This window comes from Microbacterium sp. MYb66, assembly GCF_002979435.1.
Taxonomy (GTDB): Bacteria; Actinomycetota; Actinomycetes; order Actinomycetales; family Microbacteriaceae; genus Microbacterium.
In genome coordinates, this window is record NZ_PCOV01000005.1 from 1 (window position 1) to 110,713 (window position 110,713).

Genomic DNA, 110,713 nt, shown 5'->3' on the forward strand with positions numbered 1-110,713 from the left:
CCTGATCCCACTGCCGACCCGGCCCCTTGTGTGCGAGCCACCCCCCTTGAGGACGTGCGCAACGGGGCGGCTCGCACAGAAGGGGGTGGCTCGGCGCCGAAGGGGGAGGGCGGGCGTGCGACGCAGAATGTATACGCGAGAGCGTTCAGCTTCGACAGCATGACCCGCAGTGGCGCTTTATGTATACACTGAGGGCATGACCCTTCCCGTCGAGCGCACTTCTGCGAGCGACCGCGCGTACGCGGCCCTGCTCGACGGCATCCAGTCCGGCGCCCTGCCCGCGGGCTTCGTGCTCGGCGAGGTCGAACAGGCCGAGCGCCTGGGCGTGAGTCGCACCCCTATGCGCGAGGCGCTGCGCCGGCTGGCCGCCGACGGGCTCGTGGTGCAGCAGTCGCCGCGAGTCACCGTGGTCGCCGACCTGGATGCCGACGACATCCGCTCCCTGTTCGAGATCCGCCGCGCGTTGGAGGAGAGCTCCGCCCGTCTCGCCGCAGCCCGCGGGGATGCGCGGCTCTTCGCCGCGCTCGCCGAGGAGTTCACACACGTCGACCTCGCCGCCGCGGAAGGCCGCGACGCCTACTACTCCCTGATCGCGCGCTTCGACGCGGCGCTCGATGCCGCCGTCGCGAACGACTACATCGCCGCGGCGCTGCGCACCGTGCGCACCCATCTCGTGCGTGTGCGGCGGATGGCGCGCGACAACCCCGCCCGGTTGGCCGCCTCCGCCGCCGAGCACCGCACGATCGCGCAGGCCCTCGCCGCGCGCGACGGCGACCTCGCCGCCCACGCCACCCACGTGCACCTGCACAACGCGCTCGCCGGCATCCTCGACTCCCTCCCCGAAGACGTTCCGTCTCACCTCACGACCGAAGGACACCCATGACCGTCACCCATCACGTCCGCGTGCACCGCAGCGACGAGAACCTCGCCCGTGAAGATCAGCTCGCCTGGAAGATCGCCGAGGTCGCCGCCGACCAGGTCGAGGTCGAGCAGGACGTCGTCGACATGATCATCAACCGCATCATCGACAACGCCTCCGTCGCCGCGGCGTCTCTCACCCGCGCGCCCATCAACGCCGCCCGTGCGCAGGCGTTCAGCCACCCGGTCTCGACCGGCGGCGTCGGCGCGAACCTGTTCGGCGCGGCCCTCGACCACCGCACCAGCCCCGAGTGGGCTGCCTGGGCGAACGGCGTGGCCGTGCGTGAGCTCGACTATCACGACACGTTCCTCGCGGCGGAGTACTCGCACCCGGGCGACAACATCCCGCCGATCCTCGCGGTCGCGCAGCACACCGGCAAGGACGGCCGGGCCCTCGTGCGCGGTATCGCGACGGGCTACGAGATCCAGATGGACCTGGTGCGCACGATCTGCCTGCACAAGCACAAGATCGACCACGTCGCCCACCTCGGCCCGTCGGCCGCCGCCGGCATCGGCACGCTCCTCGGCCTCGACGTCGAGACCATCTACCAGGCCGTCGGCCAGGGGCTGCACACCACGACCGCGACGCGACAGAGCCGCAAGGGCGAGATCTCGACCTGGAAGGCGCACGCCCCGGCCTTCGCCGGCAAGATGGCCGTCGAAGCGGTCGACCGGGCGATGCGCGGGCAGACCAGCCCCGCACCCATCTACGAAGGCGAAGACGGCGTGATCGCCTGGATGCTCGACGGCAAGGACGCAGCGTACGAGGTACCGCTTCCCGGCGCGGGCGAGCCCAAGCGCGCGATCCTCGACTCGTACACGAAGGAGCACTCGGCCGAGTACCAGGCCCAGGCGCTCATCGATCTCGCCCGCAAGCTCGGGATCGAGAACCCGGCGCTGCGCGACCCGGCCAACATCGACTCGATCGTCATCCACACCAGTCACCACACCCACAACGTGATCGGCTCGGGCGCGAACGACCCGCAGAAGTACGATCCGACCGCGTCGCGCGAGACGCTCGACCACTCCGTGCCGTACATCTTCGCGGTGGCCCTGCAGGACGGCGGATGGCACCACGTCGACTCCTACGCTCCCGAGCGCGCGGGCCGCGCGGACACCGTCGCCCTGTGGCACAAGATCACCACGGCCGAGGATGCCGAGTGGACGCGCCGCTACCACTCCGAAGACCCCGACGAGAAGGCCTTCGGCGGTCGCGTCGAGATCCGCCTCGCCGACGGCTCGACCGTGGTCGACGAGATCGCCGTGGCCGACGCGCATCCGCTGGGCGCCCGTCCGTTCGCGCGCGAGAACTACATCGCCAAGTTCCGTCTGCTCGCGGAGCCGGTGCTCGAGCCCGCCGAGATCGAGCGGTTCCTGGCGCTCGTGCAGCGTCTGCCCGAGCTCACGGCGGCCGAGGTCGGCGAGCTCTCGATCGTCGCGAAGCCCGGGCTGCTCGAGGCCGCGCCGGCCCCCGAGGGACTGTTCTGATGCTGTATTCCACCCTCACGCCCGCCGAGAAGCGGCGGCTGTTCCGCGAGCGGCTCCGCTCCGGGGAGCTGCTGCGCTTCCCCGGAGCGTTCAACCCGCTGAGCGCCCGCCTGATCGAGCAGAAGGGCTTCGACGGCGTCTACATCTCCGGCGCCGTGCTCTCCGCCGACCTGGGGCTGCCCGACATCGGCCTGACCACGCTCACCGAGGTCGCCGGCCGGGCGAAGCAGATCGCCCGCATGACCGATCTCCCCGCGATCGTCGACGCCGACACCGGATTCGGCGAGCCGATGAACGTCGCCCGGACGATCCAGGAGCTCGAGGATGCGGGCCTGGCCGGCACGCACATCGAGGACCAGGTCAACCCGAAGCGCTGCGGCCACCTCGACGGCAAGGCCGTGGTCGACGAGGACACCGCGATCAAGCGCATCCGGGCTGCCGCCGATGCCCGTCGGGACGAGAACTTCCTCATCATGGCGCGCACCGACATCCGCGCCGTCGAGGGGCTGGACGCCGCGATCGACCGCGCCAAGGCGCTGGTGGATGCCGGTGCCGACGCGGTGTTCCCCGAGGCCATGCGCACGCTCGCCGAGTTCGAGGCCATGGCCGAGGCGCTCGACGTGCCGATCCTGGCGAACATGACCGAGTTCGGCAAGAGCGAGCTGTTCTCCGTGGATCAGCTGCGGGACGCCGGAGTGAACCTGGTCATCTGGCCGGTGTCGCTGCTGCGCATCTCGATGGGGGCCGCGGGCCGTGCTCTCGATACGCTGAACGAAGAGGGGCACCTGACCTCGAAGCTCGGCGAGATGCAGCACCGCGCCGATCTCTACGATCTGATCGACTACGAGTCGTACAACCACTTCGACTCCGGCGTCTTCAACTTCACCATCACGAAGGAGTGACCATGACCGAGCCGGACATCAAGAAGGGCCTCGCGGGCGTCGTCGTCGACACGACCGCGGTCTCGAAGGTCAACCCCGAGACCAACAGCCTGCTGTACCGCGGCTACCCGGTGCAGGAGCTGGCGGACACCCAGCCGTTCGAGGCCGTCGCCTATCTGCTGTGGAACGGCGAGCTGCCCACGCCCGAAGAACTCGCGGCGTTCCGGCTGGAGGAGCGCAAGAACCGGGCCCTCGCCGACAACGTCAAGGCCGCGATCGACCTCGTGCCCCTCGACGCTCACCCGATGGACGAGGTCCGCACCGCGGTCAGCCTGATCGGCGCCTCCGACCCCGGTGCCGGCGGTTCGGTGCTCGATGCGGGCGGCAGCCCCGAGCAGAACCTCGAGCGCAGCATCCGCCTGTTCGCGGCGCTGCCGGCGATCGTCGCCTACGGTCAGCGTCGCCGTCGCGGGCAGGAGATCATCGCCCCGCGTGACGACCTCGACTACTCCGCGAACTTCCTCTGGATGACGTTCGGTGAGGAGGCGGACGATGTCGTGGTGGATGCGTTCAACCGCTCGATGATCCTGTACGCCGAGCACTCGTTCAACGCCTCCACGTTCACGGCACGCGTGATCACCTCGACCCTGAGCGACATCTACTCGGCGGTCGTGGGTGCGATCGGCGCCCTCAAGGGACCGCTGCACGGCGGGGCCAACGAGGCCGTGCTGCACATCTTCGACGACATCGGCACCGCCGACAACGTCGTGCCCTGGCTGGATAAGGCGCTCGCCGAGAAGCGCAAGATCATGGGCTTCGGTCACCGCGTCTACAAGAAGGGCGACTCCCGGGTGCCGACCATGAAGGCCGCGCTCGACACGCTCGTGGAGCACTACGACCGTCCCGATGTCGCTGCTCTCTACGACGCTCTCGAGTCGGAGTTCGTCGCGCGCAAGGGCATCTACCCGAACCTCGACTACCCGTCGGGCCCGGCGTACAACCTGATCGGTTTCGACACGCTCACCTTCACGCCGCTGTTCGTGGCGGCGCGGGTGACGGGGTGGACCGCGCACGTGATCGAGCAGGCGGGATCGAACGCGCTGATCCGGCCGCTGTCGTACTACGACGGTCCGGACGAGCGGCACGTCGAGAGCTGACCCGACGCACACTCCCCGAGAGGGCCCCGTCCACGACGGGGCCCTCTCGTCGTCCGGGCGGGAGTGGCCGCGCTCTAGCGCGCTCGAGGGGTCGTGGTCAAGCGGATGCGCGGAATCGCGGGGCGGAGTAGAACCGGATGCGGGAACGATCGCGTCCCTTCGAGAAGGAGGCTCCATGTCCGCATCCGACGCCACTGTGAAGGAGGTCCGGTCTCTTGTCCCTGCGCGGATGGACCGGCTGCCGTGGTCGCGATTCCACTGGATGATCGTCGTCGGGCTCGGGTTCTCCTGGATCCTCGACGGGCTCGAGGTGCAGATCGTCGCCGCGAACGGCTACGCCGCGACTCTGGGCATGGGCCCGGCCGAGGTCGGTCTCGCGGGCACGTGCTACCTGCTGGGTCAGGTGTTCGGCGCGCTCGTGTTCGGACGTCTCGCCGATCGCCTGGGCCGCAAGAACCTCTTCCTCGTGTCGCTCGCGGTGTATCTGGTCGGGTCAGCGGTCGCGGGTCTCTCCTTCGCCCCCTGGTTCTTCTACATCTGGCGATTCGTGGCCGGCGCGGGCATCGGCGGCGAGTACGCGGCGATCAACTCGGCCATCGACGAGATCATCCCGGCGAAGTACCGCGGTCGCGTCGACATCGCGATCAACGGCACCTACTGGGGCGGCGCGGCCCTCGGCGCCGTGGCGAACATGTTCTTCCTCAACACCGACATCCTCCCCGCCGACCTCGGCTGGCGTCTCAGCTTCTTCGTCGGCCCGGTGCTCGGCATCCTCATCATCTGGCTGCGCCGGCACATCCCGGAGAGCCCGCGCTGGCAGATGACACACGGGCGCGAGGAAGAGGCGGAACGCAACGTCGATGAGATCGAGGAGCGCATCCGCAAGGAGGGCAAGACGATCGACCCGGTCGACGAGAGCAAGGCGATCACGGTCAAGGAGTACGGCAGCGTCCCGTTCCTCGTGATCGTGAAGGTGCTGTTCAAGAAGTACCCGCGGCGCACGCTGGTCGGCATCACGATGATGGTGACCCAGTCGTTCCTCTACAACGCGATCTTCTTCACCTACGCCCTCGTGCTGGAGAACTTCTACGACACCCCGCCGGCCTCGGCATCGCAGTACTTCATCGTGTTCGCGGTCGGCAACCTGGCCGGCGCGCTCATCCTCGGACACTTCTTCGACACCTGGGGACGGCGGCGGATGCTGTTCTCGACGTACGTGCTCGCGGGCCTGATCCTGCTCGTCAGTGCGTTCCTTTTCAACGCGGGGGTGCTCAACGCCGCCACGCACACCGCGTTCTGGTGCGCGTCGTTCTTCTTCGCCTCTGCCGGTGCGTCGGCGGCGTACCTGACGGTCAGCGAGATCTTCCCGCTCGAACTGCGCAGCCAGGTGATCTCGTACGTCTTCTCGATCGGTCAGCTCGTCGGTGCCATCGCTCCGGTGCTCTACGGATCGCTGATCGGTGCGAGCGCCGAGTCGGGCGACCGCGGCCCGCTGTTCTGGGGGTACGTGCTCGGGGCGGCGATCATGATGTTCGGCGGCATCGTCTGCGGAATCTTCGGAGTCAGCGCGGCGGGCAAGTCACTGGAGGACATCGCCGATCCGCTCTCGCTCGTGGAGCCCGCCGACAAGGGGGTCTCCCCGGGAGGGGGAAGCTGAGCGAGATCATGCGCCCCGCCGGACTCATCATCGTGTCCTCGATATGACCCGGCAGCACGAGTTCTCGGGGACCGCCATCAGTGCTCCCCGCCGTCGCGCGCGAAGAGGGGGCGCGGCCAGGCGCCCAGTGCCAGCGCCGCCAGCACGGTCTGGATCAGACCGGTCGCGAAGAAGATGCCGTGCAGGGGAGACCAGACGAGCATCATGGCGATCTCCACGAAGATCCAGATCATCATCGTGAGTCCCGCCGCCGCGTGCATCCCCCACGCGACGGCGAAGCGTCCGAACTGCGCGCCGAGCGCCAGCGCCTGCACGCCTCCCACGACGATGCCGAGGATGATGCCCGGCCACACATAGGACTCGAAGACGGTGCCTTCGAGCCATTCGGCCGGCAGTCCCATCCCTCCGCCGACGGTCAACCCGACCATTCCGATCAGGGCGGACAGGAGGTTGATCGCTGCGACGGTGACGAGAGCGACACGGAGGGAGCGGGGGGTCGATCGCATGGGCTCACCGTACCGGCCGGTCCGACCGTGCGGCGGAGTGGCGGGCGTGGAAAACCGATCGAATCGGACGAGCCGTGGCCGGTGACCGCCTGATCACCGCCACTCTCGGCCGAGGTGATCAGCGCGTGAGCCAGCTCCGCAGCGAGCGGGTGACGAACGGGAGCACCCAGTACGCCATGATCGGCGTGAGCACGAGGGTCGTGACGAGCACGCGCAACCAGATGGGCAGCTCGTTCCACCCGGGCACGGGGCTCATCGCATACGTGAACGCGAGGTTGACCGGGAAGAACCCCAGCCAGATCGAAGTCGCCTGCTTCCAGCGCGGGGGAGCAGGGGCGACCGTGACCGTCTCGGTCGTGCCGTCGCTTGCCGGGAGCGTGATGGTCCCGGTCGTCGGCTCGTCGAACCAGCCTTCGATCCCGGTTCGCCGCTTGGAGCGCTCGCTGCGCACGAAGCCCTCGCCCATCGAGAGCCACCAGGCACGCTCGGCCGACTGCTCCCACGCCGTGAGCGAGTCTTCGCTCGCGAAGCGGTAGAGCATGTGCCAGACCTGCGAATCCTCGCCTGCGCGCACCCAGCCCGAGCCGAGGAAGCCCGGATACTTCGTCGCGAGGTTCACCCCCGTCTGCACCCAGGCGGTCGCCTCGACGATGCGCTCGGGGTCGACTTCGCGGCGGATGGACACGGTGAGGGGTTCGGACAAGGTGGAGTCCTCGTGACGGGCGTCCGGGGTGAGGACGCCGAAGCGGATGCGCCAGGGTGGCGGCGCACCGTCGATTCTAATTCGGATGCGGGGGTTCGCAGGCCGCTTCCCGCCCGGACGAAGAGGACCCCCGCCGACCCGATTCGGCGGGGGTCTCGCGGCGTGGGAGCCGCGACGGGAGCAAGAGTGCTCACCGTGCGCGCGGATGACGTGACACCCGATCCGGTCTGAGTCTCTGTCCGCGCACCTGCAGTTGTACCCGGGCGAGATGACGAGGCGGTGAACGGGGCGCGAACAAGTGCGATCCGGCGCGTCGAGCAGGCGGAGATCGGATACAAGGACGTCCTAGTAAATATCCGGGCCACAGAGTAAACTCCCCAATGTGCCAACGACGGCACGGAGGGATGTCACACAATGACTCGTACTATCCCGCACTTCGTGGGCGGATCGCTTCTCACTCCCGACTCCGGACGCTTCGCCGACGTGTTCGATCCGAGCACCGGCGCCGTGCAGGCCCGGGTTCCGCTCGCCTCGACCGATGAGGTGCGCCGCGTGATCGCGAACGCCGAGGAGGCGCAGGTCGCCTGGGCGGCGACCAATCCTCAGAAGCGCGCCCGCGTGCTGCTCCGCTTCCTCGACCTCGTGCAGCGCGAGATGACGTCGCTGGCCGAACTGCTGGCGCGCGAGCACGGCAAGACGGTGGACGATGCGAAGGGCGACATCCAGCGCGGCCTCGAGGTCATCGAGTTCGCAGCCGGCGCACCGCACCTCCTCAAGGGGGAGTACTCCACGGGCGCAGGCGCCGGTATCGACGTGTACTCGATGCGGCAGCCGCTCGGCGTCGTGGCGGCGATCACCCCGTTCAACTTCCCGGCGATGATCCCTCTGTGGAAGGCCGGCCCCGCGCTCGCCGCGGGCAACGCCGTCGTGCTCAAGCCCAGCGAGCGCGACCCCTCCGTGCCGGTCCGCATCGCCGAGCTGTTCCTCGAGGCGGGGCTGCCGGCCGGCGTGCTCAACGTCGTCCACGGCGACAAGGAGGCCGTCGACGCGCTGCTCACCGACGACCGCATCCGGGCTGTCGGCTTCGTCGGATCGACCCCGATCGCGGAGTACATCTACGCGACGGCCACGGCGCACGGCAAGCGGGCGCAGTGCTTCGGCGGAGCCAAGAACCACATGATCGTGATGCCGGACGCCGACCTCGACCAGGCCGTCGACGCGTTGATCGGCGCCGGCTACGGCTCGGCGGGTGAGCGCTGCATGGCGATCTCGGTGGCCGTTCCGGTCGGGCAGGAGACCGCCGACGCCCTTGCCGCGAAACTGCTCGAGCGCGTCGGGCACCTGCGCGTCGGCCCTTCGCTGGCGACGGATGTCGACTACGGACCGCTGGTCACGCGGGCCGCGGTCGAACGCGTCGAGGGCTACATCCAGCAGGGCATCGACGAGGGCGCGACGCTCCTCGCCGACGGGCGGGGCTTCACCGTGGAAGGGCACGAGGAGGGCTTCTACCTGGGCCCGACCCTGTTCGACCACGTCACGACCGACATGGCGATCTACCGTGAGGAGATCTTCGGTCCGGTGCTCGTGATCGCGCGTGCCGCCGACTACGAGGAGGCGCTGCGCATGGCCTCCGAGCACGAGTACGGCAACGGTGTGGCGATCTTCACGCGGGACGGCGACGCCGCGCGCGACTTCGCGGCGCGCGTCGAGGTGGGGATGGTCGGCGTGAACGTGCCGATCCCGGTACCCATCGCGTACTACACGTTCGGTGGATGGAAGCGCAGCGGCTTCGGCGACCTCAACCAGCACGGCACCGACGCCTTCCGCTTCTACACGAAGACCAAGACGGTGACGAGTCGCTGGCCCAGCGGCATCCGCGAGGGCACGTCGGCAGGCATCCGCGAGGGCGCCAGCTTCGTCATCCCGACCATGCACTGATCCCGGAACCTCCCACAAGGAATCACGATGACCATGACCACCGTCACCACCACCGCCGAAGAACGCGAGGCGATCCTCGGCGCCGTCCGTGAGTTCGCGGAGACCGAGCTCGCACCGTTCGCCGCCGAGCGCGATGAGAAGCACCTGTTCCCCCGGGAATCGCTGAACCGCGGCGGCGAGCTGGGTCTCGGGGGTATCTACGTCCGCGAGGACTTCGGCGGCACCGGCCTGAGCCGCCTCGACACCGTGGCGATCTTCGAGGAGCTCGCCAAGGGCGACCCGGCAGTCGCCGCATACATCTCGATCCACAACATGGTCGTGTGGATGATCGACACCTACGGCGATGACACGCAGCGCGGGGAATGGCTGCCGAAGCTGACGGCGATGCAGGAGTTCGGCGGCTACTGCCTCACCGAGCCGGGCGTCGGATCGGATGCCGCGAACGTCGCCACCAGCGCGGTCCGCGACGGAGACGACTACGTGCTCACGGGGATGAAGCAGTTCATCTCGGGTGCGGGCGAGGCCGCCGTGTACGTCGTGATGGCGCGCACGGGGGAACCGGGCGCACGCGGCATCAGCGCCTTCCTCGTCCCGGGCGACGCGGAGGCGCTGAGCTTCGGCGCGCCCGAGAAGAAGATGGGCTGGCACGCGCAGCCGACCCGGCAGGTGATCTTCGACGGCGTCCGCGTCCCGGCATCCGCCATGCTCGGCGAGGAAGGCCGCGGATTCGCGATCGCGATGTCGGCGCTCAACGGCGGCCGACTCAACATCGCCGCATGCTCGCTGGGCGGAGCGCAGTGGGCGCTCGACAAGGCGGTGCAGTACGTGCACGAGCGGATGGCGTTCGGGGAGCCCCTCGCCGAGAAGCAGTCGATCATGTTCGCGATCGCCGACATGCGCACCGACCTGCAGGCCGCTCGTCTGATGGTGCGCGACGGAGCACAGGCGGTCGACGACCATGCGCCGGACGCCACCATGCGCTGCGCGATGGCGAAACGCTTCGCGACCGACGCCGGTTTCGATGTCGCGAACCGAGCCCTGCAGCTGCACGGAGGCTACGGATATCTGCAGGACTACGGGATCGAGAGGGTGGTCCGCGACCTGCGGGTGCACCAGATCCTGGAAGGGACGAACGAGATCATGCGATTGATCGTCGGGCGAGAGATGCTGCGACCCGCAGGGTCCTCCTCCCTCCAGCGCAGCGGTGGAGACCAGATGCGGAGCGCATCATGACGTCGTCGTCGAAAGCAGTCGTCGCTTTCCTCGGCCTCGGGCACATGGGCCTGCCGATGGCGAAGAACCTCGTCGCCGCGGGTCACCAGGTGCACGGCTTCGACCTGGTTCCCGCGGCGATCGAGGCCGCACAGGCCGCAGGCATCCCGGTGGCGGCGAGTGGGGCGGAGGCCGTGGCCGGGGCCGACGTCGTCATCACGATGTTCCCCGCGGGGAAGCACGTGATCGAGGCGTATCGCACCGAGCTGCTCGCGGCGGCACGACCCGACACCCTCTTCATCGAGTCGTCCACCATCGCCGTCGACGAGGCCCGGGCAGCCCACGCGCTCGCGCTCGCCGCCGGGCACCGCAATGTCGACGCCCCGGTGTCGGGCGGAGTCGTCGGGGCCGAGAACGGCACGCTCGCGTTCATGGTCGGCGGGTCGGACGACGACTTCGCCGCGGCGCTCCCGCTGCTGGAGGTCATGGGCAAGCGCATCGTGCACTGCGGCGGTCCCGGGCTCGGCCAGGCGGCGAAGGTCTGCAACAACATGGTCCTCGCGGTCTCGCAGATCGCGGTGGCCGAGGCCTTCGTGCTGGGCGAGCGGTTGGGGCTCGAGCATCAGGCGCTGTTCGACGTGGTGTCGCAGGCGTCCGGTCAGTGCTGGTCGATCACGACGAACTGCCCGGTGCCCGGTCCGGTGCCGACCAGCCCTGCGAACCGCGACTATCAGCCGGGCTTCGCGGGAGCACTGATGGCCAAGGATCTCGGACTCGCGCTGCAGGCGATCGAGCAGACCTCGACCGACGCGAAGATGGGGCGGCTCGCTCAGGAGCTCTACGCGGCCTTCGCGGCGGGCGAGGGCGCGACGAGGGACTTCTCCGGCATCATCACCGACATCCGCGACGACCGCGTGTGATGATCGGTATTCGACGGAGAGGGTGACATGACCGAGTACGAGACGATCCTGGTCGAGCAGCGCGGACGGGTCGGGTGGATCACCCTGAACCGCCCGGAGGCGCTGAACGCGTTGAACAGCCGACTCGCGGAGGAGGTCACCGCCGCAGCGGTCGCCTTCGACGCGGACGACGGCATCGGCGCGATCGTCGTGACCGGCTCGGAGAAGGCCTTCGCCGCCGGCGCCGACATCAAGGAGATGGAGGGCATGTCCGCGGCGGACATGGTCGAGACCGATCACTTCGGGGTCTGGCACGAGTTCGCCGCCGTGCGCACGCCGGTCATCGCCGCGGTCTCCGGATTCGCGCTGGGCGGCGGATGCGAGCTGGCGATGATGTGCGACATCATCCTCGCCGGCGACACGGCGAAGTTCGGTCAGCCCGAGATCAACCTCGGGGTCATCCCCGGCATGGGCGGGACGCAGCGATTGATCCGCGCCGTGGGCTACTACAAGGCGGCCGAGTTGGTGCTCTCCGGACGCCTCATGGGCGCCGAGGAGGCCGAGCGCGCAGGCCTCGTATCGCGTGTCGTGCCGGCATCCGATCTCCTGGCCGAGGCGACGACGCTCGCCGAGGGGATCGCCTCGAAGTCGCTGCCGTCGGTGTACGCCGCGAAGGCGGCGCTGGACGCGGCGATGGAGACGACCCTGGCCGAAGGGCTCGCGCACGAGAAGCGGGCCTTCGCCACGCTGTTCGACACCGCGGATCAGAAGGAGGGCATGGCCGCCTTCCGGGAGAAGCGGTCGCCCGACTTCCGGAACCGCTGAGCAGCGGCACCGCGGAGTCGCTACGCGCGCAGACCTTCGACGATTTTGGCGATGCGACGCTCGCGCGTCGCGTCCTGCTTCGCCTCCGCGACCGCACGCGCGTGCTCTTTGCGGGCCGAGTACGACAGGGCGTCGAAGGCGGCGCGCACCGCGGGGTCGGAATCCAGGGCCGCAGCGAGCTCGTGCGGCACGTCGACCGTGCGCTCGGCGGCATCCACCCGGATGACGGCGTCGATCTCCTGGTCGATCTCGAGCCCGAGGTCGGCGCGCACGGCCTTGCTGAACCCGATCATGTTCTCGCTGCCCATGCGTGCCACGCGCAGTCGGGCCGTCCGCCCGCCGATGGTCACGGCCACCGGGAAGGCCTTGCCCGCGCCGAAGGATGCGACCTGCTCGTCACTGAGCAGGATCGCCGCGGCAGGACCGCGACCGGTGAGGATCGTGTGCAGGCGGAGTTCGCTCATGCGGAAAGAGTACGCCCGCGGTCGTGTCTCGAGGACGAATCGGGGCACGTCAGAGCGGTTCGGGGTGCGGGCGGGGGTCGGCGAAGTCGCCGGCATCCTTGCGGAGTCGCGCGACGATCGCCACGAGTTCGGCGGCGTCGTCTCCGCTCATGCCCGGGTCGGCGAAGACCTCGGCGTTGAGGGCCCGCGTGGCGCGTTCGACCAGGTCGCGACCGGCATCCGTGAGAGCCAGGAGTGCGGCACGCCCGTCGTGCGGGTGGGGTTCGCGGACGATCAGCCCGTCACGCACGAGACGCTCCGCTGTGCTCGTGACCGTGGTCGGATGCACCTGGAGGCGGGCGACGACGCTCGACAGCGGGAGCTTGCCCGCGCGGCTGAACGCCAGCAGACGCAGCACCTCGAACCGGGCGAAGCTGAGGGCGAACGGCTTCAGGGCCGCATCGACGCGAGCGAGCAGCAGCTGCTGGGCTCGCATGATCGAGGTGACGACCGCCATGCCGTCGGCGGCGTCCGTCCACCCGTGCGCGATCCACTGCCGCTTCGCCTCGGCGAGCGGGTCCACGGGGAGAGGGCGGGGTCTGGACACGTCTCTACGGTACCGGCGGGGGAGGGCGGTGCTCGGACGGAGAGCGGCCGAGCCTTCAGGCTGTGGATTATGTATACATTGGTGACCGATTTCACCGGTCGGAGCGACGAATACCTCCGCTTTTGGCTACATAGAGGCCGATACGGATAGACTCAGCGTGTCGTGAGGAGCAATCGATGAAGATCTTCGTCCTGGTCAAAGAGGTGCCGGACACCTATGGCGATCGCAAGCTGAATCTCGAGACCGGACTCGCCGATCGTGCGGCCGGCGATGTCGTCCTCGATGAGATCACGGAACGTGCTCTCGAGGTCGCCCTCAGCTACGCGGACAAGAACGACGGCACGGAAGTCGTGGCCGTCTCGATGGCCCCGGAAGGCTCGACCGCATCCGTGCGCCGGGCGCTCGCGATCGGCGCGGCCTCGGCCGTGCACATCGCCGACGAGCAGCTCGCCGGCGCCGACCTCGGACTCACCGCCGAGGTGCTCGCCGCCGCGATCCGTCGCGGCGCCCCCGACCTCGTGATCACCGGCAACCTGTCGACCGACGGCTCCGGCGGTGTGATCCCGGCGATGATCGCCGAGCACCTCGGGTTCGCTCAGGCGACCGCGCTCACGTCTGTCGAGATCACCGCCGACGCGGTCTCCGGCAATCGCGCCGCGGACGCCGGAGGGCAGCCGGTCTCGGCCCCGCTGCCCGCAGTGATCTCGATCACCGAGGCGCTCCCGGACGCGCGGTTCCCCAACTTCAAGGGCATCATGGCGGCGAAGAAGAAGCCCCTCGAAGTGCTCTCGCTCGCCGACCTCGACGTCTCGGCAGACCCGTCCGCCGCACCGCGGACCATCATGACGGCGGTGTCGGAGAAGCCCCCGCGCGCCGCCGGCGTGAAGATCACCGATGAGGGCGACGCGGCCGACAAGCTCGTCGAGTTCCTCGTGCAGAACAGGCTGGTGTGAGATGACCCCTCCCGAGAACCCGATCCTCGTCCTCGTCGACGTCGACCCGTCCGGCGGCGCCGCCAGCAGCACGGCCGCGCTGATCGGTGCGGCTTCGACCGTCGGCTCGCCCGTTGCGCTGATCGTCGGAGGCGGCCAGGCGGCCGTGGACCAGGCGGCAGCCGCCGGTGCTTCCGTCGTGCTCACCGCCGAGGGGGATGCCGCCGCGCTCACGGTCCCGATCGTCGACGCGCTGCAGGCTGCGGCCGCACAGGTGCATCCCGACGCCGTGCTGATCTCGAACTCGATCACCGGTCGCGACGTCGCTGGCCGCTTCGCGGTGCGCACCAAGAGCGCGCTCTCGGTGGATGCGGTCGGCGTCTCGCGCGATGACGAGGGCGTCGTCGCCCACCATTCCGTCTACGGCGGGGCCTATCTCGTCGACTCGGCTCCCACGTTCGGGACGCCCGTCATCACGGTGCGTCAGGGTGCCGTGGATGCGCGTGCCGAGGCCGTGGCCGCGCCGCAGGTCGAAGCGCTGACGGTCGCGGCATCCGGCGCCGTCGCGGCGACGGCGGGCCCGATCGAAGCGGTCGAGGTCGCCTCGTCCCGCCCGGAGCTCCGTGGGGCCACCCGGGTGGTCTCGGGTGGGCGCGGTCTCGCGTCGAAGGAGAAGTTCGTGCTCGTCGAGGAGCTGGCCGATGCGCTCGGCGCCGCGGTCGGAGCCTCGCGGGCCGCCGTCGACGCCGGGTACATCCCGCAGTCGCACCAGGTCGGACAGACCGGCGTCTCGGTGTCGCCGCAGCTGTATGTCGCGCTCGGCATCTCGGGCGCGATCCAGCACCGCGCGGGCATGCAGACCTCCAAGAACATCGTCGCGATCAACAAGGACCCCGAGGCGCCGATCTTCGAGGTCGCGGACTTCGGCATCGTCGGTGACGTGTTCGCCGTGGTCCCGCAGGTGATCGCGGCACTCGAGGCGCGGAAGAAGTAGTCATGGCGACGGGGATGCTGCGACGCGGTCTGCCGCGTGTGCCGGGCGGGGAGCCGTGGCCGCCGGCGGATGCGGTGGCGGCGGATGCCGGTGTCGCCGAGGCGCCCGTCGAGCCGACCCCGACGGCCGACGCCGGCGCGATCGTCGAGCCTGCCGTGCCGGCGGCCGCCTCCACGGCGGCCGAGCCGAGCGCTGCGGCCGCCTCCACCGCGCCTGTCGCCGCCGCTGCGCCTGCCGCCGCGGCCACGGTCGCTTCGGGGATGCCGCGTCTCCGCCGAGGCCTGCCTCGCGTGCCGGGCGGAGAGGCCTGGCCGCCCGCCGAGGCGGCGGTCGCCGCGTCGACGTCCGGAGGTGCGGCTGCTGCTGCCGCCTCTTCTTCCGCAGGAGCAACGCCACCGTCGGCTGCGCAGGAGGATGCCGTCGAGTCGGCCGTCACCTCCTCCGCTCCGACCGCCGTGGCCTCTGCGCCGGCGGTCGCCCCCGCAGCCTCGACGGTCGTCGCGGAGGGTGTCCGTCGAGGTCTGCCCCGCGTCGCCGGGGGCGATCCCTGGCCGCCCGCCGACACCGTCCCGGCCGCGCAGGCCGCCGCTGCGCCCGCACCGGTCGAATCGGCTCGGGTCGAGTCCGCCGCTGCCGAGAGCGCGCCGGCCGAGAGCGCCACTCCCGTGGCCGCACCGGTCGCCGCAGCCGCCGTCGCAGTTCCGGCGATCGCCGACGTCGACGCTCCGCTGCCCTGGACGCGCACGGTGTGGAACGGCCGCGCTCCACGGCACATCACCGCGGCCGCGGCGCCCGGGCGCCGTCGTCCGACCTGGCCCCAGGCCATCGCCGTCCTGTTCGGCGCCGCGGCACTCGGAGTCCTCGCGGGCGCGGCCATCGCCTTCGTCCGCGCACTCCTGAGCTTCCCGTTCATGCAGGACTTCCTCGCCGCATTCCCGGGCGAGTACGAGCCGGCGATCGCGGTCGCCGCCGGATTCTCGCCGTGGATCGGCTGGCAGCACTTCTTCAACGCGTTCCTGATGGTGCTGATCATCCGCTCCGGCCTGCAGGTGCGCACCGAGAAGCGGCCGACCGTCTTCTGGACGCCCCGGGGGGAGGCGAAGGGCAAGATCAGCCTGAACCTCTGGTTCCACCAATCGCTCGACATCCTGTGGCTCGTGAACGGCGTGATCTTCGTCGTGCTGCTGTTCGTCACCGGGCACTGGGTGCGGATCGTGCCCACCAGCTGGGAGGTGTTCCCGAACGCGCTCTCGGCGGCCTTGCAGTACGTCTCGTTCGACTGGCCGCACGAGAACGGCTGGAACAACTACAACAGCCTGCAGCAGCTCGCCTACTTCGCGACCGTGTTCATCGCCGCGCCCCTCGCCGCGATCACCGGCTTCCGGATGTCGGGGCTGTGGCCGAAGAAGGCCGAGAAGCTGTCGAAGGCGTACCCGGTCGAGTGGGCGCGGGCCCTGCACTTCCCGATCATGCTCTACTTCGTGGCGTTCATCATCGCGCACATCGCGCTCGTGATGCTGACCGGCTTCCTGCGGAACCTGAACCACATGTTCGCGTCGCAGGATGCGGTGACCTGGACCGGCTTCTGGGTGTTCATCGCCTCGCTCGTGGTGATCGCGATCGCCTGGGTGGCCGCCCGCCCGCTGGTGCTCGCGCCGATCGCCAAGGTGTTCGGGAAGGTCTCCGGACGCTGACGGGATTCCTCGCGATGAGGTGTTGACACGCCACCAAGCAAACGCTTGACTGGCATCGTGTTCGCACCTCTCGCCTTCTTCTCCTTCGTCCGCCTCGAGGACCGCTCCCTGCACGGCGACTACAACCGCTGGCACCAGCTCGACCACCGTCCGGAGAACCTCGCGCTGCCCGGAGTGGCGTGGGGCGACCGGTGGGATGTTCGTCCGGAGTATGCGGCCCTCGCCGACGGCACGCTCGCGGGTGCGGTCGACTTCGTCGCCATGTACTGGTTCCGTGCGCCGGTCGCGGAGTCCGTGGCCGCGTGGGATGCGCTCGGCGAAGCGTCGTTCCAGTGGGGGCGGGGTCCGCTGATCCCCGGCATCCATCGCCCGATGCTCGCCTTCTTCCGTCCGGTGAAGGGGTACGCGGCCCCTCGCGCGCTCGTCGATCCCGAGGTGCTGCCCTACCGTCCGCATCGGGGCATCCACCTCACCGCCACCCGGTTCGCCGAGCCGCACGGCGCCGAGACGCACGAGGCGCACCGGCGCGAGGATCGCGAGCTCATCCCGGAGCTGCTGGAGGTCGACGGGGTGGCCGGCGCCTGGACCTTCTCGTACAGCCACCCGCAGCGGCACTCCTCGCTGCCGTTCGACGAGACTCCGGCCGATCCGCCGGGGAGCATCCGCATCCGGCTGGTGTATCTGGAAGACGACCCGGCCGACGTGACCCCGCAGCTCCGTGCGGTCGAGGACGGCTTCCCCGAGGCGGGAGAGCGGATGCTGTCGACGCCCGTGAAGACGATCATCCCCTGGCAGGACTGGTGAGCGAGGCGCTGGAGCGGCGCCTGCAGACGCTGGAGGACCGCGCCGAGATCGCCGAACTCATCGCCCGATACGGCCCCGCCGCGGATGCCGGCGACGCCGACGCGGTCGCGGCGCTGTGGGCGCCCGAGGGGACGTACCAGTTCGACGACACGGTGCTGGATGCCGACGGCATCCGCGCGCTCGTGACCATCCCCACTCATGTGGAGTACATGCGCCGGGGGTGCGCGCACATCCTGTCGGCACCGCGCATCGAGATCGACGGGGACACGGCCGTCGCGGTCACCCACTCGATCGTGATGCTGCGCGAGGGGGAGCGCTGGGTCGGCGAACGCGTCAGCGCGAACCGGTGGGAGCTGCGCCGCACGGCTGTCGGCTGGCGGGTGCAGCGCCGCCGCAATCGCCTGCTCGACGGGGACGCCGCCGCCCGGGAGCTGCTCGCCCCCTGAGCGCCGTGTGCCGCTCGCTCAGCCCCCGAAGCGGCTGAGCGGGGTCTCACCGGAGGCGGCGAGGCGCGCGAGCGTCCGGGCACGAGGGCCGAGTGCGCTGCCGAAGCGCACGTCCCAGGAGTCGTGGCTGTCATCGCCGAGGACGATACGGGCGTGATGCGGCCAGTTCGGGTCATCGAGCGCTTCCCGGCCGAGGAGCACCAGGTCGGAGTCGCCGTGCCCGATGAGACGGTCGGCCTGCTCCGGGTCGACGACGAGACCGACCGTCGCCGTGCGCACCCCGACCTCGTCGCGGATGCGGCGGGAGAAGTCGGCGTGGAAGGCGAAACCCCGGCGGATGCGGGTGTCGACCGAACGGTCGGTGGTGATCCCGCCCGACGAGGTGTCGACCACGTCGACTCCCGCGGCGGCGAGCCGACGCGCCACCTCGACCGTCTCGTCGATGCCGAGGCCGCCCTCGGCCCCGTCGACCGCCGAGATCCGGAACGAGAGCGGGATGCCGTCGCCGATCGCGTCGCGCACGGCGGCCACCACCTCGAGCGGATAGCGCAGACGGTTCTCGACGCTGCCGCCGTAGCGATCGGTGCGCCGGTTCGACACGGGGGAGAGGAACGAGTGCAGCAGGTACCCGTGCGCCCCGTGGAGCTCGACGAAGCGGAATCCGGCGGTGACGGCGCGGGCGGCTGCGTCGTGCCAGTCCTGCACCGAGCGTGTGATCTCGGCGGGGGTGAGCGCCGCCGGCACCGCATGCCCGGGACCGGCGGCCACGGCGCTGGGGGCCACGAGGGGCCACGGGCCGAAGCCGGCGGCCGCGTCCTCATCGTCCAGCGGGGCCCCCGCCCGCCACGGCTCGCGCACGGCCGCCCGCCGCCCGGCATGGCCGAGCTGCACTCCCGGCACCGATCCGGATGCCGCCACGATCGCGGCGACCCGCCGCCAGCCGGGGATCTGCTCGTCGCACCAGAGCCCCGCGTCGAACGGGGAGATGCGGCCCTGCGGGTGCACGGCGGTCGCCTCGGCGATGACCAGTCCGGCGCCGCCCAGCGCGAAGCGTCCGAGATGCGCGACGTGGAAGTCGGTGACCAGACCGTCGCGCGAGGCGTACATGCACATCGGCGAGATCCCCACCCGGTTCGGCAGGGTCACGTCGCGCAGGGTCAGCGGTGAGAAGAGGGTCATGCGGGTTCCTTGGAGGGTGGCAGGCGGAGGAAGGCGGCGAGGATCGCGGTGATGACGCCGCAGGCGGCGGCGAAGCCGAGTGACAGCCGGAGGGCCTCTTCCGACAGGAAGGAGGGGTCAGGGAGAGAGGGGAGCGCCGCGATCACGAAGGCGAACAACGCGGCGGCGACCGCGCCGGACAGTGTGCGGATGACCGAGTTGACGCCGTTCGCGGTGGCCACCTGGTCGGCGGGCACGGAGACGGTGATCAGCGACGGCATCGCGGCGAAGGCGAACGCCACCCCGGCGCCGACCAGCGCGGAGCCGATCAGCACGGGCACGGCCCCGCCGTGGAAGAACAGGCGGAACAGGAAGGCGACGGCCATCACCGACGACCCGAGCAGCAGCGCGCGCTGTCCCCCGAAGCGGGTGATCACCCTCGCGGCGACGGGCGCCAGCAGGATCATGGTCAACGCGGAGGGCAGCAGGAAGAGGCCCGCCGCCGCGGTGGGAGTCGACAGTCCGTACCCGGTGGATGCCGGGGCGAGGGCCTCCTGCGTCGTGAGCAGATGGTTCGCGTACATGCCGAAGGTCGCGAAGAACGACGCGATGTTGATGGGCAGGATCGGTGCGCGCATCGCCGTGCGGACGTCGATCAGCGGTGCCGGATGCCGCCGCTCCCACAGCAGCCAGAGGGCGAGGGTCGCGACGGCGACGAGCGTGAGGGCCAGGGTGAGCGGGCTGGTCCAGCCCCAGTACTGTCCGCGCGAGATCGCCAGCAGCAGGGCGGTGAGTCCGAGGGCGAGCAGCGCGGCGCCGACGAGGTCGAAGGCGCGGGCCGGGCCGGTCGGGGCCTCCGGGATCCGCAGCCGGATCAGGACGCAGAACAGGGCGCCGACGACCGCGGAGCACCAGAAGACGGTCGGCAGGCCGCCCCATTCGAGCAGCGGTCCCGCGAGGACGAGCCCGAGAGCGGAACCCATGCCGAGAGTGCCGCTCATGAGGGCGATGCCGAGGACGGCGCGGCGACGCGAGACCAGCGCGCTCAGCAGGCCGATGCCGATCGGGACCACCGCGGTGCCGAAGCCCTGGAGAGCGCGTCCGATCAGCACGGCCGTGAAGCCCGGGATGACGGCGGCGATCACGGAGCCTGCGACGAGGAGCCCCATCGACACCAGCAGCAGGAGGCGGCGACCGTGCATGTCGGCCAGCCGCGTGACGACCGGGGTGCCGACAACTCCGGCGAGGAGGGTGACCGTGATCAGCCAGGAGGCGTCGGCCGCTGTCGTGTCGAGCAGCTCGGGGATCAGCGGCAGGATGGGGACGATGAGGGTGAACTGCAGCGATGTCAGCATCCCGCACGCGGCGAGCAGGGCCACCACCACGCGCTCGTGCCGTTCTCGTTCCGACTTCACCGTCACCGTTCCACTCGCAGGAGCGCCGTCCCTGTCGTCAGGCTATCCGGATCTCGTGAAATGAACAAGCGATTGCTAGGGTGACGTCATGAGCAACGGAGCCGAAGACGTCGTCCCCGTCGACGAGGACGAGCGTCGCGCCTGGGAAGCGGGCCTTCTGCGCGAGTCGGCCGCCCTCGGCGACGGCCTGTGGAGCATCCCCGTGGCGATCCCGGAAGGAACGCTCCCCGGCACGCTCGCCTACGCGATCATCGGCCAGGACGGGACGCATCTGATCGACCCGGGATGGGACACCCCGGAGAACCTGGAACGCATCGAGCGCACGCTCGCGTCGGCCGGGCGGGGGCTGCGCGACATCGCGACGGTCGTCGTCACCCACCACCATCCCGACCATCTCGGTCTCGCCGAACGGGTGCGGACGCTCGCCGGCGCGCGGATCGTGATGTCGGCCGCCGAGCGACGCGTGCTCGCCGCGGCCGTCGATCCTGCGGCGCGCGATCCCGAGTCGTATCGCGCCACCCTGGTGCGATGGGGCGTGCCGGAAGAGCGCCACGACGAACTCGTGGCCTCGTTCGCCCGGCCCTCGCTCACCGGCGATGTCGAGCCCGATCTGCTCGTGGGCGACGGCGACGTGCTCGAGCTCGGCGGACGGCGCCTGGAGGTCGTGGAGACGCCGGGGCACACGGGCGGGCACATCTGTCTCGCCGACCGTGACGCCCGCCTGCTCTTCACCGGCGATCACGTGCTGCCGCGCATCTACTCCGGGGTCGGCATCGGCGTGCTCGAGGGCGGCGAGCCGATGGGAGACCTGCTGGCGTCGCTGGACCGGCTCTCCGAGTTCGACGACTTCACCGTGCTGCCCGGACACGAGTTCCGCTTCACAGGTCTGGCAGCGCGCCGTGCGCGGATCGCCGCCCACCATCTGCGCCGTACCGGAGAAGTCGCGGCGCTCGCCGCGGAGCTCGGCGACCGGTCGGTGTGGACATACGCGAGCCGCCTGACCTGGACCTCGGGCTGGCGCCGACTCGACGGATTCTGGCTGCACTCGGCACTGCGTCAGACCGAGATGCACCTCGGCCTGGTCCGCAGCGGTCGGGCGGCGGCGTGGCTCAGCCGCGGCTGATCTCGCGACGGTGCAGCCGCCAGCCGGACTCGACCCGCACGAACACGTCGGCGTAGACGCCCATCGCCGCCAGCGTCGGGACGCCGTCGGTGCCCCGGTAGTAGCGGAAGTACGAACGCGCCGTCGCCCGATCGCCGTCGACCTCGACCGTGATGCTCGAGACGTCGTGCCGGGTGTGCGTGCCCGGTCCCTGGATGCCCGCGGCACGGCGTTCGTGCACGCCGGCGAGGAGGGCGGCCCGACCGGAGATGCTCTGCACGTCCATCGGGAGGTCCGTGGCGTCGGTGAGATCCCAGACGGCATCCGGGGTGAAGCAGTCGATGTACTGTTCGGGCTCGCCGGCATCCGCCAGCTGGGCGATGCGCGCGAGGAGCATCGCGATCTCCTGGCGATCGCCGATGGCCTGCAGATCGACGCTCACGGCACCTCCCCGGCCCAGCGCTGGAGGTGCGCGCGCAGGTCGGCGGGGATCGGCACCGGATCCTGTTCGGGCGAGACCGTGACGACGGTGTTCTCGGCGCGGGCCACGAGCACGTCGTCCTCGACCCGGATCATCTCGAAGGCGAACCGGAACGACGCGGTGCCGATCCGGCCCATCCGCAGGTCGATCCGGATCTCGTCGAACAGACGTGCGGCAGCCAGGTACTCGCACGTCGTGGCCCGTGACACCGTCCACCAGCCGAAGCGCTCGATGAGGGTGTCCTGGCGCAGCCCCTGCAGGAACAGGAACTCCGACTGCAGGCCCTCCATCTTCGGGAACCAGGCGGCGTAGTACAGGATTCCGGCCGGGTCGGTGTCGGCGTAGCTGAGGCGCACCGTGTGCGAGTGGATGATCGGCCGCGCATCGACCTCGATCACTGCGTCACCGTCCAGCCGCCGTCCACCGGGAGGAAGACGCCGTTGACGTAGCCGGCGAGCGGGGAGAGCAGGAACAGCGTCGCCCACGCGATGTCGTCGGGCGTGGCCATGCGCTTGAGGGGGATGCGGGTGAGCACGCGCTGCCCGGTCTCGCTTCCCGCGAACCCCGCCAGCCGCGGGGTGTCGGTCATGCCGGGCGCCACGCCGTTGGAGCGGAACTCCGCCGCGCGGTGCGCGGCGAGGTGGCGGACATAGCCCATGATCGCGGCCTTGGATGCCGAGTACCAGGCGTTGTCGGTGCCGACGAGGTTGCCGGCGACCGAAGTCGTCGCGACCATCGCCGCGCCCTCGCCCGGGCCGGCGGCGGACCAGGCCTGCGTCATCCGACGGACGCTGCCGACACAGATCTCCAGCGCCCGGTCGAACGGGATGTCGGAGCTGGAGGCGGGGCCGGCGTTGTTGTGCAGGTACCGGATGGTGCCGAGCGCGCGCTCGGCGTCGGCGAAGCCGGCATCCACGGCCGCGTCGTCCGACACGTCCGCCACCCAGGTGTGCACAGCGGGGGCTGTCGAGCGCACCTGCGCGGCCGTCTCCTCGAGCCCCGCCGGGTTCAGGTCCCAGAGGCTGACGGCGAGACCGAGCTCTGCCGCATGCACGGCGGTGGCCCGCCCGATCCCGCTCCCGGCACCGGTGATGAGCACCGCGTCTCCTGCTGTGAATCCGAGGTCGACTGCACCCATACCGCGCTCCTTTGCCCAAGCATTTGCTTGTTTGACTCTAGCGCTGCGGAACGTCGAAGGCCAGCCCCGCCCACCGCGGGCGCCGTCACCGGGAGGAGAGCACGAAACCTCGGTAGTCGGCCGCTGCGACCTCCTCGCACCGATCGATGTAGTTCTTGAAGCCGCCGATGTACGGGAGGAACCCCCGCGCCTTGCCGGCGATGTTCGAGCCGGTGTACCACGACGGTGCCGACCCGAAGAGGGTGCGGTCGGCGAGCTCGAGCGAATGCGCGGTCCACGCCGCCGCCGCATCCGACCGCGCTTCGATCGAGGTGTGGCCCGCCTCCCGGCAGTACGCGATGATCCGCAGCGCGTAGTCGCCCTGCTGCTCCGAGGTGAGCGCCATGTTCGACAGCACGCTGGGGCTGCCGGGGCCGTTCAGCACCAGCAGGTTCGGGAATCCGGGCAGGGCGATGCCGAGGTAGGTCGACGGGAAGCCGGTCCACTCCTCGCGCAGCGATCGGCCGTCGCGTCCGCGGATGTCGATCGCGGTGAGCGCGCCGGTCATGGCGTCGAAGCCCGTGGCGTACACGATCACGTCGTGTTCGCGGTGCCGCTCGGTCGTGCGGATGCCGGTGGCGGTGACCTCGGCGAGGGGCTCCCGTCGCAGGTCCACCAGTGCGACATGCGGCTCGTTGAACGTCTCGTAGTAGCCGGTGTCGGTGCAGATGCGCTTGGTTCCGACCGGGTGGTCGCGCGGTGTGAGGGTGTCGCGCGTCTGAGGATTCGGCACCCTCTCGGCGAGTTTCCGCTCGAAGAAGATCCGGGCGGCGTCGTTGATCACCGGGTCGACGGTGAGGCCCTGGAAGGCCTTGGCGAAGAGTACGCCGCCGCGTGTCCAGCTCTCCTCGAACACCTCGCTGCGCTCCTGCTCGTCGGCCTCCGCGAACGGCACGGGGTGGCTCGTCCAGGGAGACCCCGCGGCACCGTTCCAGGAGAGCTCGCGCCGACGCGCCAGGTCGTCCTGCTGACGTCGCCACTCCTCGTCGTCGAGCATCCGGTTGAACGCGGGCACGCTGTAGTTCGCGCTGCGCTGGTACACCGTGAGCTCGGCGGCATCCTGCGCGATCAGCGGGATCGCCTGCACTCCGGACGAGCCGGTGCCGATCACGGCGACCCTCTTGCCGCGAAGGTCCACCGGAGTCTCGGGCCAGGCCGAGGTCTGCAGGACCTCGCCCGTGAAGTCGTCCCGGCCGGGGAGGTCGGGCAGCTGCGGCTTCGAGAGCCCGCCCGTCGCCATCACCAGCCAGCGTGCCGAGGCCTCGAGTCCGGACTCGGTGCGCACGTTCCAGCGCTGCGCCGACTCGTCCCAGGATGCGGCGGCCAGGCGCTCGCCGAAGCGGTAGTGGCGGCGGACGTCGAACCGGTCGGCGACGTGGTTCAGGTAGCGCAGGATCTCGGGCTGCGTGGCATAGCGCTCACTCCACCGCCACTCGCGCTGCAGGGCGTCGTCGAACGAGAACGAGTAGTCGATGCTCTCGACGTCGCAGCGGGCACCCGGGTAGCGGTTCCAGTACCAGGTGCCGCCCACGTCCTCCCCCGCCTCGAGTCCGAGGATGTCGAGGCCCGCCCGCTCGGCGTGGATCGTGGAGTACAGGCCGGCGAAGCCGGCGCCGACGATGATGACGTCGTGTTCGGGGATCATCTGCGGTCCTTCGGGTCGGGGGCGGTCAGGGAGCGGAGGTCGCTCCAGAGGATGTCGGCGGCGCTGGTGCCGGGGCCGTAGCCGGGGATGGTCAGGAAGCCGTGGAACTGATCGGGGTGGTGGCGGAGCGTCACCGGGACACCGGCGGAACGGAGCCGTCCGGCGTAGTCGGCGCCTTCGTCGCACAGGGGATCGAGGCCGGCGGTGACGACGATCGCAGGCGGTAGTCCTGCGAGATCGTCGACCGCGAGCGGGGTGACGTCGGCGTCGAAGCGGTCCGGCCGCTCGCCGAGGAATGTGCGCCAGTAGTGCGCGAGCAGCTCGGACGTGACGAAGTAGCCGTCCGCTCTCGTGCGGTGGCTCTCGGACGACATCGTCGGATCGAGGAACGGGTACAGCAGCACCTGTGCCACGACCGGGCTCCTGCCGCGATCGCGGAGGCTGATCGCCGCGCCGGCCGCGACGTTGCCGCCCGAGCTGTCGCCCGCGAGGACGAGCCCGTGCGCCGCGAGCCCGGTGTCGACGGCCCAGACCGCCGCGGCGACCACATCGTCGCGCGCTGCGCCGGGGCCCGCTTCGGGGGCGAGACGGTAGTCGACCGAGACCACGACGGCGCCCGTGGCGCGGGCCCATCGACGGCAGAAGCCGTCGTGTCCGACGATCGAGCCGTGCAGGAAACCGCCGCCGTGCGCGTACACCGTGGTCGGCGCATCCGGCCGTCGCTCGTGCGGGTGGTAGGTCCGGATCGGGATGCCGTGGGTGCCGGCGTCCACCACCACGTCTTCCGTCGATGCGACGTCGTCGAGGTTCGTCGCCGGACGGATCCGGTCGTCGGCGGCAGCCCGTCCGTCGAACGGGTCCATCGTCGCCAGCGGCGGGAAGCTCGCGTTCAGCAGCTCCAGCATCCGTATCGTCTCGTCCACGTGATCTCCTTCGATCAGCAGCGGTATGACTGTTAGTCATAGTACGATCAGGAATATCTCACTCATCGACGAGGAGGTCAAGTGAGCGACCACGAAGACACCGACGAACGGCCCGATCTGCCGGCGACGAGCTGGGCCGTGCTCGGCATCCTTTCGTTCGGCACCGAGCTGTCGGGATACGACGTCAAGCAGTGGGCCGATCAGAGCCTCGCCTTCTTCTACTGGGCGCCCTCGCAGAGCCAGATCTACACCGAACTGCGGCGGCTGGAGCAGCTCGGCATGGCGGCATCGCGGGTGGAGCAGACGCACGCGGCGAAGAGTCGACGGCTGTACGGCATCACCGATCGGGGACGGCGGAGCATGCGCCGGTGGTCCGACGAGATCCCCCCGGAGCCGGTGGTGCTCAAGCATTCGCACATCCTGCGCTTGTGGGCGGCGCACAACGGCGACCTCGATCGCCTGCGCGAGAGCCTCGCCGCCTACCGCGACGAGGCGCTGCGCACGGCGGACGAGGCGGCCGCCCACGCGAGAGGGGCGCAGCGGGAGGATGCCTGGCGGTTCTCCGGTGTCGCGCTCGAGTGGTCCGAGCGGTTCTCCCGCGACGAGGCCGCCCGCATCGACTGGCTCATCGAGCGCCTGAGCGGGATGCGATGAGCGGCGCGGTGCGGACGTGAGCCCCGTCTGCGTCCGACCCTCAGAGGCCGTACCCGCCGTCGACGTCGAGCTTCTGTCCGGTGATGAAGCCCGCCGACGGGGAGGCGAGGAACGCCACGGCGGCGGCGATGTCGCCCGCGGTGCCGAATCGGCGGAGCGGGATGTTCTGGGTCGCCACCTCGAGCGCGCGCTCATCCAGGTCTCCGGACGCCATCAGTCGGGCGGACATCCCGTCCCAGAGCATGCCCGGTCCGACCGCGTTCACCCGTACGCCGAAGCGCCCCTCCTCCGCGGCGAGTCCGCGAGCCAGCGCCTCGACTCCGCCCTTCGGCGCGACCGACAGTCCGTCGCGCACGGGGTAGCGCCGCGTGCCCGCGCTGGTGACGACGGTGAGCGATCCGGATGCTTCGCGCAGGGCCGGGAGGAAGGCCTTCGCGACCACGAAGAAGCCCACCAGGTCGTCGTCGACCTGCCGGGCGAACTGCTCCACCGAGACCTTCGACAGGTGCAGCATCGGCACGTGCGGGCCGGCGGCATGCACGACCGTGTGCACGGCGCCGTGCCGCTCCACGAGGTCGGCGGCCAGCGTTGCGGCCCCGGTCTCGTCGCGCACGTCGAGTCGGTGGGCCTCGCCGTGATCGCCGAGGGCGTCGAGCAGCTCGGGCGACGGCTCGGAGCGGTGGGTGATCGCGACGCGGACGCCCGCGGCGGCGAGGTTCCTGGCGATGGCGGAGCCGATTCCGCCGGTCCCGCCGGTCACGACGGCGATGCCGGGAAGGTCGCGGAGACGGCGGTTCTCAGAAGTCTGTGCAGTGTCCATGAGCCGGAATCTAACAGGTGTCCGAATCGTAACCAAGCAATTGACCGGTTGGGCGTTGCTCGGGGTGTCCGAGTGTGATTTACTAAGCAAGCGTTTGGTCGCTCTAGCGCTCTAACTCAACGATGAGAGAGGTTCGGATATGCGGTTCAACAGACTCGCGGCGGTTGCCGCAGGGATCGTGGTCTCGACGATGGTCCTCGCCGGCTGTGCCGGGGATGACGCGGACGCAGGGAACGGTGGCGGCGAAGGCGGCGGCGACGACCCGATCAAGATCGTGGTGCTGGGCGGCATGGGCGCCGAGGGCATCCTCGCCGACAATGCGACGACCGCCGTGACGGCCGCCCTGGCCTCCGTCGATGCCGTGAACGACATGGGCGGGATCCTCGACCGCGAGGTCGAGATCACCCACCTCGAGGACAACGCCGACCCGACGGTGGCCGTGACGAAGCTGCGCGAGTACATCGCGACCGAGGGCAAGCCCGACCTGGTGATGAACTCCGGTCCCTCGACGATCACCGAGGCCATGCTGCCGATCCTCACGCAGAACAAGATCGTCTCGTTCAACATCGGACCGACCACCGGATCCGGTGATCCGTCGGTCAACCCCTACAGCTTCGACCTCAGCGCCTCCGTGCCCGACTACCTCGGCTCGTTCGTCGCCGAGATGGACGACCGCGGCTACGAGGACGTCGCGATCCTGCACGGCTCCAGCGCGTACGGCGAGCTCTTCGGCTCGCTCGGGGAGACCACCTTCGCCGATGCCGGATTCACCGTGACCGGCAACGAGGGCTTCGACAACGCCGCGCTCGACATGACCTCTCAGCTCTCGGCGCTCCAGCAGGGCGACCCCGACGTGCTGGTGCTCGACGCTTACGGCGCACCGCTCGGCTACGTGCTCCAGAGCCTGGAGAAGCTCGGCTGGGATGTGCCCGTGATGGGCAACTCGTCGGTCGCGGCGACCGGTCTCATCGCCACGCCGGCTCCGGACGGAGTGCTCGGCACCGACCAGGTCAAGAACCTCACCATGCAGGTGTACTCCAGCACGCAGTACGACCCGGACGACACGAAGGTGAACGAGGCCGTGGAGCGCATGCTCGCCGCCGGTGACATCAAGTCGTCGCTGATCCTGGCGTACAACTACGACTCGGCGCTGCTCTTCAAGGCCGCCGCGGAGAAGGCCGGCGGAGTCGACGACCCCGACGCCCTGGTCGCAGCACTCATCGACCCCGAGGTGCAGAAGGCGGCCGAGACCGCGATCCTGGGCCTCTACGCGTTCGAGAAGGATGCGCACAGCCCGCACGTGGGTCCGGAGCAGTTCGCCTTCATCCCGCCGGGCGAGCTCGTCAACGGCCAGTTCCAGCCCTGACGGCGGCCGGCGCCGTGAACACCGCCGACGGCTCGGATCTCGAATCGGATCCGAGCCGTCGGCACACCAAGCCAAAGAAGTGATGGAAGGAACCCGACCGCAATGACCATCATCTGGTCCGGCCTGGCTCTCGGTGCGATCTACGCACTGGTGGCGATCGGCTACAACATCGTCTTCCTCTCGCAGAAGACCTTCAACTTCGCCCAGGCGGCGCTCATGATGCTCGGCGCGTTCCTCGCGTACGTCGGCATCGTCGTCTGGGGCCTGCCCTGGTGGCTCGTCGCGATCGCCGCGGCCGTCATCGTCGGCGCGATCGCCGCTCTCGAGGAGCGCATCGCCATCCGTCCGGTCAAGGATCCGCACAACCTGCTGGTCACCACCCTCGGCGCCTCGATCATCATGGAGGGCGTCGCCCAGGTGATCTGGGGCGGCGAACCCAAGCGCGTGCCCTTCTTCATGGGCGACCAGGTGCTGGAGTTCCTCGGCGGCCGGGTCTACCCCGTCGAGCTCGCCCTGATCGTGCTCGTCATCGTCATCGTCATCGTGCTCACGCAGTACGCCAAGCGGAGCATGACGGGCATCGCCCTGCTCGGGATGAGCGAGAACCGCGAGGCCGCCCAGCTGCGCGGCGTCAACGTGCGCCGCTTCGCCCTGATGGCGTTCATCTTCACCGGCGTCCTCGCCGGGTTCCTGGGAGTGTTCGTCGGCCCCAAGACCTATGCGGTCGCGACGCTCGGCGCCTCGCTGGCGCTCAAGGGCTTCGTGGTCCTCGCGATCGGCGGATTCGGCTCCCTCGGCGGCGTGCTCGTCGGCGGACTGATCGTCGGACTCGCGGAGGCCCTCGCCACGCGCTACATCGGCGCCGACTACGCGGGCCTGACGGTCTTCTTCATCCTCATCGTGATTCTGATGGTCAAACCGACGGGACTCTTCACCCGTCGAGTGGAACGGACGGTGTGACCATGGCTGCTCTCTGGTTGAAACTGCGGGCGATCCCGGGGTGGATCTGGCCCCTCGCCGTCGGTGCCGTGCTGCTCGCGCTCCCGTTCCTCGGGCTCGGCTACGCCGCGACGCGGCAGATCGAGCTCACCCTCATCCTGGCGCTCATCGTGCTCGGCCTGAACCTGTCGCTCGGCTACGCCGGTGAGTTGGCGATGGGCCAGGTCGCGATGTACGCGGCAGGTGCTTACGCTGCGGGTCTGGCCAACAAAGCCGGCGTGACCGACATCTGGCTGCAGCTGCTGATCGGCGGCGGGGCGGCGCTGGTGATCGGGCTCATCTCCGGTATCCCCGGCCTGCGCCTGGGCAGCTGGTCGCTCGCGATGACCTCGTTCTTCCTGATCCTGATCGTCCCGGACGTGCTGTCGATCTTCAAGGAGCAGACCGGCGGACGCAACGGCCTGGCCGGCATCATGCCGGCCACCTCGTTCGGCCAGATGATCGACGGCCGCACGTACTACCTGATCATCGTCGGCGTCGCCATCGTCGCCTTCGCGCTGATCCGCAACCTCGTCGTCTCGGATCACGGGACCGCCCTGCGAGTGCTCAAGCAGAGTCCGGTGCTGGCCTCCTCCATGGGCATCTCGGTGTTCCGCGCCAAACTCACGGCCTACGCGATCGGTGCCGTCCCGGCCGGGATCGCCGGCGTGCTGTTCGCCAACCTCGACCTGTTCATCTCGCCCGAGGCTTTCGCGTTCTCGTTCGCCATGACGGTGCTCGCCGCTTCGATCTTCGGCGGGTCCGCCAGCATCTACGGCGCCCTGATCGGAGCGGCGGTCCTGCAGTTCGGCATGAACCAGTCGACGAACTTCAGCCAGTTCGGGCTGATCATCTCCGGTGCGTTCCTGCTCATCGGCGGTGTGGCCTTCACCGGGGGACTCGCGGGGCTTCTGCGCGGCCTCTTGCGGAAGGCCGACAATGCGGCGAAGGCCAAGACCGGAGTGCGTCGGGCGGAGGCCGCTCCGGCGGAGATCGAGAAGCTCGACGGTGCGCTGCTGCGCACCGAGGGGGTCTCCAAGGCGTTCGGCGGCAACCAGGCACTGTCGAAGGTGTCGATCGATGCGGCGCCGGGAGCGGTCACCGCGATCATCGGCCCCAACGGGTCCGGCAAGACGACCCTCCTCAACATGATCTCCGGCTTCTACAAGACGGATGCCGGCACGATCGAGCTCGACGGGGACTCCATCCAGGGGCTCTCCTCGTACCGGGTCGCCCGTGCCGGAGTCTCCCGCACCTTCCAGACCCCGAACATCCCGGAGAAGCTGACGGTGTTCGAGGCCGTGGAAGCGGGACGGTACGCCACCGAGCGACCGACCATCTTCGCTTCGGTGCTGCGCCTCCCGACGTTCTGGCGCACCCGCAGGGAGAACCGTGCGGCAGCGGAGCGGGCCCTCGCGCTCGTCGGGCTCAGCGCACAACGTGATGAGCCGGCAGACGCGCTCCCGCTCGGCAACCGGCGCCTGCTCGAGGTGGCCCGCAGCCTTGCGGCGTCCCCGAAGGTGCTGCTCCTCGACGAGGTGGCATCCGGTCTGGACGAGGACGAGCTCGAGGTTCTCGAGACCCTCGTGAAGAGGCTGCGCGACGCCGGGATGACGGTCATCCTGGTGGAGCACAACTTCCAGCTCGTGCTCCGGGTGGCCGATGACATCTACGTACTCGCCCAGGGCGCGGTCATGGCGCACGGCACACCCGAGCAGATCGAGAGCAACCCGCGGGTCATGGAGGAGTACCTCGGTGTCACGGCGGAGACCAATGCGGCAGGAGGAGGCGACCATGAGTGAAGTGCTGCTGGAGGTGTCGGGTCTGCAGACCGGCTACGGCGACCTGACCGTCGTTCGCGACGTCTCGCTCACCGTGCGGGCGGGTGAGATCACGGTGCTGCTCGGTCGCAACGGCGCAGGCAAGACGACGACGCTGCGAGCGATCACCGGGCTGAACAAGGTGTCGGGCGGCAGCGTCTCCTACCTCGGCGAGCCGCTGACGGATGCTCCGCACAAGCGGGTCGCGCGCGGGATCTCCTACGTGCAGGAGGGCAAGAAGGTCTTCCGCGAGCTCACGATCGAGCAGAACCTCATCCTCGGAGGATTCTCCCGGGGCATGCGGAAGCGGGCTCTCGTCTCCTCGGCGGAGGAGATCTACCAGCTGTTCCCGATCCTGGGCAGCAAGCGCGCCCTCCCCGCGGCGAGCATGTCGGGGGGACAGCAGCAGATGCTCGCGATCGGCCAGGCGCTGATGGCGAAGCCGAAGCTGCTCATCCTCGACGAGCCGAGTCAGGGGCTCGCACCCGTGATCGTCAAGGAGGTCATGGAGCGGGTCCACGAGCTCAAGGACACCGGCATCGGCATCCTCCTCGTCGAGCAGGCCGTGCAGGAGTCGGTCGCGATCGCCGACGAGGTGACGGTGATCGAGATGGGTCGCACGACCCTCGCCGGCGCCGCCGCCGACGTGTCGCTCGACGATCTGCAGAGGGCCTACTTCGGCGCGGTCGCGTGAGAGCGGGCTCCGCCGGACGACCGCGATCGCGATGGTGCCGTTCGACGAGGTCGACGCCGAGCACGCGTTCGCCGAGGGGGAGGGCGACCGCACCGGGCTGAACATCCGAAGCCCGGGAGAACGGGCGCGGGGGCCCCGCGTCGGCGGTCGGGCGTCAGGACGCCGGGAGCGCGGACGCGGTGGGGTAGCCGAGGACGGTGGTCTGTTCGCGGTCGAACGCGGTCGTGACCCGGTGGGCGATGAGCCAGCTGCCCTCGATCCGTCGGTAGGCCACGTCGTAGAAGCCGCGCATCGCGAGCCGCGGGGCACCGGCATCCTCGGCGTAGTCGCCGTGGAACTCCAGGTGGATGCGGGCCGTCGCACGGTCGCCGTCGAACGCGAGCTGCGGCAGATGCAGGAAGTGGATGCCGGCGAACGCGGCATCCGTGCAGAAGGCCTGCAGCGCGGATCGTCCCTGCACGAAGGTGAGCGGCGGCGCGTCGCCGACCGGACGCGACTGGTAGACGCCGTCCGCGGTGAACAGGCTGCTCCAGGTCTCGCCGTCGCGCTCGTCGAAGGAGCGCGCGTAGGTCGCCTCCAGCTCGATGATCTCCAGCCGGTCCTCCAGAGCCTGCAGGCGCTCTTCGATGCTTCGGGTCATGATCTCCCTTTCGTCCCGGGCTCGGCGGCCCGTCGTACGCGTTCCCGGCTGGTCGTCGCGGGGTCGTCGGGTCCGCGACGACCGCGTGGTCCGTCGCCCTCCGGCTCACGCAGCCTCCCGGCATCCGATCGGGTCCACTCGCGCACGGCCGTTCGTTCGACGATGCGCCAGCCGTCGGCGTCGCGACGCACATGGTCGAGGTAGCGGAAGCCGCTCGTGAAGTTGAGGGACTCGTCGTCGGACGGCGTGCCCCAGTGCACGGCCGTGCCGTACGTCTCGGCGAAGGCATGGTCGCCGTAGAGCTCGACCCGGTGGTTGCCGATGAGGTGCATGGTGCCGTCGAACACCGCGGTTCGCTCGCGCAGCCAGGCCGTGAAGCCGTCGGCCGTGCCGGAGAAGCCGGTGTGGTGGTCGACGCCGTCGTGCGCGTAGACGCCTCGGACGGCGAGGTAGTCGGCGCGGTCGACCGCCGAGCAGTAGCGCAGGATCAGATCGTGGATCTCCTGGCGGTCCGCGAGCTCGGCGAGGGTGTTCATGCCTGATCCGGCATGTTCGTCCAGCCGCGGCCCGACGCCTTGGCGTACCAGCCGGACGCGGCGAGTGTCCCGCCGTCCACCGGGATCGTGTGACCCGTGATGAACGCGGCATCACGAGAGGCGAGGAAGGCCACGACGCCTGCGAAGTCCTCGGGCTTCCCGAAGCGTCCGGCGGGAAGCCAGGAGCGCAGCAAGGCGGGATCGCGGCCGGCCAGCATCAGCTCGGCCGGGGTCTGCGGTGTGTCGGCGAGATCCGGCGCGATCGCATTGACCCGGATGCCGGACGGGCCGAGTTCGACGGCCAGGCTCTTCGTGAACGCCGAGACGCCGGCGTTGTATGCCGAGTAGACCGCGTTGCCGGGGATGCCGCGGAACGCCTCGACCGTGGAGACGTTGACGATGCTGCCGCCGCCCGCCGAGATCATCCCGGGCAGCAGCGCGTGCGTCACGGCGAAGACGTGCCACAGGTTGAGCTCGTGCAGACGCCGCCACTGCTCGGGTGGGCTCTTGGCGAAGAACGACTTCGCGGGGCGGAAGTCGCCGACGTTGTTGACGAGCACGTCGGCGTGACCGTGATCGCTCTCGACCAGGGCTGTGAGGCGGGCGACCGTGTCGTCGTCGGTGATGTCGCCGACGAGGACGGTGCAGCCTCCGCCGTCCGCCTCGATGTCGGCCGCCGTCCGCGCGGCGGCATCCGCATCGATGTCGACCAGCACGACGTGGTCGCCGTCGGCCGCGAACCGGCGGCTGATCCCGCCCCCGATGCCGAGGGCGCCGCCGGTGACCACCACGGTGCGCGGATGCTGCAGAGGAACGTCATCGTGACTCATGCAACAAACCTAGCATTTGGTTGGTAGCATGGACAGGTCGGCGCATCGGAGCGCCGCTCACGGAGGAGGCGGAGTGAGCCTGGTCATGGATTTCGCGGGGAAGGTCGTCGCGGTCACCGGGGGCGCTCGCGGGGTGGGCCGCGGCGTGGTCGAGGCGTTCCTCGATGCGGGCGCCGAGGTCGAGTTCTGCGGCCGCTCCGAGCCGGCGACCCTGCCGGAGCGCGCGGGGCGAGCGGCATCCTTCCGCCCGGTCGATGTTCGCGACGCCGCTCAGAACGAGGCGTGGATCGCGGGTATCGCGGCACGCCACGGCCGGCTCGACGTGCTCGTCAACAACGTCGGCGGCTCTCCGTTCGGCCGCTTCGAAGCAGGCTCGCCGCGGTACTTCCAGGCCATCACCGAGATCAACTTCCTCTCCGCCGCAGTCGCGACGAGGGCGGCGTTCGAGCCGCTGCGGGCGACGTCCGGCAGTGTGATCAACATCACCTCGATCAGCGCCCGTCGCCCGAGCCCCGGCACGGCCGTCTACGGAGCCGCGAAGGCGGCGCTGGAGAGCCTGACCCGCAGCCTCGCGGTCGAGTGGGCGCCGGAGATCCGCGTCAACGCGGTCAGCAGCGGGCTCGTGCACACCGAGAGCGCGGTCGACCACTACGGCACACCCGAGCAGTACGCCGAGATCGCGCGCACCATCCCGCGGGGGCGGCTCGCCTCGCCCGCGGAGCTCGGCAACGTCTGCGTCATGCTCGCCTCCCCGCTCTCGGCGCACGTCACCGGCGCCGTCATCCCCGTGGACGGCGGCGGTGAATGGCCCGCCTTCCTGACTCACACCCCGAACGCGGACATCGTGCAGCAGGCCGACCGTCTCGACATCACTGGAGGACCCTCATCATGACCGAAGCCGTCATCGTCTCCGCCGTGCGCTCACCCATCGGGCGTGCGTTCAAGGGCAGCCTGAAGGACATGCGCGGCGACGACCTCGCCGTGCAGATGGTGCGGGCGGCCGTCGACGCTGTGCCCGGACTGAACCCGGACGAGATCGTCGACCTGATGGTGGGCTGCGCGCAGCCGGCGGGACAGCAGGGTTACAACATCGGACGGATGCTGGCGCTCCAGCTCGGCTGGGACGCGGTTCCCGGCACCACGGTCAACCGCTATTGCGCGTCGTCGCTGCAGACCACCCGCATGGCCTTCCACGCGATCAAGGCCGGCGAGGGCGACGTGTTCGTCTCGGCCGGTGTGGAGGCGGTGTCGCAGTTCGGCTCCGGCAAGTCCGACGGCATGCCCGACACCAAGAACCCGCGATGGGCGGATGCCGCGGCCCGCACGGCGCGTGAGGCACAGGATCCGGACTTCGTGTGGTCGGACCCGCGTGAGCGCGGCGAGCTCGAGGACATCTACATCGCGATGGGGGAGACCGCCGAGAACGTCGCCTCCTTCCGCGGAGTGTCCCGCCGCGAGCAGGACGAGTGGGCGGTGCTCAGCCAGAACCGCGCCGAGGCCGCCGCCGCCCGCGGGTTCTGGGAGACCGACATCACCCCGGTCCGCCTCGCCGACGGCACGCTCGTGACGAAGGACGACGGTCCGCGCGCGGGCGTCACCCTCGAGGGCATCAGCGGTATGCAGCCGGTGTTCCGCGCGCACGGCACCGTGACGGCGGCGAACTGCTGCCCGCTCAACGACGGCGCGGCCGCACTCGTGATCATGAGCGACACCCGTGCCGCCGAGCTCGGCCTCACCCCGCTCGCCCGCGTCGTGTCGACCGGTGTCTCGGCACTCTCCGCCGAGATCATGGGCCTCGGGCCGGTGCAGGCCGTCGAGCGCGCGCTCGCCCACGCCCGCATGTCCATCGGCGACATCGACATCCTGGAGATCAACGAGGCCTTCGCCGCCCAGGTGATCCCCTCGATCGCCGACATCGGCATCGACCCCGAGCGGGTGAACGTGAACGGCGGTGCGATCGCCCTTGGCCACCCCTACGGCATGACCGGCGCCCGCATCACCACGACCGCGATCAACGCGCTCCGCGAGCGTGACGCGCAGTTCGCCGTGGAGACCATGTGCACCGCGGGTGGCCAGGGCATGGCGATGGTGCTCGAACGCCTGGGTTGAGCTGACCTGGACCGTGGCCGTGCGCTCGGCGTGCACGGCCACGGCCGCGCCTCACTCGGCGCGCGCCCCGGCTCATCCCTGGGCGCGCAGCTCCGACTTCAGGATCTTCCCGGTGGCGTTGCGGGGGAAGTCCTCGACGAAGACGAACTCGCGCGGCACCTTGAAGTTCGCCAGGTGAGTGCGGCAGAAGGCTTCGAGATCGGCGGCATCCGGGCGCGGTGAGGCGTTGTGCAGCAGCAGCACGTAGGCCCGTCCGACGGTGCCGAGACGGTGATCGTCCACCCCGATCACGGCGGACTCGTTGACGGCCGGATGCTTGCGCAGCGCGTTCTCGACCTCGGCGGGATACACGTTGAAGCCGCCGACGATGAACATGTCCTTCAGCCGGTCGGTGATCTTCAGGCATCCGTGCTCGTCGAGCCGTCCGACGTCGCCGGTGTGGAACCACCCGTCCGCGTCGAGCACCGCATCCGTCGCGGCCTGGTCCTCGAAGTAGCCGAGCATGACGTTCGGACCGCGGAGCAGGATCTCGCCATCGGTGTCGAGCCCGGCATCCTCGCCGTCCTCGTCCACGACGCGGATCTCGACGCCCTCGACGGCCGGACCGGTGGTCTGCGCCGTGTGCTCCAGCGACTCGCCGGGACGGGAGAGCGTGGCCACGACGCACTCGGTCAGGCCGTACGCCTGGGCGACGGTCTCGAAGCCGAGGACGTCGACCATGTCGTGGAAGAGCGTGGCCGGGGCGGCCGTTGCTCCGGCGATCGCGAACCGCAGCGACGACAGGTCGTACTCGCCGAGGCGCGGATGGTCGAGAAGCGAGGTGAAGATCGTCGGTACGCCGGGCAGCACGCTGATGCGGGCGGACTGCACGAGCTCCAGCAGCTGATCGGCGTCGAACATCGCGAGCGGGTAGATCGTGGTCCCCGCCATCAGAGAGGTGATCATGCCGGCCTTGTAGCCGAACCCGTGGAAGAACGGGTTGACCACGGCGTAGCGGTCGTCGGGACTGAGACGCGCGCCCAGTCCCCAGGCCCGTGCCACGGAGAGCGTCTGGCGGTGCGCGCTGAGCACGCCCTTCGGGATGCCGGTGGTGCCCGAGGTGAACAGCACGTCCATGATGTCGTCGGGGGTCACGGCTTCCGCCGCGGCCGTCACGCGGCCCTCGTCGACCCCGCCGCCGGCGGCGAGGAAGTCCGCCCACGAGAGGATGCCGTCGTCGCCCGCCCCGTCGATGGTCACGGCGGTGTGCAGATGCGGGAGACCGGGGAAGACCGGGCCGTCGCCGCCGCGCTCGGCCGCGGCGCCGCGGAGCATCGAGCTGTACGACTTCCCGAGGAAGCCGTCGGCGACCACGAGGCCGGTGGCGCGGGAGCGGGCGAGGATCTCGGCGGCCTCGTGACCGGTGAAGCGCGTGTTGAGGGGGACGACCGCGATGCCGACCAGCTGCGCGCCGAGCATCGCCAGGATGAACTCGTGGCGGTTCGGCGCCCACAGGCCGATGCGGTCGCCCGGCTCGACACCCTGGGCGAGGTAGGCGCGGGCGACGGAGCGCACCCGGTCCTGGAGCTCGGCGTAGCCGATGACCACGTCGCCGTCGACGATGGCCGGGTGGTCGCCGAGGGCTGCCATCTCCGTGAGGAGGGCGGGCACTGTCGTGGCTTCCGAGACTGTCATGGACGTCCTTTCCAATATCATGCGTACACTCCGAGTGGATGTTTCGGGAAAACGCTCACATGCGGCACACTTGAACAAGCGCTTGTGAGATTCTCTGTGAAGGAGCAGCAATGGCAACGACCAAAAGCGGGGGGCGGCAGGAGCAGAGCTCCGAACGCCGCGACCAGATCATCTCGATCGCCGCGCGCCTGATCGCCAAGCGCGGGTACTCCGCCACGACGGTCCGAGACATCGCCGACGAGGCGGGCATCCTGTCCGGCAGTCTGTACCACCACTTCTCCTCCAAGGAAGCGATCCTGCAGGAGATCCTGCGCAGCTTCATGGCCGGGCTCCTCGGGCGCTTCGAAGAGATCGTGGCCGAGGGCGGCAGCCCCCGCGACATCCTCGACAAGCTGATCGCGCACGCCTTCGCGACGATCGAGAGCCAGCCCGACGCGGTCGGCCTGTACCAGAACGAGCTGTCGTTCCTCGCCCGTCAGCCCGGCTTCGAGTTCCTCACCGAGAACAGCGAGCGCATCGAGGCGCTGTGGCTGTCGCAGATCACCGAGGGCCAGAAGGTCGGCGTCTTCCGCGATTCCATCGATGCGCCCATCGCGTACCGCTTCATCCGCGACGCGGTGTGGTCGACCGTCGCCTGGTACCGACCGGGCCGCGGGCACACCGCAGTGAGCCTGACCGACAACTTCCTGGATCTGCTCCACAAGGGCCTCCTCGCCGATTGAGCGGATGCCGCGTCAGTCTGCGACTTCGCGGGTGCGGGTGCTGCGCGGGTCGAGGACCTCGCGGATCAGCCGCAGCTCCTCGGCATCGGGCGTGCGCGTGAGCGGCGCATCCGTCGCATCGAGCGGGAATCCGGTGCTGTCGGCGACCGTCTGCGGATCGACCCCGGGGTGTACCGAGAGCACCGTGACGGCGCCCTCCTCGTCGTAGCCGAGCACAGCGAGGTTCGTCACGATCACGCCGAGGCGGTGATGCGCGAGGCCGGCCTCGCGTGCGCGGTCGTTGCCGACGCCCGAGACCATGTCGACGGCGGGAACGAACACGCGGGTGCTGTGCCGGGAGATCCAATAGTCGACGCGGTGGTTGGCGGTGTTCCCCGGCGCACCGCGCACCCCGATCAGCTGACGGGTGGGGCGGGCCCAGTCGCCGATGAGCGAGATGTTCTGGTTCCCGAACCGATCGATCTGGCTCGCGCCCATCATGCTCTGACGACGGCCCGTGGCGAGGATGTCGAAGATCCGGCGGAACGGCGCCCAGCCCTCGATCGTCGGCTGCGGGGCCCCCGGGTCGCCCGGCTGCGGCGGGCCGCTCAGGAAGAACGCCTCGCCGTCGCTCAGGACGAGATCGGGAGCGCTGGTGAGCTTCGCCAGGCGTGCGCCCAGCGCCGGGATGATGCCGACCGCGTGCGCGAGGATCTCGCCCGACTCCCGGTAGGTGTCCGCGCAGGCCGCGATGCAGATCTCGGCGGTCGTCGCTCCGGCCGTCGCGGAGGTCGTGCTCGCGGTGGTGGTGTCGGTGGTCATGACTCTCCTCGGTCGGCGTGGAAGCGGGCGACGGCGGCGTGGTAGCCGGCCTCGTCGGTGTGCAGGAAGGTCCGCTCGAACTCGGTCCAGGCATCGGGGTCCTTGGCGGAGGCGGCGTAGTGCTTCTGGAAGGCCTCGTCGCGGTCGTAGTCGGGTGCGCAGGTGGTGAAGTGCGCACCGCGCGGAGCCTCGACGACCGCCGAGGCGTAGATGCGGCTGAACAGCAGCGTGTGGAACGAGCCCTCGTCGAGCAGCGCCGAGGTGGGGACGACCTTCTCGGTCGAGACGATGGTGCGCTCGGCCGCCATCGCGAACAGGTCGTCGAAGTACGGGTCCGGTCCCAGATACTGCGCGTTCCCCTGCTCGTCGGCGCGGTTCACGTGCACGAGCGCGATGTCGAGGGGGAGGGCCGGCATCGCCACGTACTCGGCGTCGGAGTAGGGCGAGCGCACCGTCCGCACCCGCGGATTCGCCGGCAGCACGTCCGATCCGAGACCGGCCAGGATGGGCAGGAAGTCGAGGCGGGCGTTCGCCGCCCGGAGTCCCGCCACGAACATGCCCTCGTCGTACTCCTCGATCTCCAACTCGCCGCGTTCCCGCGCCTGCGTGAACAGCGGGTCCAGCGGGATGCTGTCCAGCGAGACGAAGCCGTACACGAGCTTGCGGATGCGACCGGCGGCGGCGAGCAGCCCGACATCGGGCCCGCCGAAGGCCACCACGGTGAGGTCGGTGATGTCGCGCCGCAGGATCTCGCGCACCAGGGCCATGGGCTTGCGCCGGGACCCCCAGCCGCCGATCCCGATCGTCATCCCGCTCTCGATGGTGGCGACCGCCTCCTCGATGCTGACCCGCTTGTCCGACATCCCCGCTCCTTCGCGCGACGGCGCTAAACCTAGCGCTTGTTTGGGAATCACAGTAGCATGCCCGGGAGGACGAACAGCGAGGGAGCTGCGCATGGCCGGACAGTCGATGGCAGAGCACGTGGTGGTGACCGGCGGCACCAGCGGGATCGGTGCGGCGGTGGTGGAACTGCTCCTCGACCGGGGATGCCGGGTCACCGTGTTCGACCTGGCGCCGAGTGCACGAGCGGACGTGGAGACGCGGATCGTGGACGTCCGCGACGAGGCCGCCGTCGAGACGGCGATGGAGGCGGCGTGGGCGCACGGTCCGGTCACGGGGCTCGTCGCCTGCCACGGCATCCGAGGCGCCTTCGTGCCCGCGCTGGACATCGATCTCGACCGGCTCCGCCTGCTGTACGACGTGCACGTCGTGGGGACGCTCGCGATCTCGCGCGCCCTGGTGCGGCGTCTCGACGGGGCCCCGGCCTCCATCGTCCTGGTGTCGTCGACGACCGCCTATCGCGGCTGGGCCAACCAGGCCGACTACGGGCCGGCGAAAGCGGCGGAGCGGCAGCTGATGGAGAATCTCGCCGTGGAGTGGGCGCCGCGAGGAGTGCGGGTCAATGCGATCGCGCCCGGCCACACGCTCACCCCGATGGTGCAGGACATGGTCGACGGCGGCTACGACCTCGCGGCCGTCGAGAAGCGCACGCCACGAGGACGGCTGGCGGACCCCGCCGAGGTCGCCGCCGCGATCGTGTGGATGCTGTGCGACGCCACGCATGTGATCGGCCAATGCCTGCCGGTCGACGGCGGGTGGACGGTCGTGGGGAGATGATGCCGACCCGCGCGATCGGCGACCTGCAGGTCTCGGCGATCGGGATGGGGGCCATGACCCTCACCCAGGTCCCGGACGCCGACATCGAGCGGGGCGTCCGAGCCGTGCACGCGGCGGTGGATGCCGGCATCACGCTGTTCGACACCGCCGACTCCTACGGGCCGACGGGCGAGATGGGCGTGAACGAGCAGGCGCTGATCGCGGCGCTGCGCCAGCATCCGGACGCCCTCGATCGCGTGATCGTCGCGACCAAAGGCGGGCATACGCGAGGGCCGGAGGCGACGTGGTGGGTCGACGGGTCTCCCGAGCATCTCGCGGCCGCCGCGCGCGCGTCGGCGCAGCGACTCGGTCTCGACGCCCTGCCGCTCTATCAGCACCACCGTCCCGACGTGAAGGTGCCTTTCGAGGAGTCGATGGGCGCGATGCGCCGGCTCGTCGACGACGGTGTGGTCGTGCGGGTCGGGGTCTCGAACGTCGACTCCGCGCAGCTCGACATCGCGATGCGCGTGGTCGGGGACGCGCTGGTCAGCGTGCAGAACGAGTACTCGGTGCTCGAGCGCTCGGGCGATGAGGTGCTGCGTCGGTGCGAGGAGCACGGGCTGGCGTTCCTCGCGTGGGGTCCACTGGGCGGCATGCGCGCGGCCAAGGGTCTCGGCGGTGCGGCGGCCTCAGCGGCCGTGGTCGCCGAGCGGCACGGGGTGAGCCCGCAGCGGGTGGTGCTGGCATGGCTGCTGATGCGGTCGCCGGTGCTGATCCCGATCCCCGGGGCGAGTCGACCGGAGAGCGCCCGCGACTCCGCGGCATCCGTCGACCTCCTCCTCGACGATGAGGATCTGCTCCTGCTCGACGGGCGACCCGGGGAGGGTCAGTGAGGCTCCTGCAGCAGTTCGACCCGCACGTCGTCCGGGCCCTGCACGTAGACGTACCGGTAGCCCTCGAGCGGTCCGGCCGTCGCGGTCATGGTCTGCGACAGGGGCCGGTGGCCGAGGTCGGCCAGACGAGCGAGACTCGCCTCGATGTCGGGCACCACGATCGCCGGGTGCGCCGCCCCGATGTGGCCGTTGTCCGGATCGATGCGCGGGGCGTCCGCGCCACGGTACTCGGCGAGTTCCAGGAACACGCCGTCCGCCAGGCGGATGAAGGTCAGCAGGATCTCGACGCCCGGGTACCCCGTCGCGGCTTCGACGGCGGGCCCGCTCTTGGCGAGCGGGCCGATGACCTCGCCCTCGGTCGCGGCTCGGTAGAACGCCGTCGCCGCGACGGTGTCGCCGACCGTGATGCCGATGTGATGCAGCCGGGGCATCCCGTCTCCTTCTTCTCAACCGGTCAAAAGACAACCAAATGCTTGTTCGATAACTATCGCGGAGGAAACCCATGAATGCAACGCCCGTCATCGACCTCGCCGAACGCGTCGCCGTGATCACCGGAGCCGCCGGCGGCCAGGGTCGCGCGCACGCCGCCCTGTTCCATGATCTCGGAGCCGACCTGGTGCTCACCGACCTCGACGGTGCGGCGGTCGCCGAGGTCGCCGCCGAGTTCGGCGACCGGGCCATCGGCGTCGCGCACGACGTCTCATCGGCGGATGCCTGGTCTCGCGTCGCCGCGACGGCGCAGGAGCAGTTCGGGCGGGTGGACGTGCTCGTCAACAACGCCGGCTTCTGCCCGGAGGGGCCGCTCGTCGAGACCTCGGAGCGTGTCATCCGCCTCACGCTCGACGTGAACCTCATCGGCCCGATGCTGGGAGTGCAGGCGCTGCTGCCGCTGATGGGCGAAGGTGCATCGATCGTGAACATCGCCTCCACCGCGGGTGTCGCCGGCTACGCGAACCGCGTCCCCTACTCGGCCTCGAAGTGGGGGCTGCGCGGAGTCTCGCGCGCGCTCGCGCGGGAACTCGCCGGCAGCGGCATCCGTGTGAACACCGTCTGCCCCGGCGCCGTCGACACCCCCATGATCACGGAGGACACCCGCGCCGGCGTCGGCTTCATCTCGCGCATCCCGATCCCGCGTGCCGGCCGGCCGGAGGAGATCTCGAACCTGGTCGCCTTCCTCGCCAGCTCGGCCAGCAGCTACTGCACGGGGCAGGACTTCATCATCGACGGCGGTCAGGTCGCCTGATGCCCGCCTACGCCTTCGACGCAGTGGTGCCCGTCGTCGATCCGACCGCGTTCGTGCACGAGACGGCCAGCCTGATCGGCGACGTCATCATCGGGCCCGGATGCTACATCGGACCGTTCGCGAGCCTGCGGGGCGACTTCGGGCGCATCGTCGTCGGCGAGGGGTCGAACGTGCAGGACTCGTGCGTGATCCACGCCTTCCCGGGCGCGGACGCGGTGCTCGAGCCGAACAGTCATGTCGGGCACGGCGCCGTCCTGCACGGCTGCCGCATCGGATCGTTCGCGCTCATCGGCATCGGTGCCACGGTGCTGGACGGCGCCGAGATCGGTGCGGACGCACTGCTCGGCGCGGGAGCGGTCGTGACCGCGGGCACCGTGATCCCGCCGGGGTCGAAAGCGCTCGGCGCTCCCGCCCGCGTCGTGGGTCCGCTCGACGAACAGGCCATGGCCTGGAAGCGCAACGGGGTGCGGATCTACCAGGAGCTCGCGCGACGCAGCCGTGAGACCCTGCATCCGGTCCTGGCGCTCACCGCGGTCGAACCGGATCGGCGCCGCACCTCCTGGTCGCCGGACGCCGCCACCCCGCTGCACCGGAAGCGCGCCGAGGGTGCGTCGTGACCGCGGAGTTCGACGACTGGCTCGCGATCACCCGCATGATCGTCCGCTACGGGCGGCTCGCCGATCAGCGACGCTCGGGGGACATGGCCGATCTGTTCACGGCCGACGGACGGATGCTGATGTTCCGCCCGCGTGCGGACGAGCCTGCGGAGGCGCCTGAGGGGCGCGGGCAACTGATCGCGGCCTTCGACGCCCTCGCCGCGTTCGTCGTGACCAGCCATGTGCTCTCGCCCAGTGACGTCGAGATCGAGGGGGATTCGGCCACGGCGCACACCTCCTGCATGTCGCACCACATCAGCGAGGCTCCGGAGGGACGGATCCGCTTCACGCTCGCCGACCGCTATGAGGACACGCTCGTGCGGATCGAGGGGCGCTGGCTGTTCCGGGAACGGCGCAAGTACACCGATTGGACCGAGTCCACTCCGCTCCGGCGCTGAGCCCTGTCGTCCGGTGTGCGCTTCATCGCGTCGAAGCCGTGATCGGGCTGCTCGCTGAGGATCCGCGGAGCGGACTGCGCCGGAGGTCTCAACCCGTCGCGAGCGCCCAGCTCTCCGCACGGTCGCGCTGCTCGCGGGCGGTGCCGAAGAGCTGGCCGAGGGAATGCGCGCGCTTGAAGATCAGATGCGCGTCGTGCTCCCAGGTGATCGCGATGCCGCCGTGCAGCTGGATCGTCTCGGCGGCGACGTGCTCCAGCGCCTCGGAGCAGGTCGCCTTCGCGATGGCGGCGAGCTCGAAGCGGTCGACCGCGCCGGTGGCGAAGGCGTCGGACGCGGCGCGCGACGCGGTGCGGGCGACCTCGACCCGCACGTGCATGTCGGCGAGGCGGTGCTTGATCGCCTGGAAGGAGCCGATCGCGCGGCCGAACTGCACGCGCTGCTTCGCGTAGGCCACGGTCTCGTCGAGCGCACGGGCCGCCGTCCCCGCCTGGACCGCGCTGATCGCCGTGAGGGCGAGAGCGCGCACGGTCTCCAGCGTGGTCGGGTCGGCGGCCCCGAGGGGTCGCGCCGCCACCCCCTCGAGGTGCAGCGTCACCAGGCGCAGCGTCTGATCCATCGTGGAGGTGTCCTCGCGGACGACGGCATCCGTGTCGATCACCTCGAACAGGCGCGCACCCTCGGGAGCCTGCGCGATCACGAGCAGCACGTCGGCGGTGGCGCCGTCGAGCACGAACCCGCTCGTTCCGCTGAGTCGCCATCCGTCGTGGTCCTCGGCGCGGACGCCGACCCGCTCCGGGGCGAAGCGTCCGTCGGGAGCGGCCCAGGCGAGAGCGGCCGATGACGACCCCTCGGCGATGCCGGGGAGCAGCCGGGCGGCGGCATCCGCGTCGCCGGTGGCCAGGATCGCCTGCGCGGCGATCGCGACCGAGCCGAGATACGGCGAAGGGGCGAGCGAGAAGCCGATCTCCTCCAGCACCAGCTGCGCCTCGCGGAGCGTGAACCCGGCTCCGCCGAACTCCTCGGGGATCGCCATCCCGGCGATGCCGATCTCCTCGCACAGCAGCCGCCACAGGTCGGCGTCGTAGCGCTCGGTGCTCTCGAGGGCGCGCCGGGTCGCGGCGCTGTCGGCGCGCTGGCTCAGGATGCCGCGCACCAGCGAGACGAGCTCCTGCTGATCCTCATCGGGTTCGAATGACATCACCGCTCCTTCGGGAGGATATCGCGGGCGATCCGCGCCCGGTGGAACGCGGGTGTGCCCCAGACCGCAGACAGCGCCGGGGCGAGGCCGAGCCAGATCCGGAGCGTGTGCTCGGCGGTGTAGCCGATCGCCCCGTGCACCTGCAGCGAGGTGCGGGCGGCGAGCAGCGCGGCATCGCCGGCCGCGATCTTCGCTGCTGAGATCGCCCGATCCTCGTCGGGTTCATCCGCACGCAAGGCGGCGTTCCACACGAGCGGTCGGGCGAAGCTCAGGGCGATGCGCACATCGGCGAGCTGGTGCTTGAGCGCCTGGAACTCGCCGATCGGACGTCCGAACTGCTCGCGCACCTTCGCGTAGGAGACCGCCTCGGCCAGCATCCGCTCTCCGGCGCCGACCAGGGTGGCCGCCGCGGCGAGGGCGGCCTCGTTGAGCGCCGCCTCCAGCTCTCCGGGGCCGAGTGGGGTCGCGTCGCCGCTCGGGGTGAGCCGGGCGAGGCGCCGGGTCGGGGCGGCCGAGGTCAGCTCCTCTCCGATCTCGCCGCGGTGCAGGGCGCCGTCGCGCACGAGGTACCGGTGCGACGCGAGGGCCGCGTCGAGGGCGGCCGGAGCGGTGCCGTCGACCGCGGCGGTCGCGAGGGCTCCGGCGGCGAGCTCGCCCCGCGTGTCGTCGTCGACCAGGGCCGGCAGCAGGGCGACCGTCTCCAGATACGGGCCGGGAACGCCGTGGTACCCGAGGCGCTCGAACACGACCACGAGGTCGCTCAGCGTGCCCCCGAAGCCGCCCGACTCCTCGCTCACCCGCAGACCGAGCAGGCCGAGTTCGGCGAACTGGTCCCACAGGGCGAGGCCCGGGGCGGTGTCGCCGTCGGCCCAGCTGCGGGCCACATCCGCGCCGCCGGCCCCGTCGACGATCTCGTCGATGGCCTCGGCGAACGCGACCTGTTCTTCCGTGGGCAGGAACCGCATCATGCGCGCCTTCCGTCTCCGCCGCGGGGGAGTCCGAGGATCCGCTCCGCGATGATGTTCCGCTGGACCTCGTTCGTTCCCGCGTAGATGGGGCCGGCGAGGGAGAACTGGTAGTCGTCGACCCAGCGGCCGCCGTCGATCGCGGATGCTCCTCGCAACTCGCCTTCGGGGCCGAGGATGCGCAGAGCGGTCTCGTGGATGTGCACGTCGAGCTCCGACCAGAACACCTTGTTCACGCTGCCCTCGGCGCCGACGTTCCCGCCCTCGAGCAGGGTGCTGACGGTCTGCCAGGTGAAGAGCCGATAGGCCTCCGCACCGATCCAGGCATCGACCACCGCGTCGTCCTCCGACACGGTCCCGTGCGCGGACTGCAGTGCGATCAGGCGATCGGTCGCGGCGAGGAAGCGGCCGGGCGCGCGCAGCGAGAGGCCGCGTTCGTTGCCCGCGGTGCTCATCGCCACGCGCCAGCCGTCGCCGGGAGCCCCCAGCACGTCGGCATCGGGCACGAACACGTCGTCGAAGAAGATCTCCGCGAAGCCGGTGGTCCCGTCGAGCTGGGCGATCGCCCGCACGGTGATGCCCTCGGCATCCATCGGGAACAGGAAGTAGGTGAGCCCGTGGTGCCGCAGCGCCTCGGGGTCGGAGCGGAAGAGCCCGAAGCCGCGATCGGCCCAGACCGCTCGCGAGCTCCAGATCTTCTGACCGTTGAGCACCCAGCCGCCGCGGGCTTCGTCGCGTCGGGCGGTGCTGCGGATCGCGGCCAGGTCGCTGCCGGCTCCCGGCTCCGACCAGGCCTGCGCCCAGATCAGCGAGCCGTCGGTCATCGGACCGAGGAACCGCTCGTGCTGCTCGGGCGTGCCGTGCTCGAAGAGGATCGGCGCGAGCAGGGAGATGCCGTTCTGCGCGACCCTCGTCGGGGCGCCGGCGCGGTAGTACTCCTCCTCGAAGAGCACCCACTCGGTGATGCCGACGTCGCGTCCGCCGTATTGCTCCGGCCAGGACACGACCGACCAGCGGCCGGCGGCGAGCGTCGCCTCCCACTCCCGGTGCGCGGCGAAGCCGGCCTTGGTGTCCATCGAGGGCAGCGGGGTCTGCGGGACGTTCTCCGCCAGCCAGGCGCGCGCCTCTGCCGCGAACGCCTCCTGTTCGGGGGTCAGATCGAGGTTCACTGCGCTGCGCCCTTCGTGTCGGCCTTGATGGAGCGCACATCGACCCCGCCGAGGGAGTCGCCGCCCACCTCGGCGTTGTGCGCGTGCGCGGCGTGGTGCAGGCCGAAGACCGAGTCCATTCCGGCCCGCATGCCCTGCAGGTCCTCGGCCTGGTTCACGGCCTTCTTGGTCAGGGCGAGTCCGAGGCGCGGCATCCGTCCGATGCGCTCCGCGAGCTCGAGGGTGCGCTCCTCCAGCTCGTCGAGCGGCACGACGTGGTTCACCATGCCGAGTTCGTGCGCGCGGGCGGCCGGCATCCGGTCTCCGGTGTAGAGCATCTCCTTCGCGGCGCGGGGGTTGGTCACCCACGGGTGGGCGAAGAACTCGACGCCGGGGATGCCCATCGACACCACCGGGTCCTGGAAGAAGGCGTCGTCGGCGGCGACGATGAAGTCGCACGACCAGGCGAGCATCAGACCGCCGGCGATGCAGGCGCCCTGCACCATCGCGATCACGGGCTTGGGGATCTCGCGCCAGCGCCGGCACATGCCGAGGTACACCTCGGACTCGCGCGCGAAGCGCGAGTCGACGCCCTGGGCTCCGACGTGATCCCACCAGATGACGGCCTTCCGCTCGAAGCTCTGGTCGATGTCGCGCTCGGGGGTGCCGATGTCGTGGCCGGCGCAGAAGTGCTTCCCGTTGCCGCCGAGCACGATGACCTTGACGGCGTCGTCGTCGACCGCGCGGGTGAAGGCGGCGTCGAGCGCATAGGTGACCCGGGAGTTCTGGGCGTTGCGATACTGAGGGCGGTTCAATCGGATGATCGCTGTCGACCCGCGCACCTCGTAGGTGACCACGGCGTCGGCGGATTCGACGGTCATGACGGGTTCCTCTCTGAACTCCAGCAGTCAACCAAACAATCGCTTGGTTTATTGATACTATACGTGAACGGCATGCCGAAGACCACGACTCGATGAGGAGCACAGATGGACGCGACGCAGCACGACGCGGATGAGCGTTTCCGCGCCGAGATCCGCGGATGGCTGGACGAGAACCTCACCGGCCGCTTCGCCGAGCTGCGCGGTCGCGGAGGGTCAGGGCGCGAGCACGAGGACTTCGAGGCGCGTCTCGAGTGGAACCGGCACATGGCCGCCGCCGGCTGGACGTGCGTCGCCTGGCCGGTCGAGCACGGCGGCCGCGGGCTCAGCATCGCGCAGCAGGTCATCTTCCATGAGGAGTACGCCAGGGCGGATGCTCCGGCCAGGGTCAACCACCTCGGCGAGGAGCTGCTCGGCCCGACCCTCATCGCTCACGGCACCCCCGAGCAGCAGGCCCGCTTCCTCCCCGGCATCGTCGCGGTCGAGGAGCTGTGGTGCCAGGGGTACTCCGAGCCGGGCGCCGGGTCCGACCTCGCCGCCGTCTCGACCAAGGCGCAGCGCGTGGGCGACGAGTGGTCGATCACCGGGCAGAAGGTGTGGACCTCGCTCGCTCAGCACGCGGACTGGTGCTTCGTGATCGCGCGCACCGAACCCGGCTCCACCCGCCATCAGGGGCTGTCGTACCTGCTCGTGCCGATGGCTCAGCCCGGCGTCGAGGTGCGGCCGATCCTGCAGCTGACCGCGACCAGCGAGTTCAACGAGGTGTTCTTCGACGACGCCCGCACCGCGGCCGATCTGATCGTCGGTGGCGAGGGCAACGGGTTCAAGGTCGCGATGGCGACGCTCGGCTTCGAGCGGGGTGTCTCGACGCTGGCCCAGCAGATCGCCTTCCGCCGCGAGCTGGATGCCGTGATCGACACCGCGACCCGTACCGGTGCCCTCGACGACGCCGTGCTCCGCGACCGGCTGGTGCGCGCCCGGATGGAACTCGAGGTGATCCGCCAGCACGCCCTGCGGACCCTGGGCGGCGAGCAGGGCGACAGCGCCTCGGTCACGAAGCTGCTGTGGTCGAACTGGCACCGCTCACTGGGTGAGCTCGCGATGGACGTCGCCGGCCCCGCATCGCTCCTCGTCGGGGCGGACTACGCGCTCGACGACCTGCAGACCCTCTTCCTGTTCAGCCGCTCCGACACGATCTACGGCGGCTCGGACGAGATCCAGCGCAACGTCATCGCCGAGCGCGTGCTCGGCCTGCCCCGAGAGGCCCGCCCATGAGCTCCACCGCCCCCGAGTACGTTCCCGGCCACGGCCTGCTGACCGGGAAGCGCGTCGTCATCACCGCCGCCGCGGGTGCCGGCATCGGCCAGGCCGCCGCGATCCGCTGCCTCGAGGAGGGCGCCGCACTCGTCGTGCTCGGCGACACCCACGCCGGCCGCCTCGCCGAGACGCAGCAGGAGCTCGGCGATCGCTTCGGCGCCGACCGCGTGCGCACGGCGGTGTGCGACGTGACCGTCGAGGAGCAGATCACCGCCTTCCTCGACCTGGCCGAAGACGGCGGGCCCATCGACGTCATGATCAACAACGCGGGCCTGGGCGGCTCGGTCTCGATCCTCGACATGACCGACGAGCAGTGGGACAAGGTCCTCGACGTGACGCTCACCGGCACCTTCCGCTGCATCCGCGCGGTCGGTCGGCGCATGGTGGCCGCGGGTACGGCGGGGGTCATCGTGAACAACGCGTCGGTCATCGGCTGGCGCGCCCAGGTCGAGCAAGCGCACTACGCCGCGGCCAAGGCGGGGGTGATGGCGCTCACCCGCAGTGCCGCGATGGACCTCGCCGCGCACGGCATCCGTGTCAACGCCGTCTCGCCGAGCCTGGCGATGCATCCGTTCCTGGAGAAGGTCACCTCTCCCGAGCTGCTCGAGCAGCTCAAGGGCCGCGAGGCCTTCGGTCGGGCGGCGGAACCCTGGGAGGTCGCCAACGTCATGGTGTTCCTCGCCAGCGCATACTCCTCTTATATGACCGGCGAGGTCGTCGCCGTCAGCAGTCAGCACGCGTGAGTTCAGAGAGAAGGAAGAACATGGCAGAGGCATACATCGTCGACGCGGTCCGCTCGCCGGTCGGCAAGCGCGGCGGCTCGCTCTCGGGCATCCATCCGGCCGACCTCGGTGCGCACAGCCTGAAGGCGCTGGTCGAGCGCACCGGCATCGACCCCGGTGCCCTCGACGACGTCATCATCGGCGCGACCGACACGATCGGCGGGCAGTCCGGCAACGTCGGGCGCTCGGCGGTGCTGGTGGCCGGCTTCCCCGAGCACGTGCCCGGGGTCACGATCGACCGGCAGTGCGGGTCGAGCCAGCAGGCCGTGCACTTCGCCGCGCAGGCCGTGATGAGCGGCGTGAACGATCTGGTGATCGCGGGCGGGCTGCAGAACATGTCGCAGCTGCCGATCTCGTCGGCCATGGTCGCCGGCGAGGCCTACGGGTTCACGACGCCGTTCGCCGAGTCGCCCGGCTGGCAGGCACGCTACCCCGATCAGGAGATCTCGCAGTTCGTCGGCGCCGAGATGATCGCCGAGAAGTGGGACATCTCCCGCGAGGAGATGGAGCAGTTCGCGCTGGAGAGCCACCAGCGCGCCGCGGTCGCGCAGGACGAGGGTCGCTTCGCCAACGAGATCGCCCCGCTGAACGGACTCGACCACGACGAGGGTGTGCGCCGTGACACCTCGCTCGAGCGCATGGCCGGGCTGCAGACGCTGACCCCGGGCGGGCGGCTGACCGCGGCCGTGGCCTCGCAGATCAGCGACGCCTCCAGCGCGGTGCTGATCGCGAGCGCGCAGGCCGTGAAGGACCACGGCCTCACCCCGCGGGCGCGCATCCACCACATGTCGGTGCGCGGCGACAGCCCCGTGTTCATGCTGACCGCGCCGATCCCCGCGACGGCGTACGCGATGGAGCGCTCGGGCATGAAGCTCGACGACATCGACCTGTTCGAGGTCAACGAGGCCTTCGCCTCGGTCGTGCTCGCCTGGCTGCAGGAGACCGGAGTGCCGCGCGAGAAGCTCAACGTCAACGGCGGCGGAATCGCGCTCGGGCATCCGATCGGAGCCACCGGCACCCGGCTCATGACCACGATGCTGAACGAGCTGGAGCGCACGGGCGGCCGCTACGGCATGCAGGTCATGTGCGAGGGCGGCGGTCTGGCGAACGCCACGATCATCGAGCGTCTCTGATCTGCGAAAACCGAGAACGGGCCGCCCCTGACACGAGGGGCGGCCCGTTCTCGTCGTGCTCAGTCGATCACGCAGGATGCCGCGGCACGCAGGTGGCTCACGGCGTCACGCACGACGCGGTCGACGAGCTCCTCGCAGCTGGGCAGATCGTCGATCATGCCGACCACCTGACCGGCCGCGAGCATCCCGGCGTGGGTGTCTCCGTCGACGAGGCCGGCCTTGAGCAGCATGGGCGTGTTCGCGGCGAGGGTCATCTGCGCCCACGAGCGTCCGGTGGCCTTCTTCATCGAGACGGCGTCCTTCACCATCTGCGGCCAGCTCAGGCCGGAGATCTTCTTGAACTGGAGTGAGCGTCGCAGCGTCGGCCCGAGCCGGGTGAGTCCGTTGCCGCCCTCGAGCCCCTCGACGAACTCGGTGCGCAGCAGCCGGTGCGGCATCCCGTCGGCCTTGGTGGTGACCACCGTGCCGTCCAGGCCGAAGCCGAGGTACCGCTGCTTGATCGCCTCGGGGACGGAGCTGTCGCTCGTGAGCAGGAACCGCGTGCCCATGCCCACCCCCGCGGCTCCGTAGGCGAGGGCGGCGGCGAGGCCGCGGCCGTCATGGAATCCGCCGGCCGCGATCACCGGGATGTCGACCGCCGCGACCACGGAGGGCAGCAGGATCGAGGTCGGCACGGCGCCGGTGTGACCGCCGCCCTCGCCGCCCTGCACCATCACGGCATCCGCGCCCCACGCCGCGACCTTCTCCGCGTGACGGACGGCGCCGATCGAGGGGATCACGACCACGCCGTTGTCCTTGAGCCGTTCGATGAGCTCGCGGCGGGGAGCGAGGGCGAAGCTCGCGACCTTGACCCCGTGCCGGATCAGCAGCTCGACGCGCTCGGCGGCGTCGCCGGCATCCGCCCGCAGGTTCACGCCGAACGGTCGGTCGGTGCGCTCAGCGACCTCGATGATCTGCCGCTCGAGCTCGTCGTGCGTCATGGTCGCCGACGCCAGGATGCCGAGGGCGCCGGCCTCGGCCGTGGCGGAGACCAGACGGGCCCCGGCGACCCACCCCATGCCGGTCTGCACGATCGGGTGGTCGACGCCGGTGAGCCGCGTCAGCGGTGTGGCGAGTTGCGGGGGAGTGGTCATGATGCGGTCACCTCTCGGTCGCGGAGTCCGCGGGGGTCCAGGCGCTCGCGCACGAGGCGGAGCTCTTCGTCGGTGGGCAGCCGGGTCTCGGAGACGTCGGCGGAGATGTGCAGGGGGAAGCCGGTGGCCTCGATCACGCGGGCCAGCGGGACGCCGGGATGGAGGCTCGCGAGCGCGACCGTGCCGTCCGGTCCGGTGAAGTCGAGCACGGCGAGGTCGGTCACGATTCGGCGCAGGTCCTGGAAGCGATCCGCGCCGGTCTCCCGCGCCCGCGCCGGTCCGAGCCCCGTCACGATGTCGACCTGCTTCACGAAGACGCGCGGGCTGTGCCGGGCGATCCAGTAACTGGTGGCGTGATTGACGGTGTTCGTCGCCGCCGCGCGGGCGCCGAGCAGCTGCCGGGTGGGGCGGTCGCGGTCGCCGATGGCCGAGAGGTTCTGGTTCCCGTGCCGGTCGATCTGGGCCGCGCCCATGACGACGTGCCGACGGCCGCGGGCGATCAGCTCGAACAGACGTGCATAGGGGAACGGCGCTTCGGGCTCGCGGAAGGGCTCGTCCACGGCCGGGGTGTCGGCGTACAGCGTCGCCTCGCCGTCGCTGAGCAGCAGCTCGGGTGCGTGCGTCAGTCGCGCGAGCCGAGCGCCGATGGTCGGCACGATTCCCACCGTGCTCGCGAGGATCGCGCCTGCCCCGCGGAACAGGTCGCTGCAGGCGACGGCGGCGATCTCGGCACGGGTGGCGGTCATCATGCCGCCTCCGCGTGGAAGGCGGCCACGGCCGCGCGGTAGGCGTCGTCGTCGACGTCGACGAACCGGGCGCGGAAGTCGGCCCAGGCCGCGGGCGTCGCGGCGGCCTCGACGTAGGCCCTCTGCAGCCGCTCGTCGCGGGAGGCCTGCGGAGGGTGCGCCGTGAACCCCGCTCCGCCCGGCGACGCCACGACGAGGTCGACGAGCGTGCGGTCGAGGACGGATGCCGTGGGCCCGGCATCCGCGAGCAGATCGGCGGTGTCCACCACGGCCTCCACGCTCACGACGGTACGGGCGGCCGCCCCCGCGAACAGGTCGTCGAAGAAGAGGTCGGGTCCGAGGCACACCGCTGTGCCGGCGGCGTCCGCACGGTCGAGGTGCAGCAGCGCGAGGTCGAGGGGCACCGCGGGCATCGCGACCAGCACTTCCGCATCGGCGTAGGGGGAGGTGATCGTGCGGATGTCGGGGTTGCGGGTCACGGCGTCGGAGCCTGCCCCCGAGCGGGTGACCTCGAACGGCAGACGGCGTGCGGCGGCGCGGAGACCCGCGACCAGCATCCCCTCGTCGTACTCGACGCTGCGCATCGTGCCGGACCGGCGGGCCGCGGCGAAGTGCGGGTCGATCGCGATGGTGTCGAGCGACACGAAGCCGTGCACGACCTCGGCCGCCTGCCCGGTGGCGCACAGGATGCCGACGTCGGGCCCGCCGAAGCTGACGATGCGCAGATCGCGGGCGCCGGACTGCACGACCTGGCGGACGAGGGCCATCGGCTTGCGACGAGAGCCCCACCCGCCGATCCCGATCGTCATGCCGTCGTGGATCAGCGGCGCGACCTCCGCGGCAGAGGCGGCCGCGACACTCATGTCGAGAGGTTCTCGCCGGTCGCGACGAAGGCGTCGCGGTGCTGGTCCGCCACTCCGGCGAGGTTGAGCTCGAACGTGAAGCCCTGCTCGAACCGATAGCTGCGGTTGACGTCGATCGGGTCGATGCCGTTCAGCGCCTCCTTGGCCGCACGGATGACGCGCGGGTCCTTCGCGGCGATCTCCTCGGCGATCGCGAGCGCGGCGTCGTCGAGCTCGGCGCGCGGCACGACGGCGGTCACCGAGCCGAACTCCTCCAGCCGCTGGGCGGTGACGGTGCGACTCGTGTAGTACATCGAGCGCAGCATGTGCTGCGGCACCAGGCGCGACAGGTGGGTGGCGGCGCCGAGGGCGCCGCGATCGACCTCGGGCACGCCGAAGGTCGCATCGTCGGAGGCGACGATCACATCGCTGTTGCCGACGAGGCCCACGCCGCCGCCGAGGCAGAATCCGTTCACGGCGGCGATCACGGGGACCGCGCACTCGTAGATGGCCTTGAACGCCTCGTAGCATCCGCGGTTCGCGCCGAGGATGCCGGAGAAGCCCTCGATCCGCTGCATCTCCTTGATGTCGACGCCCGCGTTGAAGCCCCGGCCCTCTGCCCGCAGGATCACGACGCGTGTCGCGGCATCGGCGGTGGCCTCGCGCATCGCGGCGGCGACGTCGAACCACCCGGCGACGGGCAGGGCGTTCACCGGCGGGTAGTCCATCGTGACGGTGCGGACACCGGAAGGATGCAGGGTGGAAGTGATCGTCATCGGACACCTAACCTAACGTTTGCTCAAGGCACCCTAGCACTTGCTTGGTTTGGGTCGTAACCCCTTTCGGGCATTTGCCCTAGCAATTGCTTGGTTGGTAGGATCGTGCGCATCCGTCATCGCGACCGCAGACCGTCGCGCCGCCGGTGCCGTCTCGACAGCCGGCCCAGTCTCAAAGGAGAGTCGACCCATGGCAGGAATCCTCGAAGGCCGCGTCGCGATCGTGACCGGGGCCGGTCGCGGTCTCGGACGCGAGCACGCGCTCGAACTCGCCCGGCAGGGAGCCGCGGTCGTCGTCAACGACCTCGGCACGACGCTCGACGGGGCGGGGGTGTCGGTCGGTCCCGCGCAGGAGGTCGTCGACATCATCCGTGCGGCAGGCGGTGAAGCCGTCGCCAACGGGGCGGACATCGCCGACTTCGGGCAGGCCGCCGAGCTCGTCGACCAGGCCGTCTCGACGTTCGGCCGCCTCGACATCCTCGTCAACAATGCGGGCTTCGTGCGCGACCGGATGCTCGTCAACGCCGGCGAGGACGAGTGGGATGCCGTCATCCGCGTGCACCTCAAAGGCCACTTCGCCCCGCTCCGCCACGCGAGCGCCCACTGGCGCGCCGAGGCGAAGGAGGGCAGGCAGCCCCTGGCCCGCGTGATCAACACCTCGTCGGGCGCAGGGCTCCAGGGCAGCATCGGGCAGGCGGCGTACTCGGCGGCGAAGGGCGGCATCGCCTCTCTGACACTGGTGGCCGCGGCCGAGCTCGGGCGCTACGGCGTCGCGGTCAACGCGATCGCCCCGTCCGCGCGCACCCGGATGACCGAGGGACCCTTCGCCGACGCGATGGCGGCCCCGGAGGACGGCTTCGACCGGATGGATCCCGCGAACGTGTCGCCGGTGGTGGCGTGGCTCGCGAGTGCGGATTGCAGCATCACCGGGCGCGTGATCGAGGTCGAGGGCGGGCGCATCTGCCTGGAGGAGGGCTGGCGGCACGGCGCGGTCCGCGAGCTCGATCGCCGGTGGTCGGCCGCGGAGGTCGGCGATGCCGTGCGCGCGCTGGTGACCGAGGGCGCCGCCCCCGAGCCGGTGTACGGCGCATGAGCGCGGCGGACTGGGCGGGCCGCGACCTCGGCGAGCGGACGGTCGGCTATGACGAGAAGGATGCGATCCTCTACGCGCTCGCGGTGGGAGCTGCGGCCACCGACCTCGACCTCGTCTTCGAGGACCGGCTGCGGGTGCTGCCGACGTTCGGTCTCACGCTCGCGCAGTGGGCGCCCGACGTACTCGCCGCCGCCGGGGCCTTCGACGACCGCGCCGTGCACGGCTCGCAGACCCTCGAGGTGCACCGGCCACTGCCGCGCGCCGGCGAACTGCACCTCTCGGCTCGGGTGGGGGACGTCTGGGACAAGGGCTCCGCGGCGATCTTCGACGTGATCGTCGAGTGCGCCGAGTTCACCGCGACCTGGTCGCTGTTCGCCCCGGGCGTCGGCGGCTTCGGCGGAGAGCGCGGGCCTGCACGCCCGGCATCCGAGGAGCGGCCGGAGGGCACGAGGTCCGTGGTGCGGACCTTCCCGACCCAGGCGGCGCTGTACCGGCTGACCGGCGACCGCCACCACATCCACATCGACCCCGCGGCATCCGCCCGGATCGGGCAGCCGATACCCATCCTGCAGGGGCTGTGCACGCTCGCTGCGACCACGCTCGTGCTCGCGGCGGAGGAGGGGGCGCATCCGGCCGACCTGACCGCGCTGCAGGGGCGCTTCAGCGGACCCGTGGTCCCGGGCGACGCGCTCGAGGTCGAGTCCTGGCCGGACGGCGCGTTCGAGCTACGCCGAGACGGGGCTTCCGTGATCTCCGACGGCCGGGCGGTGTTCGCATGAGCCGGGTGCTCGTGGTCGGCGCCACCGGCATGATCGGCAGCCATGTCGCGGTCGATCTCGCCGCGCGCGGGGACGAGGTCACCGTGATGGCTCGCCGTGATCCGTCCGACCGTGACCCGCGTGCGGTGACTGGGATGCCGCGGCTCCGGGGCGACTACACCGACGCCGGGGCCTCGCCGCAGGCGCTGGAGGGCTTCGACGCGATCGTGTTCGCGGCCGGCAACGACATCCGTCATGTGCCGGCCGATCAGGAGGATGACACGTTCTGGGAGCGCACGCAGAGCGCAGGCGTGCCGCGGTTCGCCGCCCTGGCCAAAGCCGCCGGGGTCGGTCGATTCGTGCAGATCGGCAGCTATTACCACCAGCTGCACCCGGAGTGGGCCGAGCGCATCCCGTACGTGGCCGCGCGGCGCGACGCCGACGATCGCACCCGCGCCCTGAGCGACGACGGGTTCGCGGCGATGACCCTGAACCCGCCGTCGATCGTCGGCGCCGACGAGCGCGGGGTGCGCCGCTTCGCCCGCATGATCGCGTGGACGCGCGGCGAGCTCGACGAACCCGAACTGTTCGCCCCTCCCGGCGGCACGAACTACATGTCGGTGCGCTCGCTCTCGCAGGCGGTGCAGGGAGCGCTCGATGCCGGACAGGGCGGTCGCGCCTATCTCGTCGGCGACCGCAACCTCACCTATCGCGACTACTTCCAGCTGCTGGCGGATGCCGCGGGGAGCGCGAACGTGATCGAGGAGCGTGACGAGGAGCATCCGTTCCAGCCCGATCGCTTCATCGTGCAGGGGCGCGGCGCGGTGATCGCCTACGAGCCCGACCCGGCGGAGACGGCGCTGCTCGGCTATGCGCGCGACGACGTGGAGCGCGCGCTCGCCGAGATCGTCATCGCGGCGGACGCTCTGCGCTGAGTCGCGCCCACAGGGCGGCGGTCTCCTGCAGGGTCTTGTCGAGGGTGCCGTCGGTGCGCAGCACGACATCCGCGATCGCGAGGCGGTCCGCCTCCTCGCCCTGTGCGCGGAGGCGGCGCTCCGCTTCGGAGGCATCGTGTCCCCGCTCGTCCTGCAGCCTCTGCATCCGCACCGGCTCCGCCGCCTCCACCGTCACGACGAGGTCGTAGACCCAGGGCAACGGCGCGGTGGTGCGGCTCAGCAACGGGATCTCGTGGACCACGACGCCCGGTGCGCGTCGCGCCTCCGCGATCCGTCGTGCGACCTCGTCGAGGATGGCGGGCCGCAGCAGGGCGTTGTACCGGCGCAGGAGCTCCGGGTCGCCGAAGATGCGGGCGGCCACCTCGGCGCGGTCGAGCGTGCCGTCGGGAGCGAGCACGTCCGCGCCCAGGAGTGCGGAGATGCGGGGGAGCAGAGCGGCTCCGCCCGGGGTCGCGGGGTCGACCACCTCGCGCGCGGCGGCATCCCCGTCGACGATGCGCGCGCCGTGGGAGGCGAGTGCGCGCGCCACCGTGCTCTTACCCGCGGCGATGCCGCCGGTGAGTCCGACCAGGAAGGAGGCGCTCATGCCCTGCTCCGGTCAGGTGCGCAGCGCCCGCGACCCGGTCAGGCGCGGACGAAGCGGACTTCGGTCAGCGTCTCGCCGAGGAACGGCTCGGTGTGCGTCGCGCCGTCGAGAGTGAAGCCGTTGCGCGTGTAGAAGCGGTGTGCGCGGGGGTTGTCCTCGGCGACCCACAGGTACAGCGGCTCGTCCTTCTCGACTGCCGCGTCGAACAGCTTCTGGCCGATGCCGGTGCCGTGGAGCGCGTCGAGGAGGTAGATGAAGTACAGCTCGCGGAACGCCGGGGCGTCCTTGTCGCGGGCGGGGCCGGAGCCGACGAATCCGACGATCTCGCCGTCGACGAGCGCGGCGTTCATCTTGAACTCAGGACCCTGAGCGGCCCAGTGCGTCCACAGCTCGGCCATGCGGCGGGGCGAGACCTTCTCCAGCGCCGCCTTGCTGATCAGGTGGTCGTAGGTCTCGTGCCAGCACTGGGCGTGCACGCGACCGAGGGCTTCCGCATCCACATCACGGACCGGACGGACGATGACTTCAGGCTGGGCTTCGGCGCTCATGATCGTGACTCTACGCGCGGCGTCCGCGAAGGGGAAATCGAGGGGATGTTCGATGACGCTCGCCCCACGGGCATGGAGGGTTCGCACAACGATGTTCGCGAATCGTGCACGCCTGGCTACGATCAATCCTCGTGAACGTGATCTGGCGGACCCTCCTGGTGATCCTCGGCGCTCGCCGCCGCGTGCGGCGGGGCAAGACCCTCGACCCGACGGCGGTGGGCAGCATCACCATCACGACGCTGCCGACCGACCTCGACATCCTGCGCCACATGAACAACGGCCGCTACCTGTCGCTGTTCGACCTCGGGCGCTGGGACCAGCTCATCCGCACCGGGCTGTTCGATGCGATGAAGGACCGCGGCTGGTACGCGGTCGTCTCCAGCGAGACGATCACGTTCCGCAAGTCGCTGCAGCTGTGGCAGCGGTTCGAGGTGCAGTCGCGCTTCATCGGCCATGACGAGAAGGCGCTGTTCCTCGAGCACCGTGCCGTGGTCGACGGGGAGGTCTACGCCCGGGCGATCGTGCGGGCGCGGATGCTGCGACGCACCGGCGGCACGGTCAGCAACGAAGAGCTGTTCGCCGCGGTGGGCAAGCCCGAGGGCGTGCCGGAGATCGACGCGTGGGTGCACGACTGGGCCGCGGCATCCGCCCTCCCGCCCGTGCGCGTGAAGGCGCCGAGCGTCTGGGGCTGACCTGCTCTCCTCCCGGTGCCGCCCGGCGCGGTAGCTTAGGCGTGTGCTGGCGATACTGACGACCACCGGGCGCGTGCTGTGGCGACACTGGCCCGCGATGATGGCGTGGTACCTGGCGGGCATCCTCGTCCACTACGTGGTGACCGAGGTCGCCGGCTTCATCGGCGCATACTCCGCCACCCTCGGGTTCCTGGTGCTTCCGATCGGGATCCTCGCGCGGCTGGTGAGTCTGGTCGCGATGTTCCTGGTCCTGCGCGACGGTCTGCGCAACCTGCAGGAGGTCGCACCTCTTCCGGAGGCGGCCGCGGATCGCCGTCGGACGTTCCTCTCGGCTCTGCTCGCGGGCATCCTGCCGTTCTTCGCCGTGTACTGGGCGCAGGGCCTGCTGGGTGAGGACGTGCGGGCGTACTCGCTGCGGGCGCTCGAGGTGCGCACCGGCATCATCTGGACGGCGAGCGCGAACGGCGAGCCGCCGGTCAGCTCGGTCGACACCGTCCTCAACCTGCCGCTCAACGTGTGGACGGTGTCGATCATCGTGCTCGCGTTCGCCGGCCGCTGGGCGTGGTCGAAGTGGTCGGCGAAGCTCGCGACCTGGCTGTCGCCGGTCGCGGTCTACTTCGAGGTCGTGTGGGTCTTCTTCTCGGTGATGGTGCTCGGAGACATCTTCGACACGATCAAGGCGTGGGTCGACAGCCGTGCGGCCATGGCCTTCCTCGAGACGGTCAGGGAACAGGTGCTGGATGCCGTCGCACCGCTGCGCTGGCTGTGGGAGGGGATCGGCTGGGTGCTGTCCGAGGCGGGACCCGTCCTCCTCGCTCCGCTCGCCTGGCTGACCATCGCCGGCGTCGTGTTCGGCCAGGCGATCGTCGCCGAGAAGCTGCGTGTGGAGAGCGAGCTGATCGCCCGCGTGCGCGAACACGCGGCCGTCATCCCCAATCCACTCGTGCGACGGCTCAAGGACCTCGGTGAAGAGCTCGGCGCACGCTTCCGCCCGATCGGACGGGCGCTGCTGCTGATGTGGCGCGCAGGTCCGCTGCTCGTCGGCTCCTACGCTCTGCTCTACCTTCTCGTGAAGGCGCTCGAGTCGTACGTCTCCTTCGGCATCACACGGCTCATCGGCCCTCAGGAGTACGTGTTCTGGGCGATCGCGACGCCGCTGGTTTCGCTGGTGCCGCTGCTGCTCATGGAGCCGCTGCGGATCGCGGTGATCAGCGGGGCGTACGACGCGACCCTCGGTCGGCTGCGTCGACGGCAGCAGGATCGCACGGACACGTCGGGTCTCTCGTCGCAGGAATCGGAGATGCGCGCCGTCGCCGATGCCGCGGGACTCCTGCCCTCCTCGGTGGATGCCGTCGCCGCCGCGATGGTCACCCCACCGGTCAGGGACGGCGTCGAGGGTCAGGGCTCGAACTCGAACCTCACGAACGACCCGCCGGCGTCGTAGGGCCGCACGTCGACCCAGAACGGGCCCTCGACATCGTCCGGCACCACGAACGGCACGATCAGCTCGTACGCGCCCGACTGCTCACTGAGGCAGGTCTCCGGTTCGTCCGCGCTCCAGTCCAGGCCGATCTCCGCACGCACGGGACTCCACTCGCGGCCCGTCGACTGCTCCACGAGGCTCGGCGTCTCGCAGCCGATCCCCTCGGTGCTGGGGTCCACCGGCAGCGCGACAGCGATCAGGCGCGTGTGCTCGGGCACGTCGAGACCCGAGACATCCTCGATCTCTCCTCCGCGCACCGGCCCCCAGGCCGCACCGGCGAGATCGGTCGTCCCGTCTTCGGGCACCACCACGGCCGTGACCGCTCGCGCACCGAACCCGAAGTACTGATACCACTCCTGCCAGCCGACCGCGACGGCGGTCGCGGGCAGGAGAGCGGCGAGTGCGACCAGAGCCAGAGTGTTGCTCCGCCACCAGGAGGGCCCCTTCGCCGGAGCATCCGCAGTCGCCGGTTCCTCCGGCGGCACCGGCGGCAGGGGCGGGGGCGGAATCGTCATCGGGCCCAGCCGTTCTCGTTCAGGAGCACCTCGGTCTCGACGGGCAGTGCATCGAGGTCGATCGGCAGGTCGATCACGGCGTCGCGCCGCACCTCGGAGAGCCCGGCCCCCGGCACGCCCAGACGGAGTGTCGCCCGGTCGCCGGTGACGTCGTCGGGGAGCTCGAACGCGAGGCTTCCTGCGCGGGGGACGCCGGTGACCAGGCGCTGAGCCGCGAATGTGGTGCCGCGATCCGTCGCACTGAAGGTGCGCTCGCCGATCGTGAGCTCCGCGAGGGACAGGGTGCTGAGATCCTGCGTCACCCCGCTCGCGGCCTCGAGATCGACGACGAGCCAGGTGCCGTCGGCGGACCAACCCTTCGCATCCGTGATCCGGTTCGCGAGGTGCACGTCGGTCACGGTCGCGATGAGATTGCGCGTGGCGGCTTCCTCGCCGATCTGCGCGACCGTGGAGAACGGGGCGTTCGGAGCCTCGTCGGGAAGCGTCGCCTTCGAGACGCCCCACGCGCACGCGAGCAGCGCGGCGGTGGCGAGCCAGACGAGGACGTGCTTCTTCACGGGAGCATCACCTCGTCGATCGTCGCCGTCAGGGTCGCTCCGACCCGGACGTTCTGCCAGTAGTCGCCGCGTATCAGACTCTGGCCGACGTAGTGATCGGAGTCGGGGAGGGTCAGGGCGATCTCCTCGCCGTCGCGGAAGTCGTCCTGCCCCACGACCCAGGCGAGCTGCAGGCGGGCGGGGACATCGGGCTGAAGGTCCGGATCGATGCTGCCGTCGTCGTCTCGCGAGACGCTGCCCTTCTCGTCGATCCCCTCGATGCGTATTCCGTCGACGACCGGCGACCGCGGATCGCTCGTGGCCGATCCTCGGGGCCTGTCGAACGTGTTGACGACGTCGACGGTGACGACCAGGACTCGCTCGCCCTTCTCCTCGTCGGGGTAGGCGGCGGCGTTGCCCCGCTCATCCCGCAGTTCGACGCCGACGACGGTCATCTCCAGGTCCGAGCCGGTGAAGGTCTCGCCGACGGCGACGACCGGGGTCGGATCGACGGCCGCGGCCTCGAGCCCGCCGAAGATCGCGGTGGTCGCCAGCAGCACGGCGCCGGCGCCCGTGATCAGCCATGAGGTCGGGATGAGGTCGATGCTGCGTCGCGCCCAGCCGAGGACCTTCGCGCGCGCCCCGGCGTTCGCGGCGACGACGGCCGGGTCGGGCACCTGGGTCGGAGTCTCCGGCGGCGTGGTGGTCACGGCAACAGCATAGATCGGGAGCGGGGGTCGGACGGCTCCTCCGCTTTCCGTAAGAACCTCGCTTCTTTCCCCGTCACAGAGCCGAAGGAGGGGCCCTTCCGGAACCCGCCTCAGTACTCTGAGCGAGAAGTCAGGGGCGCAGAAGCCCCGGTGATCCCGTCGACGCAGACGGGCGGAGGAGGATGCAGTGGCAGTCATCGGCATCGTGCGGGAGCCTGCGGGCGAAGCACGGGTCTCGGCCACCCCGGCGACGATCGCGTCGCTCGGGAAGCTGGGACACACGGTCAGAGTCGAACGGGGAGCGGGCGCGGCAGCGTCGTACCCCGACGCGGAGTACGAGGCGGCGGGAGCCGCACTCGTCGACCGCGCCGAAGCCTGGGGGAGCGAGGTCGTCCTCGCCATCACGGCTCCCGGTCCCGAGGAGATCGTGCTCCTCGCCGACGGTGCGACCCTCATCGCCCTCCTCTCGCCCGCTCTGCGTCCCGACCTCGTCGACTCCCTCGCACAGCGGGGGATCACGGCGCTCGCCCTCGACGCGGTGCCGCGCATCTCGCGCGCGCAGTCGATGGACGTGCTCAGCTCGATGGCGAACATCGCCGGCTACCGGGCCGTCGTCGAGGCCGCCCACGAGTTCGGGCGCTTCTTCACCGGTCAGGTGACGGCCGCGGGCAAGGTTCCTCCGGCGAAGGTGCTCGTCGCCGGGGCCGGAGTCGCCGGACTCGCGGCCATCGGCGCGGCGTCGAGCCTCGGTGCGATCGTGCGCGCCACCGACCCGCGCCCCGAGGTCGCCGACCAGGTCACCTCGATCGGAGGGACCTACCTGCCCGTCGACGTCGAGGTCGCCGCCTCGACCGACGGATACGCGAAGGCGACGAGCGCCGACTACGACCGCCGTGCCGCCGAGATCTACACCGAGCAGGCCGCCGACGTCGACATCGTCATCACCACGGCTCTGATCCCCGGGCGTGCGGCGCCGCGCCTCATCACGGCGTCCGATGTCGCGCAGATGAAGCCGGGCAGCGTGATCGTCGACATGGCGGCGGGTCAGGGCGGCAACGTCGAGGGCTCTGTCGCCGGCGAGCGCATCGTCACCGACAACGGCGTGATCATCCTCGGCTACACCGACCTCGCGTCGCGCCTGGCCGCACAGGCCTCGCAGCTCTACGGCACGAACCTCGCCAACCTCGTCGCCCTGCTGACCCCCGCCAAGGACGGGCGGCTGGTGATCGACTTCGACGACGTCGTGCAGCGCTCCGTCACGGTCGTGCGCGATGGGGAGGTCACCTGGCCGCCGCCCGCCGTGCAGGTCGCGGCCGCCCCCGCGGCGAAGGCGGCGTCGGCGCCTGTCGAGGTCGCGCCGCCGAAGAAGATGTCCACCGCCCGCCGGGTGGGACTGATCGTCGTCGGCGTCGCCGCCCTGTTCGCCGTGAACGCGTTCGCGCCGGCCCCGCTGCCGCAGCACTTCACCGTGCTCGTGCTGTCGGTCGTGATCGGCTTCTACGTGATCGGCAAGGTGCACCATGCGCTGCACACCCCGCTGATGTCGGTGACGAACGCCATCTCGGGAGTGATCGTGGTCGGCGCGATGCTCCAGATCACCTCACCCCTGCCGGTCGTGCAGGTGCTCGCCGCGATCGCGGTGCTGCTGGCGTCGATCAACATCTTCGGAGGGTTCGCGGTCACCCGTCGAATGCTCGCGATGTTCACACTCGGGACATCGGCGAAGGGCGGCCGGAAGTGACCGTCGACGCGCTCGCCGGGGCGGCCTACATCGTCGCCGCGCTGCTGTTCATCCTCAGCCTCGCCGGCCTCAGCCGTCACGAGTCCGCCCGCGCCGGCGTGGTCTACGGCATCTCCGGCATGGCGATCGCCCTGGTCGCGACCGTGGCCCTGACCGTGGCCGATGCCTGGAGCACCGGCGCCTTCCTCGGCCTGGGGCTGCTCGTCGCCGCAGTGGTGATCGGCGCGGCCATCGGCCTGTGGCGGGCACGGGTCGTGGAGATGACCGGGATGCCGGAGCTCATCGCGCTCCTGCACAGCTTCGTCGGCCTCGCCGCCGTGCTGGTGGGCTGGAACGGGTACCTCGCCCACCCGGAGATCGCCCCCGAACTGGTCGGCATCCACAACGCCGAGGTCTTCATCGGGATCTTCATCGGCGGGGTCACCTTCACCGGATCGATCGTGGCGTATCTGAAGCTGTCGGCGAAGATGTCGTCGAAGCCGCTCATGCTCCCGGGCAAGAACGGGCTGAACATCGGGGCGCTCGTCGCCTTCGTCGCCCTCACGGTGTGGTTCGTGAACGACCAGCAGCTGTGGCTCCTGATCGCCGTCACCGTTCTCGCGTTCGCGCTGGGCTGGCACCTGGTGGCCTCGATCGGCGGCGGCGACATGCCCGTCGTGGTCTCGATGCTCAACAGCTATTCCGGCTGGGCGGCGGCGGCAGCCGGCTTCCTGCTCAACAACGACCTGCTGATCGTCACGGGTGCGCTGGTCGGATCCTCGGGTGCGTACCTCTCGTACGTGATGTGCAAGGCCATGAACCGCTCGTTCCTCTCCGTCATCGCGGGCGGGTTCGGGATCGCCGCACCGACGGCTGACGACACCGAGTACGGCGAGCACCGCGAGATCACCGCCGAGGGGGCGGCCGAGCTGCTCGTCGCCGCCGGCAGCGTCGTGATCACCCCCGGATACGGCATGGCGGTCGCCCAGGCGCAGTACCCGGTCGCCGACCTCGTCCGCCGACTTCGCGAGCGGGGGGTGGACGTGCGCTTCGGCATCCATCCGGTCGCAGGTCGCCTGCCCGGTCATATGAACGTGCTGCTGGCCGAGGCCAAAGTGCCGTACGACATCGTCCTCAGCATGGACGAGATCAACGACGACCTCGCCGCCACCTCCGTCGTCCTGGTGATCGGAGCGAACGACACCGTGAACCCGGCGGCAGCCGAAGACCCCGGCAGCCCGATCGCCGGGATGCCGGTGCTCAAGGTGTGGGAGGCCGAGAACGTCATCGTGTTCAAGCGCTCGATGGCCGCGGGCTACGCGGGAGTCCAGAACCCGCTGTTCTTCCGCGACAACGCGTCGATGCTGTTCGGCGATGCGAAGCAGCGGGTGGAGGACATCATCGCCGCGCTGTGAGCGGGGCCGAGGGGTGCGGGCTCCCGCTTCGCGGGGGCATCCAGACCTAGGGTGGAGACCATGGCAGAGTCGTCGTCATCCCCCTCGGATGCCGTGGCATCCGCACCCCTCGCCGACCGTGCCGTCGAGCTCGCCCGACGGTGGGCGATCGAGGCCGCGGCGATCGAACCCGACCCCGCGGCCGCGCGGCTGGCCGGAGTCCTCCAGGACGAGAACGGGCTGCCGTTCACGCTGGGCTTCGTCGACGGCGTCATGCGCCCCGAGAGCCTGACCGCCGCCGCCTCGCAGCTGCACCGGATCGCCCCGATCGTGCCGGAGTTCCTGCCCTGGTACCTGCGCTCGGTCGTCCGGCTCGGCGGCGGAGTCGCGCAGATCCTGCCCGCGCCCGTGGTGCCGATCGCCCGCCGGGTGCTCCGCGACATGGTCGGCCACCTCGTCGTCGACGCGCGTCCCGCGAAGCTCGGGGCGGCGATCGAGCGGATCCGCGCCACCGGCTCCCGCCTCAACCTGAACCTCCTCGGCGAGGCCGTGCTCGGCGAGGCGGAGGCGCGACGTCGGCTCGACGGCATCCATCAGCTCATCCAGCGCCCGGACGTCGACTACGTCTCGGTGAAGGTCTCGGCGATCATCAGCCATCTGTCGATGTGGGCGTTCGACGAGATCGTCGACGAGGTGATCGCTCGGCTCCTGCCGCTGTACGTCACGGCCGCGGCCGACGGCACCTTCATCAACCTCGACATGGAGGAGTACCGCGACCTCGACCTCACGATCGCGGTCTTCACGCGCATCCTGGAAGACCCTCGGCTGGCCGGACTCGAGGCCGGCATCGTGCTGCAGGCGTACCTGCCCGATGCGCTGCCCGCTCTGCAGGAGCTCACCGCGTGGGCGGAGGACCGGGTCGCCCACGGCGGCGCCCGCATCAAGGTGCGCCTCGTCAAGGGCGCCAACCTCGCGATGGAGCACGTCGAGGCGCGGATGCACGGCTGGACGCCCGCGACCTACGACACCAAGCTCGACACCGACGCGAACTACCTGCGCTGCCTGGACTGGGCTCTGCGCCCCGAGCGCGCCGCCGCCGTGAAGCTCGGTGTCGCCGGACACAACCTGTTCGGGATCGCCTACGCCTGGCTGCTCGCGGGCGAGCGCGGAGTGCGCGAGGCCGTCGAGTTCGAGATGCTGCTCGGCATGGCCCAAGGGCAGGTGCAGGCCGTCTCGCGCGAGGTCGGACAGGTGCTGCTGTACGTGCCGGTCGTCGAGCCCGCCGAGTTCGATGTGGCGATCAGCTACCTCGTGCGGAGGCTGGAGGAGAACGCCTCTCCGGACAACTTCCTCTCCGCCGCGTTCCGACTCGGCGACGACGAGGCACTGTTCGTGCGGGAGCAGGACCGCTTCCTGGACGCGCTCGACCGCGCCGAGGACCCCACGCTCCGCACCGGACCCCGCCGCACGCAGGACAGGCTCGCACCGGTGCACGAGTCCGTGCGCCCGGCCCCCGTCGCCCCGGCGCCGGAGACCGACCTGACCAAGGCGGTGCTCGGCATCTCCCGCGGCTCCGACGACGGCGACGGCGGCCGCGAGGCGTTCCTGGAGACCGCCGTGTACTCCGCCCGCGAGCGGGAGCAGGACGCCGGCGGTGCCCCCGGTTTCGCGAACACGGCCGACAGCGACCCCGCGCTCCCCGCGAACCGCGACTGGGCGCGCGAGGTGCGCGAGCGCATCCCCGCGTCCGACCTCGGCGCGGCCACGATCGCCGTCGCGCAGGTCTCCGACGCGGAGTCGCTCGAGCGCATCGTGCAGGGGGTCCGCCGCGCGGCGCCGGCGTGGGGCGGACGACCTGCCGCCGAACGCGCCGAGGTGCTGCTGCGAGCGGCAGCCGCGCTCGAGTCGCGCCGGGCGGACCTGATCGAGGTCGCCGCCGCCGAGACCGGCAAGGTCTTCGCGGAAGCCGACGTCGAGGTGAGCGAGGCCGTCGACTTCGCCCGGTACTACGCGGCCAAGGCCCGAGAGCTCGATGCCATCGCCGGCGCGGTGTTCGTGCCCGCCTCCGTCACGGTCGTCACGCCGCCCTGGAACTTCCCCCTCGCCATCCCCGCCGGCGGAGTGCTCGCCGCGCTGGCCGCCGGCTCCGGTGTCGTGTTCAAGCCCGCCCCGCAGGCGCGTCGCTGCGCCGCCGTCATCGCCGAGACGCTGTGGCAGGCGGGCATCCCTCGCGACCTGCTCGCGCTCGTCGACATCGAGGAGGGCGACCTGGGCCGCGCGCTCATCACGCACGATGCGGTCGATCGCGTGATCCTCACGGGCGCCTGGGACACCGCCGCGCTGTTCCGGTCGTGGCGGCCCGACCTGCCCCTGCTCGCCGAGACCAGCGGCAAGAACGCGATGATCATCACGCCGTCCGCCGACCTCGACCTCGCCGTGGCCGATCTCGTCAAGAGTGCCTTCGGCCACGCCGGCCAGAAGTGCTCGGCCGCGTCCCTCGCGATCCTCGTCGGCCCGGTCGGCCGCTCGCCCCGGTTCGCCCGCCAGCTCGCCGATGCCGTGCGCTCGCTGCACGTCGGGCCGCCCACCGACCCGCTGGCCGAGGTGGGGCCGGTCATCGAGAAGCCGCAGGGCAAGCTCGCCTGGGCCCTGAGCACGCTCGAGGGCGACGAGCAGTGGCTGATCGAGCCGGCGCTCGCTCCGGGAGACGACGGCAGCGGACGGCTGTGGCGCCCCGGCATCCGCGTCGGCGTGCAGCCGGGATCGCGCTTCCACACCGAGGAGTTCTTCGGACCGGTGCTCGGCGTCATGCACGCCCCGACGCTCGCGCGCGCCGTCGAGATGCAGAACGCGGTCGCCTACGGGCTCACCGCGGGGCTCCACACCCAGGACCCGGACGAGCTCGCATTCTGGCTCGACCGCGTGCAGGCGGGGAACCTGTACGTCAACCGCGGCATCACCGGCGCGATCGTGCAGCGCCAGCCGTTCGGCGGATGGAAGCGCTCCGCGGTCGGCCCCGGCGCCAAGGCAGGCGGCCCGAACTACCTCATCGGCCTGGGATCGTGGCGCTCGCAGCCCGGCGGCCCGGCCTCCAGCACCCTGCATCTGCGCGGACTCGACTCCCGCATCACGGCACTCATCGAAGCGGCCCAGTCGTCTCTCGAGTACGAGTCGTTCGAGTGGCTGCGCCGCTCGGCGCTCTCGGATGCCCTGGCCTGGACCCGCGAGTTCGGACAGGTGCGCGACGTCTCGCGTCTCGGCGTCGAGCGCAACCTCTTCCGCTACCGTCCGGTTCCGGTCGAGATCCGTGCGACGACGGATGCGACCCTGCAGGACCTCCTGCGCGTCGTGATCGCCGGGGTGCGCTCGGGCGCGGAGTTCGTGCTCTCGACGCCGGTGGGGCTTCCGGGCGAGGTGCGTCGTGCACTCGGCGACCTCGACGCCCCGGTCTTCCTCGAAACCGACGAGGAGTGGATGCAGCGGATGCTCCGCGCGGACGACCGCGAGGGCTCGGTATCGCCGCCTCCGCGTCACCGAGTGCGCCTGGTCGGCGGTCGTGCCGGGGTCGCCGCGCTGCACTCGACCCTGGCGACGGCATCCGGCGGGGATCCCGATCTCGCGGTGTACGACGGCGAGGTGACCGCTGCCGCCCGTATCGAGCTGCTTCCGTTCGTGCACGAGCAGTCGATCTCGATCACCGCGCACCGCTACGGGAACCTCGACTCCTGGAGCAGCGACGTGATCTGACGGAGCCCGTGAGGGGGCGGAGCATTCGAAGTGTAAAAGATTCTTGACACGGTGGATTACCGGACGTACGCTCAGTGTGTCAATAATTCTTTACATCGGAGGCATCATGGTCTACGAAGAACGCAACGCCTGGGCGGGGCTCATCGTGAGTCCGATCGTGATGGTCGTCTACGTCGTGCTGGTGCTCCAGCAGGCCGGGGGAGGGCCGCTCACCGACGTCGACTGGTTCCCGCTCATGCTGTGGGTGATAGGCGGCGGCATCGTCGCGACGATCGTCCTCAGCGTCCTCTGGGGCATGATCGCCGGGGCGAAGGACCCGGACGGCGTCGGTCGCTCCGACATCCGCGACCGCGACATCAGCCGCCTGGGCGGTCGCGTCGAACAGGCCTTCGTCGTGATCGCCGGACTCGGGGTCATCGCGCTGTGCGCGGTCGGTTCCGACGTGTTCTGGATCGCGAACACGATGTTCGCGGGCTTCGCGGTGTCGGCGCTCGTCGGCGGCATCGCCCGTGTGATCGCCTACCGGCGGGGACTGGTCTGATGGTCAAGCCCACCCGCGTCTCGAACAGCATCCGCGTGCATCGCGAGCAGGCCGGGCTCACGCAGGCCGAGCTCGCCCGCACGATCGGAGTGACTCGGCAGACGCTCATCGCGATCGAGCAGCAGAAGTACTCGCCGACCCTCGAGCTCGCCTTCCAGATCGCCCGGGCTTTCGGCGTGGGCATCGACGACCTCTTCGCGTATCCCGAGGCATCCGGAGCATCGTCATGAGCCGGTCGATGCCCGCGTGGCGGCGGGAGACCTACGGCCCGGCCGACGGCGTGGCGCTCGAGCGCGTCCCGGTGCCGGTGCCGCGCCACGGCGAAGTCCTGCTGCGCGTGCGGGCGACGGCGCTGAACGCCGGCGATGTGCGACTCCTGCTCGGTGATCCGCTCCTCGTCCGGCCCGTGTTCGGGCTCACCCGTCCGAAGCATCCGGTGCGCGGCATGGAGGTCGCCGGCACCGTGGTCGCGCTCGGACCCGACGTGGTCGGTGCCGAGATGGACGAAGACGTCGTGGGGGAACTGGTCGGCGGCGGGGGTCTCGCCGAGTACGTGCGCGTGCCCGCCGCACGGCTCGTGCCGATCCCGCCCGACGTCGCACCGGAGACCGCGGCCTGTCTGCCGATCGCGGGCGGCACCGCCTGGCAGGCGCTCGACCTCGCGGGTGTGGGACTCGGTCACGGCGCGACGCCGCGGGTGCTGATCATCGGCGCATCCGGAGGAGTGGGCACCTTCGCGGTGCAGCTCGCCACCCTCCGCGGGGCCGAGGTTTGGGCGACCTGTCGCGGCCGCAACGCCCCGCTGATCGAGCGGCTCGGCGCCGTGCGCACGTTCGACCATCGCGAGTCGCCGCTGAGCGACCTCCCGGCCAATCGTTTCGACGCGATCATCGACATCGCCGGAGGGATGCCGCTCCGCGAGCTGCAGCGCCTCGTCGTCCCGGGAGGCACGGTGGTGCTGGTCACCGGAGACGGCGGTCCCGTGCTCGGACCCGTCCCGCGGATGCTGCGGGCGGCGTTCCTCTCGATCGGCTCCCGCAGCATCCGCCCGCTCGCCGCGACGCCCCGCCCCGAGGTGCTGGCCAAGCTCCTGGAGCTCGTCGCCGAGGGTCGCGTGGTGCCCGTGATCGACCGCGAGTACCCGTTCGCCGAGGCATCCGCGGCCCTGGCGCACCTCGAGGCCGGGCACACGGTGGGGAAGGTCGTCGTCCGCGGCGTTGTCTGAGCGAGTCGGATGCTCGCGCCTCTGGCGGCGCACAGGGGCGGATGACACAATGGTTGCCGGCGTGCCCGAGTCGCATCTTCCCCGACGCCCGCTCTGAACGAGCGAAGGGTCGAAGGACCGCCGGGCCCCTGGACAGCGTCCGCCGCGCCCGTCCCCAGAGGAGAGCATCCATGTCGACGCCTGAAGCCGCCGTCTCCACCGCCCCCGCGCGCACCGCGCACCACCGCCACTACCTGATGTGCAAGCCGGAGCACTTCACCGTCAACTACTCCATCAACCCGTGGATGGAGCCGTCGCGCCCGACCGACACCGCCAACGCGGTCGCCCAGTGGCAGAAGCTGCACGATCTGTACCTCGAGCTGGGGCACGAGGTCGAGCTCATCGAGCCGCTCGCCGACTACCCCGACATGGTCTACACGGCCAACGGCGGGTTCATCATCGACGGCCGCGCGTATGTCCCGGAGTTCCGCTTCGTCGAGCGTCAGGGCGAGGCCCCGGCTTTCGCCGACTGGTTCCGCGCCGCCGGCTACGACACCGTGATGCCCGAAGAGGTCAACGAGGGCGAGGGCGACTTCCTGCTGGTCGGCGACGTGATCCTGGCCGGCACCGGATTCCGCTCCACCGGTGACAGCCACCGCGAGGTCGGTGAGGTCTTCGGCCGCGAGGTCGTGTCGCTGAACCTCGTCGACCCGCGCTTCTACCACCTCGACACCGCGATCGCCGTGCTCGACCCGGTGCAGGGCGTGGAGAACGGCGGCCCGGAGCACGCGAACATCGCGTACCTCCCCGGTGCCTTCGACGACGCCAGCCGCGCCGAGCTCGAGAAGCGCTTCCCGGACGCGATCCTCGTGTCGGACGAAGACGGTTCGGTGTTCGGTCTGAACTCGGCCAGCGACGGCTACAACGTGATCATCTCGCCGCGCGCGAAGGGGTTCGAGAAGCAGCTGCGCGAGCGCGGGTACAACCCGATCACGATCGACCTGTCCGAGCTGCTGCTCGGCGGCGGCGGCATCAAGTGCTGCACGCTCGAGCTGCGGGGTGCGAAGTGACCGCGGTCGACGAGACCACCGAGGCCGTCACCGAGCCGCACGTCGCGCACAACTACCACCCGCTGCCGGTGAACATCGCCCGCGCGGAGGGCGCATGGGTGACGGATGTCGAGGGCAAGCGCTACCTCGATCTGCTCGCGGCGTACTCGGCCGTGAACTTCGGCCACCGGCATCCGGCACTGGTCGCGGCGGTCACCGAGCAGCTCGGACGGGTCACGCTGGTGAGCCGCGCGTTCCAGAGCGACCGGCTCGAGCCGTTCGCCGCGGCGCTGGCCGAGCTCGCAGGCAAAGACCTCGTGCTGCCGATGAACACCGGCGCCGAGGCCGTCGAAACGGGCATCAAGGTCGCCCGAGCCTGGGGATACCGCGTCAAGGGGATCGCTGCGGGCAAGGCGCGCATCATCGTCGCGGCCGGCAACTTCCACGGCCGCACGACCACGATCGTCAGCTTCAGCGACGACGAGCAGGCCCGTGACGACTTCGGTCCGTACACGCCCGGCTTCGACGTCGTGCCGTACGGCGACGCGGAGGCCATCGCCGCGGCCATCACCGACGACACGGCCGCCGTGCTCGTCGAGCCGATCCAGGGTGAGGCCGGGGTCGTGATCCCGCCTGCGGGGTATCTGCGCCGCATCCGCGAGATCTGCGACGAACGAGGGGTGCTGTTCATCGCCGACGAGATCCAGGCGGGTCTCGGTCGTGTGGGCGAGACGTTCGCGTGCGACCGTGAGGGCGTCGTGCCCGACCTGTACCTGCTCGGCAAGGCGCTCGGCGGCGGCATCCTCCCGGTCTCGGCCGTGGTCGGCAACACCGATGTCCTCGGCGTCATCCGCCCCGGTGAGCACGGCTCGACCTTCGGCGGCAACCCGCTGGCCGCGGCCGTGGGCCTGCGTGTGGTCGAGATGCTGCAGACCGGCGAGTTCCAGGAGCGGGCGCGGGCACTCGGCGCGCACCTGGAGCAGGCTCTCGCGCCGCTGATCGGGCACGGCGTCACGGCCGTGCGGATCGCCGGGCTCTGGGCCGGCGTCGACATCGATCCGGCGAAGGGCACGGGGCGCGAGATCGCCGAGAGGCTGCTGGAGCGCGGGGTGCTCGTGAAGGACACGCACGGTCAGACGGTGCGCATCGCGCCGCCGCTCGTGATCCGCGCGACCGAACTCGACTGGGCGGTGGAGCAGCTCAAGCTCGTGCTCGCCTGACCGTCGGCTGGGCCGGTGTAGCGGGCAACGCCATCGCAGGGGAGGGCCGTGGCCCGGGGGATGGCGACGGCTGGCGATGGCGCTGCCCTCTCGCCGATGCTCAGGCCGGCGGGGAATCCGGGTCGAGCGTCTTCAGCGTGTCCTCTTCGGCGGCGTTGTCCGCGTCGAGCTGATCTTCGGTGTTCTCGTCGCCGCCGAGCGCGGCACGGTGGCCCTGGCCGGCATCGCCTTGGATGGCTCCGCCGGTCGACTCGCCGCGGGAGCTGTCGCCCTGGATCGCGCCGCCGCTGCCGTCGCCCTGGCCCGCATCCTCCTCGGGCGTTCCGACGCCGGGGGCGCCCTCAGCCGGGTCCTGCGGGTGGGGTGTGCGTTCCGTGTTCTCGTCCATGCATCGACGGTACGTTCACGCCCGGATGCCGTGGAGGGCGTTGACAAACCCCGCAAGGAGGGTCAGTCCTCGACGTCGCGTCGTTTCGCGCTCCGGATCGGCGTGGTCACGGCCGCCTCATCGCTGAACTCGATCGGATCGACCTCGACGACGCGGAGCGGACGGGTCTCGTCGAGTGTGAGCAGGAAGCGGCGGTTCTCGTCGCGGCGGAGGCGTCCGGACGTCGCCACCCAGATCACTCCGATCGCGCAGGCGACGAATCCGGCCGTGCCGCCGAGCATGATCGCCGCCCGTGGCCCGAAGGTGTCGGCCACCCACCCGGCGATCGGAGCGCCGACCGGGGTGGATCCCATGATCACGGCCATGTAGAGCGCGAGAACGCGTCCGCGCAGTGCCGGTTCGGTCGTGATCTGCACGTAGCCGTTGGCTGTGGTGAGCAGGGTCACGATCATGAAGCCGGTGAAGGTCAGCGTCACGGCGTACGAGGCGTACGTCGGCATGGCGGAGGAGATGAAAGCGGCGATGCCGAACCCGCCCGCGGCGAGGATCACGACCCGCACCCGTGCCCGATCACGTCGGGCGGCGAGCAGCGCGCCGATGAGCGAGCCGATCGCGAGGACCGAGCTGAGCACCCCGTAGCCGTCTGCCCCCGCCCCGAACTCGAGCGCCATGGTGGATGCGAAGATCGGGAAGTTCATGCCGAAGGCGCCGATCAGGAACACCGTGACGAAGACGACCTTCAGATCGCTTCGCCCCCAGACGTAGCGGAATCCGGCCGCGAGCCCGCCGCGGCTGCGGTTCTTCAGTCGTGGGGCGAGCAGGCTGCGGCGCAACAGCATCAGCGCGAGGAGCATCGCCAGGAAGGTCGCCGCGTTCACGATGAACACCCAGCCGGAGCCGATCGCCACGATCAGCAGGCCGCCGACGGCGGGTCCCACCATGCGGGCGAGGTTGAACGACGCCGAGTTGAGGGCCACCGCGTTGGAGGTGTCGCCGGTGGAGACCATGTCGGAGACGAACGCCTGGCGGGCCGGAGCGTCGAACGCGTTCACCACCCCGAACCCGAGGGCGAATCCGAACATCATCGGCAGCGTCATCAGGTCGTTGAGCAGCAGCACGCCGACCGCGATCGCGAGGGCCAGCAGCGCCGACTGCGTCGCGAAGAGGATGTGGCGCCGGTCGAAGCGGTCGGCCACCCATCCGGTCAGGCTCACGAGCACGAGCGGCGGCCCGAACTGCAGAGCCATCGTGACGCCCATCGCGGTGGCGTCGTTGTCGGTGAGCTCCGTGAGCACCACCCAGTCCTGGGCGGTGGCCTGCATCCACCCGCCGACGTTGGAGACCAGGGCGCCGGCGAACCAGATGCGGTAGTTGATGTTCGCGAAGGAGCGGAACATGGCGCTCATCGCTCCACCGCCCTTCGCATCAGCGCGCTGGCTTCGCGCAGCGTGGCGAGCTCCGCCTCGGTGTAGTCGACCTCGCGGAGCATGTCGGCGAGCAGCTCGTCGCGCCGACGGATGGTCTCGACGACGATCTCGATGCCGGCAGCGGTGATGTCGACCTGCACGCGGCGACGGTCGTCCTCATCGGGGGTGCGCACGACGAAGCCCTGCTCCTCGAGGCCGTTGATCGTGTTGGTCATCGACGGCGCGGCGACCCGCTCGCGGTCGGCGAGCGTCGAGATCGTGCGGCGGCCGTTCATGCGCAGGTCTGCCAGCACGGCGAGCTGCGCATCACTCATCGAGTCGGCGGCACGGGCGCAACGCAGGCGGCGGGCCAGCCGGAAGGTGGCCATGCGCAGGTCTGTGGCCGTGAGGTGGAGGGATTCATCAGACGCAGACATTACTTAGTTAGTCTATCTAATATTTCGCGCGTCGGGGAGGGCGGATGCCGGATGCCGTCGCGGCAGCGGGCACAATGGACAGGTGACCCGAACGCTCGCTCTCGAAATCGCCGTCCAGGATCCCGCCGGAGTGCGCATCGCGAAGGAGGTCGGCGCCGCACGCGTCGAGCTCGCGACCGCCCTCGCCCTGGGGGGACTCACCCCGTCCCCCGCGACGCTCGAACTCGCGGTCGAGGCCGCCGGCGCCGACGGACCCGAGGTGCACGTGCTGATCCGCCCGCGTGCGGGCGGCTTCCACTACGACGATGACGAGCTCGCCGTCGCCGAGCACGACGTCCGCCGTGCGATCGCCGCCGGAGCGTCCGGGGTGGTGATCGGCGCGCTCGACGCCGAAGGCCGCCTCGACCTCTTCGCCATGGCGCGCCTTCGTGACGCCGCCGACGGGGCCCCCGTCACCCTGCACCGCGCGATCGACGTGACCGCGGATCCGGTCGCGACGCTCCGCAGCGCCCGTGAGCTCGGCCTCCGTCGGGTGCTCACCTCGGGCGGAGCGTCGGCGGCGATCGACGGCATCGACACCCTGCGCGCCCTGGTGGCCGAAGCCGAGGGTGAGATCGAGATCATGGCCGGCAGCGGGGTCGACGTGGCGAGCGCTCCCGTGCTCGCCGCGGCCGGGGTCGACGCGATCCACTTCTCCGCCAAGCGCGCCGTGACCGAGGTGGGCGGCGTGCGGATGGGCTCCGCCTCCGACGGCGTCGGCGGCTACGAGGTCACCGACCGCGACATCGCCTTCGCGATCCGGGATGCCGTCGCGCGGTAGCCGCCCGCGGCGCCCGGTGGGTAGGCTCGCACCGTGATGGATACCCGCGAGTTCACCGATGCCTATGGTGTCGACATCGTCTACGACGTCCATCCTGCGCAGGGGTCGCCCCGGGGCGTGGTGCAGCTGCTGCACGGGGTGGGCGAGCACGCCGGGAGGTACGGCGCGCTGATCGCGGCGCTCACCGCCGCGGGCTTCCACGTCTACGCCGACGACCACCGCGGGCACGGCCGCACCGGCATCCGTCAGCACGGCGGTCCCGAGAAGCTCGGACGTCTGGGCAAGGGCGGACTGCGCGCGGCCGAGGAGGCCGTGTGGCAGCTGACCGGCATCATCCGCGAGGAGAACCCCGACCTGCCGCTCGTGCTGCTCGGGCACTCGTGGGGCTCTTTCCTCGCACAGATGCTCGTCAACGACCACCCTGATGCGTGGGATGCCGTCATCCTCTCCGGCTCCGCCCTGCGGATGCCCGGTTCGCTCAACGCCGCCCCCCTGAACGCGCGCTGGGCAGGTGACGGCGCGACCGGGCTCGAGTGGCTCAGCCGCGACCCCGCCGTGTGGGCCGCGTTCGACGAGGATCCGCTGACCACCGACGAGCCGCTGCTCAAGCTGTTCGGCCCGATCGAGGCCGCGAAGCTCTACGGCCGCCCGGCCAAGGACCTGGGGCGCGACATCCCGATGCTGCTGCTCGTGGGTCGCGACGACCCGGTGGGCGGACCCCGGAGCGTGCACAAGCTGGCAGACGAATACCGCAGCCGTTCCGGACTCACCGATGTCACGACGCTGGTCTACCCGGATGCGCGCCACGAGATCTTCGCGGAGCTGCAGCAGGACGAGGTGCGTGCCGACGTGCTCGCGTGGCTCGACAAGCACATCCCCGCGCGCTGAGATCCCTTCCCTGACGCCGCGGGTATGACGCGGCGTTACGTGCGGTGAAGGCGTGTGACACGACCCTGCCGCAGGCGCGGGAGCCGCCGTAGATTCGGGGCAATATTCCGCGCATGAGCGAGGAGTGCTCCGCGGTGCGGCGCCCTCGCAGGGGAGGATCCGCTCCGATGAGCTTCGTCAAGGACTGGCAGGACTGGCACGCGTCACGCGAGCGCTACGCGGGCTCGGAGTACGGTCCGTCGGCACTGGAGTCGACGAACTGGCTCATCACGGAGGCGGCGGCGGTCGACGGCATCCCGGGACTCTGGGCGCTCACCGGCGACGGCGGCATCCGCGGCAGCGAGCTCGGTCAGGCCGGCTCCACCGTCACGCTGCGCGGGGGCGAGAGCATCCGTCTCGGCCGGCGCGAGCTGCGCGTGTTCGACCGACACGGCACGCTCGCGCTGCGCGTGCTGAATCCGGCGCGCCCGCAGCGGGAGTGGTTCACCGCGATCGACGCGTATGCGCCGGACGAGCGCTGGCGGCTCCCGGCGGTCTTCGAGCACACGCCGGACGAGCGGATCGTGATCACCTCGGTCGACGGCGAGGCGCGGGAGACTCCGGTGGCCGGGCGGCTGCGGTTCGAGCTCGCCGGATCGCCGCAGACCCTGACCGTCACGCGCAACGGCCAGGGCGCGCTCAGCGCGGTGTTCGCCGACGGGACCAACGGGCTCGAGACCTACCGCTTCCGGTTCCTCCCGGTCGACGAACCGGCCGACGACGGCACGGCCGTGATCGACTTCAACCGCGCGTACCTGCCGCCGTGCGCCTTCTCGGATCAGTTCGTCTGCCCGCTCCCGCCCGCCGGCAACCGGTACTCGACGCCGATCCGCGCCGGGGAGCGGGTGGTGGTGCTCGGCGGCTGACCCGCCGGATCGAGGGCTGCGCGCCTTAAGCTGGAACCGTGCACGGTGAATACAAGGTTCCAGGCGGAAAGCTCGTCGTCGTCGACCTCGAGATCGAGGACGACCGGATCTCCCGCTTCCGTCTCGCCGGAGACTTCTTCCTCGAGCCGGACACGGCGCTGGACGACATCGACGCGGCGGTCAACGGGCTGCCCGCCGAGTCCGACGCGACGGCGATCGCCGCCGCCGTCCGCGAGGCGCTGCCCGACGGCGCTCAGCTGCTCGGCTTCACGCCCGAGGCCGTCGGCACCGCGGTGCGCCGCGCGCTCGTTACCGCTCCGGGCTGGCGCGACTTCGACTGGGAGATCGTGCACGAGAAGGCCGTCTCGCCGCGGATGAACCTCGCCCTCGACGAGGTGCTCACCGCCCGCGTGGGCGAGGGCCGCCGCCGCCCCACCCTGCGCATCTGGGAGTGGAACGAGTCGGCCGTCGTCATCGGGTCGTTCCAGTCGTACCGCAACGAGGTCGACCCCGAGGGCGCAGCGCGGCACGGGTTCGACGTCGTCCGCCGCATCTCCGGCGGCGGCGCGATGCTCATGGCCGCCGGGCAGATCATCACGTATTCGCTGTATGTGCCGGCATCCCTCGTCGCGGGCATGACGTTCGCCGACTCCTACGCCTTCCTCGACGACTGGGTGCTGCAGGCGCTGCGTTCGCTCGGCATCGACGCGGTCTACCAGCCGCTCAACGACATCGCGAGCCCGACCGGCAAGATCGGCGGCGCCGCGCAGAAGCGCCTCGCCAATGGGGGAGTGCTGCACCACGCGACCCTGTCGTACGACATCGACGGCCAGATGATGACCGAGGTGCTGCGGATCGGACGCGAGAAGCTGAGCGACAAGGGCACCGCGTCCGCGGCCAAGCGCGTCGATCCGCTGCGCAGCCAGACCGGACTCGAGCGCGCCGAGATCATCGAGCGCTTCAAGGACACCTTCCGCTCGCTGACCGACGCCGAGACCGGTTCGATCTCGGCCGACGAGTACGCCGACGCCGAGGCGCTCGTCGCGTCGAAGTTCGCCACCGAGGCGTGGCTGCATCGGGTGCCGTGACGGCGCCGGACCCTGATCCTCCCGCCACGGCGGCCACGCCCGACGCCGCACCGGACGCCGTGCCCGTGACCGCGCCGGTCGTGCTCGAGCCGGTCGTGCCCGAGCCGGTCGTGCCCGGTGCGGTGACCATCATCGAGGGCGATAACCTCGTGGTCGCGGCGACCCTGCCGTCGGCCTCGTTCACCCTCGTCTACCTCGACCCGCCGTTCAACACCGGCCGCACGCAGGAGCGGCAGGTGGTCACGGCCCGGCGGACGTTCACAGCTCCTCGAGAATCCGATCCGGTCGCCGACCCGACCCCGGAATCCCGCGACCGCGATGGAGTGACCGGTTCGGATCCGAGGAGTTCTGCACCGGCACCGGGAGGCCCCGCGCCCGAGACCGAGGTGCGCCACGGGTTCCACGGACACGCGTACGAGCGGGTGCGCGGCATGCTGCGCGCCTACGACGACCGCTTCGACGACTACGGCGCCTTTCTGATGCCGCGACTCGAGGAGGCGTGGCGGCTGCTCGCTGATGACGGCACGCTGTACCTGCACCTCGACTACCGGGAGGCGCACTACGCGAAGGTCATGCTCGACGCGGTGTTCGGGCGCGACTGCTTCCTCAACGAGCTGATCTGGGCGTACGACTACGGCGCCAAGTCGCGCAGCCGCTGGCCCACCAAGCACGACACGATCCTGGTCTACGTGAAGAATCCTCGGGAGTACGTCTTCGACTCCGATGCGGTCGACCGCGAGCCCTACATGGCGCCCGGGCTGGTCACGGCGGAGAAGGCCGCGCGCGGCAAGCTGCCCACCGATGTCTGGTGGCACACGATCGTGCCGACGACCGGGCGGGAGAAGACCGGCTATCCCACGCAGAAGCCGGAGGGGATCCTGCGTCGCATCGTGACGGCATCCAGTCGTCCGGGCGACCGGGTGCTCGACCTCTTCGCAGGCAGCGGCACGACGGGCGCGGTGGCTTCGGCCCTCGGCCGCGATGCCGTGCTGGTCGACGACAACCCCGAGGCCATCCGGGTCATGAAGGCGCGGATGCCGCACGCCGAGGCCGCGTCGCTCGACTGAGCCCGGGTGGTCGGGATCGGCTTCGGGACCGGGCCGATCGACGAAGTGCGCGGATCACCGTGGACGACCGGGAGAATGCTGTGATGACCGATACCGATTTCGAGACGACCGCCGACTTCGTCGAGGTGGCCACCGCCGCAGGACGGGTGCGCGGTCGCTGGCGTCCGACGACGGGTGGGCGTGGGAACCCGCGGTCGGCGGCATTCCTCGGGATCCCGTTCGCGGAGGCGCCGATCGGCGCGCTGCGCTTCCAGGCGCCCGTGCCGAAGGCGCCGTGGGAGGGCGTGCGCGACGCGCTCGAGTTCGCCGCGACCGCTCAGCGCGGCGACCCGGGAGTGACGCTCATCCCCGAGCCGAGCGTCGAGGGCGACTCGACGCTGAACGTCAACGTCTTCACGTCGAACCCGACCCGAGCCGAGCAGGGGAGCGGCCTCCCGGTGCTCGTCTGGATCCACGGCGGCGGGTACTTCGCCGGCTCTCCCGCGAGCCCCTGGTACGACGGCCGCAACTTCAACCGCGACGGTGTCGTCACGGTGTCGATCTCCTACCGCCTCGGCTTCGACGGCTTCGGATGGATCGAGGATGCTCCCTCCAACCGCGGCGTGCGCGACTGGCTGCTCGCGCTGGAGTGGGTGCAGCAGAACATCGCCGCGTTCGGCGGGGACCCGTCGCGAGTGACGATCGCCGGACAGTCCGCCGGTGGCGGCGCCGTGCTGACCCTGCTCGGGATGGAGAAGGCGCAGCATCTCTTCCACGGTGTCTACTCGATCTCGGGCGCGCTGGCCGATGTCGCCTCCGCCCGCGCCGAGACGTTCGGCCGCGGGCTCGCCACCGCCGGCGGGGTCGAGCCGACCGTGGCCGGCTTCTCGTCTCTGACCGAGGAGCACATCCTCGCCCTGCAGAAGAAGGCGACCGAGCTCGGGCCCTCGTCCGTCGGAAGCATGATCGAGGAGGGGCTGCCGCTCGGACCGAGCATCGACGGCGACCTCCTGCCGCGCTCGACCCGCGAGGCGCTCGCCGCCGGTGTCGGTGCCGACAAGCCGCTCGTGCTCGGTGCGACCGACGACGAGTTCACGATGGTGTTCTCGGATGCGGCCAAGAAGCTCCGCTGGGTGCCCCGGTCGCTGCTGCTGGGCAAGCTCGGATTGCCGAGGTCGGCGCGCCGGGAGTATCTCGCTGCAAACGCCGACATCGCGGGGCTGGGCAATGCCCGCGTGGCGGGGCGCCTGCTGACCGATCGGATGTTCCGCTCGGCGCTGCTGAGGGTCGTCGCCGACCGCGGCGATGCACCGACCTGGCTGTACCGGTTCTCGTGGCCGTCGGGACGCTTCGGATTCGCCGAGCACTGCCTCGACGTGCCGTTCTTCTTCGACTGCCTCGACGGGCCGGCGATGGAGCCGCTCGCCGGCCCGAACCCGCCGCAGGAGCTGGCTGATGAGGTGCACGGCGCTGCCGTCGCGTTCATCGCGGGCGGCGATCCCGGCTGGCCGCGGCATGAGGGGGCCGCGGGAATCGCACGGGTCTACGACGTGCCGACGCGCGATGTCACCGATGCCTACGCGTCCGTGCGCCCGCTGCGAGGAGCAGCGTCGTGACGCCGTGAGCCTGCCCCACCCTCAGGCCACGTAGACCTTGCGCAGCGTCTCCGTGACGGTCCACGTCGTGCGCATGCCCTCGGCGAGGCGCACGACCGAGCCGGGGCCGATCTCGAGGTCGGGCAGCCCGGACGAGGCGAACACGATCGTCGCGCGGCCGGACAGCACGACGAACACCTCGTCGGCCTCGGTGTCGGTCGCGGTGCCCGGGGTCATCTCCCAGACCCCCACCTCGACCCCGACGAGTGTCGCCAGCTCGTGCACCGCGGTCGTCGGCGACCCGGCGAGCACCTCGTCCGCGGGGAGTGGTTCATGCACGAGGGGCAGGGCGCCGGCGTCCACTCCGCCTCCTGCGGTGAGACCGGTCACGAGTCGAAGCCCATGCCGAGCGCGTCGAGCGTCTTGAGGAACAGGTTGCGCTTGCCGTCGTTGTGGTCGGCCCGGTTCATCGCGGCGCGCACCAGGTTCACGCCGATCGAGGCGGCGGGCTCGGGCGGGAACGGGATGGGCTTCTCGCGCACCATCCGCAGCTCGGTGCGCTCGGTCTCCTCGCCCGAGAGCTTGTCGAGCATGACGTCGGCCGCGAAGCGCGCAGCCCCGACGCCCAGGCCGGTGAATCCGGTCGCGTAGGCCACTCGTCCCTTGCGGGCGGTGCCGAAGAACGCGCAGAAACGGCTCGACGAGTCGATCGCCCCGGCCCAGCGGTGCGTGAAGCGCAGGCCCTCCAGCTGCGGGAACGTCGTGAAGAAGTGCGAGGCGAGCCTGCGGTGGCTCTCCATGCGGTCCTCGTACTCCGGACGCACCTTGCCGCCGAAGTGGTAGATCGCGTCGTAGCCGCCGAACAGGATGCGGTTGTCCCCCGTGAGCCGGTAGTAGTGGAACTGGTTCGCGCTGTCGGCGAGGCCCTGCCGGTTCGACCAGCCGATCGACGCCAGCTGCTCGGCCGAGAGCGGCTCGGTCATGAGCACGTAGTCGTACACCGGCACGGTCATCAGGCGGTTGCGCTTGAGGAGCGAGGGGAACACGTTCGTGCCGAGCGCCACGGCATCCGCGACCACCCGTCCGTTCGGGGTGACCAGCGTCACGGGACCCGACCCGTCGCCCTCGATCCCGCGCACCAGGCTGTGCTCGTAGATCTCGACGCCCAGGTCGGCGGCCACGCGGGCCAGCTCCACGCCGAGCTTGGCGGGATGCACCATGGCGCAGCCGTCGCGGTCCCAATCACCCGCGAGGAAGGTCTCGGAGTGCACCTCGGCCTGCACGGCCTCGCGGTCGAGGAAGCCCGGCTCGTCGCGGTACCACTCGACCTGGTGCGGCTCGACGGCGACGGCCAGCTGCCCGGTCCGCTCGAACTCCGCGTCCATGGCGTAGCGGGCGACCGTCCGCTCGATGCCGTCGAGGTTCTCGTGGCCCAGCTCCTCGAGCCGGTCGATCTCCTCGGGCCACCGGTTCACCCCGTTCTCGTGTCCGTGGGTGAGGCTCGACTCGCAGAAGCCGCCGTTGCGGCCGGATGCCGCCCACGCGATGCGCGAGGCCTCGAGCAGGACGACGCGGCGCTCGGGATCGCGCTCCTTGGCGCGCACCGCCGTCCACAGCCCGGCATACCCGCCGCCGACGATCGCGAGGTCGGCGCGGACGGTCCCGTTGAGGCGCGGATGCGTCGGCCGATCCACGTCGTCGAGCCAGAAGACCCGCAGAGCGGCGTCGCGGAGGGAGTCGTCGATGACGGACGGCGACGGCTGCTGGCGTTCGAAGACGGTGGTACCCATTGGTTCTCTCCGTGGTGTGCGGGGCGCGCGTCAGCGCGTACCCCAGTTGTAGAGGTCTTTGTAGAGGCCTGCGTAGAGCATGCTCTCGGTGTGCGCGACCCCGGGGATCGTGCGGATGCGGGTCGCGATGAGGTCGATCAGGTGCTCGTCGTTCTCGCACACGGCTTCGACGAGGATGTCGAAGGTGCCGAGCGTGACGACGACGTACGCCAGCTCGGGGATCGTGGTGAGCTCCTCGGCGATCGCGCGCGGGTCGCCGGAGACCCGGATGCCGATCATCGACATGCGGTGGAAGCCGAGCTGCATCGGGTCGGTGACCGCGACGATCTGGATGATGCCCGCTTCGGTCATCCGCTGCACGCGCTGGCGCGCCGCCGCTTCGCTGAGGCCGACCTCGCGGGCGATCTCGGCATACGGGCGGCGGCCGTCCTCCTGCAGCAGCTCGACGATGCGCTTCGAGATGTCATCAAGGGCAGGCTGGGACGGCTTCGTGCTCATGTGTCGATATTGTCAGTCAGTGCTTATCAGTGCAACTGATTCCGTTGTTTCCATGATCCGGATCTTTAGATTCCGCACCGATGTGGATACGATGACCCCATGTCCAGTCACCTTCTGAAGAACTCCGCGCCGTTGCAGAACTTCATCGGCGGACGCTACGTACCCGCGAGGGGCGAGGGACGGATGCCGCTCATCGACCCGGTCACCGAAGACGCCTACGGGGAACTGCCGGTCTCGGACGTCAGTGACGTGGATGCCGCCTACGCCGCCGCATCCGCCGCCTTCCCGTTCTGGCGCGATGTCACTCCGGCCGACCGGCAGCTGGCGCTGTTCCGCATCGCCGACGAGATGCTGGCGCGGGCCGAGGAGTTCGCCGACCTGGAGTCGCAGGACACCGGAAAGCCGCGCGCCGGCCTCGTCGCGGACGAGATCATGCAGTCGGTCGACCAGCTGCGCTTCTTCGCAGGTGCCGCCCGCAGTCTCGAGGGCCGGGCGGCGGGGGAATACCTCGCCGGGCACACCTCCTTCGTGCGGCGCGAGCCCGTCGGCGTGATCGGCCAGGTGACCCCGTGGAACTACCCGCTGAACATGGCGGTGTGGAAGATCGCTCCCGCGCTCGCCGCCGGCAACACGGTCGTGCTGAAGCCCGCGGAATCCACTCCGCTCACCACGCTGCTGCTGGCCGAGATCGTCGCGCTGCACACCCCTGCCGGCACGTTGAACGTGGTGCTCGGCGACCGCGACACGGGCGTCGCGCTGGTGGAGCATCCGACGCCGCAGATGGTCGCGATCACGGGTTCGGTACGTGCGGGCATGGCGGTCGCCCGTTCGGCGGCGAACGACGTCAAGCGTGTGCACCTCGAGCTCGGCGGCAAGGCCCCGGCGATCGTGTTCTCGGATGCGTCGATCGAGAAAGCCGTCGACGGGATCGTCACGGGGGCGTTCTTCAACGGGGGCCAGGACTGCACGGCCGCCACCCGGGTGCTGGTGCACTCGTCGCGGCACGATGAGCTCGTCGCGGCGCTGGTCGCCAGGGCGCGGATGCATGCCCGCACGGGCGGCCCGCACGAGGAGGGTGTGCTGTACGGGCCGCTCAGCAGCGCCGCCCAGCTCGCACAGGTGCAGGGGTTCATCGACCGCCTTCCCGCGCACGCGACCATCGAGACCGGCGGACGCCGTCAGGGCGAGCAGGGCTACTTCTGGGAGGCCACGATAGTCTCCGGGGTGCGACAGGACGATGAGGTCGTGCAGGGCGAGATCTTCGGGCCCGTGCTCACCGTGCAGGCGTTCGCCGAGGACGACGAGGCGCTGGCGATGGCGAACGACGTGCCGTACGCGCTCGCCGCATCAGTGTGGACGACTGATCACGCGCGCGCGATGCGGTTCTCGCGCGACCTCGACTTCGGGTGCGTGTGGATCAACACCCACATCCCGTTCGTGTCGGACATGCCCCACGGCGGATTCAAGCACTCCGGCTACGGCAAGGACCTCTCGCAGTACGGCTTCGACGACTACACCCGGATCAAGCACGTGATGAGTGCGCTCGACTGACGCGAGCCCGCAGGGCCTCGGCTGCCGGTGTGCCGTCAGCGCGCCAGGAGCTTCACGCGACGGTGCTCCTCCAAGGTGAGCCCCGGGCGCTCCTCGATCTTGATCGCCCCGTCTTCGACCCACCCGTGACGGGCGTAGAAGGAGTCGGCGCGATCGTTCCCGTCGAGCACCCACAGGTAGGCACGGTCATGGCCGGCCTCGGCGATCCGCTGCTCTGCGGCCTCGAGCAGCGCGTGTCCTGCGCCGGTCGACCAGGCGGCGGGATCGGCGTAGATGCCGTACACCTCGCCGTCGGCGAGCCCATCGGGGTCGCGACCCGAGCCGAGCGACGCCCAGCCGACGATGCGGTCGTCGCGCACGGCGACGAGGATTCCGAGGCTCGTCGGCAGCGGATCCGCGACGATGCGCCGCCAACCCGACGCTCTCTCCTCGACGGAGAGGCCATCGAGCACGGACTGGTCGATGAGCCCGCGATAGGCGACCTGCCAGGAGCGGACGTGCACGCCGGCGATGTCGTCGGCGTCTTCGGTGCGGGCTTCGCGGATCACCAGCGGGCTCATCCGTCCACCCTAGGGGGATCGCGGAGGCCGAACGGCGTCGCTGCGGTTCGACGTCTCGGTCAGCTCACGTTCTTCTGGAGCCACGGCAGCGGATCGACGGCGACCATGTTGATGTGCACCTCGAAGTGCAGGCAGGAGCCGAACACGTACCCGGTCGATCCGACGTCGCCGATGTACTGGCCCTCCTCGACGCAGTCCCCGACCTCGACCGCGCGGGTTCCGTACTTCATGTGCGAATAGACGGTGCTCACGGCCTGCCCGTCGACGATGCTCTCGATCTGGATCGTCACGCCGTAGCCCTGGTAGCTCTCGGTGGAACGGGAGACACAGCCCCTCATCGCGGCATTGATCGGCGTTCCCACGCCCGCGGCGAAGTCCTGGCCGAGGTGCGATCGGCCCGGCCGCGAGGCGCCGAAGCCGTCGCTGAACGAGTAGGACCCGTCGGCCATCGGCATGACGATGCGCCCGGCGACAGGGATCTCGATCGCGCTTCCGAGCGGCATGCCGGCGGCGACGGCAGCGGCGGCCGCACGGGAGCGCGTCTCCTTGATCTCCTCGGGCGTCGTCGCGGAGAAGTTCCCGCGCGGGGCGATCTCCGCGCGGATCTCGTCCTTCGCCGTGTAGGACTGTGCGAGGCCGTCTGCCGTGGTGGAGACCCTGGCCGTGGCCGCGGCGGCCTGATCGTATGCAGGGCTGAGCGCGGGCAGCGCTGCTCCGGTGATCAGCACGCCGATCGCGAAGGTGGCGCTGAGTGCCTTGGTCTTCGCCCAGGGGCGGTTCGTTCGGCGGGGTCGAACCCGCGAGGTCCGGGCGGCCTGCGGCTCCGTCTGCGGGGCGGTCGGCGGCTCCGTCGGCGGCTCCGTCGGCGGCTCCGTCTGCGGGGTGTGCGATCGACGCTGCCTCGATCGGGGCGCATCGGTCGCCTGCTGCTGCGGGCGAGGGGCATCGGCGTCGGGTGCGTCCGCCGACTGGGGGCCTCGCGGATCCGCACCGGCGGATCGTCGCAGGTCACGACGCAGAAGGGGTCGGGGTGAGTCGGGCACTTCGGTGGGAGCTTCCGAGGCGTCGAGAGCGCGCTCGGGTGGCAGGGAATTCGTGACGGGGTCCTTCCGGGAGGGCGGGTGTGCTCGGCGGTCGATCCCCCCGGATGCCACCGTTACCGATCTGTAATGTAGGCGGCGAAACCACGGATCGTCAAATCGAGCGCGCTCCGACGGGGCATCACCGCCGTCGCTTCGACGGGGAGACCCGCGAGGGAGGGATGAGTATGACTCGAAGTGTCGACTAGTGGGACGCGATGTGGCATCCTTGCGGGCACCGCCCTGACGTCGAGTACACAACGCCGCGCCCGATGTCGAGCACGGACCACGAAGACGTGTCGAGAAGCGACGAGAGAGCAGACCCCGGATTCAGATGTCGAGACCACTCGCGGGACCGCAGAGCCTGCTTCGCACCCTCAACGGCCGTGCCATCCTCGAGGCCCTCGCCCGCAGCGGACCGCAGACCCGTGCCGAGCTGATGTCGACCACCGGGCTGTCCCGGACGGCCGTCACCCAGGTGCTGCGGATGCTCGAAGGCGCAGGAGCCGTCTCGGCCGCCGGCGTCGACCGTGACACCCGAGGTCCCGCCGCCGGGCGAGTCGCGCTGCATCCGCGGCTCGGCTTCGCGGCGGCCGTCCACGTCGACCACCATGCGGCGCACGTCGTGCTCGTCGATCCCGCCGGCACCGTGCGCGCCGAACGGCACGCGGCGTTCCCGCTCAACGGCGACCGCGTCGCGCACATCGCCGAACTCGTCGACGCCTGCCGGCGCTCGGCGAAGGGGACCGTGCATCTCGCGATCGTCGGCGTGCCAGGGATCGTCACCGTCGACGGCGGCATCCGCGACGACCAGGGGCCCGACGGAGGCGCCTTCCGCACCGCGCTGGCAGCCTCCCTCCGCTGCCCGGTCCGCATCGAGAACGACGTCAACCTCGCCGCCCTCGCCGAGCTCACGGCCGGAGCGGGCAGCGCTCTCACCAGCTTCGCGCTGCTGCTCCTCGACGGAGGACTCGGTGGCGGGATCGTGATCGACGGCGCGCTGCACCGCGGATTCTCCGGAGTCGCCGGCGAGGTCATGTACCTCCCGCAGACGCCGCTTCCGATCGGCGCGCCGGTCGTGAGCGAGGCCGTCGTCCACGACCTCGCGCTCGGTGTCGGGCGCGACGTCCACGCCTCTCTGCAGGAGCACCTCGACGACGCGGGCTCCGGCGATGTCGACGCTCAGAAGATCGTCGACGAGGTCGCCCGGCGCATCGTGCTCGTCGCCGGGAGCGTGGGGCTCGTGCTCGACCCCGAGGCGTTCATCCTCAGCGGCACCGCTGCTCACCCCGTGCTCGTCGATGCGATCGCGCGCATCGCCGACGACTATGCCGCACAGCTTCCCCTGCGATTCCGCGTGTCCTCCTTCGGCCCCGAGGCTCCACTCGTCGGTGCCGTCGGAGAAGCGGCGACCGCACTCCGGGGTGAGGTGTTCACCCGGGTCCTCACTCCACCGGCCAAGTCCGGCCGCTGATCCGCCCTCTCCGTACTCTCTCCATCACCCGACGGGATCTCCGATGACCGCACCCTCCGACCTCGCCGATCGCCTCGGGCTCGCCCCCGGCGCCAGGGCGATCATCATCAACGCGGACGACTTCGGCATGTGCCACGCGGCGAACACCGCGATCGTCGACCTGCTCGCGGGGGGACGGATCGACTCCACGACGGTGATGGTGCCGTGCTCGTGGTCGCCCGAGGCCCTGGCCTTCGCGGCATCCCGCACCGATCTCGACGTCGGAGTGCACCTCGTGCTCACGAGCGAATGGGCGCGGTACCGGTGGCGTCCGCTCACCGGCATCGCGACGAGTCTCGTCGATGCCGCAGGATTCTTCCCCACCGAGGTGGCGGCCGTCGAACAGGCCGCGTCCGAAGCGGACGTCGCCGCCGAGATCTCCGCCCAGCTGCAGGCCGCACTCGATGCCGGTGTCGATGTGACCCACCTCGACAACCACATGGGCTCGGTCTACGGACTCGTCACCGGCCGCGACTTCCTGCGCCCGGTCTTCGAGCTCGCCGCCCGCAGCGGGCTCCCCTTCCGGCTGCCGCGGAGCATGGACGGGGTGGGAGAGGATGCCGCACTCCAGGCCAAGCTCGACGGCGCGGCGGCGGCGGCCGATGCGCTCGGGGTCGTGATCATCGATCGGCTGTGGTCGCATCCCTTCGGGCTCCTCGGTGAGGGCACGCCGGACGACGAGACCTACGAGCAGGTGCGCGACGGCTTCATCGCGCTGCTGCGCGCCGTGCCCGCCGGGGTCACCGAGATCTACCTGCATCCGATGGTCGACGACGACGAGCTCCGTGCGGCGGTCGACTTCAGCGCGGCGAAGCGCGGGTACGAGCTGCGCCTGCTCACCGACCCCGCCGTGCTGCAGGCGATCGACGACGAGGCGCTCGTGCGGATCGGCTGGCGCGATCTGCGCGACCTGCAACGGGCAGGGGTGTGATGACCGCCCTGAGCGAGCGCCTGCGCGACCGGCGTCTGGATGCCGCGCCTCGGCGATCGCAGACCATCGCGTTCGGCGCATCGGGGTTCCCGACCCAGCTGATGGCGCAGACCTTCTCGGCCTTCGTCGTCTACTTCTACGTCTCGCACCTCGCGGTGCCCGCGGGCTGGGTCGCGGTGGCGATGATCGCCCACGGCATCCTGAACGCGGTCCTGAACCCGGTCGTCGGTGCTCTCTCCGATCGACTGCGCACCCCCTGGGGTCGGCGCGTCCCGTGGATCGGACTGGGCATCGTGCCGCTCGTCGTCGCGTTCGCGCTGGTGTGGATGCCGCCCGAGCTCCCCGTCGCCGGGCTGATCGTCTGGTTCCTCGTCGTCGTGGCCGTGTACGACGTCGCCTTCGTCGTGGTGGTGCTGAACATCTCCGCGCTGTTCCCGGAGATCTTCCGCACCACCGAGGAGCGGGCCCGCGGCAACGTGCCGCGCCAGATCTTCGCCATCCTCGGGATGGTGCTGGGCACGGCCGGCGCCCCCGCCCTCTACAGCGCCCTCGGGTGGCCCGGCATGGCGATCGTGCTCGCCGTCGTCTGCCTGGTGCTGCTCGTGTGGTCGTTCTTCGGCGGCATGATCGAGCGTCGGGTCCCGGAGGCGGCGTCGGAGGCGATGCGGTGGGGCGACCAGCTGAAGTACACCTTCCGCAATCGGGCCTTCGTCCCGTACGTGCTCGGCTCGCTGTTCGTGCAGACGGCCATCGCGGTGATCCTCGCCGCGATCCCCTTCTACGTGCGGTACTCCCTGCATGCGGCGGAGGGCGAGGGCAGTCTCCTGCTCGGCGCCATCTTCGTCACCGCGATCCCCTCGATCGTGCTGTGGAGCGCGGTCGTCCGGCGTACCTCGCCGCGCACCGCGGTGCTGTGGAGCGTCGCGGTGTTCGGCGTCGCCGTGCTCGGCTACCTCGCGCCGTCGAACGTCATCGGCGCGGTGCTGGTGGGAGTGGGCGTCGGTGTCGGTGTCGGCGGACTGCTGCAGCTGCTCGAGGTGATGCTGGCGCAGATCATCGACGAGGATGCCGTGCGCACCGGACACCGCCGTGAGGGCGCGTACTTCGGGGTGAACGGCTTCGTGGTGCGCGGCTCGGTCGTGCTGCAGGCGGTGGTCGCCGCGGTGGTGCTGACGGCGTCCGGCTTCGACGCCGCGCTGGAGGACGCGCAGCCCGAGACCGTCGACGGCGGCATCCGCCTGATGCTGGCGGTCGTCCCTCTCGGGTTCACCGCCCTCGCGTGGCTCTGCTTCTGGCTCTATCCGATCCGCACGCGCGACCTCTGAGGCCTTCTCCCATACTCAGCACGGAGGAGTCGCGATACCCCACACGCGACAGAGTCGACCGACCTGCCGAAGGGCGCAGGGTCGCGCCGGTGCGAGCATCGGGGAGGGGACCCCGCTTGCGGGGAGGGGCGCCCCGCTCTGCGAGCAGCGGCGCGACCCGGAGCCCGCCCCACGAGCCGAAAGCGACTAGGACCGAGCAGCCCGCCGCGCCTCCCACCCCGTGCGCACCATCTCGTCGACCGTGTACCGCATGGTCCAGTCGAGGTCACGGGCGGCGAGCTCACCGGTCGCGACGATGCGGTCGGGATCTCCGGGGCGCCGGGGTCCGATCTCGGGGATGAAGTCGATGCCGGTGACGCGGGCGACGGCATCCATGATCTGCTTCACGCTGAGCCCGTCGCCGGAGCCGAGGTTGTAGGCCGCCTCGATCGGGCGGCCGTCGGCGAGGCGCTGCGCGGCGGCGACGTGCGCCGCGGCGATGTCGCCGACGTGCACGTAGTCGCGCACGTTCGTGCCGTCCGCGGTGTCGTAGTCGTCGCCGAAGATCTTCGGGGTCTTCCCCGCGAGCAGCGCCTCGAACACGATCGGGAAGAGGTTGTGCGGGCTGACGTCGTAGACGGTCGGGTCGGCCGAGCCCACCACGTTGAAGTACCGCAGCGAGGTGTGGCGCAGCGGCCGGGCGGAGTCCGCCGTGGCGATCGCCTGGTCGCGCAGCAGCCACTCGCCGATGAGCTTCGACTCTCCGTACGGGCTGGCCGGCTTCTTCGCGGTGTCTTCCACGACGAGCGGGACGTCGGGGGTGCCGAACACCGCGGCCGAGGAGGAGAACACGATGTTCGCGACCCCGGCGGCCTCCATCGCCTCGAGGATGATCCGGGTGCCCTCGACGTTCTGCGCGTAGGTATGCAGCGGGCGCTGCACCGAGACGCCGGCGTACTTGTAGCCTGCGACGTGGATCACGCCGTCCGCGTGGTGATCGCGCAGCGTCTTCTCGACGAGCGCGCGGTCCAGGATGCTGCCCTGCACGAACGGCACGCCCTCGGGCACGAACGACGGGACGCCGCTGGACAGGTCGTCGAGCACGACCGGGGTGAGGCCGGCATCCGCGAGGGCCCGCACGACGTGAGCACCGATGTAGCCGGCGCCGCCGGTGACGATCCAGGACATTGCTTTCCTCTCCTGCCGCGGCGTCGTCGCGGCCCGTGGATCATTCTGTCAGGCGTCGCGGTGCGCGCCGGCGGAGGGGGCGACGGTGAACAGCAGGGGAGCGGCGAAGCCGGATGCCGCGAACGCCGCGTCGACGGCATCCGATACGGCGTCGACGGCATCCTGCTCGAGGAGGGCGATCGCGGCACCGCCGAAGCCGCCACCGGTCATGCGCGCGCCGAGGGCTCCGGCGGAGAGCGCGGTGTCGACCGCGGTGTCGAGCTCGGGGGTCGAGATCTCGAAGTCGTCGCGCATCGACACGTGGGAGGCGACGAGCAGATCCCCGATCGCACGCACACCCTCCTCGCGGAGCAGCCGCACCGTGTCGAGCACACGCTGGTTCTCGGTGACGATGTGGCGCACGCGACGGAAGGTCACATCGTCCATCAGCTCCTCGGCGTGCGGCAGATCGGCGATCGACACATCGCGCAGTGCCGGCACGCCCAGGAGAGAGGCGCCCAGCTCACAGGATGCTCGGCGCTCGCGGTAACCGCCCGTCGAATGCGCGTGCTTCACGCGGGTGTCGATCACGAGGATCGCGAGTCCGGCCGCGGCGATGCCGAGGGGCACGAGCCGGGTCTCCAGCGAGCGGCAGTCGAGGAAGATCGCGGTGTCGGGCTCGCCGAGCATCGACGCCATCTGGTCCATGATCCCCGTGGGAGCGCCGACCGCTTCGTTCTCGGCGCGTCGGCCGACGCCGGCGAGGGCGGTGCGATCGAGGTCGGTGCCCCACAGGTCGTTCAGGGCGGATGCCGTCGCGCCTTCGATCGCGGCGGAGGAGGAGAGACCGGCCCCCACCGGCACGTCGGAGGCGATCGCGATGTCGAGCGCCTCGAACGGGCCGGATCCGGATGCCGCCCGGCGCAGCGCCCACGCGACCCCGAGCGGGTAGGCGGCCCAGTCCGGGACGGCCGGAGGCGTGCCGGGTGCGGTGGGGAAGAGACCGTCGAGTTCGTCGAGGCCCACTTCGACCGGCGCGTCGGCGAACGTCGAGCCGACCATGACCCGGCCGCGGGCGTCAGCGCGGAGCCCGACCGCGGCGACCGTGCGCTGCGGGATGGCGAACGGCAGCACGAAGCCGTCGTTGTAGTCGGTGTGTTCGCCGATGAGGTTGACGCGTCCCGGTGCCGACCAGAGCCCGTCGGGCTGGCGTCCGGTGAGGGAGGTGAACAGCTCTCGGGCGTCGCGGGCGGCGGTCATGCGGACGCTCCTGCGTCGGACCGGTCCTGCGAGGCGCGCTCGATCGCTTCGCGCAGGCGCGCGGCCCCCACCTCCGGCGGCACCTCGGCGGCCCACGCCCCCATCGCGGCCTCCGACCCGGCGAGGAACTTCAGCTTGTCGGCGGCCCGGCGCGGGCTCGTCAGCTGCAGGTGCAGGCGCACGGTGTCGCGTCCGACGTGCACGGGAGCCTGGTGCCAGGCGGCGATGTACGGGGTCGGGGTCTCGTACATCGCGTCGACACCGCGGAGCAGACGCCGGTACAGCGGGGCGAGCTCGTCGCGCTCGGCATCCGTCGTCTCGGCGAAGTCGGGCACGTGGCGGTGCGGCATCAGGTGCACCTCGAGAGGCCACCGTGCGGCGAAGGGCACGAACGCGGTCCAGTGCTCGCCGCGGAACACCACCCGCTCCGAGGCCTGCTCGGACTCGAGGATCCGTTGGAACAGGTCGGGTGCGGTCCGCTCGATCGACTCCCGCACACGGGCGGTGCGCGGCGTCACGTACGGGTACGCGTAGATCTGCCCGTGCGGGTGGGGCAGTGTCACCCCGATCGCCTCGCCGCGGTTCTCGAACGGGAAGATCTGCTCGATGCCCGGCAGCGTCGAGATCACGGCGGTCCGGTCGGCCCAGGCCTCGATGACCGTGCGGGCCCGGGTGACGGACTGCGTGCCGAACGAGCCTGCGTGCTCGGGGCTGAAGCAGACGACCTCGCAGCGGCCGACCGCGGTGCGGGTGCGGCCGAGCCCGAGGTCGGCGAGGTCGTCGAGCCCGCGTGGGGCGTCCGGCGCCTGCGGGGCGGTGCCGACCGCCTCGGCGAGCGCGGGGCCGAAGGCGGGCGACCGGTTCTCGAACACCGCGACGTCGTAGCGCGACGGAACCTCCGACGGGTTGCCCGGAGTCTGCGGGGCCAGCGGGTCGGCGTCCGCGTCGGGCATCATGACGCGGTTCTGCCGGTTGGCGGCGACGGTGATCCAGTCGCCGGTGAGCACGTCGAGGCGCATGGTCGCGGTGTCGGGGCGAGGGTCGAGGACGCGGGCGTCGATCGAACGTGCGGCTCCGAGCGCGGTGCCGGGGTCGTCGTAGTAGATCAGGTCGCGCCCGTCGGCGAGGGTGGTGGCGCGTTTGACCACGCCGGCTCCGAGCGTCTCGGTGCGCAGCTCAGGAAGACCGTCCGTGTTCACGTAAACATGGTAGGCGCAGCGCCGTGATAACGTCAACACTGCGGAGTTGTGAACCGAGTCGCGGGGCAGGTTGCGCCGCAGATCCGGACGGAGGCGCGGTGGTCGAGAGCAGAGACGACCAGGTCGCAGGAGGCGGGCCCGTTCGGCCGCGCGCGTCATCCGGGCGCGTCTCGATGGCCATGGTCGCCACTCGCGCCGGAGTCTCCGGACAGACCGTGTCGCGCGTCGTCAACGGCAGTCCGCGCGTCGACCCCGCCACCCGTGCCCGCGTCGAGGGGGCGATGGCCGAACTCGGCTACCGTCCGCATCGTGCCGCCCGTGCTCTGCGCACCGGCCGCTCGCAGACCATCGGCCTCGTGGTCACCACACTCGCCACGGTCGGCAACTCCCGGATGCTGCAGGCCACGGCCGAGGCGGCGGCGGAACGCGGATACGCCCTCACCCTCGTCACCGCGGCCGATGGCGTCGCCGAGGCGTTCGAGCGCCTTGTCGAACAGGAGGTCGACGGCGCGATCGTCCTGAACGAGGCGTCGGCGCTCGTGTCGGGTGCCCGGCCACCTGCGGGGCTGCGTCTCGTCGTGGTCGACGCGCCCACGGATGCCGGCTTCAGCTCGGTGCACAGCGACCACCGGGGTGGCGCGGCCGAGGCCACGGCCCGACTTCTGGCGCTCGGCCACGACACGGTCCACCACCTCGCCGGCCCCGCCGAGTCCTTCGCGGCGGCGGAACGGGAGCGGGGATGGCGGGAGACGCTCGTCGCCGCGGGCATCCGTGCGCCCGCCGTCGTCCGCGGCGATTGGAGCTCGGACTCCGGGTTCGCGGCGGGGGCGGGCCTGGCCGCGGCATCCGCGGTGTTCTGCGCCAACGACCAGATGGCGCTCGGGCTGCTCCGCGCGTTCTCCGAGTCCGGCCGCCGCGTGCCGGAGGATGTCGGCGTCATCGGCTTCGACGACGTTCCGGATGCCGCGAACTACCGCCCGCCGCTGACCACGGTCCGTCAGGACTTCGAGGCTCTCGCCCACCGCGCGGTCGAGGTGCTGGTGGCGGAGATCGAAGGATCTTCGAGGTCTGCGCGATCCTCCGTGATCCCGACGTCCCTGGTCGAACGCGCCAGCGCCGCCGCGGGCTGAGCCGCCGCGGGCTGAGCGGCCGCGGCCTCCTTCCTTCTCCGGCACGACTACCCGATCCGGTACGGCCGCACGACCGATCCGACGACTCCCGCGCCCGTCCGTGTCCTGCTCGGGCAGGGGTTCCCGGCTTCCCGATACCGCCGGTTGCGCTCTGCCGGTGTCTCATGTCATGATCTCGGAAAGCGTTTTCCCGATTCCGAGGATCTCCGGGACGAGAAGGCGCGAACGACCTCCGCGAGAGAAACGGAACACGATGGCACAGGCGAACACCCGCGAGATCGGGATCATCATGAACGGCGTCACGGGACGCATGGGCTACCGGCAGCATCTGGTGCGCTCGATCCTCGCGATCCGCGACGAGGGGGGCATCGAGCTCCCCGACGGCTCGCGCATCACGGTCAAGCCCCTGCTCGTCGGCCGCAACGAGGCCACCCTCGCCGAGCTCGCGGCGAAGCACGACATCGCGGACTGGACGACCGACCTCGACGCAGCCCTCGCCGACCCGCAGTGGGAGATCTACGCCGACTTCCTGGTGACCAAGGCACGCGCCTCCGCGATCCGCAAGGCCATCGCCGCAGGGAAGGCGATCTACACCGAGAAGCCCACGGCCGAGTCCCTCGAGGAGGCGCTCGAGCTCGCGCGGCTCGCCCGCACCGCCGGTGTCAAGACCGGCGTCGTGCACGACAAGCTCTACCTGCCGGGCCTGCAGAAGCTCAAGCGCCTGATCGACTCCGGCTTCTTCGGACGCATCCTCTCGGTGCGCGGCGAGTTCGGCTACTGGGTGTTCGAGGGCGACTGGCAGCCGGCGCAGCGCCCGAGCTGGAACTACCGCACGGAAGACGGCGGCGGCATCATCACCGATATGTTCCCGCACTGGAACTACGTGCTCGAGAACCTCTTCGGCGAGGTCAAGAGCGTCTACGCGCAGGCCGCCGTGCACATCGCTGATCGCTGGGACGAGAAGGGCGAGCGCTACACCGCCACCGCCGAGGATGCGGCGTACGGCATCTTCGAGATCGAGGGCGGCGTGATCGCCGAGATCAACTCCTCGTGGACCGTGCGCGTGAACCGCGACGAGCTCGTCGAGTTCCAGGTCGACGGCACGCACGGCTCGGCCGTGGTCGGCCTGTTCGGCGCGAAGATCCAGCCGCGCAACGCGACGCCCAAGCCGGTGTGGAACCCCGACCTGGAAGACACCCGCGACTACGACGCGGACTGGCAGAAGGTGCCGACCAACGACGTGTTCCTCAACGGCTTCCGCCAGCAGTGGGAGGAGTACCTGGTCTCCTACGTCGAGGGCACCGACTACCCGTTCGACCTGCTCGCGGGCGCTCGCGGCGTGCAGTTCGCCGAGGCCGGTCTGACCTCCAGCGCCGAGGGCCGCAAGATCGCCCTGTCGGCGCTGAGCCTGGACTGACGGGATGAGCACCCTTCGACTCCTGGCCGCCGACGGAGCGGCGACGGACGCGGCTCTGAACGAGGGCGGCTCCTATGCGCGGCCGGCATCCGCGCTGCGCAGCCGGGTCGCCTACGCGGCCGCGCACGTCGTGCCGAAGACGTACGCCGACAACACCCCGGGGCAGCCCGCCGACATCGACTGGGATGCCACGCTCGCGTTCCGCCGGAACGTGTACTCGTGGGGACTCGGCGTCGCCGATGCCATGGACACCGCGCAGCGGAACATGGGGCTGGATGCCGCGGCCACCCGCGAGCTGATCGCCCGCAGTGCCGAGGTCGCCCGCGAGGAGGGCGGATCGGTCGTGGTCGGAGTCAACACCGACCACGTCGCCGAGACGCACATCTCGCTCGATCAGGTGATCGCCGCCTATACCGAGCAGCTGCACTTCGCCGAGGAGCAGGGGGCCGGCCCCGTGCTGATGGCCTCGCGGCACCTGGCCCGTGCGGCGACGGATGCCGCGGACTACCGCCGCGTCTACCGCGAGGTGCTGTCGCGGGCGACCGTGCCCGTGGTGCTGCACTGGCTGGGCACGGCCTTCGACCCTGAGCTCGCCGGCTACTTCGGCGCGGAGGACTGGCAGACGGCATCCGAGGTCCTCCTGCAGGTCATCGAAGAGAACCCGGGCACGGTCGCGGGCGTGAAGATGAGCCTGCTGAACGCGGAGTCCGAGATCTCGGTGCGCGAACGGCTCCCCGAGAGTGTGCACATGTTCACCGGCGACGATTTCAACTACGTGAGCCTGATCGGCGGTGACACCGTCGGCGACGGCGCGGGGCATTCGGACGCACTGCTGGGGGCGTTCGCCGCGATCACCCCGGTCGCGTCGGCGGCGATCCAGGCGCTGGATGCCGGCGACGCGGAGGCCTACCTGCGCATCCTCGGTCCGACCGAGGAGCTCAGCCGTCAGGTGTTCGCCGCGCCCACCTTCTATTACAAGACGGGCGTCGCGTTCCTCGCCTGGCTGAACGGCCACCAGCCCGCATTCCAGATGGTGGGCGGGCTGCACTCCGCGCGCAGCCTGCCGCACCTGAGTCGGATCGTCGAGCTGGCGAACGCGTCGCTCGCGCTCGAGCAGCCCGACCTCGCCCGCGAACGATGGCACGGGATGCTGCGCCTGAACGGGGTGGACGCATGACCGCCGTCGATCCGCGTCTGTCGATCAACCAGGCGACCATCAAGCACGCCGACCTGGCCACGGCGCTGCGAGTCACCGCCGATGCCGGCATCCAGGCCATCGGCCTCTGGCGGGAGCCCGTGAACGAGGTCGGCCTCGACACCGCCGCACGGATGCTCGCCGACTCGGGCCTGCGCTTCTCTACCCACTGCCGCGGCGGGTTCTTCACGCTCCCGGCAGGGTCGGAGCGGGATGCCGCCCTCGACGACAACCGCCGGGCCATCGAGGAGACCGCGACGCTCGCCGCCGCCGGTGCCGAGGGCTCCACCGCGGTGCTGGTGCTCGTCGCCGGCGGCCTGCCCGCGGGGTCACGCGACCTGATCGGGGCGCGCGAGCGCGTGCGCGATGCGATCGGCGTGCTGGTTCCCGAGGCGAAAGCGGCCGGAGTCACACTCGCGATCGAACCGCTGCATCCGATGTACGCGTCCGACCGGGCCGTCGTCTCGACGCTCGGCCAGGCGTTGGACATCGCCGCCGACTTCGAGCCCGAGGTCGTCGGCGCGGCGGTCGACACGTTCCACATCTGGTGGGATCCGCAGGTGCTCGACCAGATCGCGCGGGCCGGTCGAGAGGGTCGCATCGCCACCTATCAGGTGTGCGACTGGAAGACGCCGCTCGCCGCCGACGTGCTGCTCTCGCGGCACTACACCGGCGACGGGGTCATCGACTTCGGCTCGCTCACCCGTGCCGTCGTCGCGACCGGCTACGACCGCGACATCGAGGTCGAGATCTTCAACGCCGACATCTGGGCGGATGCTCCCGACCGGGTCGTGCGCCGCACCGCGGAGACCTTCGCCGCCGCGGTCTCCCCGCACCTCGGCTGAGAGTGCGTCACACTTGTCGGAAGCAGGAACGGATGCAGGCCCCCAACGCGACTTCTGATCCGGCATCCGCGAATCGGCCGTGCATCCGTGCCTGCGGAGCGGCCCGGAGGATGACACCATGACCCGAATCCGTCCAGGACTCTGCTCGGTGACCTTCCGCGAACTCGCGCCGGAGCAGATCATCGCGCTCGCCGCGGATGCCGGGCTCGAGGCCATCGAGTGGGGCGGCGACGTGCATGTGCCGCCGGGCGACGTGGTCCGCGCCGCCGAGGTGGCCCGTGCCACCGCCGACGCCGGGCTCGCGGTCGCCTCGTACGGCTCGTACTTCCGGGCGGGGGCGGACGAGCCTCTCACGCCCGTGCTCGACGCGGCGCAGGCGCTCGGAGCGGACCGGGTGCGCGTCTGGGCCGGCCGCACCGGCTCGGATGCGGCGACCGAGGCCGACGGAGCCGCCGTGGTCGCACGGCTCCAGGCCGCGGCATCCGAGGCCGAGGCGCGGGGGATCGGACTCGCCCTCGAGTTCCACTCCGGCACCCTCGCCGACACGGCCCCGGCCACCCTGCGGCTCCTCGCGGCGGTGGGGAGCCCCGCCCTCTCGACGTACTGGCAGCCGACCGTCGCGGCCTCGGTCGAGACCGCGCTCGCGGAGTACCGGCTGCTCGCGCCGCACACGAGTGCAGTGCACGTCTTCTCCTGGTGGCCGGAGCGGGATCGGCTGCCGCTGCGGGCGCGCGATGCGCTGTGGACGAGGTTCGCCGCAGCGGCGCGAGCGGAGGCGAGCCCACCGCGCGATGCGCTGCTGGAGTTCGTGCCGGGAGACGACCCCGCGCTGCTGGCGGGAGAGGCCGCCGCACTGCGCGAGTACCTCGGGGCGCCTGCGTGATGATGACCCGGGAAGTAGGCTCTGGGGCATGACCAAGCCCGCATCGTCCGCGGAGCGGCCATCCGCCTCGCGCGCCCGTCGTCACCCGCGGGGGGCAGCGCCCACGTTGCACGATGTCGCTCGCGAGGCCGGCGTATCCCTGGCCACCGCTTCGCGGGTGCTGAACGGCTCCGAGCGCAAGGTCGCCGAGTCGTTCCGCGAGCGGGTGGAGTCCGCGGCCGCCGAGCTCGGCTACACCGCCAACGTCTCGGCGCAGTCCACCGCCCGCGGCACCTCCCCGGTCATCGCACTTCTCGTCGCCGACATCGCCGACCCGTACTTCGGCCTGATCGCGTCGGGCGTCGCCCGCGGTGCCGACGAGCACGGGCTGGTCGTGACGATCGCGATCACGGAACGCGACCCGGAACGCGAGTCCCGCATCGTGCGTGCGCTCCGCGGCCAGCGCCCGCGCGGGCTGATCCTCGCGGCCTCCCGCACGCAGGAGCCGCGGGAGGCGGAGACCGCGCACGATCTCGCCGAGTTCGCCCGTCTCGGCGGACGGGTCGTCGCCTTCGGGCCGGACGGCGACGCGGAGCGCCGCATCGAGATCGACAATCGTGCCGCCGCTGAAGACCTCGGCCGGCGGATGGCGGGGCTCGGGTACCGTTCCGCCCTCGCGCTCGCCGCCGCGGAGGGCGTGCGCACCTCGGATGATCGCCTGGCCGGGTTCCGTGCCGGATTCGAGGCAGCCGGAGGCGTCGTCGCCGGCGTGCGGCGAGGCGACTTCCGACGCGAATCCGGAGCAGCGGACATGACGGAGGCCCTCGCCGACGGCGTGCCGGCGGGCACCCTCGTCTTCGCGATCAGCGATGTGGTGGCGATCGGCGCGATGTCCGCGATCCGCGATGCCGGGCGTGATGTGGGTGCCGACATCGCGGTGTGCGGCTTCGACGACGTGCCGGCGAGCAGCGATGTGACGCCGGCGCTGACGACCGTCCGCGTGCCGTTGAGCGAGGTCGGCTATCAGGCCTTCCGTGCGACGGTCGACGCCGACTGGGAGCAGCCTCCTCTTCCGCTCGAGGTCGTCGTGCGTGCGAGCACTCCCGGGATCACGGCGTGACCCGGGTCGTTCTGGCCCCGGACAGCTTCAAGGGAACGATCACGGCGGCGGATGCCGCGGCGGCGCTCGCCCACGGCTGGGCCGCGGTGGACCCCGACGCCGAGTTCGTCCTTCGCCCCATGGCGGATGGGGGAGAGGGCACGGTCGCGGCCTTCGAGGCGGCGGTGCCGGGTGCCCGACGGATGCCGGTGGCGGTCGAGGGGCCGGCGGGCGCGGTCGTCGGATCCTTCTGGCTGCTGCTGCCTCCGACGGAGGACGCGCCGGAGGGGACCGCAGTCGTCGATCTCGGCTCGACCTCGGGCATCGAACTGCTGGATGAGCTGCGTCCGTGGGATGCCGACACCACGGGCCTCGGCCAGGCGATGGCTGCCGCACTCGACCACGGCGTCTCCCGGCTCGTGGTCGGCATCGGATCGAGTGCCTCCACCGATGGCGGCACCGGGATGCTCGCGGCGCTCGGCGCGCGGTTCCTCGATGCCGCAGGTGGTCCGGTCGCACCCGGCGCGCGCGGGCTGGCCGACATCGCCGCCGTCGACCTGACGGCGCTGCGTGCTGCCCCCGAGGTGCGCGTGCTCACCGACGTCACCAACCCGCTCATCGGGCCGCGCGGGGCCGCCGCGGTGTTCGGTCCGCAGAAGGGGCTGCGCGCCGCGGAGGACATCGCGCTCGTCGACGAGGGTCTGCGGCGTCTCGCCGACCTGCTGGGACTCGACGCCGCGCTTCCCGGCAGCGGTGCGGCCGGCGGCACCGGCGGTGCTCTCGTCGTCTGGGGCGGTGTGCTCGCACCGGGCGCCGCCGCGGTGGCGGAGCTCATCGGTCTGACCGACGCGATCGCCGACGCCGACGTGGTGATCACGGGAGAGGGGTCCTACGACGGGCAGTCCGGCGACGGCAAGGTGCCCTCGTTCCTCGCCTCGCTCGCCGCGGATGCCGGAGCGGGCGCGATGCTCGCCGCCGGGCGCATCGCCGACGACGCCGACATGACCCCGTTCGCCGCATCCGCTTCCCTCACCGCGCTCGCCGGATCAGCCGAGGCTGCGCTCGCCGAACCCGCACGCTGGTTGCGCGAGGCCGGTGCCGTCCTGGCTCGCGCCGCCGCATCCTGACGCGCGGCGCCGCGCTCGGAGTCAGTCCTCCAGCGCGGCCGACACCACGGCGCGGGCCTCGGCCTGCACCTCGGCCAGGTGCTCGGGGCCGCGCAGGCTCTCGGCGTAGAGCTTGTAGACGTCTTCCGTGCCGGACGGGCGCGCCGCGAACCAGGCGTGCTCGGTCTGCACCTTGAGACCGCCGATCGCCGCGCCGTTGCCCGGCGCGTGGGACAGCTTGGCGGTGATCTCCTCGCCCGCGATCGTCGTCGCCGTCACGGCCTCCGGCGCGAGCTTCGCGAGAGTGGCCTTCTGCGCGGGCGTCGCCGGCGCGTCGACGCGCTGATAGGCGGATGCTCCGAACGCCTGCTCGAGCTCGGCATAGCGCTCCGAGGGAGATTTGCCCGTCACGGCGATGATCTCCGCGGCGAGCAGGCAGAGCAGGATGCCGTCCTTGTCGGTCGACCACACGGAGCCGTCCTTGCGGAGGAAGGACGCTCCGGCGGATTCCTCGCCGCCGAAGGCGACCGAGCCGTCGAGCAGTCCCGGTACGAACCACTTGAACCCGACCGGGACCTCCAGCAGGCGCCGACCCAGCGACTCGGCGACGCGGTCGATGATCATCGAGGAGACCAGGGTCTTGCCGATCGCGGCATCCCGGGGCCAGTCCTCACGATGTGAGAACAGGTAGTCGATCGCCACGGCGAGGTAGTGGTTGGGGTTCATCAGGCCGGCGTCCGGGGTGACGATGCCGTGCCGGTCGGCGTCGGCGTCGTTGCCCGTGAGGATGTCGTAGGAGCCCTTCTTCGCGACCAGCGAGGCCATCGCCGACGGCGAGGACGGATCCATCCGGATCTTCTCGTCCCAGTCCAGCGTCATGAAGCGCCACGTCGGATCGACCTCGGGGTTGACGACGTCGAGGTCGAGGTCGTGCATCTCGGCGATCAGCGCCCAGTACTCGACGGACGCTCCGCCCAGGGGGTCGGCGCCGATGCGCACGCCCGCGTTGCGGATCGCATCGATGTCGATGATCGACGGGAGGTCGCGCACGTAGGCGTCGCGGAAGTCGTAGCCGGTGATCGCGTCCCAGTCGATGTCGGCGAAGCGCTCGAGCTCGACGCCCTCGAGTCCCGCGGCGATCAGGGCGTTCGCCCGGTCGGCGATCCAGCCGGTGGCATCGGTGTCGGCGGGTCCGCCGTGCGGCGGGTTGTACTTGAAGCCGCCGTCGCGCGGCGGGTTGTGCGAGGGGGTGACGACGATGCCGTCGGCTCGGCCGGGGTCGTCGGCCGCCCTCCCGCGGTTGTAGGTGAGGATCGCGTGGCTGAGCGCGGGCGTCGGCACCCACGAGTCGCGGGCGTCGACGCGCACGTCCACGCCGTTCGCGAGCAGCACCTCGATCGCGCTGCGCTCGGCGGGCAGCGACAGCGCGTGGGTGTCGCGGCCGAGGAACAGCGGACCGGTGATGCCCTGTGCGTCTCGGTAGTCGACGATCGCCTGCGTGGTGGCGAGGATGTGGTTCTCGTTGAAGCTGTTCGTCAGCGAGGAGCCACGGTGGCCGCTGGTGCCGAACACCACCCGCTCGGCGGGAACCTCCGGGTTCGGGGTGCGGTCGTAGTAGGCGGCGATCAGCTCGTCGACGTCGATCAGGTCACTTTCCTCCGCGGGGAGGCCGGCACGGCTGGTCATCTCTTCAGTCTGCCCCCTGATCGGCGTGACCGCATCCGGAAGTCACCCGAAGATCGGTCGGGTCGGCGAGGGCTAAGGTGAAACCCGTGACTGAACGCCGCACCTACAGCTATCTCGGCCCTGCCGGAACCTTCACGGAGGCGGCACTCGACCAGGTCGCCGAGGCCCGCGGACAGGAGTGGCGCCCCGTGCACAACGTGGGCGAGGCGCTCGCCGACGTCCTCGAGGGGCGCAGCGATGCAGCGATGATCGCGATCGAGAACTCGATCGAGGGCGGCGTCTCCACGACGCAGGACGCGCTGGCGACGCTGCCGGGGCTGCGCATCATCGGCGAGTACCTGGTGCGGGTGAACTTCGTGCTCGTCGCGCCGCGCGGCACGACGCTCGACCAGGTCGAGGTGATCGCGGCGCATCCGGTCGCCTACGCGCAGTGCCACGGATGGCTCGGCGTGCACCTGCCGTCGCACTCGCACGTCCCCGCGTCGAGCAATGTGGCCTCCGCGATCGGGGTGCTCGACGGCACGCTCCCCGCGCAGGCGGCCATCGCGGCTCCGGGCATCGTGAACCACTACGACGTCGAGGTGCTCGCCGAGGGCATCGGCGACAACTCCCAGGCCGTGACCCGCTTCGTGCTGGTCACGCGCACGACGCCCTCTCCCGAGCCGACCGGTGCCGACAAGACGTCACTGATCGTCGAGCTCCCGCACGACCATCCGGGGTCGCTCCTCGAGATGCTCGAGCAGTTCTCCACCCGCGGCATCAACCTGTCGCTCATCGAGTCCCGGCCGATCGGCGACGAACTCGGTCGCTACCGCTTCGTGATCGACGCCGACGGGCACATCGAGCACGAGCGGATGGCCGACGCGCTGCTCGGCATCCGCCGGTTCAGCCCGCGCGTGGTCTTCCTCGGGTCGTACCCGCGCGCTGATCGGCAGATCGTGCAATATCCCGACCGCTACTCCGACGATGTGTTCGTCGAGGCGCGCGACTGGCTGCGCGGCATCCTCTCCGGCGAGCCGGAAGCGTGACGTCACCCGTCCGGTCGCCCAGCACGACCGGACGGATGCCGTGGCTCAGTGCTCCTGGAATCGTGGCCAGTCGCTGCCCGGTGCCATGTGGGAATGCAGAGCGCCCTTCGCCGAGGCGAGGCTCGGGTAGGTGCCGGTCGAGGCGTCTGACCCGACCATCGTGACCGTGTACCCGTCTTCGTCGTGGCGGATGCTGCCGACCACTCCGTTCGGGCCGTATGCCACCCAGAGGGCGAGGGTCTTGGTGGTGCTCATGATCGAACTCCTTCCGCTGCCGGTGACCCGTGCGTCCGCCGGTGCGGTTGCGCACCGGACGGCCACACTGATCGTGACGCTACGCCTGTGCCTTCCGGAATACCAGGGCTTGACAGGGCGAGGGAAAGAGCGCGGCGTCAGCCCCCGAGAGCGGCGGCGATCAGCTCGAGGGTCTGTGCGCGACCGGGGGACGCGTCCTTCGGCTCGCCCTCGTACGATGCGGCGACCGGTGACAGCATGACCTCGTCGACGCCGTGGCGCTCGGCGAAGGCGCGGATCTCGGCGGCCACGCTCTCGCCGGTGCCGACGAACCACCGCGCGCGGGCGGCCTGCACGACCTCGTCGGTCGCGGCATCCGTCGCGGCGGAGGCGGCCTCCTCCACGGTCTCGAGTGCGAGGAGCGGCTGGTTCAGACGCAGGCGCGCCATCATCCGCAGCTGCGGGAGGGCGCGGGCCTCCGCCTCCTCCTGCGTGGGCGCGGCGACCGCGTTCACGGTGAGGAACGTGCGCGGCTCGGGGTGCTCCTCGCTCGGACGGTAGCCGGTGCGGTACAGGTCGAGCGCGCGCTCGAGCCCCTGTCCGGAGAAGTGGTTGGCGAAGACGTAGGGCAGCCCCTGTGAGGCGGCGAGCTGCGCCGAGTAGTCGCTCGATCCGAGCAGCCACACCTCTGGTGACCCGGTGGCTGCCGGCGTCGCGCGCACCGTGTACTCGCCGCCCGAGGTGAAGCGCACGGTCGCGCCGTCGCCGGAGAGCAGCGCCGCGATGTCCTGCACGTGCCGGGGGAACTGCTCGACGTCGCTCGTGGTGCCCGAGCCCCGGAGCAGCTGGGTGATGACCGGATCGCTGCCCGGCGCGCGACCGAGGCCCAGGTCGATGCGTCCCGGCGCGATCGCCTCGAGGGCGGCGAACTGCTCCGCGACGATGAGCGGCGCGTGGTTGGGCAGCATCACGCCGCCGGAGCCCAGCCGCAGACGGTTCGTGCGCGTCGCGGCCGCCGCGATCAGCACCGGGGGAGTGGTGGACGCCACCGCGGGCATGTTGTGGTGCTCGGCGAACCAGTAACGGCGGTAGCCGAGGCGGTCGGCGGTCTCGGCGAGCGACAGGGAGGAGGCGACGGCCTCGGCGCTGGTCTGGCCGGTGCGCACCGGGACGAGGTCGAGGACGGAGAGAGCTGTATCGGGCATCCTTCATCCCAACGCGCGCCGGCACGCCACCATTCCCCCGCTACCGTGGTGGGCATGGAAGCAGGCATCTTCTACGTCCTCGTCGGGTCTGTCGCCGTCGCCGCGTTCGCGCGCTGGCGGGGATGGCCCGCGCCGCTGCTCGTGACGGTCGTGGCGCTCGCCGCCTCCTTCCTCCCGTTCGTGCCCGACCTCGACATCGACGGGCACGTGCTCCTGAGTCTCGTGCTGCCGCCGCTGCTGTACTCGGCCGCGCTCGACGTGTCCTTCGTGGGGTTCAAGCGCAGCCTCCCGCAGATCCGACGGCTCGGGATCTGGCTGGTGCTGCTCACGGCGGTCGCCGTCGGCTTCGTCGCGTGGTGGATCCTGCCGTCGCTCACGCTTCCCGGCGCCCTGCTGCTCGGCGCGATCGTGGCCCCGCCCGACGCGGTCTCGGCTGCCGCGATCGGCCGTCGACTCGGACTGCCGCGGCGCATCATGACCGTGCTCTCGGGCGAGAGCCTGATCAACGACGCGACCTCGCTCACGCTGTACCGGGTGTTCGCATCGTTGACGATCGCGGGCGCGACCGTCTCGATCTGGGACGGCATCTGGCAGTTCCTCGTGGCAGTCGGTGTCGGTGTGGTCGTCGGCCTGGTGTTCGGCATCGTCCTGCACCAGCTGCGCATGCGCATCAGTGATCCGGTCGTGATCGGCACGTTCGGGCTGCTCGCGCCGTTCGGCGCCTACGCGATCGCCGAGCACCTGCTCGGATCGGGGGTCCTCGCGGTCGTCGCGATGGGGCTCTACGTCGGATACAACTCGCCGCGCACCGACTACACCACGCGCCAGCAGGAGAAGCCGCTCTGGCTCTCGGCCGACCTGCTGCTGGAGAGCTTCGTGTTCGCGTACATCGGGCTGCAGTTCCCGCGCGTGCTCAGCGATCTCGGCAGCGAGTCCGTCGGGCAGATCCTGCTGCTCTCCGGCGCGGTGCTGCTCGTGGTGCTGATCGTGCGACCGCTCTACATCTACCCGACGAGTGCGTGGTCGAACTTCCAGGATCGCAAGAGGCTGGAGCGGTGGGATCGAGGTGTCGAGTCGGGGGAGTTCGAGAAGCGGCATCGCAAGTCCCGTCGCTGGGAGAAGTACACGGCGGACGAACTGCGCAGCCACATCGTGCGCGAGCAGATGGCGGGACTCAAGCTCACCTGGAAGGACAGCGCCGTCATCTCGTGGGCCGGGATGCGCGGGGTGGTCACCCTCGCGATCGCGGTGGCCGCCGCCGACCTCGCCACGCTCGACACCGAGGCGTCGCACGCCATCGTCGTGGTGGCCTTCATCGTCACCGTCGGCACGCTGCTGATCCAGGGGCTGACCCTGCCCTTGCTGATCCGCAGCCTGGGCATCGCCCGCGACGTCGACGAGCAGGAGGACGAAGAGGCGCTCGCGGACATCCGGGCGAAGAGCCGTGAGGCCGGGAAGGCCTTCCTCGCCGAGAAGCGCGTCGAGTGGGAGGCGAAGTACGGCGAAGTCGACCTCGGTGTCTTCGATGCGTTCACGAGGCGCATGACGCGGGTCGAGAAGGACACCGACGAGGCGCAGAAGGTGGAGGACGCCGCGAGCCGGCCGTCGTACGAAGACCTCGTCGCCCTGTCGAAGGGGTGGCTGCAGGTGCGCCGCGAGATCCTGCTCGCCGAGCGCGACGCCGGCAACCTCGACGAGGAGGTCATGCGCGAGCTGATCGCCGCGATGGATGCCGAGGAGCTCGCGCTCGATACCCGCGGTGCCACGCGTCAGCCCGGCCGCGCCTAGTATCCGACGCCGACCCACCCCGTTACGACCGAGCGGGCCCCCTGCGTACGCACGCAGGGGGCCCGCTCGGCCGTAAAAGGGGTGGATCGACCCGGTGGAAGTGCGGGTCAGCGCGCGCCGACCGGCTCCTTGTCGGAGGTGGGACCGGCCTCCGGTGCGTCCTCGTCGTCGCCGGAGTCGTCGGCGAAGGGCAGACCCTCGCGCGGCGCGTTGTAGAGCTCCTCGTTCAGGATGCCTTCGCGCTTGGCGACGATCGTCGGGATCAGCGCCTGGCCCGCGACGTTGACCGCCGTGCGGCCCATGTCGAGGATCGGGTCGATCGCGAGCAGCAGTCCGACACCCTCGAGCGGCAGGCCCAGGGTCGACAGCGTCAGCGTGAGCATGACGACGGCGCCGGTCGTGCCGGCGGTGGCGGCGGATCCGACGACCGACACGATCACGATCAGCAGGTACTGCACGAAGTTCAGCTCGATGCCGAAGAACTGCGCGACGAAGATCGCGGCGATGGCCGGGTAGATCGCGGCGCAGCCGTCCATCTTCGTGGTGGCGCCGAGCGGCACGGCGAAGGATGCATAGGAGCGCGGCACGCCGAGGTTGCGCTCGGTCACGCGTTCGGTGAGGGGCAGCGTGCCGATCGAAGAGCGGCTGACGAACGCCAGCTGCACGGCGGGCCACACACCCGAGAAGTACTGCTTGATCGACAGGCCGTGTGTGCGGACCAGGATCGGGTAGACGACGAACAGCACGAGCGCGAGGCCGATGTAGACGGCGGCGGCGAACCAGCCGAGCGAGGCGAGCTTCTCCCAGCCGTACTTGATCACGGCCGAGCCGATGAGGCCGAAGGTGCCGAGCGGGGCGATGCGGATGATCCACCACAGCACACGCTGGATGACCTTGAGCAGCGACTCGGTGAAGACGAGGAACGGCTCGGCCTTCTTGCCGGCCTTGAGGGCCGCGATGCCGACGACGGCCGCGACCACGATGACCTGAAGGATGTTGAAGCCGACGCTCGACGAGAACGTGCCGTCGGCTTCGCCCGGCGAGGTGCTGACGGTGAGGCCGAGGAAGTTCTGCGGGATGAGCCCCAGCAGGAAGTTCCACCAGGTGCCGACCGTGTACGGGTCGCCCGGCTCGAGTCCGGCGCCTGCGCGGTCGCCCGGACGGATCACGAGACCGAGACCGATGCCGATGACCACGGCGATGAAGGCGGTGATCGCGAACCACAGGATCGTCTGCCCGGCCAGGCGCGCGGCGTTCTGCACGCGCCGCAGATTCGAGATGCTCGCGACGATCGCCGTGAAGATCAGGGGGACGACCGCGGCGCGCAGCAGCGTCACGTACGAGTTGCCGATCGTGTCGAGGGTCGCGGACAGGCCGGTCGGATTCTCGGCGGTGGCGCCGAGCTGGCGGCCGATCAGACCGGCGGCGACGCCGAGGACGAGGGCTGCGAGGATCTGGAAGCCGAACGAGGTCAGCAGCTTCCGGACCGGTCCGCGGGTGTCTGGCGCCTTCTGGGCGCGTGCGGTGG

General features: G+C 70.6%; 110 protein-coding genes (1 of these 110 cut by a window edge). 63 read left to right on the forward strand and 47 right to left on the reverse strand.

What is annotated here, in order from left to right; genetic code table 11:
• Nucleotides 1-196: 196 nt before the first annotated feature.
• From CQ045_RS11430 to CQ045_RS11450, 5 genes are all read left to right on the forward strand, one after another.
• On the forward strand, nt 197-883 hold the full coding sequence (locus tag CQ045_RS11430) for a GntR family transcriptional regulator (protein ID WP_105723779.1): 687 nt from the start codon (nt 197-199) through the stop codon (nt 881-883).
• Complete coding sequence (locus CQ045_RS11435) at nt 880-2,406, forward strand: MmgE/PrpD family protein (protein ID WP_105723780.1); 1,527 nt, start codon at nt 880-882, stop codon at nt 2,404-2,406. The genes CQ045_RS11430 and CQ045_RS11435 overlap by 4 nt, the downstream gene beginning before the upstream one ends.
• Nucleotides 2,406-3,308: a methylisocitrate lyase gene (gene prpB / locus CQ045_RS11440; protein WP_105723781.1), complete on the forward strand. Its 903-nt coding sequence runs from the start codon at nt 2,406-2,408 to the stop codon at nt 3,306-3,308. The genes CQ045_RS11435 and prpB overlap by 1 nt, the downstream gene beginning before the upstream one ends.
• Before the next feature lie 2 nt (nt 3,309-3,310).
• Nucleotides 3,311-4,444 carry a bifunctional 2-methylcitrate synthase/citrate synthase gene (locus CQ045_RS11445; protein WP_105723782.1) on the forward strand — a complete coding sequence of 378 codons (1,134 nt, stop codon included), beginning with the start codon at nt 3,311-3,313 and terminating at the stop codon, nt 4,442-4,444.
• Nucleotides 4,445-4,619: 175 nt separating this feature from the next.
• Nucleotides 4,620-6,101 (forward strand): MFS transporter, encoded by a 1,482-nt coding sequence (locus tag CQ045_RS11450; protein WP_105723783.1) that lies wholly within the window; start codon nt 4,620-4,622, stop codon nt 6,099-6,101.
• A 77-nt stretch (nt 6,102-6,178) separates the two neighbouring features.
• On the opposite strand, the gene CQ045_RS11455 is transcribed toward CQ045_RS11450, so the two are convergent.
• The gene (locus CQ045_RS11455) at nt 6,179-6,607 is read right to left on the reverse strand and encodes a hypothetical protein (RefSeq protein ID WP_219844415.1); all 429 of its coding nucleotides are present in this window, start codon (nt 6,605-6,607) and stop codon (nt 6,179-6,181) included.
• Between the two features lie 118 nt (nt 6,608-6,725).
• Nucleotides 6,726-7,310: an antibiotic biosynthesis monooxygenase gene (locus tag CQ045_RS11460; RefSeq protein ID WP_105723784.1), complete on the reverse strand. Its 585-nt coding sequence runs from the start codon at nt 7,308-7,310 to the stop codon at nt 6,726-6,728.
• A gap of 414 nt (nt 7,311-7,724) precedes the next feature.
• Here CQ045_RS11460 and CQ045_RS11465 point away from each other — a divergent pair, with 414 nt between their 5' ends.
• The 4 genes from CQ045_RS11465 to CQ045_RS11480 are packed head-to-tail and all read left to right on the forward strand — an operon-like array spanning nt 7,725 to nt 12,184.
• Nucleotides 7,725-9,248 carry a CoA-acylating methylmalonate-semialdehyde dehydrogenase gene (locus CQ045_RS11465; protein ID WP_105723785.1) on the forward strand — a complete coding sequence of 508 codons (1,524 nt, stop codon included), beginning with the start codon at nt 7,725-7,727 and terminating at the stop codon, nt 9,246-9,248.
• A 27-nt stretch (nt 9,249-9,275) separates the two neighbouring features.
• Nucleotides 9,276-10,481 carry an acyl-CoA dehydrogenase family protein gene (locus CQ045_RS11470; protein WP_105723786.1) on the forward strand — a complete coding sequence of 402 codons (1,206 nt, stop codon included), beginning with the start codon at nt 9,276-9,278 and terminating at the stop codon, nt 10,479-10,481.
• Nucleotides 10,478-11,380, forward strand: a complete 903-nt coding sequence (gene mmsB, locus CQ045_RS11475) for a 3-hydroxyisobutyrate dehydrogenase (RefSeq protein ID WP_105723787.1) — start codon at nt 10,478-10,480, stop codon at nt 11,378-11,380. Before CQ045_RS11470 ends, mmsB begins: the two co-directional genes overlap by 4 nt.
• A 27-nt stretch (nt 11,381-11,407) precedes the next feature.
• Nucleotides 11,408-12,184, forward strand: coding sequence for an enoyl-CoA hydratase (locus CQ045_RS11480; protein WP_105723788.1), 777 nt, complete (start codon nt 11,408-11,410; stop codon nt 12,182-12,184).
• 20 nt (nt 12,185-12,204) lie between these two features.
• Here CQ045_RS11480 and CQ045_RS11485 read toward each other — a convergent pair whose 3' ends face one another.
• A complete protein-coding gene (locus CQ045_RS11485; RefSeq protein WP_105723789.1) occupies nt 12,205-12,648 on the reverse strand; it encodes a YdeI/OmpD-associated family protein in 444 nt (147 codons plus the stop codon).
• 49 nt (nt 12,649-12,697) lie between these two features.
• A complete protein-coding gene (locus CQ045_RS11490; protein ID WP_105723790.1) occupies nt 12,698-13,234 on the reverse strand; it encodes a MarR family winged helix-turn-helix transcriptional regulator in 537 nt (178 codons plus the stop codon).
• A 176-nt stretch (nt 13,235-13,410) separates the two neighbouring features.
• Between CQ045_RS11490 and CQ045_RS11495 the strand changes: the two genes are divergently transcribed.
• From CQ045_RS11495 to CQ045_RS18855, 5 genes are read left to right on the forward strand one after another with little or no spacing between them, the layout of a single operon-like run.
• On the forward strand, nt 13,411-14,187 hold the full coding sequence (locus CQ045_RS11495) for an electron transfer flavoprotein subunit beta/FixA family protein (RefSeq protein ID WP_105723791.1): 777 nt from the start codon (nt 13,411-13,413) through the stop codon (nt 14,185-14,187).
• Between the two features lies 1 nt (nt 14,188).
• On the forward strand, nt 14,189-15,160 hold the full coding sequence (locus CQ045_RS11500; protein WP_105723792.1) for an electron transfer flavoprotein subunit alpha/FixB family protein: 972 nt from the start codon (nt 14,189-14,191) through the stop codon (nt 15,158-15,160).
• A gap of 2 nt (nt 15,161-15,162) precedes the next feature.
• Nucleotides 15,163-16,854, forward strand: a complete 1,692-nt coding sequence (locus CQ045_RS11505; protein ID WP_105723793.1) for a cytochrome b/b6 domain-containing protein — start codon at nt 15,163-15,165, stop codon at nt 16,852-16,854.
• 57 nt (nt 16,855-16,911) lie between these two features.
• Entirely contained in the window at nt 16,912-17,658 is a 747-nt protein-coding gene (locus CQ045_RS11510; RefSeq protein WP_105724208.1) for a hypothetical protein, read from the forward strand.
• Nucleotides 17,655-18,104: a nuclear transport factor 2 family protein gene (locus CQ045_RS18855; RefSeq protein ID WP_181156542.1), complete on the forward strand. Its 450-nt coding sequence runs from the start codon at nt 17,655-17,657 to the stop codon at nt 18,102-18,104. The genes CQ045_RS11510 and CQ045_RS18855 overlap by 4 nt, the downstream gene beginning before the upstream one ends.
• 18 nt (nt 18,105-18,122) lie before the next feature.
• On the opposite strand, the gene CQ045_RS11520 is transcribed toward CQ045_RS18855, so the two are convergent.
• Together CQ045_RS11520 and CQ045_RS11525 are read right to left on the reverse strand one after the other, a co-directional pair.
• A complete protein-coding gene (locus CQ045_RS11520; protein WP_105723796.1) occupies nt 18,123-19,283 on the reverse strand; it encodes an NADH:flavin oxidoreductase/NADH oxidase in 1,161 nt (386 codons plus the stop codon).
• Nucleotides 19,280-20,677, reverse strand: a complete 1,398-nt coding sequence (locus CQ045_RS11525) for an MFS transporter (protein WP_146115235.1) — start codon at nt 20,675-20,677, stop codon at nt 19,280-19,282. The genes CQ045_RS11520 and CQ045_RS11525 overlap by 4 nt, the downstream gene beginning before the upstream one ends.
• Nucleotides 20,678-20,765: 88 nt before the next feature.
• Between CQ045_RS11525 and CQ045_RS11530 the strand changes: the two genes are divergently transcribed.
• Complete coding sequence (locus tag CQ045_RS11530; protein WP_105723800.1) at nt 20,766-21,800, forward strand: MBL fold metallo-hydrolase; 1,035 nt, start codon at nt 20,766-20,768, stop codon at nt 21,798-21,800.
• Here CQ045_RS11530 and CQ045_RS11535 read toward each other — a convergent pair.
• The 5 genes from CQ045_RS11535 to CQ045_RS11555 form a co-directional block, all read right to left on the reverse strand.
• On the reverse strand, nt 21,787-22,221 hold the full coding sequence (locus CQ045_RS11535) for a nuclear transport factor 2 family protein (protein ID WP_105723802.1): 435 nt from the start codon (nt 22,219-22,221) through the stop codon (nt 21,787-21,789). The two genes, CQ045_RS11530 and CQ045_RS11535, sit on opposite strands and share 14 nt — an antisense overlap.
• Nucleotides 22,218-22,658, reverse strand: coding sequence for a thioesterase family protein (locus CQ045_RS11540; protein ID WP_181156543.1), 441 nt, complete (start codon nt 22,656-22,658; stop codon nt 22,218-22,220). The genes CQ045_RS11535 and CQ045_RS11540 overlap by 4 nt, the downstream gene beginning before the upstream one ends.
• Entirely contained in the window at nt 22,655-23,398 is a 744-nt protein-coding gene (locus tag CQ045_RS11545; protein WP_105723806.1) for an SDR family NAD(P)-dependent oxidoreductase, read from the reverse strand. The genes CQ045_RS11540 and CQ045_RS11545 overlap by 4 nt, the downstream gene beginning before the upstream one ends.
• Nucleotides 23,399-23,483: 85 nt before the next feature.
• Nucleotides 23,484-25,082, reverse strand: a complete 1,599-nt coding sequence (locus tag CQ045_RS11550; protein ID WP_105723808.1) for an NAD(P)/FAD-dependent oxidoreductase — start codon at nt 25,080-25,082, stop codon at nt 23,484-23,486.
• Nucleotides 25,079-26,005, reverse strand: a complete 927-nt coding sequence (locus CQ045_RS11555; protein ID WP_105723810.1) for an alpha/beta hydrolase — start codon at nt 26,003-26,005, stop codon at nt 25,079-25,081. Before CQ045_RS11555 ends, CQ045_RS11550 begins: the two co-directional genes overlap by 4 nt.
• Nucleotides 26,006-26,086: 81 nt before the next feature.
• On the opposite strand from CQ045_RS11555, the gene CQ045_RS11560 reads away from it, so the two are divergent.
• On the forward strand, nt 26,087-26,659 hold the full coding sequence (locus CQ045_RS11560; protein ID WP_105723812.1) for a PadR family transcriptional regulator: 573 nt from the start codon (nt 26,087-26,089) through the stop codon (nt 26,657-26,659).
• A 40-nt stretch (nt 26,660-26,699) separates the two neighbouring features.
• On the opposite strand, the gene CQ045_RS11565 is transcribed toward CQ045_RS11560, so the two are convergent.
• Nucleotides 26,700-27,479 carry an SDR family NAD(P)-dependent oxidoreductase gene (locus CQ045_RS11565; RefSeq protein WP_105723814.1) on the reverse strand — a complete coding sequence of 260 codons (780 nt, stop codon included), beginning with the start codon at nt 27,477-27,479 and terminating at the stop codon, nt 26,700-26,702.
• A gap of 139 nt (nt 27,480-27,618) precedes the next feature.
• Between CQ045_RS11565 and CQ045_RS11570 the strand changes: the two genes are divergently transcribed.
• The 4 genes from CQ045_RS11570 (at nt 27,619) to CQ045_RS11585 (ending at nt 32,337) form a co-directional block, all read left to right on the forward strand.
• The gene (locus CQ045_RS11570) at nt 27,619-28,845 is read left to right on the forward strand and encodes an ABC transporter substrate-binding protein (protein ID WP_105723816.1); all 1,227 of its coding nucleotides are present in this window, start codon (nt 27,619-27,621) and stop codon (nt 28,843-28,845) included.
• 102 nt (nt 28,846-28,947) lie between these two features.
• Nucleotides 28,948-29,805: a branched-chain amino acid ABC transporter permease gene (locus CQ045_RS11575; protein ID WP_105723818.1), complete on the forward strand. Its 858-nt coding sequence runs from the start codon at nt 28,948-28,950 to the stop codon at nt 29,803-29,805.
• A 2-nt stretch (nt 29,806-29,807) separates the two neighbouring features.
• A complete protein-coding gene (locus CQ045_RS11580; protein ID WP_105723820.1) occupies nt 29,808-31,625 on the forward strand; it encodes an ATP-binding cassette domain-containing protein in 1,818 nt (605 codons plus the stop codon).
• Nucleotides 31,618-32,337 carry an ABC transporter ATP-binding protein gene (locus CQ045_RS11585; RefSeq protein ID WP_105724212.1) on the forward strand — a complete coding sequence of 240 codons (720 nt, stop codon included), beginning with the start codon at nt 31,618-31,620 and terminating at the stop codon, nt 32,335-32,337. The genes CQ045_RS11580 and CQ045_RS11585 overlap by 8 nt, the downstream gene beginning before the upstream one ends.
• A gap of 154 nt (nt 32,338-32,491) precedes the next feature.
• On the opposite strand, the gene CQ045_RS11595 is transcribed toward CQ045_RS11585, so the two are convergent.
• Genes CQ045_RS11595 through CQ045_RS11605 form a run of 3 tightly spaced genes read right to left on the reverse strand, consistent with a single transcriptional unit; the run spans nt 32,492 to nt 34,343 of the window.
• Nucleotides 32,492-32,977, reverse strand: a complete 486-nt coding sequence (locus CQ045_RS11595) for a nuclear transport factor 2 family protein (RefSeq protein WP_105723822.1) — start codon at nt 32,975-32,977, stop codon at nt 32,492-32,494.
• Complete coding sequence (locus tag CQ045_RS11600) at nt 32,974-33,513, reverse strand: nuclear transport factor 2 family protein (protein ID WP_105723824.1); 540 nt, start codon at nt 33,511-33,513, stop codon at nt 32,974-32,976. The genes CQ045_RS11595 and CQ045_RS11600 overlap by 4 nt, the downstream gene beginning before the upstream one ends.
• Complete coding sequence (locus CQ045_RS11605; protein WP_105723826.1) at nt 33,510-34,343, reverse strand: SDR family NAD(P)-dependent oxidoreductase; 834 nt, start codon at nt 34,341-34,343, stop codon at nt 33,510-33,512. Before CQ045_RS11605 ends, CQ045_RS11600 begins: the two co-directional genes overlap by 4 nt.
• Nucleotides 34,344-34,416: 73 nt before the next feature.
• Here CQ045_RS11605 and CQ045_RS11610 point away from each other — a divergent pair, with 73 nt between their 5' ends.
• Both CQ045_RS11610 and CQ045_RS11615 read left to right on the forward strand, forming a co-directional pair.
• Nucleotides 34,417-35,235 carry an SDR family oxidoreductase gene (locus CQ045_RS11610; RefSeq protein WP_258131044.1) on the forward strand — a complete coding sequence of 273 codons (819 nt, stop codon included), beginning with the start codon at nt 34,417-34,419 and terminating at the stop codon, nt 35,233-35,235.
• The gene (locus tag CQ045_RS11615) at nt 35,232-36,452 is read left to right on the forward strand and encodes an acetyl-CoA C-acetyltransferase (RefSeq protein WP_105723828.1); all 1,221 of its coding nucleotides are present in this window, start codon (nt 35,232-35,234) and stop codon (nt 36,450-36,452) included. Before CQ045_RS11610 ends, CQ045_RS11615 begins: the two co-directional genes overlap by 4 nt.
• A 72-nt stretch (nt 36,453-36,524) precedes the next feature.
• On the opposite strand, the gene CQ045_RS11620 is transcribed toward CQ045_RS11615, so the two are convergent.
• Nucleotides 36,525-38,126: an AMP-binding protein gene (locus CQ045_RS11620; protein ID WP_105723831.1), complete on the reverse strand. Its 1,602-nt coding sequence runs from the start codon at nt 38,124-38,126 to the stop codon at nt 36,525-36,527.
• Nucleotides 38,127-38,236: 110 nt separating this feature from the next.
• Here CQ045_RS11620 and CQ045_RS11625 point away from each other — a divergent pair, with 110 nt between their 5' ends.
• Nucleotides 38,237-38,848, forward strand: a complete 612-nt coding sequence (locus tag CQ045_RS11625) for a TetR/AcrR family transcriptional regulator (protein WP_105723833.1) — start codon at nt 38,237-38,239, stop codon at nt 38,846-38,848.
• A 12-nt stretch (nt 38,849-38,860) separates the two neighbouring features.
• Here the strand turns inward: CQ045_RS11625 and CQ045_RS11630 are convergent, their stop codons facing one another.
• Together CQ045_RS11630 and CQ045_RS11635 are read right to left on the reverse strand one after the other, a co-directional pair.
• Nucleotides 38,861-39,649: a CoA-transferase subunit beta gene (locus CQ045_RS11630; RefSeq protein ID WP_105723835.1), complete on the reverse strand. Its 789-nt coding sequence runs from the start codon at nt 39,647-39,649 to the stop codon at nt 38,861-38,863.
• A complete protein-coding gene (locus CQ045_RS11635) occupies nt 39,646-40,512 on the reverse strand; it encodes a CoA transferase subunit A (RefSeq protein WP_105723837.1) in 867 nt (288 codons plus the stop codon). The genes CQ045_RS11630 and CQ045_RS11635 overlap by 4 nt, the downstream gene beginning before the upstream one ends.
• 91 nt (nt 40,513-40,603) lie before the next feature.
• Between CQ045_RS11635 and CQ045_RS11640 the strand changes: the two genes are divergently transcribed.
• Nucleotides 40,604-41,326, forward strand: coding sequence for an SDR family NAD(P)-dependent oxidoreductase (locus tag CQ045_RS11640; protein WP_219844416.1), 723 nt, complete (start codon nt 40,604-40,606; stop codon nt 41,324-41,326).
• Nucleotides 41,323-42,198 (forward strand): aldo/keto reductase, encoded by an 876-nt coding sequence (locus CQ045_RS11645; RefSeq protein ID WP_219844417.1) that lies wholly within the window; start codon nt 41,323-41,325, stop codon nt 42,196-42,198. The genes CQ045_RS11640 and CQ045_RS11645 overlap by 4 nt, the downstream gene beginning before the upstream one ends.
• Here CQ045_RS11645 and CQ045_RS11650 read toward each other — a convergent pair.
• The gene (locus tag CQ045_RS11650; protein ID WP_105723841.1) at nt 42,192-42,629 is read right to left on the reverse strand and encodes a VOC family protein; all 438 of its coding nucleotides are present in this window, start codon (nt 42,627-42,629) and stop codon (nt 42,192-42,194) included. The genes CQ045_RS11645 and CQ045_RS11650 overlap by 7 nt on opposite strands.
• Nucleotides 42,630-42,700: 71 nt before the next feature.
• Between CQ045_RS11650 and CQ045_RS11655 the strand changes: the two genes are divergently transcribed.
• Genes CQ045_RS11655 through CQ045_RS11665 form a run of 3 tightly spaced genes read left to right on the forward strand, consistent with a single transcriptional unit; the run spans nt 42,701 to nt 44,495 of the window.
• The gene (locus CQ045_RS11655; RefSeq protein WP_105723843.1) at nt 42,701-43,441 is read left to right on the forward strand and encodes an SDR family NAD(P)-dependent oxidoreductase; all 741 of its coding nucleotides are present in this window, start codon (nt 42,701-42,703) and stop codon (nt 43,439-43,441) included.
• The gene (locus CQ045_RS11660) at nt 43,441-44,058 is read left to right on the forward strand and encodes a gamma carbonic anhydrase family protein (protein ID WP_105723845.1); all 618 of its coding nucleotides are present in this window, start codon (nt 43,441-43,443) and stop codon (nt 44,056-44,058) included. Before CQ045_RS11655 ends, CQ045_RS11660 begins: the two co-directional genes overlap by 1 nt.
• The gene (locus tag CQ045_RS11665; RefSeq protein WP_105723847.1) at nt 44,055-44,495 is read left to right on the forward strand and encodes a nuclear transport factor 2 family protein; all 441 of its coding nucleotides are present in this window, start codon (nt 44,055-44,057) and stop codon (nt 44,493-44,495) included. Before CQ045_RS11660 ends, CQ045_RS11665 begins: the two co-directional genes overlap by 4 nt.
• A gap of 88 nt (nt 44,496-44,583) precedes the next feature.
• Here CQ045_RS11665 and CQ045_RS11670 read toward each other — a convergent pair whose 3' ends face one another.
• The 4 genes from CQ045_RS11670 to CQ045_RS11685 are packed head-to-tail and all read right to left on the reverse strand — an operon-like array spanning nt 44,584 to nt 48,687.
• Nucleotides 44,584-45,693 carry an acyl-CoA dehydrogenase family protein gene (locus tag CQ045_RS11670; RefSeq protein WP_105723849.1) on the reverse strand — a complete coding sequence of 370 codons (1,110 nt, stop codon included), beginning with the start codon at nt 45,691-45,693 and terminating at the stop codon, nt 44,584-44,586.
• The gene (locus CQ045_RS11675) at nt 45,693-46,658 is read right to left on the reverse strand and encodes an acyl-CoA dehydrogenase family protein (RefSeq protein WP_105724217.1); all 966 of its coding nucleotides are present in this window, start codon (nt 46,656-46,658) and stop codon (nt 45,693-45,695) included. Before CQ045_RS11675 ends, CQ045_RS11670 begins: the two co-directional genes overlap by 1 nt.
• The gene (locus CQ045_RS11680) at nt 46,658-47,827 is read right to left on the reverse strand and encodes an acyl-CoA dehydrogenase family protein (RefSeq protein ID WP_105723851.1); all 1,170 of its coding nucleotides are present in this window, start codon (nt 47,825-47,827) and stop codon (nt 46,658-46,660) included. The genes CQ045_RS11675 and CQ045_RS11680 overlap by 1 nt, the downstream gene beginning before the upstream one ends.
• Nucleotides 47,824-48,687 carry an enoyl-CoA hydratase gene (locus CQ045_RS11685; protein ID WP_105723853.1) on the reverse strand — a complete coding sequence of 288 codons (864 nt, stop codon included), beginning with the start codon at nt 48,685-48,687 and terminating at the stop codon, nt 47,824-47,826. Before CQ045_RS11685 ends, CQ045_RS11680 begins: the two co-directional genes overlap by 4 nt.
• Before the next feature lie 105 nt (nt 48,688-48,792).
• Here CQ045_RS11685 and CQ045_RS11690 point away from each other — a divergent pair, with 105 nt between their 5' ends.
• The 3 genes from CQ045_RS11690 to CQ045_RS11700 are packed head-to-tail and all read left to right on the forward strand — an operon-like array spanning nt 48,793 to nt 51,916.
• Complete coding sequence (locus tag CQ045_RS11690) at nt 48,793-49,959, forward strand: acyl-CoA dehydrogenase family protein (protein ID WP_105723855.1); 1,167 nt, start codon at nt 48,793-48,795, stop codon at nt 49,957-49,959.
• On the forward strand, nt 49,956-50,744 hold the full coding sequence (locus tag CQ045_RS11695) for an SDR family oxidoreductase (protein ID WP_105723857.1): 789 nt from the start codon (nt 49,956-49,958) through the stop codon (nt 50,742-50,744). The genes CQ045_RS11690 and CQ045_RS11695 overlap by 4 nt, the downstream gene beginning before the upstream one ends.
• A 20-nt stretch (nt 50,745-50,764) precedes the next feature.
• A complete protein-coding gene (locus CQ045_RS11700) occupies nt 50,765-51,916 on the forward strand; it encodes an acetyl-CoA C-acetyltransferase (RefSeq protein WP_105723859.1) in 1,152 nt (383 codons plus the stop codon).
• Nucleotides 51,917-51,975: 59 nt separating this feature from the next.
• On the opposite strand, the gene CQ045_RS11705 is transcribed toward CQ045_RS11700, so the two are convergent.
• The 4 genes from CQ045_RS11705 to CQ045_RS11720 are packed head-to-tail and all read right to left on the reverse strand — an operon-like array spanning nt 51,976 to nt 55,413.
• Nucleotides 51,976-53,049, reverse strand: coding sequence for a nitronate monooxygenase family protein (locus tag CQ045_RS11705; RefSeq protein ID WP_105723861.1), 1,074 nt, complete (start codon nt 53,047-53,049; stop codon nt 51,976-51,978).
• Nucleotides 53,046-53,795: a CoA-transferase subunit beta gene (locus tag CQ045_RS11710; protein ID WP_219844418.1), complete on the reverse strand. Its 750-nt coding sequence runs from the start codon at nt 53,793-53,795 to the stop codon at nt 53,046-53,048. Before CQ045_RS11710 ends, CQ045_RS11705 begins: the two co-directional genes overlap by 4 nt.
• The gene (locus tag CQ045_RS11715) at nt 53,795-54,658 is read right to left on the reverse strand and encodes a CoA transferase subunit A (protein WP_105723865.1); all 864 of its coding nucleotides are present in this window, start codon (nt 54,656-54,658) and stop codon (nt 53,795-53,797) included. The genes CQ045_RS11710 and CQ045_RS11715 overlap by 1 nt, the downstream gene beginning before the upstream one ends.
• On the reverse strand, nt 54,655-55,413 hold the full coding sequence (locus tag CQ045_RS11720; protein WP_105723867.1) for an enoyl-CoA hydratase family protein: 759 nt from the start codon (nt 55,411-55,413) through the stop codon (nt 54,655-54,657). The genes CQ045_RS11715 and CQ045_RS11720 overlap by 4 nt, the downstream gene beginning before the upstream one ends.
• Before the next feature lie 190 nt (nt 55,414-55,603).
• Here CQ045_RS11720 and CQ045_RS11725 point away from each other — a divergent pair, with 190 nt between their 5' ends.
• Genes CQ045_RS11725 through CQ045_RS11735 form a run of 3 tightly spaced genes read left to right on the forward strand, consistent with a single transcriptional unit; the run spans nt 55,604 to nt 58,199 of the window.
• Nucleotides 55,604-56,506, forward strand: a complete 903-nt coding sequence (locus CQ045_RS11725) for an SDR family oxidoreductase (protein WP_105723869.1) — start codon at nt 55,604-55,606, stop codon at nt 56,504-56,506.
• Nucleotides 56,503-57,285 (forward strand): MaoC/PaaZ C-terminal domain-containing protein, encoded by a 783-nt coding sequence (locus tag CQ045_RS11730; protein ID WP_105723871.1) that lies wholly within the window; start codon nt 56,503-56,505, stop codon nt 57,283-57,285. The genes CQ045_RS11725 and CQ045_RS11730 overlap by 4 nt, the downstream gene beginning before the upstream one ends.
• Entirely contained in the window at nt 57,282-58,199 is a 918-nt protein-coding gene (locus CQ045_RS11735) for an NAD(P)-dependent oxidoreductase (RefSeq protein WP_105723873.1), read from the forward strand. Before CQ045_RS11730 ends, CQ045_RS11735 begins: the two co-directional genes overlap by 4 nt.
• On the opposite strand, the gene coaE is transcribed toward CQ045_RS11735, so the two are convergent.
• Together coaE and CQ045_RS11745 are read right to left on the reverse strand one after the other, a co-directional pair.
• Nucleotides 58,174-58,806, reverse strand: a complete 633-nt coding sequence (gene coaE / locus CQ045_RS11740; RefSeq protein ID WP_105723875.1) for a dephospho-CoA kinase — start codon at nt 58,804-58,806, stop codon at nt 58,174-58,176. The two genes, CQ045_RS11735 and coaE, sit on opposite strands and share 26 nt — an antisense overlap.
• Nucleotides 58,807-58,844: 38 nt before the next feature.
• Entirely contained in the window at nt 58,845-59,354 is a 510-nt protein-coding gene (locus CQ045_RS11745) for a GNAT family N-acetyltransferase (protein ID WP_181156545.1), read from the reverse strand.
• A 131-nt stretch (nt 59,355-59,485) separates the two neighbouring features.
• Between CQ045_RS11745 and CQ045_RS11750 the strand changes: the two genes are divergently transcribed.
• Together CQ045_RS11750 and CQ045_RS11755 are read left to right on the forward strand one after the other, a co-directional pair.
• A complete protein-coding gene (locus CQ045_RS11750; RefSeq protein WP_105723880.1) occupies nt 59,486-60,046 on the forward strand; it encodes an acyl-CoA thioesterase in 561 nt (186 codons plus the stop codon).
• A gap of 43 nt (nt 60,047-60,089) precedes the next feature.
• Nucleotides 60,090-61,490, forward strand: coding sequence for a hypothetical protein (locus CQ045_RS11755; RefSeq protein ID WP_105723882.1), 1,401 nt, complete (start codon nt 60,090-60,092; stop codon nt 61,488-61,490).
• Here the strand turns inward: CQ045_RS11755 and CQ045_RS11760 are convergent.
• Genes CQ045_RS11760 through CQ045_RS11770 form a run of 3 tightly spaced genes read right to left on the reverse strand, consistent with a single transcriptional unit; the run spans nt 61,445 to nt 63,290 of the window.
• A complete protein-coding gene (locus tag CQ045_RS11760; protein ID WP_105723884.1) occupies nt 61,445-62,044 on the reverse strand; it encodes a hypothetical protein in 600 nt (199 codons plus the stop codon). The genes CQ045_RS11755 and CQ045_RS11760 overlap by 46 nt on opposite strands.
• A complete protein-coding gene (locus CQ045_RS11765; RefSeq protein ID WP_105723886.1) occupies nt 62,041-62,601 on the reverse strand; it encodes a hypothetical protein in 561 nt (186 codons plus the stop codon). The genes CQ045_RS11760 and CQ045_RS11765 overlap by 4 nt, the downstream gene beginning before the upstream one ends.
• Entirely contained in the window at nt 62,598-63,290 is a 693-nt protein-coding gene (locus tag CQ045_RS11770; protein WP_105723888.1) for a hypothetical protein, read from the reverse strand. The genes CQ045_RS11765 and CQ045_RS11770 overlap by 4 nt, the downstream gene beginning before the upstream one ends.
• A gap of 187 nt (nt 63,291-63,477) precedes the next feature.
• Here CQ045_RS11770 and CQ045_RS11775 point away from each other — a divergent pair, with 187 nt between their 5' ends.
• From CQ045_RS11775 to rocD, 8 genes are all read left to right on the forward strand, one after another.
• Complete coding sequence (locus tag CQ045_RS11775; protein ID WP_105723890.1) at nt 63,478-65,031, forward strand: Re/Si-specific NAD(P)(+) transhydrogenase subunit alpha; 1,554 nt, start codon at nt 63,478-63,480, stop codon at nt 65,029-65,031.
• Nucleotides 65,028-66,425 (forward strand): Re/Si-specific NAD(P)(+) transhydrogenase subunit beta, encoded by a 1,398-nt coding sequence (gene pntB, locus CQ045_RS11780; RefSeq protein WP_105723892.1) that lies wholly within the window; start codon nt 65,028-65,030, stop codon nt 66,423-66,425. Before CQ045_RS11775 ends, pntB begins: the two co-directional genes overlap by 4 nt.
• Before the next feature lie 60 nt (nt 66,426-66,485).
• A complete protein-coding gene (locus CQ045_RS11785) occupies nt 66,486-70,151 on the forward strand; it encodes a proline dehydrogenase family protein (RefSeq protein ID WP_105723894.1) in 3,666 nt (1,221 codons plus the stop codon).
• 106 nt (nt 70,152-70,257) lie between these two features.
• Nucleotides 70,258-70,692, forward strand: coding sequence for a hypothetical protein (locus CQ045_RS11790; RefSeq protein WP_105723896.1), 435 nt, complete (start codon nt 70,258-70,260; stop codon nt 70,690-70,692).
• Entirely contained in the window at nt 70,692-70,922 is a 231-nt protein-coding gene (locus CQ045_RS11795; protein ID WP_105723898.1) for a helix-turn-helix transcriptional regulator, read from the forward strand. The genes CQ045_RS11790 and CQ045_RS11795 overlap by 1 nt, the downstream gene beginning before the upstream one ends.
• On the forward strand, nt 70,919-71,917 hold the full coding sequence (locus tag CQ045_RS11800; RefSeq protein ID WP_105723900.1) for an NAD(P)-dependent alcohol dehydrogenase: 999 nt from the start codon (nt 70,919-70,921) through the stop codon (nt 71,915-71,917). Before CQ045_RS11795 ends, CQ045_RS11800 begins: the two co-directional genes overlap by 4 nt.
• 170 nt (nt 71,918-72,087) lie before the next feature.
• Nucleotides 72,088-72,966: a dimethylargininase gene (ddaH, locus tag CQ045_RS11805; RefSeq protein WP_105723902.1), complete on the forward strand. Its 879-nt coding sequence runs from the start codon at nt 72,088-72,090 to the stop codon at nt 72,964-72,966.
• Nucleotides 72,963-74,165, forward strand: coding sequence for an ornithine--oxo-acid transaminase (gene rocD, locus CQ045_RS11810; protein WP_105723904.1), 1,203 nt, complete (start codon nt 72,963-72,965; stop codon nt 74,163-74,165). The genes ddaH and rocD overlap by 4 nt, the downstream gene beginning before the upstream one ends.
• A 100-nt stretch (nt 74,166-74,265) precedes the next feature.
• Here rocD and CQ045_RS11815 read toward each other — a convergent pair whose 3' ends face one another.
• The 3 genes from CQ045_RS11815 to CQ045_RS11825 all read right to left on the reverse strand — a co-directional run bounded on the left by CQ045_RS11815 (nt 74,266) and on the right by CQ045_RS11825 (nt 76,396).
• Nucleotides 74,266-74,553 carry a hypothetical protein gene (locus CQ045_RS11815; protein ID WP_105723906.1) on the reverse strand — a complete coding sequence of 96 codons (288 nt, stop codon included), beginning with the start codon at nt 74,551-74,553 and terminating at the stop codon, nt 74,266-74,268.
• Between the two features lie 62 nt (nt 74,554-74,615).
• Nucleotides 74,616-75,950 carry an MFS transporter gene (locus CQ045_RS11820; protein ID WP_105724219.1) on the reverse strand — a complete coding sequence of 445 codons (1,335 nt, stop codon included), beginning with the start codon at nt 75,948-75,950 and terminating at the stop codon, nt 74,616-74,618.
• A gap of 5 nt (nt 75,951-75,955) precedes the next feature.
• Complete coding sequence (locus CQ045_RS11825; RefSeq protein WP_105723908.1) at nt 75,956-76,396, reverse strand: MarR family winged helix-turn-helix transcriptional regulator; 441 nt, start codon at nt 76,394-76,396, stop codon at nt 75,956-75,958.
• An 82-nt stretch (nt 76,397-76,478) separates the two neighbouring features.
• On the opposite strand from CQ045_RS11825, the gene CQ045_RS11830 reads away from it, so the two are divergent.
• The 6 genes from CQ045_RS11830 to CQ045_RS11855 all read left to right on the forward strand — a co-directional run bounded on the left by CQ045_RS11830 (nt 76,479) and on the right by CQ045_RS11855 (nt 82,759).
• Complete coding sequence (locus tag CQ045_RS11830) at nt 76,479-77,216, forward strand: copper homeostasis protein CutC (protein ID WP_105723910.1); 738 nt, start codon at nt 76,479-76,481, stop codon at nt 77,214-77,216.
• A 36-nt stretch (nt 77,217-77,252) separates the two neighbouring features.
• Nucleotides 77,253-78,104 (forward strand): alpha/beta fold hydrolase, encoded by an 852-nt coding sequence (locus tag CQ045_RS11835; RefSeq protein WP_105723912.1) that lies wholly within the window; start codon nt 77,253-77,255, stop codon nt 78,102-78,104.
• Between the two features lie 167 nt (nt 78,105-78,271).
• A complete protein-coding gene (locus CQ045_RS11840; protein WP_105723914.1) occupies nt 78,272-79,009 on the forward strand; it encodes a DUF1684 domain-containing protein in 738 nt (245 codons plus the stop codon).
• A 38-nt stretch (nt 79,010-79,047) separates the two neighbouring features.
• Nucleotides 79,048-80,097, forward strand: coding sequence for a biotin/lipoate A/B protein ligase family protein (locus CQ045_RS11845; RefSeq protein WP_105723916.1), 1,050 nt, complete (start codon nt 79,048-79,050; stop codon nt 80,095-80,097).
• Nucleotides 80,076-81,164, forward strand: a complete 1,089-nt coding sequence (locus CQ045_RS11850; RefSeq protein WP_374955024.1) for a DNA-methyltransferase — start codon at nt 80,076-80,078, stop codon at nt 81,162-81,164. The genes CQ045_RS11845 and CQ045_RS11850 overlap by 22 nt, the downstream gene beginning before the upstream one ends.
• 83 nt (nt 81,165-81,247) lie before the next feature.
• Nucleotides 81,248-82,759, forward strand: a complete 1,512-nt coding sequence (locus tag CQ045_RS11855; protein WP_105723918.1) for a carboxylesterase/lipase family protein — start codon at nt 81,248-81,250, stop codon at nt 82,757-82,759.
• A gap of 21 nt (nt 82,760-82,780) precedes the next feature.
• On the opposite strand, the gene CQ045_RS11860 is transcribed toward CQ045_RS11855, so the two are convergent.
• From CQ045_RS11860 to CQ045_RS11870, 3 genes are read right to left on the reverse strand one after another with little or no spacing between them, the layout of a single operon-like run.
• Complete coding sequence (locus CQ045_RS11860) at nt 82,781-83,128, reverse strand: cupin domain-containing protein (protein WP_105723921.1); 348 nt, start codon at nt 83,126-83,128, stop codon at nt 82,781-82,783.
• Complete coding sequence (locus CQ045_RS11865) at nt 83,125-84,528, reverse strand: FAD-binding oxidoreductase (RefSeq protein WP_105723923.1); 1,404 nt, start codon at nt 84,526-84,528, stop codon at nt 83,125-83,127. Before CQ045_RS11865 ends, CQ045_RS11860 begins: the two co-directional genes overlap by 4 nt.
• Nucleotides 84,529-84,558: 30 nt before the next feature.
• Nucleotides 84,559-85,026: an Lrp/AsnC family transcriptional regulator gene (locus tag CQ045_RS11870; protein WP_105723925.1), complete on the reverse strand. Its 468-nt coding sequence runs from the start codon at nt 85,024-85,026 to the stop codon at nt 84,559-84,561.
• 99 nt (nt 85,027-85,125) lie between these two features.
• Here CQ045_RS11870 and CQ045_RS11875 point away from each other — a divergent pair, with 99 nt between their 5' ends.
• A complete protein-coding gene (locus tag CQ045_RS11875; protein ID WP_105723927.1) occupies nt 85,126-86,577 on the forward strand; it encodes a gamma-aminobutyraldehyde dehydrogenase in 1,452 nt (483 codons plus the stop codon).
• Between the two features lie 35 nt (nt 86,578-86,612).
• Here the strand turns inward: CQ045_RS11875 and CQ045_RS11880 are convergent, their stop codons facing one another.
• Entirely contained in the window at nt 86,613-87,137 is a 525-nt protein-coding gene (locus tag CQ045_RS11880; protein WP_105723929.1) for a GNAT family N-acetyltransferase, read from the reverse strand.
• Nucleotides 87,138-87,196: 59 nt separating this feature from the next.
• Nucleotides 87,197-88,180 carry a M23 family metallopeptidase gene (locus CQ045_RS11885; RefSeq protein ID WP_258131047.1) on the reverse strand — a complete coding sequence of 328 codons (984 nt, stop codon included), beginning with the start codon at nt 88,178-88,180 and terminating at the stop codon, nt 87,197-87,199.
• Nucleotides 88,181-88,550: 370 nt separating this feature from the next.
• Here CQ045_RS11885 and CQ045_RS11890 point away from each other — a divergent pair, with 370 nt between their 5' ends.
• From CQ045_RS11890 to CQ045_RS11900, 3 genes are read left to right on the forward strand one after another with little or no spacing between them, the layout of a single operon-like run.
• Nucleotides 88,551-89,690: an ROK family transcriptional regulator gene (locus CQ045_RS11890; protein ID WP_105723931.1), complete on the forward strand. Its 1,140-nt coding sequence runs from the start codon at nt 88,551-88,553 to the stop codon at nt 89,688-89,690.
• A gap of 43 nt (nt 89,691-89,733) precedes the next feature.
• On the forward strand, nt 89,734-90,660 hold the full coding sequence (locus CQ045_RS11895) for a polysaccharide deacetylase family protein (RefSeq protein WP_105723933.1): 927 nt from the start codon (nt 89,734-89,736) through the stop codon (nt 90,658-90,660).
• The gene (locus tag CQ045_RS11900; protein WP_105723935.1) at nt 90,660-91,985 is read left to right on the forward strand and encodes an MFS transporter; all 1,326 of its coding nucleotides are present in this window, start codon (nt 90,660-90,662) and stop codon (nt 91,983-91,985) included. The genes CQ045_RS11895 and CQ045_RS11900 overlap by 1 nt, the downstream gene beginning before the upstream one ends.
• 186 nt (nt 91,986-92,171) lie before the next feature.
• Here the strand turns inward: CQ045_RS11900 and galE are convergent, their stop codons facing one another.
• Genes galE through galT form a run of 3 tightly spaced genes read right to left on the reverse strand, consistent with a single transcriptional unit; the run spans nt 92,172 to nt 95,590 of the window.
• On the reverse strand, nt 92,172-93,152 hold the full coding sequence (gene galE, locus CQ045_RS11905) for a UDP-glucose 4-epimerase GalE (protein WP_105723937.1): 981 nt from the start codon (nt 93,150-93,152) through the stop codon (nt 92,172-92,174).
• A gap of 48 nt (nt 93,153-93,200) precedes the next feature.
• Nucleotides 93,201-94,391, reverse strand: a complete 1,191-nt coding sequence (gene galK / locus CQ045_RS11910; RefSeq protein WP_105723939.1) for a galactokinase — start codon at nt 94,389-94,391, stop codon at nt 93,201-93,203.
• Nucleotides 94,388-95,590, reverse strand: coding sequence for a galactose-1-phosphate uridylyltransferase (gene galT, locus CQ045_RS11915; protein ID WP_105723941.1), 1,203 nt, complete (start codon nt 95,588-95,590; stop codon nt 94,388-94,390). Before galT ends, galK begins: the two co-directional genes overlap by 4 nt.
• A 173-nt stretch (nt 95,591-95,763) precedes the next feature.
• Between galT and CQ045_RS11920 the strand changes: the two genes are divergently transcribed.
• The 7 genes from CQ045_RS11920 to CQ045_RS11950 all read left to right on the forward strand — a co-directional run bounded on the left by CQ045_RS11920 (nt 95,764) and on the right by CQ045_RS11950 (nt 103,265).
• Complete coding sequence (locus CQ045_RS11920; RefSeq protein ID WP_105724225.1) at nt 95,764-96,720, forward strand: LacI family DNA-binding transcriptional regulator; 957 nt, start codon at nt 95,764-95,766, stop codon at nt 96,718-96,720.
• A 253-nt stretch (nt 96,721-96,973) separates the two neighbouring features.
• Nucleotides 96,974-98,137: a Gfo/Idh/MocA family protein gene (locus CQ045_RS11925; protein WP_105723943.1), complete on the forward strand. Its 1,164-nt coding sequence runs from the start codon at nt 96,974-96,976 to the stop codon at nt 98,135-98,137.
• Between the two features lie 4 nt (nt 98,138-98,141).
• Nucleotides 98,142-99,314, forward strand: coding sequence for a dihydrodipicolinate synthase family protein (locus CQ045_RS11930; protein ID WP_105723945.1), 1,173 nt, complete (start codon nt 98,142-98,144; stop codon nt 99,312-99,314).
• Nucleotides 99,311-100,177 (forward strand): sugar phosphate isomerase/epimerase, encoded by an 867-nt coding sequence (locus tag CQ045_RS11935; protein ID WP_105723947.1) that lies wholly within the window; start codon nt 99,311-99,313, stop codon nt 100,175-100,177. The genes CQ045_RS11930 and CQ045_RS11935 overlap by 4 nt, the downstream gene beginning before the upstream one ends.
• Before the next feature lie 118 nt (nt 100,178-100,295).
• Complete coding sequence (locus CQ045_RS11940; protein ID WP_105723949.1) at nt 100,296-101,060, forward strand: sugar phosphate isomerase/epimerase; 765 nt, start codon at nt 100,296-100,298, stop codon at nt 101,058-101,060.
• 28 nt (nt 101,061-101,088) lie between these two features.
• Nucleotides 101,089-102,159, forward strand: a complete 1,071-nt coding sequence (locus CQ045_RS11945; protein ID WP_105723951.1) for a LacI family DNA-binding transcriptional regulator — start codon at nt 101,089-101,091, stop codon at nt 102,157-102,159.
• Nucleotides 102,156-103,265: a glycerate kinase gene (locus CQ045_RS11950; RefSeq protein WP_105723953.1), complete on the forward strand. Its 1,110-nt coding sequence runs from the start codon at nt 102,156-102,158 to the stop codon at nt 103,263-103,265. Before CQ045_RS11945 ends, CQ045_RS11950 begins: the two co-directional genes overlap by 4 nt.
• Nucleotides 103,266-103,286: 21 nt before the next feature.
• On the opposite strand, the gene pgm is transcribed toward CQ045_RS11950, so the two are convergent.
• Nucleotides 103,287-104,930 carry a phosphoglucomutase (alpha-D-glucose-1,6-bisphosphate-dependent) gene (gene pgm / locus CQ045_RS11955; RefSeq protein ID WP_105723955.1) on the reverse strand — a complete coding sequence of 548 codons (1,644 nt, stop codon included), beginning with the start codon at nt 104,928-104,930 and terminating at the stop codon, nt 103,287-103,289.
• Between the two features lie 77 nt (nt 104,931-105,007).
• On the opposite strand from pgm, the gene pheA reads away from it, so the two are divergent.
• A complete protein-coding gene (gene pheA, locus CQ045_RS11960; protein WP_105723956.1) occupies nt 105,008-105,958 on the forward strand; it encodes a prephenate dehydratase in 951 nt (316 codons plus the stop codon).
• 45 nt (nt 105,959-106,003) lie between these two features.
• On the opposite strand, the gene CQ045_RS11965 is transcribed toward pheA, so the two are convergent.
• Both CQ045_RS11965 and CQ045_RS11970 read right to left on the reverse strand, forming a co-directional pair.
• Nucleotides 106,004-106,213, reverse strand: coding sequence for a methyltransferase (locus CQ045_RS11965; RefSeq protein WP_105723958.1), 210 nt, complete (start codon nt 106,211-106,213; stop codon nt 106,004-106,006).
• Nucleotides 106,214-106,350: 137 nt separating this feature from the next.
• Complete coding sequence (locus CQ045_RS11970) at nt 106,351-107,397, reverse strand: LLM class flavin-dependent oxidoreductase (protein WP_105723960.1); 1,047 nt, start codon at nt 107,395-107,397, stop codon at nt 106,351-106,353.
• Nucleotides 107,398-107,451: 54 nt separating this feature from the next.
• Here CQ045_RS11970 and CQ045_RS11975 point away from each other — a divergent pair, with 54 nt between their 5' ends.
• Nucleotides 107,452-109,185, forward strand: coding sequence for a sodium:proton antiporter (locus tag CQ045_RS11975; protein WP_105723962.1), 1,734 nt, complete (start codon nt 107,452-107,454; stop codon nt 109,183-109,185).
• A 107-nt stretch (nt 109,186-109,292) separates the two neighbouring features.
• Here the strand turns inward: CQ045_RS11975 and CQ045_RS11980 are convergent, their stop codons facing one another.
• Nucleotides 109,293-110,713 carry the 3' portion of a dicarboxylate/amino acid:cation symporter gene (locus CQ045_RS11980; RefSeq protein WP_181156546.1) on the reverse strand. Its footprint extends 7 nt past the window's final position, so only the last 1,421 of its 1,428 coding nucleotides appear in the window; its start codon lies beyond the right edge, outside the window; its stop codon occupies nt 109,293-109,295.

Bases quoted from the DNA above. Each gene is read 5' to 3' on its own strand.
- CQ045_RS11430 (WP_105723779.1), top strand. From the start codon at position 197: ATGACCCTTCCCGTCGAGCGCACTTCTGCGAGCGACCGCGCGTACGCG.
- CQ045_RS11435 (WP_105723780.1), top strand. From the start codon at position 880: ATGACCGTCACCCATCACGTCCGCGTGCACCGCAGCGACGAGAACCTC.
- prpB (WP_105723781.1), top strand. From the start codon at position 2,406: ATGCTGTATTCCACCCTCACGCCCGCCGAGAAGCGGCGGCTGTTCCGC.
- CQ045_RS11445 (WP_105723782.1), top strand. From the start codon at position 3,311: ATGACCGAGCCGGACATCAAGAAGGGCCTCGCGGGCGTCGTCGTCGAC.
- CQ045_RS11450 (WP_105723783.1), top strand. From the start codon at position 4,620: ATGTCCGCATCCGACGCCACTGTGAAGGAGGTCCGGTCTCTTGTCCCT.
- CQ045_RS11455 (WP_219844415.1), bottom strand. From the start codon at position 6,607: ATGCGATCGACCCCCCGCTCCCTCCGTGTCGCTCTCGTCACCGTCGCA.
- CQ045_RS11465 (WP_105723785.1), top strand. From the start codon at position 7,725: ATGACTCGTACTATCCCGCACTTCGTGGGCGGATCGCTTCTCACTCCC.
- CQ045_RS11470 (WP_105723786.1), top strand. From the start codon at position 9,276: ATGACCATGACCACCGTCACCACCACCGCCGAAGAACGCGAGGCGATC.
- mmsB (WP_105723787.1), top strand. From the start codon at position 10,478: ATGACGTCGTCGTCGAAAGCAGTCGTCGCTTTCCTCGGCCTCGGGCAC.
- CQ045_RS11480 (WP_105723788.1), top strand. From the start codon at position 11,408: ATGACCGAGTACGAGACGATCCTGGTCGAGCAGCGCGGACGGGTCGGG.
- CQ045_RS11485 (WP_105723789.1), bottom strand. From the start codon at position 12,648: ATGAGCGAACTCCGCCTGCACACGATCCTCACCGGTCGCGGTCCTGCC.
- CQ045_RS11495 (WP_105723791.1), top strand. From the start codon at position 13,411: ATGAAGATCTTCGTCCTGGTCAAAGAGGTGCCGGACACCTATGGCGAT.
- CQ045_RS11500 (WP_105723792.1), top strand. From the start codon at position 14,189: ATGACCCCTCCCGAGAACCCGATCCTCGTCCTCGTCGACGTCGACCCG.
- CQ045_RS11505 (WP_105723793.1), top strand. From the start codon at position 15,163: ATGGCGACGGGGATGCTGCGACGCGGTCTGCCGCGTGTGCCGGGCGGG.
- CQ045_RS11520 (WP_105723796.1), bottom strand. From the start codon at position 19,283: ATGACCCTCTTCTCACCGCTGACCCTGCGCGACGTGACCCTGCCGAAC.
- CQ045_RS11530 (WP_105723800.1), top strand. From the start codon at position 20,766: ATGAGCAACGGAGCCGAAGACGTCGTCCCCGTCGACGAGGACGAGCGT.
- CQ045_RS11545 (WP_105723806.1), bottom strand. From the start codon at position 23,398: ATGGGTGCAGTCGACCTCGGATTCACAGCAGGAGACGCGGTGCTCATC.
- CQ045_RS11550 (WP_105723808.1), bottom strand. From the start codon at position 25,082: ATGATCCCCGAACACGACGTCATCATCGTCGGCGCCGGCTTCGCCGGC.
- CQ045_RS11565 (WP_105723814.1), bottom strand. From the start codon at position 27,479: ATGGACACTGCACAGACTTCTGAGAACCGCCGTCTCCGCGACCTTCCC.
- CQ045_RS11570 (WP_105723816.1), top strand. From the start codon at position 27,619: ATGCGGTTCAACAGACTCGCGGCGGTTGCCGCAGGGATCGTGGTCTCG.
- CQ045_RS11575 (WP_105723818.1), top strand. From the start codon at position 28,948: ATGACCATCATCTGGTCCGGCCTGGCTCTCGGTGCGATCTACGCACTG.
- CQ045_RS11580 (WP_105723820.1), top strand. From the start codon at position 29,808: ATGGCTGCTCTCTGGTTGAAACTGCGGGCGATCCCGGGGTGGATCTGG.
- CQ045_RS11585 (WP_105724212.1), top strand. From the start codon at position 31,618: ATGAGTGAAGTGCTGCTGGAGGTGTCGGGTCTGCAGACCGGCTACGGC.
- CQ045_RS11595 (WP_105723822.1), bottom strand. From the start codon at position 32,977: ATGACCCGAAGCATCGAAGAGCGCCTGCAGGCTCTGGAGGACCGGCTG.
- CQ045_RS11600 (WP_105723824.1), bottom strand. From the start codon at position 33,513: ATGAACACCCTCGCCGAGCTCGCGGACCGCCAGGAGATCCACGATCTG.
- CQ045_RS11605 (WP_105723826.1), bottom strand. From the start codon at position 34,343: ATGAGTCACGATGACGTTCCTCTGCAGCATCCGCGCACCGTGGTGGTC.
- CQ045_RS11615 (WP_105723828.1), top strand. From the start codon at position 35,232: ATGACCGAAGCCGTCATCGTCTCCGCCGTGCGCTCACCCATCGGGCGT.
- CQ045_RS11620 (WP_105723831.1), bottom strand. From the start codon at position 38,126: ATGACAGTCTCGGAAGCCACGACAGTGCCCGCCCTCCTCACGGAGATG.
- CQ045_RS11625 (WP_105723833.1), top strand. From the start codon at position 38,237: ATGGCAACGACCAAAAGCGGGGGGCGGCAGGAGCAGAGCTCCGAACGC.
- CQ045_RS11630 (WP_105723835.1), bottom strand. From the start codon at position 39,649: ATGACCACCGACACCACCACCGCGAGCACGACCTCCGCGACGGCCGGA.
- CQ045_RS11635 (WP_105723837.1), bottom strand. From the start codon at position 40,512: ATGTCGGACAAGCGGGTCAGCATCGAGGAGGCGGTCGCCACCATCGAG.
- CQ045_RS11640 (WP_219844416.1), top strand. From the start codon at position 40,604: ATGGCCGGACAGTCGATGGCAGAGCACGTGGTGGTGACCGGCGGCACC.
- CQ045_RS11645 (WP_219844417.1), top strand. From the start codon at position 41,323: ATGATGCCGACCCGCGCGATCGGCGACCTGCAGGTCTCGGCGATCGGG.
- CQ045_RS11650 (WP_105723841.1), bottom strand. From the start codon at position 42,629: ATGCCCCGGCTGCATCACATCGGCATCACGGTCGGCGACACCGTCGCG.
- CQ045_RS11655 (WP_105723843.1), top strand. From the start codon at position 42,701: ATGAATGCAACGCCCGTCATCGACCTCGCCGAACGCGTCGCCGTGATC.
- CQ045_RS11660 (WP_105723845.1), top strand. From the start codon at position 43,441: ATGCCCGCCTACGCCTTCGACGCAGTGGTGCCCGTCGTCGATCCGACC.
- CQ045_RS11670 (WP_105723849.1), bottom strand. From the start codon at position 45,693: ATGTCATTCGAACCCGATGAGGATCAGCAGGAGCTCGTCTCGCTGGTG.
- CQ045_RS11675 (WP_105724217.1), bottom strand. From the start codon at position 46,658: ATGCGGTTCCTGCCCACGGAAGAACAGGTCGCGTTCGCCGAGGCCATC.
- CQ045_RS11685 (WP_105723853.1), bottom strand. From the start codon at position 48,687: ATGACCGTCGAATCCGCCGACGCCGTGGTCACCTACGAGGTGCGCGGG.
- CQ045_RS11690 (WP_105723855.1), top strand. From the start codon at position 48,793: ATGGACGCGACGCAGCACGACGCGGATGAGCGTTTCCGCGCCGAGATC.
- CQ045_RS11695 (WP_105723857.1), top strand. From the start codon at position 49,956: ATGAGCTCCACCGCCCCCGAGTACGTTCCCGGCCACGGCCTGCTGACC.
- CQ045_RS11700 (WP_105723859.1), top strand. From the start codon at position 50,765: ATGGCAGAGGCATACATCGTCGACGCGGTCCGCTCGCCGGTCGGCAAG.
- CQ045_RS11705 (WP_105723861.1), bottom strand. From the start codon at position 53,049: ATGACCACTCCCCCGCAACTCGCCACACCGCTGACGCGGCTCACCGGC.
- CQ045_RS11710 (WP_219844418.1), bottom strand. From the start codon at position 53,795: ATGACCGCCACCCGTGCCGAGATCGCCGCCGTCGCCTGCAGCGACCTG.
- CQ045_RS11715 (WP_105723865.1), bottom strand. From the start codon at position 54,658: ATGAGTGTCGCGGCCGCCTCTGCCGCGGAGGTCGCGCCGCTGATCCAC.
- CQ045_RS11720 (WP_105723867.1), bottom strand. From the start codon at position 55,413: ATGACGATCACTTCCACCCTGCATCCTTCCGGTGTCCGCACCGTCACG.
- CQ045_RS11725 (WP_105723869.1), top strand. From the start codon at position 55,604: ATGGCAGGAATCCTCGAAGGCCGCGTCGCGATCGTGACCGGGGCCGGT.
- CQ045_RS11730 (WP_105723871.1), top strand. From the start codon at position 56,503: ATGAGCGCGGCGGACTGGGCGGGCCGCGACCTCGGCGAGCGGACGGTC.
- CQ045_RS11735 (WP_105723873.1), top strand. From the start codon at position 57,282: ATGAGCCGGGTGCTCGTGGTCGGCGCCACCGGCATGATCGGCAGCCAT.
- coaE (WP_105723875.1), bottom strand. From the start codon at position 58,806: ATGAGCGCCTCCTTCCTGGTCGGACTCACCGGCGGCATCGCCGCGGGT.
- CQ045_RS11745 (WP_181156545.1), bottom strand. From the start codon at position 59,354: ATGAGCGCCGAAGCCCAGCCTGAAGTCATCGTCCGTCCGGTCCGTGAT.
- CQ045_RS11760 (WP_105723884.1), bottom strand. From the start codon at position 62,044: ATGACGATTCCGCCCCCGCCCCTGCCGCCGGTGCCGCCGGAGGAACCG.
- CQ045_RS11785 (WP_105723894.1), top strand. From the start codon at position 66,486: ATGGCAGAGTCGTCGTCATCCCCCTCGGATGCCGTGGCATCCGCACCC.
- CQ045_RS11790 (WP_105723896.1), top strand. From the start codon at position 70,258: ATGGTCTACGAAGAACGCAACGCCTGGGCGGGGCTCATCGTGAGTCCG.
- CQ045_RS11795 (WP_105723898.1), top strand. From the start codon at position 70,692: ATGGTCAAGCCCACCCGCGTCTCGAACAGCATCCGCGTGCATCGCGAG.
- CQ045_RS11800 (WP_105723900.1), top strand. From the start codon at position 70,919: ATGAGCCGGTCGATGCCCGCGTGGCGGCGGGAGACCTACGGCCCGGCC.
- ddaH (WP_105723902.1), top strand. From the start codon at position 72,088: ATGTCGACGCCTGAAGCCGCCGTCTCCACCGCCCCCGCGCGCACCGCG.
- CQ045_RS11815 (WP_105723906.1), bottom strand. From the start codon at position 74,553: ATGGACGAGAACACGGAACGCACACCCCACCCGCAGGACCCGGCTGAG.
- CQ045_RS11820 (WP_105724219.1), bottom strand. From the start codon at position 75,950: ATGTTCCGCTCCTTCGCGAACATCAACTACCGCATCTGGTTCGCCGGC.
- CQ045_RS11825 (WP_105723908.1), bottom strand. From the start codon at position 76,396: ATGTCTGCGTCTGATGAATCCCTCCACCTCACGGCCACAGACCTGCGC.
- CQ045_RS11835 (WP_105723912.1), top strand. From the start codon at position 77,253: ATGGATACCCGCGAGTTCACCGATGCCTATGGTGTCGACATCGTCTAC.
- CQ045_RS11840 (WP_105723914.1), top strand. From the start codon at position 78,272: ATGAGCTTCGTCAAGGACTGGCAGGACTGGCACGCGTCACGCGAGCGC.
- CQ045_RS11855 (WP_105723918.1), top strand. From the start codon at position 81,248: ATGACCGATACCGATTTCGAGACGACCGCCGACTTCGTCGAGGTGGCC.
- CQ045_RS11865 (WP_105723923.1), bottom strand. From the start codon at position 84,528: ATGGGTACCACCGTCTTCGAACGCCAGCAGCCGTCGCCGTCCGTCATC.
- CQ045_RS11870 (WP_105723925.1), bottom strand. From the start codon at position 85,026: ATGAGCACGAAGCCGTCCCAGCCTGCCCTTGATGACATCTCGAAGCGC.
- CQ045_RS11875 (WP_105723927.1), top strand. From the start codon at position 85,126: ATGTCCAGTCACCTTCTGAAGAACTCCGCGCCGTTGCAGAACTTCATC.
- CQ045_RS11880 (WP_105723929.1), bottom strand. From the start codon at position 87,137: ATGAGCCCGCTGGTGATCCGCGAAGCCCGCACCGAAGACGCCGACGAC.
- CQ045_RS11890 (WP_105723931.1), top strand. From the start codon at position 88,551: ATGTCGAGACCACTCGCGGGACCGCAGAGCCTGCTTCGCACCCTCAAC.
- CQ045_RS11895 (WP_105723933.1), top strand. From the start codon at position 89,734: ATGACCGCACCCTCCGACCTCGCCGATCGCCTCGGGCTCGCCCCCGGC.
- CQ045_RS11900 (WP_105723935.1), top strand. From the start codon at position 90,660: ATGACCGCCCTGAGCGAGCGCCTGCGCGACCGGCGTCTGGATGCCGCG.
- galE (WP_105723937.1), bottom strand. From the start codon at position 93,152: ATGTCCTGGATCGTCACCGGCGGCGCCGGCTACATCGGTGCTCACGTC.
- galK (WP_105723939.1), bottom strand. From the start codon at position 94,391: ATGACCGCCGCCCGCGACGCCCGAGAGCTGTTCACCTCCCTCACCGGA.
- CQ045_RS11920 (WP_105724225.1), top strand. From the start codon at position 95,764: ATGGCCATGGTCGCCACTCGCGCCGGAGTCTCCGGACAGACCGTGTCG.
- CQ045_RS11925 (WP_105723943.1), top strand. From the start codon at position 96,974: ATGGCACAGGCGAACACCCGCGAGATCGGGATCATCATGAACGGCGTC.
- CQ045_RS11930 (WP_105723945.1), top strand. From the start codon at position 98,142: ATGAGCACCCTTCGACTCCTGGCCGCCGACGGAGCGGCGACGGACGCG.
- CQ045_RS11935 (WP_105723947.1), top strand. From the start codon at position 99,311: ATGACCGCCGTCGATCCGCGTCTGTCGATCAACCAGGCGACCATCAAG.
- CQ045_RS11940 (WP_105723949.1), top strand. From the start codon at position 100,296: ATGACCCGAATCCGTCCAGGACTCTGCTCGGTGACCTTCCGCGAACTC.
- CQ045_RS11945 (WP_105723951.1), top strand. From the start codon at position 101,089: ATGACCAAGCCCGCATCGTCCGCGGAGCGGCCATCCGCCTCGCGCGCC.
- pgm (WP_105723955.1), bottom strand. From the start codon at position 104,930: ATGACCAGCCGTGCCGGCCTCCCCGCGGAGGAAAGTGACCTGATCGAC.
- CQ045_RS11965 (WP_105723958.1), bottom strand. From the start codon at position 106,213: ATGAGCACCACCAAGACCCTCGCCCTCTGGGTGGCATACGGCCCGAAC.
- CQ045_RS11970 (WP_105723960.1), bottom strand. From the start codon at position 107,397: ATGCCCGATACAGCTCTCTCCGTCCTCGACCTCGTCCCGGTGCGCACC.
- CQ045_RS11975 (WP_105723962.1), top strand. From the start codon at position 107,452: ATGGAAGCAGGCATCTTCTACGTCCTCGTCGGGTCTGTCGCCGTCGCC.